Annotated in this window: 107 protein-coding genes, 2 tRNA genes, 1 other RNA gene and 2 riboswitches (1 of these 112 only partly in view); of the genes, 62 read left to right on the top strand and 48 right to left on the bottom strand. The window is 72.4% G+C overall.

Going from position 1 to position 111,993, the window contains the following annotated elements; genetic code table 11:
- The first annotated feature begins 162 nt into the window (after positions 1–162).
- Complete coding sequence (locus tag ACYVK7_RS03590; protein ID WP_460886314.1) at positions 163–1,419, top strand: AGE family epimerase/isomerase; 1,257 nt, start codon at positions 163–165, stop codon at positions 1,417–1,419.
- A 16-nt stretch (positions 1,420–1,435) separates the two neighbouring features.
- Here ACYVK7_RS03590 and ACYVK7_RS03595 read toward each other — a convergent pair whose 3' ends face one another.
- Together ACYVK7_RS03595 and modA are read right to left on the bottom strand one after the other, a co-directional pair.
- Complete coding sequence (locus ACYVK7_RS03595) at positions 1,436–3,502, bottom strand: ABC transporter permease (protein WP_460886315.1); 2,067 nt, start codon at positions 3,500–3,502, stop codon at positions 1,436–1,438.
- The gene (modA, locus tag ACYVK7_RS03600; protein WP_460886316.1) at positions 3,499–4,284 is read right to left on the bottom strand and encodes a molybdate ABC transporter substrate-binding protein; all 786 of its coding nucleotides are present in this window, start codon (positions 4,282–4,284) and stop codon (positions 3,499–3,501) included. Before modA ends, ACYVK7_RS03595 begins: the two co-directional genes overlap by 4 nt.
- Before the next feature lie 57 nt (positions 4,285–4,341).
- On the opposite strand from modA, the gene ACYVK7_RS03605 reads away from it, so the two are divergent.
- The 3 genes from ACYVK7_RS03605 to ACYVK7_RS03615 all read left to right on the top strand — a co-directional run bounded on the left by ACYVK7_RS03605 (position 4,342) and on the right by ACYVK7_RS03615 (position 6,376).
- Positions 4,342–4,800, top strand: coding sequence for an RrF2 family transcriptional regulator (locus ACYVK7_RS03605; RefSeq protein ID WP_460886317.1), 459 nt, complete (start codon positions 4,342–4,344; stop codon positions 4,798–4,800).
- 167 nt (positions 4,801–4,967) lie between these two features.
- On the top strand, positions 4,968–5,882 hold the full coding sequence (locus tag ACYVK7_RS03610) for a sulfite exporter TauE/SafE family protein (protein WP_460886318.1): 915 nt from the start codon (positions 4,968–4,970) through the stop codon (positions 5,880–5,882).
- Entirely contained in the window at positions 5,879–6,376 is a 498-nt protein-coding gene (locus ACYVK7_RS03615) for a MogA/MoaB family molybdenum cofactor biosynthesis protein (protein ID WP_460886319.1), read from the top strand. Before ACYVK7_RS03610 ends, ACYVK7_RS03615 begins: the two co-directional genes overlap by 4 nt.
- 33 nt (positions 6,377–6,409) lie before the next feature.
- On the opposite strand, the gene ACYVK7_RS03620 is transcribed toward ACYVK7_RS03615, so the two are convergent.
- Both ACYVK7_RS03620 and moaC read right to left on the bottom strand, forming a co-directional pair.
- Positions 6,410–6,649 (bottom strand): MoaD/ThiS family protein, encoded by a 240-nt coding sequence (locus ACYVK7_RS03620; RefSeq protein WP_460886320.1) that lies wholly within the window; start codon positions 6,647–6,649, stop codon positions 6,410–6,412.
- A complete protein-coding gene (gene moaC / locus ACYVK7_RS03625; protein ID WP_460886321.1) occupies positions 6,646–7,116 on the bottom strand; it encodes a cyclic pyranopterin monophosphate synthase MoaC in 471 nt (156 codons plus the stop codon). Before moaC ends, ACYVK7_RS03620 begins: the two co-directional genes overlap by 4 nt.
- A gap of 166 nt (positions 7,117–7,282) precedes the next feature.
- Between moaC and ACYVK7_RS03630 the strand changes: the two genes are divergently transcribed.
- A complete protein-coding gene (locus ACYVK7_RS03630) occupies positions 7,283–8,245 on the top strand; it encodes an NAD-dependent epimerase/dehydratase family protein (protein ID WP_460886322.1) in 963 nt (320 codons plus the stop codon).
- Here ACYVK7_RS03630 and ACYVK7_RS03635 read toward each other — a convergent pair.
- The 10 genes from ACYVK7_RS03635 to ACYVK7_RS03680 form a co-directional block, all read right to left on the bottom strand.
- The gene (locus tag ACYVK7_RS03635; protein WP_460886323.1) at positions 8,139–9,209 is read right to left on the bottom strand and encodes a glycosyltransferase family 9 protein; all 1,071 of its coding nucleotides are present in this window, start codon (positions 9,207–9,209) and stop codon (positions 8,139–8,141) included. The genes ACYVK7_RS03630 and ACYVK7_RS03635 overlap by 107 nt on opposite strands.
- Before the next feature lie 25 nt (positions 9,210–9,234).
- The gene (locus ACYVK7_RS03640; protein ID WP_460886324.1) at positions 9,235–9,990 is read right to left on the bottom strand and encodes an SDR family oxidoreductase; all 756 of its coding nucleotides are present in this window, start codon (positions 9,988–9,990) and stop codon (positions 9,235–9,237) included.
- Positions 9,987–11,507: a PfkB family carbohydrate kinase gene (locus tag ACYVK7_RS03645; protein ID WP_460886325.1), complete on the bottom strand. Its 1,521-nt coding sequence runs from the start codon at positions 11,505–11,507 to the stop codon at positions 9,987–9,989. Before ACYVK7_RS03645 ends, ACYVK7_RS03640 begins: the two co-directional genes overlap by 4 nt.
- On the bottom strand, positions 11,504–12,166 hold the full coding sequence (locus ACYVK7_RS03650; RefSeq protein ID WP_460886326.1) for a D-sedoheptulose-7-phosphate isomerase: 663 nt from the start codon (positions 12,164–12,166) through the stop codon (positions 11,504–11,506). Before ACYVK7_RS03650 ends, ACYVK7_RS03645 begins: the two co-directional genes overlap by 4 nt.
- Positions 12,163–13,467: a glycosyltransferase gene (locus ACYVK7_RS03655; protein WP_460886327.1), complete on the bottom strand. Its 1,305-nt coding sequence runs from the start codon at positions 13,465–13,467 to the stop codon at positions 12,163–12,165. The genes ACYVK7_RS03650 and ACYVK7_RS03655 overlap by 4 nt, the downstream gene beginning before the upstream one ends.
- Positions 13,464–14,471, bottom strand: a complete 1,008-nt coding sequence (locus ACYVK7_RS03660; RefSeq protein ID WP_460886328.1) for a glycosyltransferase family 4 protein — start codon at positions 14,469–14,471, stop codon at positions 13,464–13,466. Before ACYVK7_RS03660 ends, ACYVK7_RS03655 begins: the two co-directional genes overlap by 4 nt.
- The gene (locus ACYVK7_RS03665) at positions 14,468–15,574 is read right to left on the bottom strand and encodes a glycosyltransferase family 9 protein (RefSeq protein WP_460886329.1); all 1,107 of its coding nucleotides are present in this window, start codon (positions 15,572–15,574) and stop codon (positions 14,468–14,470) included. Before ACYVK7_RS03665 ends, ACYVK7_RS03660 begins: the two co-directional genes overlap by 4 nt.
- A complete protein-coding gene (locus ACYVK7_RS03670; RefSeq protein ID WP_460886330.1) occupies positions 15,571–17,106 on the bottom strand; it encodes an HAD-IIIA family hydrolase in 1,536 nt (511 codons plus the stop codon). Before ACYVK7_RS03670 ends, ACYVK7_RS03665 begins: the two co-directional genes overlap by 4 nt.
- Positions 17,103–18,776 (bottom strand): carbamoyltransferase family protein, encoded by a 1,674-nt coding sequence (locus ACYVK7_RS03675; protein WP_460886331.1) that lies wholly within the window; start codon positions 18,774–18,776, stop codon positions 17,103–17,105. The genes ACYVK7_RS03670 and ACYVK7_RS03675 overlap by 4 nt, the downstream gene beginning before the upstream one ends.
- A gap of 142 nt (positions 18,777–18,918) precedes the next feature.
- On the bottom strand, positions 18,919–20,346 hold the full coding sequence (locus ACYVK7_RS03680; protein ID WP_460886332.1) for an FAD-dependent oxidoreductase: 1,428 nt from the start codon (positions 20,344–20,346) through the stop codon (positions 18,919–18,921).
- Positions 20,347–20,534: 188 nt separating this feature from the next.
- Between ACYVK7_RS03680 and ACYVK7_RS03685 the strand changes: the two genes are divergently transcribed.
- The gene (locus ACYVK7_RS03685; protein ID WP_460886333.1) at positions 20,535–21,308 is read left to right on the top strand and encodes a PAS and ANTAR domain-containing protein; all 774 of its coding nucleotides are present in this window, start codon (positions 20,535–20,537) and stop codon (positions 21,306–21,308) included.
- A 39-nt stretch (positions 21,309–21,347) separates the two neighbouring features.
- Here the strand turns inward: ACYVK7_RS03685 and ACYVK7_RS03690 are convergent, their stop codons facing one another.
- Positions 21,348–21,629, bottom strand: coding sequence for a DUF4235 domain-containing protein (locus ACYVK7_RS03690; protein ID WP_460886334.1), 282 nt, complete (start codon positions 21,627–21,629; stop codon positions 21,348–21,350).
- A gap of 37 nt (positions 21,630–21,666) precedes the next feature.
- Positions 21,667–21,771: riboswitch (TPP riboswitch) on the top strand.
- On the opposite strand from ACYVK7_RS03690, the gene ACYVK7_RS03695 reads away from it, so the two are divergent.
- The 6 genes from ACYVK7_RS03695 to ACYVK7_RS03720 all read left to right on the top strand — a co-directional run bounded on the left by ACYVK7_RS03695 (position 21,766) and on the right by ACYVK7_RS03720 (position 28,902).
- Complete coding sequence (locus ACYVK7_RS03695; RefSeq protein ID WP_460886562.1) at positions 21,766–22,851, top strand: thiamine ABC transporter substrate-binding protein; 1,086 nt, start codon at positions 21,766–21,768, stop codon at positions 22,849–22,851. Its footprint overlaps the riboswitch before it by 6 nt.
- Positions 22,827–24,524 (top strand): ABC transporter permease, encoded by a 1,698-nt coding sequence (locus ACYVK7_RS03700; RefSeq protein WP_460886335.1) that lies wholly within the window; start codon positions 22,827–22,829, stop codon positions 24,522–24,524. Before ACYVK7_RS03695 ends, ACYVK7_RS03700 begins: the two co-directional genes overlap by 25 nt.
- A complete protein-coding gene (locus ACYVK7_RS03705; RefSeq protein ID WP_460886336.1) occupies positions 24,524–25,267 on the top strand; it encodes an ABC transporter ATP-binding protein in 744 nt (247 codons plus the stop codon). Before ACYVK7_RS03700 ends, ACYVK7_RS03705 begins: the two co-directional genes overlap by 1 nt.
- Before the next feature lie 116 nt (positions 25,268–25,383).
- The gene (locus ACYVK7_RS03710) at positions 25,384–25,806 is read left to right on the top strand and encodes a DUF6069 family protein (RefSeq protein WP_460886337.1); all 423 of its coding nucleotides are present in this window, start codon (positions 25,384–25,386) and stop codon (positions 25,804–25,806) included.
- Between the two features lie 84 nt (positions 25,807–25,890).
- Positions 25,891–27,723 carry a CocE/NonD family hydrolase gene (locus ACYVK7_RS03715; protein ID WP_460886338.1) on the top strand — a complete coding sequence of 611 codons (1,833 nt, stop codon included), beginning with the start codon at positions 25,891–25,893 and terminating at the stop codon, positions 27,721–27,723.
- 78 nt (positions 27,724–27,801) lie between these two features.
- Positions 27,802–28,902 carry a M20 family metallopeptidase gene (locus tag ACYVK7_RS03720; protein ID WP_460886339.1) on the top strand — a complete coding sequence of 367 codons (1,101 nt, stop codon included), beginning with the start codon at positions 27,802–27,804 and terminating at the stop codon, positions 28,900–28,902.
- A gap of 69 nt (positions 28,903–28,971) precedes the next feature.
- Here ACYVK7_RS03720 and ACYVK7_RS03725 read toward each other — a convergent pair whose 3' ends face one another.
- Complete coding sequence (locus ACYVK7_RS03725; protein WP_460886340.1) at positions 28,972–30,144, bottom strand: PrsW family intramembrane metalloprotease; 1,173 nt, start codon at positions 30,142–30,144, stop codon at positions 28,972–28,974.
- A gap of 75 nt (positions 30,145–30,219) precedes the next feature.
- On the opposite strand from ACYVK7_RS03725, the gene ACYVK7_RS03730 reads away from it, so the two are divergent.
- The 7 genes from ACYVK7_RS03730 to ACYVK7_RS03760 all read left to right on the top strand — a co-directional run bounded on the left by ACYVK7_RS03730 (position 30,220) and on the right by ACYVK7_RS03760 (position 38,436).
- Complete coding sequence (locus ACYVK7_RS03730; RefSeq protein ID WP_460886341.1) at positions 30,220–30,984, top strand: copper homeostasis protein CutC; 765 nt, start codon at positions 30,220–30,222, stop codon at positions 30,982–30,984.
- The gene (pgi, locus tag ACYVK7_RS03735; protein WP_460886342.1) at positions 30,981–32,696 is read left to right on the top strand and encodes a glucose-6-phosphate isomerase; all 1,716 of its coding nucleotides are present in this window, start codon (positions 30,981–30,983) and stop codon (positions 32,694–32,696) included. The genes ACYVK7_RS03730 and pgi overlap by 4 nt, the downstream gene beginning before the upstream one ends.
- Before the next feature lie 85 nt (positions 32,697–32,781).
- Entirely contained in the window at positions 32,782–34,035 is a 1,254-nt protein-coding gene (locus ACYVK7_RS03740; protein WP_460886343.1) for a phosphotransferase, read from the top strand.
- Positions 34,032–35,579, top strand: a complete 1,548-nt coding sequence (locus ACYVK7_RS03745) for a sensor histidine kinase (protein ID WP_460886344.1) — start codon at positions 34,032–34,034, stop codon at positions 35,577–35,579. Before ACYVK7_RS03740 ends, ACYVK7_RS03745 begins: the two co-directional genes overlap by 4 nt.
- The gene (locus ACYVK7_RS03750) at positions 35,576–36,241 is read left to right on the top strand and encodes a response regulator transcription factor (RefSeq protein ID WP_460886345.1); all 666 of its coding nucleotides are present in this window, start codon (positions 35,576–35,578) and stop codon (positions 36,239–36,241) included. The genes ACYVK7_RS03745 and ACYVK7_RS03750 overlap by 4 nt, the downstream gene beginning before the upstream one ends.
- A gap of 137 nt (positions 36,242–36,378) precedes the next feature.
- Positions 36,379–36,822: a hypothetical protein gene (locus tag ACYVK7_RS03755; protein WP_460886346.1), complete on the top strand. Its 444-nt coding sequence runs from the start codon at positions 36,379–36,381 to the stop codon at positions 36,820–36,822.
- Positions 36,823–36,942: 120 nt separating this feature from the next.
- The gene (locus ACYVK7_RS03760) at positions 36,943–38,436 is read left to right on the top strand and encodes a M81 family metallopeptidase (RefSeq protein ID WP_460886347.1); all 1,494 of its coding nucleotides are present in this window, start codon (positions 36,943–36,945) and stop codon (positions 38,434–38,436) included.
- A gap of 12 nt (positions 38,437–38,448) precedes the next feature.
- Here ACYVK7_RS03760 and ACYVK7_RS03765 read toward each other — a convergent pair whose 3' ends face one another.
- On the bottom strand, positions 38,449–39,573 hold the full coding sequence (locus tag ACYVK7_RS03765) for a GNAT family N-acetyltransferase (protein ID WP_460886348.1): 1,125 nt from the start codon (positions 39,571–39,573) through the stop codon (positions 38,449–38,451).
- A gap of 70 nt (positions 39,574–39,643) precedes the next feature.
- Between ACYVK7_RS03765 and ACYVK7_RS03770 the strand changes: the two genes are divergently transcribed.
- Positions 39,644–42,127: a glycoside hydrolase family 3 C-terminal domain-containing protein gene (locus ACYVK7_RS03770; protein WP_460886349.1), complete on the top strand. Its 2,484-nt coding sequence runs from the start codon at positions 39,644–39,646 to the stop codon at positions 42,125–42,127.
- Here the strand turns inward: ACYVK7_RS03770 and ACYVK7_RS03775 are convergent.
- Positions 42,066–43,202: a GNAT family N-acetyltransferase gene (locus tag ACYVK7_RS03775; protein ID WP_460886350.1), complete on the bottom strand. Its 1,137-nt coding sequence runs from the start codon at positions 43,200–43,202 to the stop codon at positions 42,066–42,068. The genes ACYVK7_RS03770 and ACYVK7_RS03775 overlap by 62 nt on opposite strands.
- A gap of 65 nt (positions 43,203–43,267) precedes the next feature.
- Positions 43,268–44,326 carry a LacI family DNA-binding transcriptional regulator gene (locus tag ACYVK7_RS03780; RefSeq protein WP_460886351.1) on the bottom strand — a complete coding sequence of 353 codons (1,059 nt, stop codon included), beginning with the start codon at positions 44,324–44,326 and terminating at the stop codon, positions 43,268–43,270.
- A gap of 234 nt (positions 44,327–44,560) precedes the next feature.
- Here ACYVK7_RS03780 and ACYVK7_RS03785 point away from each other — a divergent pair, with 234 nt between their 5' ends.
- The 7 genes from ACYVK7_RS03785 (at position 44,561) to ACYVK7_RS03815 (ending at position 55,103) form a co-directional block, all read left to right on the top strand.
- Positions 44,561–45,877: an ABC transporter substrate-binding protein gene (locus ACYVK7_RS03785; protein ID WP_460886352.1), complete on the top strand. Its 1,317-nt coding sequence runs from the start codon at positions 44,561–44,563 to the stop codon at positions 45,875–45,877.
- A 4-nt stretch (positions 45,878–45,881) separates the two neighbouring features.
- Positions 45,882–46,859 carry a carbohydrate ABC transporter permease gene (locus tag ACYVK7_RS03790; protein WP_460886353.1) on the top strand — a complete coding sequence of 326 codons (978 nt, stop codon included), beginning with the start codon at positions 45,882–45,884 and terminating at the stop codon, positions 46,857–46,859.
- 23 nt (positions 46,860–46,882) lie between these two features.
- Entirely contained in the window at positions 46,883–47,743 is an 861-nt protein-coding gene (locus tag ACYVK7_RS03795; RefSeq protein ID WP_460886563.1) for a carbohydrate ABC transporter permease, read from the top strand.
- Between the two features lie 88 nt (positions 47,744–47,831).
- Complete coding sequence (locus tag ACYVK7_RS03800; protein ID WP_460886354.1) at positions 47,832–50,264, top strand: beta-xylosidase/alpha-l-arabinosidase; 2,433 nt, start codon at positions 47,832–47,834, stop codon at positions 50,262–50,264.
- A gap of 97 nt (positions 50,265–50,361) precedes the next feature.
- On the top strand, positions 50,362–50,727 hold the full coding sequence (locus tag ACYVK7_RS03805) for an RNA-binding S4 domain-containing protein (protein WP_460886355.1): 366 nt from the start codon (positions 50,362–50,364) through the stop codon (positions 50,725–50,727).
- Between the two features lie 130 nt (positions 50,728–50,857).
- Positions 50,858–53,899: a S8 family serine peptidase gene (locus ACYVK7_RS03810; RefSeq protein WP_460886356.1), complete on the top strand. Its 3,042-nt coding sequence runs from the start codon at positions 50,858–50,860 to the stop codon at positions 53,897–53,899.
- 67 nt (positions 53,900–53,966) lie between these two features.
- A complete protein-coding gene (locus ACYVK7_RS03815; RefSeq protein WP_460886357.1) occupies positions 53,967–55,103 on the top strand; it encodes a dipeptidase in 1,137 nt (378 codons plus the stop codon).
- Between the two features lie 19 nt (positions 55,104–55,122).
- Here ACYVK7_RS03815 and ACYVK7_RS03820 read toward each other — a convergent pair whose 3' ends face one another.
- Entirely contained in the window at positions 55,123–55,395 is a 273-nt protein-coding gene (locus tag ACYVK7_RS03820; protein WP_253870913.1) for a hypothetical protein, read from the bottom strand.
- A 164-nt stretch (positions 55,396–55,559) separates the two neighbouring features.
- Entirely contained in the window at positions 55,560–56,102 is a 543-nt protein-coding gene (locus ACYVK7_RS03825; RefSeq protein ID WP_460886358.1) for a GNAT family N-acetyltransferase, read from the bottom strand.
- 194 nt (positions 56,103–56,296) lie between these two features.
- Between ACYVK7_RS03825 and dnaK the strand changes: the two genes are divergently transcribed.
- The 5 genes from dnaK to ACYVK7_RS03850 all read left to right on the top strand — a co-directional run bounded on the left by dnaK (position 56,297) and on the right by ACYVK7_RS03850 (position 61,045).
- The gene (gene dnaK, locus ACYVK7_RS03830; RefSeq protein WP_460886359.1) at positions 56,297–58,162 is read left to right on the top strand and encodes a molecular chaperone DnaK; all 1,866 of its coding nucleotides are present in this window, start codon (positions 56,297–56,299) and stop codon (positions 58,160–58,162) included.
- The gene (gene grpE / locus ACYVK7_RS03835; protein WP_460886360.1) at positions 58,159–58,941 is read left to right on the top strand and encodes a nucleotide exchange factor GrpE; all 783 of its coding nucleotides are present in this window, start codon (positions 58,159–58,161) and stop codon (positions 58,939–58,941) included. The genes dnaK and grpE overlap by 4 nt, the downstream gene beginning before the upstream one ends.
- A 76-nt stretch (positions 58,942–59,017) precedes the next feature.
- Positions 59,018–60,031, top strand: a complete 1,014-nt coding sequence (locus ACYVK7_RS03840) for a DnaJ C-terminal domain-containing protein (protein WP_460886361.1) — start codon at positions 59,018–59,020, stop codon at positions 60,029–60,031.
- 89 nt (positions 60,032–60,120) lie between these two features.
- Positions 60,121–60,573: a heat shock protein transcriptional repressor HspR gene (locus ACYVK7_RS03845; protein ID WP_460886362.1), complete on the top strand. Its 453-nt coding sequence runs from the start codon at positions 60,121–60,123 to the stop codon at positions 60,571–60,573.
- Positions 60,574–60,736: 163 nt separating this feature from the next.
- Complete coding sequence (locus ACYVK7_RS03850) at positions 60,737–61,045, top strand: DUF1540 domain-containing protein (protein WP_460886363.1); 309 nt, start codon at positions 60,737–60,739, stop codon at positions 61,043–61,045.
- Positions 61,046–61,140: 95 nt separating this feature from the next.
- Here the strand turns inward: ACYVK7_RS03850 and ACYVK7_RS03855 are convergent, their stop codons facing one another.
- Positions 61,141–61,908 (bottom strand): hypothetical protein, encoded by a 768-nt coding sequence (locus ACYVK7_RS03855; RefSeq protein WP_460886364.1) that lies wholly within the window; start codon positions 61,906–61,908, stop codon positions 61,141–61,143.
- Positions 61,909–62,155: 247 nt separating this feature from the next.
- On the opposite strand from ACYVK7_RS03855, the gene ACYVK7_RS03860 reads away from it, so the two are divergent.
- Complete coding sequence (locus ACYVK7_RS03860; RefSeq protein ID WP_460886365.1) at positions 62,156–65,632, top strand: RNA polymerase sigma factor; 3,477 nt, start codon at positions 62,156–62,158, stop codon at positions 65,630–65,632.
- Between the two features lie 10 nt (positions 65,633–65,642).
- Here the strand turns inward: ACYVK7_RS03860 and upp are convergent, their stop codons facing one another.
- Positions 65,643–66,278 (bottom strand): uracil phosphoribosyltransferase, encoded by a 636-nt coding sequence (gene upp, locus ACYVK7_RS03865; RefSeq protein ID WP_460886366.1) that lies wholly within the window; start codon positions 66,276–66,278, stop codon positions 65,643–65,645.
- 188 nt (positions 66,279–66,466) lie between these two features.
- On the opposite strand from upp, the gene ACYVK7_RS03870 reads away from it, so the two are divergent.
- Positions 66,467–66,901, top strand: a complete 435-nt coding sequence (locus ACYVK7_RS03870) for a nucleoside deaminase (protein ID WP_460886564.1) — start codon at positions 66,467–66,469, stop codon at positions 66,899–66,901.
- 231 nt (positions 66,902–67,132) lie between these two features.
- Complete coding sequence (locus ACYVK7_RS03875) at positions 67,133–67,942, top strand: Sir2 family NAD-dependent protein deacetylase (RefSeq protein ID WP_460886565.1); 810 nt, start codon at positions 67,133–67,135, stop codon at positions 67,940–67,942.
- 10 nt (positions 67,943–67,952) lie between these two features.
- Here ACYVK7_RS03875 and ACYVK7_RS03880 read toward each other — a convergent pair whose 3' ends face one another.
- Positions 67,953–68,909, bottom strand: coding sequence for a transglutaminase-like domain-containing protein (locus tag ACYVK7_RS03880; protein WP_460886367.1), 957 nt, complete (start codon positions 68,907–68,909; stop codon positions 67,953–67,955).
- Between the two features lie 249 nt (positions 68,910–69,158).
- On the opposite strand from ACYVK7_RS03880, the gene ACYVK7_RS03885 reads away from it, so the two are divergent.
- The 3 genes from ACYVK7_RS03885 (at position 69,159) to ACYVK7_RS03895 (ending at position 71,202) form a co-directional block, all read left to right on the top strand.
- The gene (locus tag ACYVK7_RS03885) at positions 69,159–70,193 is read left to right on the top strand and encodes an arabinan endo-1,5-alpha-L-arabinosidase (protein ID WP_460886368.1); all 1,035 of its coding nucleotides are present in this window, start codon (positions 69,159–69,161) and stop codon (positions 70,191–70,193) included.
- A gap of 170 nt (positions 70,194–70,363) precedes the next feature.
- On the top strand, positions 70,364–70,597 hold the full coding sequence (locus ACYVK7_RS03890) for a hypothetical protein (RefSeq protein ID WP_460886369.1): 234 nt from the start codon (positions 70,364–70,366) through the stop codon (positions 70,595–70,597).
- Positions 70,598–70,599: 2 nt separating this feature from the next.
- Positions 70,600–71,202, top strand: a complete 603-nt coding sequence (locus ACYVK7_RS03895; protein WP_460886370.1) for a hypothetical protein — start codon at positions 70,600–70,602, stop codon at positions 71,200–71,202.
- A 2-nt stretch (positions 71,203–71,204) separates the two neighbouring features.
- On the opposite strand, the gene ACYVK7_RS03900 is transcribed toward ACYVK7_RS03895, so the two are convergent.
- Positions 71,205–71,918 carry a GntR family transcriptional regulator gene (locus ACYVK7_RS03900; protein ID WP_460886371.1) on the bottom strand — a complete coding sequence of 238 codons (714 nt, stop codon included), beginning with the start codon at positions 71,916–71,918 and terminating at the stop codon, positions 71,205–71,207.
- 194 nt (positions 71,919–72,112) lie between these two features.
- Between ACYVK7_RS03900 and ACYVK7_RS03905 the strand changes: the two genes are divergently transcribed.
- A tRNA-Ser gene (locus tag ACYVK7_RS03905) sits at positions 72,113–72,199 on the top strand.
- 75 nt (positions 72,200–72,274) lie between these two features.
- On the opposite strand, the gene ACYVK7_RS03910 is transcribed toward ACYVK7_RS03905, so the two are convergent.
- The 3 genes from ACYVK7_RS03910 to ACYVK7_RS03920 form a co-directional block, all read right to left on the bottom strand.
- Positions 72,275–72,700 carry a tyrosine-type recombinase/integrase gene (locus ACYVK7_RS03910; protein ID WP_460886372.1) on the bottom strand — a complete coding sequence of 142 codons (426 nt, stop codon included), beginning with the start codon at positions 72,698–72,700 and terminating at the stop codon, positions 72,275–72,277.
- Positions 72,701–72,789: 89 nt separating this feature from the next.
- Entirely contained in the window at positions 72,790–73,017 is a 228-nt protein-coding gene (locus ACYVK7_RS03915) for a hypothetical protein (protein WP_460886373.1), read from the bottom strand.
- A 572-nt stretch (positions 73,018–73,589) separates the two neighbouring features.
- Positions 73,590–74,327 (bottom strand): tyrosine-type recombinase/integrase, encoded by a 738-nt coding sequence (locus ACYVK7_RS03920; RefSeq protein WP_460886374.1) that lies wholly within the window; start codon positions 74,325–74,327, stop codon positions 73,590–73,592.
- Positions 74,328–74,582: 255 nt separating this feature from the next.
- Here ACYVK7_RS03920 and ACYVK7_RS03925 point away from each other — a divergent pair, with 255 nt between their 5' ends.
- The 3 genes from ACYVK7_RS03925 to ACYVK7_RS03935 all read left to right on the top strand — a co-directional run bounded on the left by ACYVK7_RS03925 (position 74,583) and on the right by ACYVK7_RS03935 (position 76,414).
- A complete protein-coding gene (locus ACYVK7_RS03925; RefSeq protein WP_460886375.1) occupies positions 74,583–75,215 on the top strand; it encodes a hypothetical protein in 633 nt (210 codons plus the stop codon).
- Positions 75,216–75,839: 624 nt separating this feature from the next.
- Positions 75,840–76,106 carry a hypothetical protein gene (locus tag ACYVK7_RS03930; protein ID WP_460886376.1) on the top strand — a complete coding sequence of 89 codons (267 nt, stop codon included), beginning with the start codon at positions 75,840–75,842 and terminating at the stop codon, positions 76,104–76,106.
- Positions 76,103–76,414: a type II toxin-antitoxin system PemK/MazF family toxin gene (locus tag ACYVK7_RS03935; RefSeq protein WP_460886377.1), complete on the top strand. Its 312-nt coding sequence runs from the start codon at positions 76,103–76,105 to the stop codon at positions 76,412–76,414. Before ACYVK7_RS03930 ends, ACYVK7_RS03935 begins: the two co-directional genes overlap by 4 nt.
- Positions 76,415–76,549: 135 nt before the next feature.
- Here the strand turns inward: ACYVK7_RS03935 and ACYVK7_RS03940 are convergent, their stop codons facing one another.
- Positions 76,550–77,134 (bottom strand): TetR/AcrR family transcriptional regulator, encoded by a 585-nt coding sequence (locus tag ACYVK7_RS03940; protein ID WP_460886378.1) that lies wholly within the window; start codon positions 77,132–77,134, stop codon positions 76,550–76,552.
- 51 nt (positions 77,135–77,185) lie between these two features.
- Between ACYVK7_RS03940 and ACYVK7_RS03945 the strand changes: the two genes are divergently transcribed.
- On the top strand, positions 77,186–77,680 hold the full coding sequence (locus ACYVK7_RS03945) for a nuclear transport factor 2 family protein (protein ID WP_460886379.1): 495 nt from the start codon (positions 77,186–77,188) through the stop codon (positions 77,678–77,680).
- Between the two features lie 155 nt (positions 77,681–77,835).
- On the top strand, positions 77,836–78,243 hold the full coding sequence (locus tag ACYVK7_RS03950; protein WP_460886380.1) for a carboxymuconolactone decarboxylase family protein: 408 nt from the start codon (positions 77,836–77,838) through the stop codon (positions 78,241–78,243).
- Positions 78,244–78,299: 56 nt separating this feature from the next.
- Here ACYVK7_RS03950 and ACYVK7_RS03955 read toward each other — a convergent pair whose 3' ends face one another.
- On the bottom strand, positions 78,300–78,680 hold the full coding sequence (locus ACYVK7_RS03955; protein WP_460886381.1) for a winged helix-turn-helix transcriptional regulator: 381 nt from the start codon (positions 78,678–78,680) through the stop codon (positions 78,300–78,302).
- 112 nt (positions 78,681–78,792) lie between these two features.
- On the opposite strand from ACYVK7_RS03955, the gene ACYVK7_RS03960 reads away from it, so the two are divergent.
- Together ACYVK7_RS03960 and ACYVK7_RS03965 are read left to right on the top strand one after the other, a co-directional pair.
- Positions 78,793–79,683 carry an NAD(P)-dependent oxidoreductase gene (locus ACYVK7_RS03960; protein WP_460886382.1) on the top strand — a complete coding sequence of 297 codons (891 nt, stop codon included), beginning with the start codon at positions 78,793–78,795 and terminating at the stop codon, positions 79,681–79,683.
- Positions 79,680–80,555, top strand: a complete 876-nt coding sequence (locus ACYVK7_RS03965; protein ID WP_460886383.1) for an NAD(P)-dependent oxidoreductase — start codon at positions 79,680–79,682, stop codon at positions 80,553–80,555. Before ACYVK7_RS03960 ends, ACYVK7_RS03965 begins: the two co-directional genes overlap by 4 nt.
- A gap of 7 nt (positions 80,556–80,562) precedes the next feature.
- Here ACYVK7_RS03965 and ACYVK7_RS03970 read toward each other — a convergent pair whose 3' ends face one another.
- The 4 genes from ACYVK7_RS03970 to ACYVK7_RS03985 all read right to left on the bottom strand — a co-directional run bounded on the left by ACYVK7_RS03970 (position 80,563) and on the right by ACYVK7_RS03985 (position 85,434).
- Positions 80,563–81,537 carry a GDSL-type esterase/lipase family protein gene (locus ACYVK7_RS03970; protein ID WP_460886384.1) on the bottom strand — a complete coding sequence of 325 codons (975 nt, stop codon included), beginning with the start codon at positions 81,535–81,537 and terminating at the stop codon, positions 80,563–80,565.
- A complete protein-coding gene (locus ACYVK7_RS03975) occupies positions 81,534–82,820 on the bottom strand; it encodes a glycosyltransferase (RefSeq protein ID WP_460886385.1) in 1,287 nt (428 codons plus the stop codon). The genes ACYVK7_RS03970 and ACYVK7_RS03975 overlap by 4 nt, the downstream gene beginning before the upstream one ends.
- A 1-nt stretch (position 82,821) precedes the next feature.
- The gene (locus tag ACYVK7_RS03980) at positions 82,822–83,967 is read right to left on the bottom strand and encodes a glycosyltransferase family 4 protein (protein WP_460886386.1); all 1,146 of its coding nucleotides are present in this window, start codon (positions 83,965–83,967) and stop codon (positions 82,822–82,824) included.
- Positions 83,968–84,126: 159 nt separating this feature from the next.
- Complete coding sequence (locus ACYVK7_RS03985) at positions 84,127–85,434, bottom strand: glycosyltransferase 87 family protein (protein WP_460886387.1); 1,308 nt, start codon at positions 85,432–85,434, stop codon at positions 84,127–84,129.
- A 109-nt stretch (positions 85,435–85,543) separates the two neighbouring features.
- Here ACYVK7_RS03985 and ACYVK7_RS03990 point away from each other — a divergent pair, with 109 nt between their 5' ends.
- The gene (locus ACYVK7_RS03990) at positions 85,544–86,803 is read left to right on the top strand and encodes an Nramp family divalent metal transporter (protein ID WP_460886388.1); all 1,260 of its coding nucleotides are present in this window, start codon (positions 85,544–85,546) and stop codon (positions 86,801–86,803) included.
- A gap of 14 nt (positions 86,804–86,817) precedes the next feature.
- Here the strand turns inward: ACYVK7_RS03990 and ACYVK7_RS03995 are convergent, their stop codons facing one another.
- From ACYVK7_RS03995 to ACYVK7_RS04030, 8 genes are all read right to left on the bottom strand, one after another.
- On the bottom strand, positions 86,818–87,723 hold the full coding sequence (locus ACYVK7_RS03995; RefSeq protein ID WP_460886389.1) for a DUF4097 family beta strand repeat-containing protein: 906 nt from the start codon (positions 87,721–87,723) through the stop codon (positions 86,818–86,820).
- Positions 87,723–88,382 (bottom strand): response regulator, encoded by a 660-nt coding sequence (locus ACYVK7_RS04000; protein ID WP_460886390.1) that lies wholly within the window; start codon positions 88,380–88,382, stop codon positions 87,723–87,725. Before ACYVK7_RS04000 ends, ACYVK7_RS03995 begins: the two co-directional genes overlap by 1 nt.
- Positions 88,370–89,770 (bottom strand): sensor histidine kinase, encoded by a 1,401-nt coding sequence (locus tag ACYVK7_RS04005; RefSeq protein ID WP_460886391.1) that lies wholly within the window; start codon positions 89,768–89,770, stop codon positions 88,370–88,372. Before ACYVK7_RS04005 ends, ACYVK7_RS04000 begins: the two co-directional genes overlap by 13 nt.
- A 71-nt stretch (positions 89,771–89,841) precedes the next feature.
- A complete protein-coding gene (locus ACYVK7_RS04010; protein ID WP_460886392.1) occupies positions 89,842–91,065 on the bottom strand; it encodes an acyl-CoA dehydrogenase family protein in 1,224 nt (407 codons plus the stop codon).
- Between the two features lie 49 nt (positions 91,066–91,114).
- On the bottom strand, positions 91,115–92,266 hold the full coding sequence (locus ACYVK7_RS04015; RefSeq protein WP_460886393.1) for a Gfo/Idh/MocA family protein: 1,152 nt from the start codon (positions 92,264–92,266) through the stop codon (positions 91,115–91,117).
- 19 nt (positions 92,267–92,285) lie between these two features.
- The gene (gene pnuC, locus ACYVK7_RS04020; protein WP_460886394.1) at positions 92,286–92,978 is read right to left on the bottom strand and encodes a nicotinamide riboside transporter PnuC; all 693 of its coding nucleotides are present in this window, start codon (positions 92,976–92,978) and stop codon (positions 92,286–92,288) included.
- A gap of 73 nt (positions 92,979–93,051) precedes the next feature.
- A riboswitch (FMN riboswitch) is annotated at positions 93,052–93,189 on the bottom strand.
- 59 nt (positions 93,190–93,248) lie between these two features.
- A complete protein-coding gene (locus ACYVK7_RS04025; protein ID WP_460886395.1) occupies positions 93,249–93,998 on the bottom strand; it encodes a TetR/AcrR family transcriptional regulator in 750 nt (249 codons plus the stop codon).
- A gap of 70 nt (positions 93,999–94,068) precedes the next feature.
- Complete coding sequence (locus ACYVK7_RS04030) at positions 94,069–94,263, bottom strand: hypothetical protein (protein ID WP_460886396.1); 195 nt, start codon at positions 94,261–94,263, stop codon at positions 94,069–94,071.
- A 24-nt stretch (positions 94,264–94,287) separates the two neighbouring features.
- On the opposite strand from ACYVK7_RS04030, the gene ACYVK7_RS04035 reads away from it, so the two are divergent.
- The 9 genes from ACYVK7_RS04035 (at position 94,288) to ACYVK7_RS04075 (ending at position 102,759) form a co-directional block, all read left to right on the top strand.
- Entirely contained in the window at positions 94,288–94,905 is a 618-nt protein-coding gene (locus tag ACYVK7_RS04035) for a DsbA family protein (RefSeq protein ID WP_460886397.1), read from the top strand.
- Between the two features lie 22 nt (positions 94,906–94,927).
- The gene (locus ACYVK7_RS04040) at positions 94,928–95,854 is read left to right on the top strand and encodes an LLM class F420-dependent oxidoreductase (RefSeq protein ID WP_460886398.1); all 927 of its coding nucleotides are present in this window, start codon (positions 94,928–94,930) and stop codon (positions 95,852–95,854) included.
- Between the two features lie 119 nt (positions 95,855–95,973).
- Positions 95,974–96,834 (top strand): poly(ethylene terephthalate) hydrolase family protein, encoded by an 861-nt coding sequence (locus ACYVK7_RS04045; protein WP_460886399.1) that lies wholly within the window; start codon positions 95,974–95,976, stop codon positions 96,832–96,834.
- Between the two features lie 40 nt (positions 96,835–96,874).
- Positions 96,875–98,164, top strand: coding sequence for a uracil-xanthine permease family protein (locus ACYVK7_RS04050; protein ID WP_460886400.1), 1,290 nt, complete (start codon positions 96,875–96,877; stop codon positions 98,162–98,164).
- Positions 98,165–98,211: 47 nt separating this feature from the next.
- Positions 98,212–98,928, top strand: a complete 717-nt coding sequence (locus ACYVK7_RS04055; RefSeq protein WP_460886401.1) for a TetR family transcriptional regulator — start codon at positions 98,212–98,214, stop codon at positions 98,926–98,928.
- Between the two features lie 69 nt (positions 98,929–98,997).
- Positions 98,998–99,984 (top strand): ABC transporter ATP-binding protein, encoded by a 987-nt coding sequence (locus tag ACYVK7_RS04060; protein WP_460886402.1) that lies wholly within the window; start codon positions 98,998–99,000, stop codon positions 99,982–99,984.
- Positions 99,981–101,642, top strand: coding sequence for an ABC transporter permease (locus ACYVK7_RS04065; RefSeq protein WP_460886403.1), 1,662 nt, complete (start codon positions 99,981–99,983; stop codon positions 101,640–101,642). The genes ACYVK7_RS04060 and ACYVK7_RS04065 overlap by 4 nt, the downstream gene beginning before the upstream one ends.
- Before the next feature lie 132 nt (positions 101,643–101,774).
- Positions 101,775–102,071 carry a type II toxin-antitoxin system VapB family antitoxin gene (locus ACYVK7_RS04070; RefSeq protein ID WP_460886404.1) on the top strand — a complete coding sequence of 99 codons (297 nt, stop codon included), beginning with the start codon at positions 101,775–101,777 and terminating at the stop codon, positions 102,069–102,071.
- A 19-nt stretch (positions 102,072–102,090) separates the two neighbouring features.
- Positions 102,091–102,759, top strand: coding sequence for a LytR C-terminal domain-containing protein (locus ACYVK7_RS04075; protein WP_460886405.1), 669 nt, complete (start codon positions 102,091–102,093; stop codon positions 102,757–102,759).
- A gap of 95 nt (positions 102,760–102,854) precedes the next feature.
- Here ACYVK7_RS04075 and ACYVK7_RS04080 read toward each other — a convergent pair whose 3' ends face one another.
- Positions 102,855–103,298: a DoxX family protein gene (locus tag ACYVK7_RS04080; protein ID WP_460886406.1), complete on the bottom strand. Its 444-nt coding sequence runs from the start codon at positions 103,296–103,298 to the stop codon at positions 102,855–102,857.
- A gap of 211 nt (positions 103,299–103,509) precedes the next feature.
- On the opposite strand from ACYVK7_RS04080, the gene ACYVK7_RS04085 reads away from it, so the two are divergent.
- Positions 103,510–103,779, top strand: a complete 270-nt coding sequence (locus ACYVK7_RS04085) for a hypothetical protein (protein ID WP_460886407.1) — start codon at positions 103,510–103,512, stop codon at positions 103,777–103,779.
- Positions 103,780–103,843: 64 nt separating this feature from the next.
- On the opposite strand, the gene ACYVK7_RS04090 is transcribed toward ACYVK7_RS04085, so the two are convergent.
- Positions 103,844–103,928 (bottom strand) — tRNA-Ser (locus ACYVK7_RS04090).
- A gap of 174 nt (positions 103,929–104,102) precedes the next feature.
- Here ACYVK7_RS04090 and ffs point away from each other — a divergent pair.
- The 4 genes from ffs to ACYVK7_RS04110 all read left to right on the top strand — a co-directional run bounded on the left by ffs (position 104,103) and on the right by ACYVK7_RS04110 (position 107,182).
- Positions 104,103–104,199: signal recognition particle sRNA small type (gene ffs / locus ACYVK7_RS04095), an RNA gene on the top strand.
- A 375-nt stretch (positions 104,200–104,574) separates the two neighbouring features.
- The gene (locus ACYVK7_RS04100) at positions 104,575–105,459 is read left to right on the top strand and encodes a MetQ/NlpA family ABC transporter substrate-binding protein (protein WP_460886408.1); all 885 of its coding nucleotides are present in this window, start codon (positions 104,575–104,577) and stop codon (positions 105,457–105,459) included.
- Positions 105,459–106,523 (top strand): methionine ABC transporter ATP-binding protein, encoded by a 1,065-nt coding sequence (locus tag ACYVK7_RS04105; protein WP_460886409.1) that lies wholly within the window; start codon positions 105,459–105,461, stop codon positions 106,521–106,523. Before ACYVK7_RS04100 ends, ACYVK7_RS04105 begins: the two co-directional genes overlap by 1 nt.
- Positions 106,520–107,182, top strand: coding sequence for a methionine ABC transporter permease (locus ACYVK7_RS04110; protein WP_460886410.1), 663 nt, complete (start codon positions 106,520–106,522; stop codon positions 107,180–107,182). The genes ACYVK7_RS04105 and ACYVK7_RS04110 overlap by 4 nt, the downstream gene beginning before the upstream one ends.
- Positions 107,183–107,195: 13 nt before the next feature.
- Here ACYVK7_RS04110 and ACYVK7_RS04115 read toward each other — a convergent pair whose 3' ends face one another.
- The 4 genes from ACYVK7_RS04115 to ACYVK7_RS04130 form a co-directional block, all read right to left on the bottom strand.
- Positions 107,196–107,987 carry an ABC transporter permease gene (locus ACYVK7_RS04115; RefSeq protein ID WP_460886411.1) on the bottom strand — a complete coding sequence of 264 codons (792 nt, stop codon included), beginning with the start codon at positions 107,985–107,987 and terminating at the stop codon, positions 107,196–107,198.
- The gene (locus ACYVK7_RS04120) at positions 107,984–108,799 is read right to left on the bottom strand and encodes an ABC transporter ATP-binding protein (protein WP_460886412.1); all 816 of its coding nucleotides are present in this window, start codon (positions 108,797–108,799) and stop codon (positions 107,984–107,986) included. The genes ACYVK7_RS04115 and ACYVK7_RS04120 overlap by 4 nt, the downstream gene beginning before the upstream one ends.
- Entirely contained in the window at positions 108,796–109,356 is a 561-nt protein-coding gene (locus ACYVK7_RS04125) for a TetR/AcrR family transcriptional regulator (RefSeq protein WP_460886413.1), read from the bottom strand. The genes ACYVK7_RS04120 and ACYVK7_RS04125 overlap by 4 nt, the downstream gene beginning before the upstream one ends.
- 77 nt (positions 109,357–109,433) lie before the next feature.
- Positions 109,434–110,960, bottom strand: coding sequence for an HNH endonuclease (locus tag ACYVK7_RS04130; RefSeq protein ID WP_460886414.1), 1,527 nt, complete (start codon positions 110,958–110,960; stop codon positions 109,434–109,436).
- A 129-nt stretch (positions 110,961–111,089) separates the two neighbouring features.
- Between ACYVK7_RS04130 and ACYVK7_RS04135 the strand changes: the two genes are divergently transcribed.
- On the top strand, positions 111,090–111,993 hold the 5' portion of the coding sequence (locus tag ACYVK7_RS04135; RefSeq protein ID WP_460886415.1) for a DNA polymerase III subunit gamma and tau. The gene runs 1,835 nt beyond the window's last position; 904 of the gene's 2,739 nt are visible here — the first part of the coding sequence; it begins with the start codon at positions 111,090–111,092; its stop codon lies off the right edge, out of view.

Here is a 111,993-nt window from a genome sequence, read left to right on the forward strand (position 1 = left end):
TCCCAGCAGGGGATGGAACCCGCGCACCCTTTCGGGTGGGCGGGTTCCATCCCCTGACTGCATTCCCGGAACAATCCCCGGGCCAGCCCGTCGGGACGTTCGTGGGCAAGACGTCCCCGGCCGGCGCGCCGAGCACCCAGCTGCCGCCGCTATCGTGACTGTGTGAACGCAGACACAACCCGCACAGGCGCGGGCACCACCAGCAGCCAGACCGCACGCACCACCGAGTCCGCGTGGCGCAGGGACCACTTCGTCTCCCTGCTGCGTTTTGCTGAGGGATCGATCCGCGAGGACGGCGCTGCCTGTTGGCTTGACGATCGGGGGCGTCCTGACGAGTCCCATCCGGTGGAGACGTGGATCACGTCGCGGATGGCGCACACCTTCGCCGTCGGGCACCTGCTGGGCGTGAGCGGGGCAGAGCAGTACGCGACGCGAGCTGTCAGCGGGCTCCAGGACGTGCTGGCTGATCCTGAGTTCGGCGGCTGGCTGGCGTCCCGCGGAGAGGGCGACGACCTGGTCGGCACCAAGGAGGCCTACGCGCACGCCTTCGTCGTGCTCGCGGCCTCGACCGGCAAGATCGCCGGCATCCCCGGCGCGTCAGACCTCCTCACCAAGGCCCTCGCCGTGCTGGACGCGCGCTTCTGGGAGCCGGAGCAGGAGCTGCACCTGGACGAGCGTTCGCGCGACTGGTCCTCGGCGTCGGACTACCGCGGCGTGAACGCGAACATGCACTCCGTCGAGGCCTTGCTGGCGGCGCACGCCGCGACCGGTGACGGGCTGTGGCTGGACCGTGCGGCGGCGATCGGCGATCGGGTGGTGAGCTGGGCGGCTTCGAACGACTGGCGGATCCCCGAGCACTTCGACTCGGCCTGGAACCCGCTGCTCGAGTACAACGCGGACCGGCCGCACGACGCCTTCAAGCCGTACGGTGCGACGCCTGGCCACGGTCTCGAGTGGTCGCGGCTGCTGCTGCAGATCGACGCCGAGGCCGGCACCGCGGGTGCCCGTACGGAAGCTGCCGTCGCACTGTTCGACCGTGCGGTCGAGGACGGCTGGGACACCGACGGCGGTGGCTTCGTCTACACCACCGACTGGTCGGGCACGCCGGTCGAGGCGCGCCGCTTCCACTGGGTCGCTGCCGAGGCGGTCGCCACCGCCAACGTCCTGGGACGGGTCACCGGGGAGGCGCGCTACACCGAGCTCGAGAGCGAGTGGTGGGCCTGGATCCAGGAGAACCTCATCGATGCGGACCACGGGTCCTGGCACCACGAGCTCGACACGGAGAACCAGCCGTCGGGCCGCACCTGGGTCGGCAAGCCCGACGTCTACCACGCCGCTCAGGCAGCGATCCTGTCCGAGCTGCCGCTGACCGGCTCGTTCGCGGCCTCGGCGCAGCAGGCGGGCCAGATCCTGGCCTGACGGCGCCGGGCGCCCCTCACCGCGGGAGCACCGTCACCTCAGCAGCCTTGACGACGAACCACAGTCGTTCTCCCGGCACCGCGCCGAGCTCGGCGACGGCAGCCGGTGTGAGGTCGGCGGCTATCCGTTCCGGGGCGGACGGGAAGCCGGGGCGAGCCCACATCCGCAGCAGCGGACCGTGCGGCTCGATCCCCGTCAGCAGCACGGGAAAGGCGTTCCGGGGACTGCCGCCCGGCGGCTCCCGGTGGACCGACACCGCTCGTGGCTCGAAGAGGGCGACGGCCTCGGTGGCGGCGGAGAGCGACTCCTCCGTGGTGCCGTGGACGTCGCCGAGCGCGGTGGTCAGCACCGCACCAGAGCCTGGGCCGGTCTCCGCCGCGCCATCCGCCGCGGTGCGTGCACCCGCGACCCTGCCCCCGAGCAGGTTCACGCCGGCGAAGCGTCCACCGAACGTCGACCGTGGCCGGGTGAGGACCTCCGCTGCGGGGCCGTCCTCGACCACGCGCCCCTGCTCGAGCACGATGACGCGGTCGGCCAGCTGGGCGACGTCCAGGAGATCGTGCGTGACGAGCAGCGTCGTGCGTGGGGCTGTCCGGTGCGCCGCCTGGAGCAGATGCCGGGCGTGCTGGGCGGCACCGACGTCGAGGGCGGAGAACGGTTCGTCCACCAGCAGCACGTCAGGATCGGTGGCCAGGGCGCGCGCTATCGCGACACGTTGTGCCTGACCGCCCGAGAGCTCGCCGGGACGTCGGTCGGCCAGGTGGGCGCCACCGACGTCGGTCAGGAGGGAGCGAGCGAGGGTGCGCGCCGCGGCGCGGGGCGTTCCGCGCGAGACGGGGCCGAAGGCCACGTTGTCGGCGACGGACAGGTGGCGCAGCAGCAAGGCGCGTTGCCCGAGCCAGCCGACCCGGCGGTCGCGCGGCGGTGCCGTGGGCACGCCGGGACCCGCCAGCCTGCGGTCACCGAGCGTGACCGCGACGTCTCCGCCGTGGCCGCCCAGGCCGGCTACCGCCTGGAGCAGCGTGGACTTGCCGGCGCCGTTCGGCCCGAGCACCGCGACCACCTGCCCCGGCGGCACCTCGAAGGAGACGTCGACGCCGCGTTCCGGCACCCGGACGCGCACGCTCAGCGCGACGGCCGGCCGGGCGTCGTGGCCCTGCTCGTCCCCGGCGGCGTCGAACAGGCGCCCGCCGTGCCCGGCCCCATGGTCGCCCGAGGTAGCAGGGTCCCCCGCGGCCCGAGCGCCTGACGGAGCCCCACCGCGCGCGGCTCCGTTCGCCCCCGCCGCGTCCGGCCCGACCCGCTCGGGGACCTGGGGGAACCACGGGCCGTACGCGGCGACGATGATCGCCAGCGCGACGACCACCAGCACGAGGGAGAGCGCGACGGCGGCGTCGGAGTCGGAGGAACGCCGGAGGTAGATCTCGAGGGGCAGGGTCTGGGTGACGCCCTGGAGCGCGCCCGCGAACGTGATGGTCGCGCCGAACTCGCCGAGCGCCCGCGCGAACGCCAGGACGGTTCCTGAGACCAGGGCCGGCGCGAGCGCGGGCAGCGTGACCCGCAGCAGCACACGGGTTGGCCGGGCGCCGAGCGTCGCGGCGACGTCCTCGTGCGCGGTGTCGTGGGACCGGAGGGCGCCGTCGAGCGTCAGGACGAGGAACGGCAGGGCCACGAACGCCTGCGCGAGCACCACGGCCGCCGTCGTGAACGGGATGCGGACACCCAGGACCTCGAGCACACCGCCCAGCAGCCCGCTGCGTCCCAGCAGGGTGAGCAGCGCCAGGCCGCCCACCACGGGTGGCAGCACGAGGGGGAGCAGGAGCAGCGCGCGCACCACCCGGCGCCCCGGGAACGACGTGCGGGCCAGCAGCAGCGCGAGCGGCACACCGAGCGCTACGCACAGGACGGTCGCGACGACCGAGGTGCGCAGCGACAGCCAGAGGGCGTCGCGGGCGCCGGGAGCAGTCAGGAGCGGCCAGAGCGAACCGACGTCGACGCGGGTCAGGAGCGACGCGACCGGCAGCACCACCAGCAGCGCACCGAGGGCTGCAGGTAGGGCGACCCAGCGCGGCAGGCCGTTCACGGCGTGCCGAACCCTGCCTCCGCCAGCGCCGACCGGCCCTCCTCGCCCGTGACCAGGGCCACCCACTCGTCGGCCAGGTCGGGGGAGGGCGGGTCGGCCAGCACGGCCAGGGGGTACCGGTTGACGACCTCGGCGGCTTCGGGAGCGGGGACGGTCTCCACGTCGTCCGGCTCCGTGGCGGCGTCGGTGACGTAGACGAGGCCCGCGTCGGCCTCGCCCAGGGCGATCTTGGCCAGCACGTCCGTGACGCTCGGCTCCGCGCTCACCGTGTGCGGGGTGACGCCCGCGGCGTCGACCACGGCGGCGGCCGCACGGCCGCAGGGGACCTCGGGGGCGCAGAGCACCACGTCGACATCGCTCCGTCCGAGGTCGGCAAGGCTCCGGACGTCGGAGGGATTGCCGGTCGGCACGACGATCGTGAGCACGTTCGTCGCGAAGAGCCGTGGCGTGGTGACCAGTCCGGCGTCCGAGAGGCGGGCCATGGCGGTCTCGTCCGCGGTGGCGACGACGTCGGCGGGGGCACCCGCCTCGATCTGGTCGGCGAGGTCGGCCGACCCGCCGAACGAGATGGTGACCTCCACGCCCGGGTGCGCCTGCTCGAACCTGGTCGCGAGCTCGGCGAACGGGGTGCGCAGCGAGGCCGCGGCCAGCACGGTCAGGTGCTCGCCGCCGGACGTCGAGGCGCAGCCCGTCAGCACCAGGCCGACGCCCAGCGCCAGGCTCGTGGCCGGTGCGAGGGCCCGGCGCGGCGAGCCGGGTGGCAGCTTCGCGAGTCTCGACACGGTGCCGAGGCTATCCCGACGCACGCCGTGGGCGGCGTACAGGAGACAATGGGAGGCATGAGGATCTCCGCACGAGCCGACTACGCCGTCCGGGCAGCCGCCGAGCTGGCGGCTGCCGACCACGACGGACCCGTCCGCGCCGAGGCCCTGGCCCGCGCGCAGGACATCCCGCACCGTTTCCTGGAGGGGATCCTGAGCGATCTGCGTCGCGACGGGCTCGTCACGAGCCACCGTGGCGCGGGCGGCGGCTACCGGCTGGCCCGGGCTGCCGACTCGATCACCATCGCGGACGTCGTGCGAGCCGTGGACGGGCCGCTCGTCTTCGTCCGCGGCAACCGGCCGTCCGACCTGGAGTTCCAGGGCCCGGCCGCGCCGCTGCTCCACGTGTGGGTGGCGCTGCGCGCCAACGTCCGAGCCGTGCTGGAGGCGGTCTCGCTCGCCGACCTGGTGGCGGGCACTCTGCCCGACGACGTCCGCGCGCTGACCCAGGGCGACTCCGCCTGGGCCAACTCCTAGGGAACCGGCGGACCCCGTGGTCAAGGGTCGGCCGACGTCCGGCGCTTATGTCGACTTATCCGATGCGTGATATGACTGTTGTTTCCGACCGGGATAGGCGGTTACTCTGACTCCCGGCCGTCCGTTGCGGCCGCTGCCGTATCCCCGGACGTGGAAGGTCGATGACCATGAGAACCCTGATCCTGCTGGCGCTCGTCGGCCTGGGCGCCCAGCTGGTGGACGGCAGCCTCGGCATGGCCTACGGCGTCACCTCCACCACCCTGCTCCTGGCCATCGGGACCAACCCCGCCGCGGCGTCGGCCACCGTGCACCTCGCCGAGATCGGTACCACGCTCGCCTCGGGCGCCGCGCACTGGCGCTTCGGCAACGTGGACTGGAAGGTGGTGGCGCGCATCGGCATCCCCGGCGCGATCGGCGCGTTCGCGGGCGCCACGTTCCTGTCGTCGCTCTCGACGGAGGTCGCCGGCCCGATCATGTCGGTGATCCTGCTGGGGCTGGGCCTCTACGTGCTGCTCCGCTTCACCGTGCAGGGCCTGCCCGCGCGCTCGGACAAGCCGCTGCGCCGTCGCTTCCTCACCCCGCTCGGCCTCGTGGCCGGCTTCATGGACGCCACCGGTGGCGGCGGCTGGGGCCCGGTCGGCACGCCCGCGATCCTGGCGAGCGGTCGCATGGAGCCGCGCAAGGTGATCGGCTCGATCGACACCAGCGAGTTCTTCGTCGCGATCGCGGCGAGCATCGGCTTCTTCGTGGGACTCAGCGGTGAGGGCATCGACGTGACCTGGGTGCTCGCCCTCCTCATCGGCGGCCTGATCGCGGCGCCCATCGCGGCCTGGCTGGTGCGCCTCGTGCCGCCCCGTGTCCTCGGCTCCGCCGTGGGCGGCGTGATCATCCTCACCAACTCGCGCACTCTGCTGAACAGCGACTGGATCGCTGCCTCCGACGGCGTGAAGATCGGCGTCTACATCGTGCTCTGGGTCGGCTGGGCCGCCGCCGTCGCGTGGTCGGTGCGGGCGCACCGCCAGGCCAAGGCCGCCGAGGCGGCGCAGCCCCAGAAGCCGGAGGCCGATAGCGTGTCGGTATGACGTCCGACCGGGTAGCGGTGATCACGGTGTCCGACCGGTGCGCACGCGGGGAGGCGGAGGACCGCTCCGGCCCGACGGCGGCGCTGCTGCTCCGGGAGGCAGGGCTCACCGACGTGCGCAACCACCTGGTGCCCGACGGCGTCGAGTCGGTCCGGGACGCCGTACGGGCCGCGCTCGACGACGGTGCCCGGCTGGTGATCACCACCGGCGGCACGGGCATCACCCCGCGCGACCTCACTCCCGAGGGCACGCGCGTGGTGCTCGACTACGAGGTCCCCGGGATCGCGGAGGCCGTGCGCCAGCAGGGCATCGCGGCGGGAGTGCCGACGGCCGCGCTGTCCAGGGGCCTGGCCGGCCTGGCCACCGGTGCCGACGGGGCACGGGCACTCGTCGTGAACCTGCCAGGTTCGTCCGGCGGCGTCCGGGACGGGCTCGAGGTGGTGCTCACCCTCTGGCCGCACGTCCGCTCCCAGCTCGAGGGCGGCGACCACTGACCTCGTCAGCGGTACGCCCACGAGCAAGAGGGGTCAGCCGCCCGCGAAGGGCGGGAGCACGTCTACCGTGACGCCGTCGGGGATCGCTGCCGCGTCCGACGTCGCCCGGGAGCCCGCGACCAGCAGCGCGCACCTCGGCAGCACGGCGCCCAGCCCCGGGCGCGCCGCGGCGAGGGCGGCGCGGAGGGCGGCGACCGACGTCGGCCCGCCGAGCTGTTCGGTGGTGACCCCGGCGGCCTCCCTGGCACCGGCGAAGTAGCGGACGGTGATCATTCCCCACGCTCCCAGCCGCCCGACTTGCCGCCCGTCTTGCGCTCGAGGCGCACGCCCGCGAGCGAGACCGACTTGTCCAGGCCCTTGACCATGTCGACCACGGCGAGCCCGGCCACCGCGACCGCGGTGAGCGCCTCCATCTCCACACCCGTGCGGTCCGCGGTGCGGACGGTCGCGGAGATCACCACGCCGTCGTCCGTCACCTCGAGGTCCACCGCCGCGCCGTGCACACCGATCACGTGCGCCAGCGGCAACAGCTCCGGCGTCCGCTTGGCCGCCGCGATGCCCGCGATGCGAGCGACCGCCAGCACGTCGCCCTTCGGCACCGCACCGTCGCGCAGGGCCCGCACCACCTCGGGAGCGCACCGGACAGTGCCCGACGCCGTCGCGGAACGGATCGTCGGCTGCTTGGCGGTGACGTCGACCATGCGGGCCTGACCACGGTCATCAAGATGCGTGAAGCTCACGGGACCAGGGTGTCACGGACGCGGACCGCCCGGAACGACGGTGCGAGTGAAGTGACCGAGGTGCACCGTGGAACCGTGCGGTCGAGACCAGGCTGCCTGGACCTCAGGCGAGAGGACGACCCATGAGCAGCGACGGCTGGACCAGCCACCCCGGCGAGGCCGTGCGATGAGGGCGGTCGTCACCGGAGGTGCCGGGTTCGTGGGCAGCAGGGTGTGCGAGGCGCTCGTCGACGCCGGGGCCGAGGTGCTGTGCCTCGACAACCTCTTGACGGGGACACCCGGCAACGTGGCAGCCCTCCGCGGGCACCCCGCGTTCCGGTTCGAGCACTGCGACGTCGCGGACGGTCTCACCTCCCGCACCGTCCGGGCCGCGCTCCGGTCCCGCGTCGACCTGGTGTTCCACCTCGCCTCACCGGCCTCGCCGATCGACTACCTGGAGCACCCGATCGAGACGCTCGACGCGGGGTCGCGCGGCACCCGCGCGGCGCTCGACGTGGCCCGCGAGCACGACGCGCGCCTCGTCCTCGCCTCCACCTCGGAGGTGTACGGGGATCCACAGGTCCATCCCCAGACGGAGGAGTACTGGGGGAACGTGAGCAGCGTGGGCCCACGCAGCGTCTACGACGAGTCCAAGCGGTTCGGTGAGGCGCTCACCGCCGGGTACCGGCGAGCGTTCGGGACGGACACGGGCATCGTGCGGATCTTCAACACCTACGGGCCCCGCATGCGGGCGCACGACGGGCGCGTGGTGCCGACCTTCGTGCGCCAGGCGCTCGCGGACGAGCCCCTCACGGTCGCGGGCGACGGCAGCCAGACGAGGTCGCTCTGCTACGTCGAGGACCTGGTGGCCGGCCTGCTGGCCTTCGCGCACAGCGGTCACCCCGGGCCGATGAACCTCGGCAACCCGCACGAGCTGACCGTCGCCCAGATCGCCGCCGACGTGATCAGGGCGGCAGGGTCGGCGTCGTCCGTCGAGTACGTCGAGCGGCCCGTCGACGACCCCGGCATGCGCTGCCCCGACATCACCCTGGCGCGTGCCGAGCTGGGCTGGGAACCTCAGGTCGCGTGGACGGACGGTCTGGCCAGGACGGTGTCGTGGTTCCGGACCCGGTCGCGGGGAGCTGCGTGAGCGCGGACTCGCACGCCGCGACCACCTCGTCGACGGGCACCTGAGCGAGCGCCGGGTCCAGGCGTCCCGCGTTCGGGTCCCGCGGCGGCGCGTCGCGGTCGCCGTGCCAGACGACGACGTGCCGGGGTAGATCGATGACAGGGCCCCACAGCGCAGGCGGCGTCGGCCCGAACAGCGTGACGGACGGCGTGCCGTACGCGGTGGCGAGGTGGGCTACCCCCGTGTCCCCGCTGACCAGCAGCCGGGCGGTGGACACCAGGTCGGCCAACGCGGGGAGGCCGAGCTGGCCGGAGGCGTCGCGCACCGCCTCGTGCCGCCCCGCCTCCTGCCTGACCCCGGCGCACAGACCCCGTTCCGCCTCCGACCCGGTCAGGACGACGCGGTGGCCCTGGGCGGTGAGGGCCGCGACCACCTGAGCCCACCGCGAGGCGGGCCAGCGGCGTGCCTCGGCGGCCGCACCCGGGTGGACCACCACCTCCGCCTGCTCGCCCACCTGGGTTCTTCCCGCCAGCGGGTCCGAGGGGCCGAGCCGCAGGTCCTCCGGGTCGCACGGGCCGCCCATGCTCCGCACCAGCCGGCACCAGCGCAGCACCTCGTGCTCCGCCTCGTCCCAGTCGGGGCCGACGTGACCTGCCTCGGCGTTGCCGAAGGCGACCAGGGCGTCCGGTCGGGTCGCCTGCAGCACCCGGTGGCTCTCCGGCCCTCGGCCGTGCAGGTTCACCGCCAGGCAGCCCGGTGCGTCCTGGGCACCCCCGGGGCCGGCCCAGGGCCAGGGCAGCTTCGACAGCCCGCGCGTCGGCAGCACGGCGTCCACCACCCCGTGATCGGCCAGCCACCGGCCGATGGGCTGCGGCGCCGCGAGCACGACCCGGTGCCCCGGCCAGGCCCGCCGCACCCCCCGGAGCGCCGCGACCCCGGTCAGCGCGTCGCCGAGCCCCAGCGCGCGGAGCACGAGCACGGTCATGGCACGCTCCCGACGGTCGACGCGCTCATGGCCACGACGCCTCGCCCGACGCCATGACGAGCATCTCCCGGATCTCGCTCCCCTGGGGCTGCGTCAGCGCGGTCACCACGGCGGCGGCTGTCGCGGCGGGGTCGTTGAGGTCGGCATCGGGGCCCGGCTTGTACTGCTCGGTGCGGCCGTCGAAGAACGGCGTCCGCATCCCTCCGGGAATCAGGCACGTGACCCCGACCCGGCCCGCGTACTCCGCCGCGAGGGCCTGGGTGAACCCCCGGATGCCCCACTTCGACGCGCAGTACGCCGTCGCGTCGCCGGCACCGCGCAGCGCCAGCGTCGAGGCGACGGTGACCACGGTCCCGCGGCGTTCCTCCAGGTACGGCAGGGCCGCGCGGACCATCGACACGGTGCCGAACAGGTTGACCCGGACCACGCGCTCCCAGTCCTCCGGCTCGATCTCCAGCAACGGGCCGCACGCGTCGATGCCCGCGGCGGTCACCACCGCGTCGGGCGGACCGACCTGGTCCACGAGCGAGCGCACGGCGGCCTGCGCGGCTCCGGGGTCCCCGAGGTCGGCGCCCGCGAAGGGAACGTCAGCCGTCGGCTCGGCCAGGTCGATCACGGCGGGCGTGCCACCGACGGCGGCCAGCACGTCGACGAGCGCCGCGCCCAGCCCCGAGGCGCCGCCCGTGACGAACACCGTGCCGACCGACCTCGGTGCGAGCGGCGAGCGTGCGGGAGCAGGAGCGGCGGACGGTGTGCCCGCGGTGGTGGTGGCTGCGGTCATGATGACCTCCTCATGGTCGGTGGGAGAGCGGCGGGAACGGGATCGGACGCCCGGACCTGGCTGACGAGCCCGGTGGTCGAGCGGCCGGGGAGATAGGGCAGGGTCACGACGCGCCCGCCGTACGAACGGACGACCGCAGCCTCCGGCAGGTCCGACCAGGTGTAGTCGCCGCCCTTGGCCCAGACGTCGGGCCGCAGCGCGGCCACGGCGTCGGACGGCTCGTCGTCGTCGAGCACGACCACCGCGTCGACACACCCGAGGCCCTCCAGGACCCGAAGCCGGTCGGCCAGGGGCACGAGGGGCCGCTCGGGACCCTTGAGGCGCCGTACGGACCGGTCGGAGTTGACCAGCACCACGAGGTGCTCGCCCAGCTGCCGTGCGGCGTCGAGCATGCTGACGTGGCCCGCGTGCAGGAGGTCGAAGCACCCGCTCGTCGCGACGAGCACCCCACCACGCGCGCGCAGCCGGGCACCGAGCTCTGCCAGGGTCTCCGAGTCGTTCCGCTCGGCCGGCGGAACGGCGGCCTCGCGGGACCGGCGAAAACCGTCGGCCCCACCCGAGGCCACCCAGGCGCTCGCTGCGACCACACCCTCCCGGACGGCGGTCGTGGCACCGTCTCCGCGGGACAGCCGGTCCACCACCGTCGCGGCGAACCGGTCCCCGGCCCCGCAGGCGTCGGCGCCGTGCACGGCCCGGGTGGGCAGGTGCCGCACCACGTTCTGCTCGGTGCCGGCCTGCTCGGTGCCGGCCTGCGCGACGAAGGCGCCCCGGTCTCCCGCGGTGACGCTGACGGCCTGCACGTCCCAGGCCCTGCGCAGCAGGTCGGCCACGGCAGGTACCCCGGTGTCCGCATCGGCGGGCCGTCCGGGGAGCTGTCGCGCCGCGCGTTCGGCCTCGGCCACGTTGGGCGTCACCAGCGCCGCGCCGGGGACCGGCGCACCGCCGCGGGGGTGCGGGTCCCAGACGAGCGGCACACGCTCCGCCGACTCGGTGAGCAGCTCCCGCAGGAGCGGGTCCCGGGTCACCCCGCCGCCGTAGTCGGCGACGAGCACGGCGTCGCAGCCGGCGACGGCCTCGCGCACGCGGCGCACCGTCGCCGGGTCGACGCCGACCGGGGTCCCCGGCCCGCCGTCGTCGACCCGGACGAGGCCCTGTCCGGAGCTCCGGACGCGGGTCTTGCGGCGTGTCGGTCCGTCGTGGCCCAGCGCGACGAGCGTCACGTCGGCGAGCTGGTGGCGCAGCTCCTGGCCGGCCGCGTCGTCGGCGACCGGCGCGACCAGCACCACGTCGGCACGTTGCGCGCACAGGAGAGCGGCGAGCCCCGCGCCGCCGGGGCTCTGCCGCACCTCGGTCACGTCGACGACGGGCACCGGCGCGTCGGGTGCGAGCCGTGTGACCGAACCGTCGACGTCCCGGTCGAGCAGGACGTCCCCGACGACGGCGATGCGCGGCCGGGCAGGGCCGGTACCGGACCGCCTGCGCGAGAGGTCCCCGACGGGCGAGCCGTTGCCGGTCATGCGCGCACCCCCGTCCGTTGCCCGGCCGTGCGTACCCGCGCGCGGGCGGCGACCTGGGCGTCGAGCACCGCGCACAGCGTGTGGGCGACGACGAGGTGGACCTCCTGCACCGCCGACGTGGACACCGACGGGATGGCGAGCGCGTCGTCGCACAGCGCGGCGAGCGGGTTGGGCGCCTGGCCCGTGAGGGCCCACGTGGTGAGTCCGAGCTCGTGGGCCCGGCGCGCCGCGACGAGCACGTTCGCGCTCGACCCCGACGTGGACAGGCACAGCAGGACGTCTCCCGGCCTGCCGTGTGCCGCGACCTGCCGGGCGAACATCTCGTCCTGGCCGTAGTCGTTGACGATCGCGCTGAGGCTGGAGGTCTCGGCGTGCAGGGCGATCGCGGCGAGCGGCACGCGTTCACCCTCGAAGCGGCCGACGAGCTCGGCGGTCAGGTGCTGGGCCTCCGCGGCGCTACCGCCGTTGCCGGCGACCAGCAGGCGGTGACCGGAGAGCAGCCGGTCGGCGAGGTCCTGTCCCCAGGACTCGATCCGGCCGAGGCTGGCGGTCACGTGGTCGAGGCCGGTCGCCAGATCGGCGCGATGGCGGCGCAGCCAGCTCCCACCGCTGGAGGCGTCGGGCGGGAGGGCGGTCGGACGGATGGGCTCTGCACTCATCGGATACCTCCTGCGGAAACCAGCGGAGCGTCCGTCGCGGGCCGCTGCGGGCGGGACGCACGGGCGGACGGGGAACTGATGACCTCCGTGTAGGCCTCGGCCGTCTGCCGGGCCACGGCGGCCCAGCCGTACCGGCGCTCGGCGCGGACGCGGGCGGCGGCGCCCAGCCGGAGCCGGAACCGGTGGTCCGCGAGCCGCCGCAGCGCCTCGGCGACGGCGGCGGGGTCACGCGGCGGCACGAGGAGGCCGGTGCGTTCGTGCACCACGGTGTCGAGCATGCCGCCGACCGCGGACGCGAGGACCGGCAGGCCGCACGCCGCGGCCTCCAGCGGCACGATGCCGAACGGCTCGTACCAGGGCGTGCACGCCACGACATCGGCCTCGCGGAGCAGCCCCGGGACGTCGTCGTGCGAGACGGCGCCGAGGAACCGCACCCGGTCGCGGACGCCCAGGCGCTCGGCCAGGCCGCGCAGGCGGCGCACCTCCGGGTCGTGGTCGAGCTCGCCGAGGGGCGGCCCGCCGGCGACCAGCAGCTCCACCGGCGGGCCTTGACCGTGATCGAGCCGGGCGAGCGCCTCGATGACGGTCGCCACGTCCTTGCGCTCCACGAGCCGGCCCAGGGACAGCAGCCGCAGGGGAGCTCCGTCGTCGTCGGCGCGGGCACGGGTGGTGCTCGGCGTGAACACCCCGAGGTCCACACCGCACGGCACCACGCGGACCCGCTCGTCCGTCGCCCCCATCCGGCGCAGCTCGCCGACCTCGTCGCGACAGGTGGCGACGACCAGGTCCACGTCCTGGCACAGGGTCCGCTCGAGGGCGATCCGCGCGGTGGGGCTGGTGTCGGCGGCGCCCTGGTAGCGGCGCTTGACCGAGCCCAGCGCGTGGAAGGTCTGGACCACCGGGACCGTCGGTCGTCCGGTGCCGTCAACCGGCCGGCGGGTGGCGCGCAGTGCCGCCAGGCCGGACATCCAGAAGTGGGCGTGCACCACGTCCGGCCGGGCCTCGGGGTCCTCGAAGCGGACCGCGAGGTCGTCGCCGAACGGCTGCATCCACCGCAGGAGCTCGTCCTTGGGCAGTCGTTCCGGCGGGCCTGCGTCGACGTGCACGACGTCGACGCCGTCGGCGAGGGGGACCCGTTCCGGGAGCTCCGGGTCGTCCCGCCGCGTGTAGACGTCGACGGTGTGCCCGTCCGCGGCGAGGCGCTGCGCCAGCGCCGCGACGTGGACGTTCTGTCCACCGGCGTCCGCGTCGCCGAGGACGGCGAGCGGGCTGGCGTGCTCCGAGATCATGCCGATCCTCATGGCGACACCTCCTGTGTCAGCAGCGTGGTCCAGCGGTCGAGGAACAGGTCGAGGGGGTAGTGGGTGAGGACGTGCTCACGGGCGGCCTTGCCGTACGCGGCGGCCTCGGAGGGGTCGGCGAGCCACCGTCGGGCGACCGCCACGAGCTCGTCGGGATCGGCGCTGAGCACCCCGGCCTCCGGGGGGACCGCGGCGTACGCGGCAGTGACGGGCAGCGCGAGGACGGGCAGGCCCAGCGCCATGGCCTCCAGCAGGGCGAGCCCGAGGCTCGTCCACCGGTACGGGTGCAGATAGGCGCGGGCACCCGCGAGGCGGGAGTGCAGCTCCAGCTGCGGCAGGTCGTACAGCCGGCCGGCGGTCCCTGCCGCCGTCGGGCCGAGGGGCGTGAGGTGTTCCGCCAGGAGCTCCGTACCCATGCCGTACACCTCGGCGGGGACCTCGCGGGCCACGTGGAGCAGTACGTCCGTCCCGGCGGCTCGCCAGCGACGGACCGGCTCGTTCACGACCGCCGCGACCCGCTCGCGCTCGCCCGTCCAGCGGTTGCCCGGGTCGGGGATACCGTGCTCGATGACGGCGGTGCGCGCGGGGCCGGTGTCCCACATCAGGGCGTTGAACCGGGTGACATGGACGATCGGGACCCGCCCGTCGGCGACGGCGCCGACGTCCGCAAGCGGGTGCCGGGTGGCGGCGGCGGGGCCGCCGGGCGCGTCGTGCTCCAGGTAGACGGCGGGCACCTCCTGCCCGGCGCGGCGGCCGGTCCACTCGTACAGGAGCGCCGCCTCGTGGGGCCGCTGGAGCAGCACGACGTCGACGCCCTCCGTGTCGAGAACGTGCCGGAGGTCCTCCGGGTCCACCTCCCGGACCGAGTCGGGCCAGTCCCACGTCCTGGCCCGCCCACGGCCGTCGGGCGGTCGCCCGGGCAGCACGGGCACGAGGTACTCGTGCTGCCCCTGGACGAAAGCGGTGGTCCACGAGCCGTGGACGTGCCACAGCAGGATTCTCATGATGGCCACCCCTCGGCCCGGGGCCCGCCGGCGGCGGCCGGCGCTCGCGGCGGCAGGTGGGTCAGGCGCGCGACCGCCTCGGACACCTGCTCCGGCGTGACCGACGAGAGGCACGGATGACCCGGCACGGGACAGGTGCGCGCACGCGTGCCGCGGCACACCGAGCCCTGGTCGCCGAGGACGAGCCGGGGCACCCCGTAGGGTGCCCACCGGTCCGCCGGGACGACCGGGGCGAACAGGCTGACCACCGGCGTCCCGACGGCAGCGGCCAGGTGGGCGGGACCGGTGTTGCCGACCACCACGCAGGCCGCCGACTCCAGGACCGCGGCGAGCTCCGCGAGGTCGGTGCGGCCCCCGAGGTCCGTGGCGTGGCCACCGGCCACGTACGTGGTCAGGTCGCGCTCCGCGGCGGAGCCGGTCACGAGCACGTCCCAGCCGTCGCCCGCCAGGCGCGCCGCCATGGCCCGCGCATCCTCGGGCAGCGGTGCCCGGGCGGGCACGGACGCGCCCGGGTGGACGACGACGGAGCGCTGTCGCCAGGCGCCGCCGACGCCCAGCGTGTGCTCGGCGCGCGGCGGCACCGCGGGCAGCGGACGGCGGACGGCGAGCAGGCCGTCGTCACCCACCGCCAGGCGGGCGCCCGCCCGCTCGGCCAGCTCGAGGGCCGCCTCTACCTCGTGCAGACCGGGTGCGCGGCGGTGGCGCACGTCGAGCAGGGAGCCGGGGTAGTCCTCGCTCACCCCGACGATGCGGCGGATGCCCGCCAGGCGGGCCAGCAGCGCCATCGGGAGAGGCGACTGGTGGAACGACGTGAAGACGACCGCGAGCTGGTAGCGCCGGGCGATCAGACCGGCGACGAGGTCCAGTACGGCCTCGGCGGAGACCGGGGGCGGCTGGGCCCCTGTCCACGGCGCGTCGAACCGGAGGACCTCCGTGACACCGGGCAGCAGCTCCGCCGCCTGGACACCGGAGCGGGAGACCAGCAGGTCCACCTGGTCGTACGTCGCGGCCAGCGCGCGCACGGCGGGACCGGTCAGCAGCACGTCCCCGTCGCTGTCGAGCCGGACCGCGAGAACACGGACACGGTGCTTCGCAGGAGTCATAGCAGTGTCACCACCTCGTCGAGAGTGGCGGCCACCACGGGAGCGGCTGTCAGCTCCTCGCGTCTGGTCACCTCGGTCGGTACCAGTACGGCGTGCGCGCCGGACGCCACGGCGGCGCCCACGTCCGAGCCGATGTCGCCGACGACCGCGCACTCGGCCGGCAGCACGCCGAGCTCCGCGGCCGCCCGCAGCACGAGACCCGGCTCGGGCTTGCGGCACGTGCACTCGTCCTCGGGCCGGTGCGGGCAGCGCTGCCAGGTGCCGAACGGGCCGAGCAGCCGGCGGACCCGTTCGTCCACCGCGTCCACCTGCGCGCTCGTCAGCAGGCCCCTGCCGATGGCGGACTGGTTGGAGACCACCCCCACCCGCAGCCCGTCGGCCCGCAGCAGGTCCAGCACCCTGCGGGCGCCCGGCACGGGCACGACGGCGTCCGGGTCCCCGTTGTAGGGCACGTCGTGGACGAGCGTGCCGTCCCGGTCGAACAGGACGGCACGGACCGGCGGGGGCCAGGCCGGTACGCGACCGCCGAGCGTCCGCCAGCGCCAGGTGCCGCGCAGACGGTGGGCCACGGCGGCGAAGGGGATGAGCACACTGGTCAGGACCATGCGCCGCAGCTCGGGGCCGTGACCGTCGTCGCCTCGTCGTGGACCGGGCGCCACTCGCTCGGCGGCGAACGCCCCGGTGAGCCCCGCCCACACCGATCCGGCGAGCACCGTGCCGGCGCGTGCCGCACGGGAGCTCGGCACGGCGAGGCAGCCGAGCGCGGTCAGCCCTGCCGTGACCGTCGCCACGTGCCGGGGCAGGCGGCCCCGGCCGGCTCCGGTGAGCCTGCGCCAGTCCCGGCCGTGGAGCGAGCGCAGCAGGGCGTCGTCCGCGTTGCCTGCCTGGGCGCGCACGCTCGCCAGGTTCCCGGCCGGCCGGACCGGGTGCTCGACGAACCGGACGCCGCGCTCGAGGTCCCAGCCGGCCCGGCGGACGCGGAGCGCCAGGTCCGCGTCCTCGCGGTATGCCCGGCGGAAGCGTTCGTCGAATCCGTGCACCGTCCGCAGGGCGGCCCGGCGGTAGACCATGTCGGCCGTCGCCCACGCCGCGGTCTCCAGTGCCGCGGTGTTGCGTTCGAGATCCGTCGGGCACCGGTCCCGGGGCAGCGGCACCACGATCCTGCCCTGCACGCCCGCGACGTCGGGGCCGGCCGCCGCCAGGTCCCGCTCGAGGGCGGCGGCCCAGCGCTCCGGCACCACCACGTCGTCGTCGAGGAAGGCCACCCACTGTGTCCGCACGCTGCGCCAGCCCACGTTGCGGGCGGCGGCGGGGCCCCGTCCGCCGGTCCGGAGCACGCGGACGCCGGGGACCGGGTCGGGCCCCAGGTCGAGAGCCGGGTTCCGTCGGTGGCCCGTGCACACGCGGTCGTCGACCACGACGACCTCGACCGGCCGCGGGCCGCCTGCGCAGGCGGTGCGCAGGGAGTCGAGCAGCGCCGGCAGCTCCGGGCGGCCCACGGTCGGGACCACTACCGAGAAGGACGCGGTCACGTGGCACCTCCGGACGGCCGCGCGGCCGTGAACACGTCCGCTCTCCGGACCAGGTGCGGTCCGAGCACCAGGAGGTCGACGGGCGCGGAGCCGAAGAGCTCGAGCGCGTCACGAGGGCTGTCCACCATGGGGCGGCCGGCGGTGTTGAGGCTCGTGTTGACCACGACGGGCAGGCCGGTGCGGCTCCGGAACGCCCGGAGCATCGCCTGGAGCCGGGGCTGCGTGCCGTCCACGGTCTGGATCCGGGCCGTGCCGTCGACGTGCACCGTCGCGGGGATCCGGTCCCGCCAGCCCGGGGCCACGTCGTGGACGAACAGCATGTACGGGCTGGGTATCGGGCCGCCGGAGAAGATGTCCGCCGCGTCCTCGAGGAGCACCATGGGGGCGACCGGCCGGAACTGTTCCCGGCCCTTGACCACGTTGAGCCGTTCGGTGTTCGACCGTGGGCCGGGGTTGGCGAGCAGCGAGCGCTGCCCGAGCGCGCGCGGCCCGAACTCGGACCGGCCGTCGAACCAGGCCACCATCCCGTCGTCGGCGAGGACCGCGGCTACGCGGTCGGGGAGGTCGGCGGGGGTCGTGAACGGCACGCCGGCGGTGCGCAGCGCGGCGGCCAGCTCGTCGTCGGACCACGAGCGGCCCAGCGCGGCGGACGCCATGGGCACGGTGCGCACGCCCGCCTCGGCCGTGAGCTGCAGGGCGGCGCCGAGCGCGGTGCCGGAGTCGCCGGCGGCCGGCTGGACCCAGACGTGCTCGAACGGGGTCTCACGCCACAGCCGGGAGTTGGCCACGCAGTTCAGCGCGGTGCCGCCCGCCATGGTCAGCGCGCTGTCGCCGGTCCGCTCGTGCAGCGCCGTGGCCAGCTCCACGAGGAGCTCCTCCAGGCGCACCTGGACGGAGGCCGCGAGGTCGGCCTGGTCGGGCGGCAGGCCGCCCGAACCGGTCGGCTCCCGCAGCGTGCCGGGCGTCGCCGGCTGCGTCCAGCGCGACCAGTCGGGGGCCTCGGCCACGAACCCGCCGTCCGGCGTGGTACGCAGCAGCTCCCGCAGCTCGGGCAGGAACCGTGGGCGGCCGTACGACGCGAGCGCCATCACCTTGTACTCGTCGCTGGACCGCAGAAAGCCGAGGTGCTCGGTGAGGGACTCGTAGACAAGACCGAGGGAGTGCGGCAGCTCCTGGCTCGCCAGCACCTCCAGCCGGCCGTCGGTGTACCGGCCCGCGAGGTAGGAGGAGCGCTCGCCGCGGCCGTCGAGCGACATGACGCTGCACGTGCGGTACGGGGAGGCGAGCGCGGCCGACGCGGCGTGGGCGACCTCGTGGGGCACGAAGCGCACGGTGGCCGGGTCGAGCCCGGGGAGCGCCGTGGCGATGAACTGGGGCGCCCGTTCGGCGTACTGGCGCCGGAGCCAGTCCCACGGGTCGGGCAGCCCCATCTCGTCGGCCGGCTTGGCGAGCGCCGGGTCGAACGAGTACGCGACCGCGTCCAGGTCGTTCGGTGCCAGCCCTGCGGTGTCGAGGCACCAGCGCATCGACTGTTCCGGTAGCTCCCAGGCCGCGAACGGGACGGGCCGCTTGCCGTGCTTGCGCCGGCTGAACCGTTCCTCCTCGGCCGCGGCGAGCACGTGGCCGTCCACGACGAGTGCTGCCGACGGATCGTGAAAGAGGGCGTTCACGCCGAGAACTCGCACAGTGACCTCCACGGATGGTCGTCACCGGGCTTCTTCCGGTTCCTCTACGTTCGCTGCCCCCCGGAGCACTCGCATCTCGAACCGTCGCCCCGCGTGACATTCGCCGTCGGAGGTATGTTCCTGCAGGTCAGCGCCGTGCGAGGTCCTCCGTCGCCGGTCCTTCGAGCAGGGTCCCGTCCGCGGCGAAGCGGGATCCGTGCACGGGGCAGTCCCACGACTGCTCCTGGTCGTTCCACCGCACGACGCCGCCGAGGTGCGGGCAGGTCCTGGACACGTGCACGGTGCCCGGCCGTCCGCCCGAGGGGCGGGTGGTGGCACAGGCCCAGCCGGCGGTCTGCTCGCCGAAGGTGGCAGCGGTGCGGGTCGTCGGCCGGGGCGGCCGGGCCAGCGGTTCGAGCGTCGGGCCCCACTCGACGGGTTCGCCGAGGAGCCGGCCGGCGAGCGCCAGCCCGGCGGCGGCGGCGTTGGTGAGGCCCCACTTGGCGTACCCCGTCGCGACGAGCACGCGGTCGTCGCCGGGCAGCACGGGACCGACGAGCGGCAGGCCGGTGTCGCTGCTGTAGTCCTGGGCCGCCCACGCGTGCCGAGGGGCACCGACCGGGAGGTGGGCGCGGGTCCACTCGTCGAGTGCGGCCAGCCGCCGGTCGGGTCGGGCTTCCCTGCCGACGGTGTAACCCTCGCCGCCGACCATGAGCAGGCCGTCGGCCAGGCGCAGGGAGCGCACGGGCGACCCCGCCGTGATGGACATGGTGTCGGCGAAGCCGGGCGGCAGCGCTCCGGGGTCCGCGACGTCCCAGGTGGTGAGCAGGCTCCGGCCGGCCTCCAGCCGGAGGAACAGGCCGCCCAGGCGGCCGGGCGGGACTCCGGTGGCGAGCACCACGCGGTCGGCCAGCACGGTGCCACGGTTGGTGCGCAGCGCGACGCCCGAACGGAGCCTGCGCACCTGCCGGACCCGGACGCCGTCGTGCACCGGTACCCCACGGGACCGCAGGCGGGCGCTGAGTGCCGAGAGCATGCGCAGCGGGTCGACCTGGCCCTGGCCGGGCAGCCGCACCGCACCGTAGGTCTTCGTGGGGTAGGGCGGGTCTTCCTCCCACTGCGCGCCGGCGACCCCCTGGCGGGCACAGGTCGCGAGCACGGCGTCGACGTCGGCCACCTGCTCCGGCGCGGTGGCCACGGTCAGGTCGTCGCGGTTGTCGACGGGCACGTGGAGGTCCTCGAGGGTGCGGCGCAGCCACCCCAGGCCCGCGAAGCCGGCCGCGAGGTAGTCCCGTACGACCTCGTCGCCGTACCGCGCGACGCGCGCGAGCCGGGTGCCCTGCAGCACCGAGAGCTTGCCGGTCGAGCGGGCGGTGGTGGTGGACCTGGCGGTGCCGGCGTGGAGCACCACGACGTCCGCTCCGCCGTCGGCGAGCAGCTGGGCCGTCACGACGCCCGTGAGGCCGGCACCGACCACCACGACGTCGGCGCGCAGCGGGCCGGGGGCCAGGAGGTTCGGCGCGTCCTCGACCGCGGGGCCCGGTGCCGCCGTCACGTCATGGGGAGTCTCGCTCACGGTGCACCTCCGGTGCCGGTGGTCGGTCGCTGCGGGCGACTTCAGGCTGGCACGAGGCCTGGGCACTCGCAGCGCGCCAGGGACGGCGGGAGGCTCGCCCGGGCTGTCGAAGACGGTGAACCGCTCTACAATCGATGGCGCGGAGTCATGAAGCGGCTCCCGGTCCACACCGGATCTGGGAGGTTGAGATGGCCTCATTCCCACAGCCAGCACTCAGTGTTGTGGACGGCGCCGGAGGAGATGCCGCGACACCGTCCCCGAGCTTCTCGGCGGGCGATCTGGCACACGCCCTGGGCCTCGGTACCAATCTGCTGGTCGGCCGGTTTCGCGTCGACCTCACGTCAGGCGGCTGGTGGTGGTCCGACGAGATCTACACCATGCACGGGTGGAAGCGGCACGAGGTGGAACCATGCCTCGAGGCGCTGCGCTCGAGAAAGCATCCTGACGACCGGAGCCGGATCGTCCGCGCCGCCGCCGAGGCGCTGCGGCTCGGCCGGCCGTTCGCGTGCTCGCACCGGATCGTCGACCGCAAGGGCCGTACGCGTTCGGTGGTCGTCATCGGTCAGGGCGTGCGGGGTGGCCCGGACCGGTCACCGGAGCTGGTCGGATACGTCGTCGACGCCACGCCGGTCCAGAAGGAGGTGCTGACCCGGCGGTCGGAGGGCGTGGTGACACGGGCCTTCGTCAGCCAGGCCGTGATCGAGCAGGCCAAGGGAGTGATCATGGCGGTTCGCGGAGTCGACGAGGAGACGGCCGGTCACCTGCTGCTCGACGTCGCGAGCAGGGTGAGCATCCCGCTGCGGCTGGCGGCGGACCAGGTCATGACCAGGCTGCGCACCGAGGGTCAGACCGGCATCACGCAGGCGGCGCTGACCCGCGCGCTCGACGGCGTGGAGCCGGTGGGCAGGCCGCGCGGGCACGACCCGCTGCTCACCCGGCGGCCACGCACGGCGGCGCGCTGAGCGCTGCCACCGGCAGGACCGGCCTCGGGGCTGGACCGGCTAGTGCGCCGAGCGGCGGGCGGCGATCCGCAGGGCGGCCTTCGACGCCCCCTTCGCCGCCAGGCGCTTGGCGAACACCGCTGTTCCCGCGGCGACCGCCGCGAACACGGTGGCCTGCACCAGGTCCAGCTCCGGGTCGTCCGGCTTGTTGGGCGCGTCGTTGCCCGTCACGCCCTTCCAGATCATGCTGACCGCCTTCTGCGCGGCCCAGCCGGCCGCGAGCGTCAGGGCGAGCGTGCCGACCTTCTCGGCGAGTGTCTGTTCCGTCTCAATCTGGGCCACCTTCACACCGTAGCGCCCGAAGGGCCAGTAGGCTGCCTGGAAACGACAGGGGAGCGCCCGACAGCGCTGAGAGTGCGGACCACCGCAGACCCTTGAACCTGATCCGGGTCACACCGGCGGAGGAAGTCGAGGCATGATGTTGCGTCTTTCCGGTGCCCACGGGGGCACCGTCCACGCTGGACCGATCGCCGGAGCGCTCTCGGTGGCGTTCCTGCTCACCGGTTGCGGCGGCTCCGGGCCCGGCAGCTCCGAGACCGGCGCGGGCGACCCGTCGGCGTCCGGCACCGTGACTCTCGTGACCCACGACTCCTGGGCCCTCGACGAGCAGCTCGTCGAGCGGTTCGAGGAGGAGTCGGGGATGACCCTCGAGGTCAGCGCGGCGGGCGACGCCGGGACGCTGGTGAACCAGCTCGTGCTCACCAAGGACGCCCCGCTGGGCGACGCCGTGTTCGGCATCGACAACTCGTTCGCCTCCCGCGCGCTGGAGCAGGGCGTCGTCGCGGAGTACGCGCCTCCGGGCCTCCCGGACGGCGCCGAGCAGCTCGGTGGAGCACTCACGCCGGTCGACCAGGGCGACGTCTGCGTGAACGTCGACGAGGCCTGGTTCGAGAAGTCCGGCCTCGAGGTGCCGAGGACGCTGGACGATCTGGCCGACCCCGCGTACCGGGACCTGCTCGTGGTGACCAACCCGGCGACGTCGTCCCCGGGGCTCGCGTTCCTGCTGGCGACGATCGGCGCGTTCGGCGAGGACGGGTTCGAGGACTACTGGGCATCGCTCGCGGACAACGGCGTCAAGGTCGCCGACTCGTGGGAGGACGCGTACTACGTGGACTTCTCGGGTGCCGGCGAGGGCGGAGAACGCCCCCTCGCGCTGTCGTACGCGACGTCGCCGGCGTTCACCGTGAGCGAGGACGGGTCTCGGTCGACCACGAGCGCCCTGCTCGAGACCTGCTTCCGCCAGGTCGAGTACGCGGGCGTGCTCGCCGGCTCCGACAACCCCGAGGGTGCGCAGGAGCTGGTCGACTTCCTGCTGACCGAGGACGTCCAGGCCGCGCTGCCCGAGTCGATGTACATGTACCCGGCGGACCCCTCGGTGCAGCTGCCCGCCGACTGGCAGAAGTTCGCACCCCAGGCCGAGAAGCCGTACGAGGTGGAGCCCACCGAGGTGAGCGAGCACCGCGACGAGTGGATCGAGCGGTGGACCGAGACAGTGCTCGGCTGAGCCGGCGGGGAACCGCGCCGCTGCTGTGGGCGGCAGCGGTCGCCGTCCCGCTCGGATTCCTCGCGATCTTCTTCGCCTGGCCCGTGGCCGCGCTCGTGGTCCGCGGCTTCGTGCCCGAAGGCGCGGTCGACCTCAGCGGCTTCACCGAGGTGCTCCAGCGCCCGCGCACCTGGCGGCTCGTCGGGTTCACGCTGACCCAGGCCGTGCTCGGCACCGCCTTCTCCGTGCTGCTCGGCCTGCCGCTCGCCTACCTGCTCTACCGGCGCTCGTTCCCCGGCCGCAGCCTGGTGCGCGGGCTCGTCACCGTGCCGTTCGTGCTGCCGGCCGTCGTGGTCGGCGTCGCGTTCCGCACCCTGTTCGCGCCCGGCGGCGCCCTCGGGTTCCTCGGGCTGGAGGAATCCCTGGCGGGGATCGTCATCGCCCTCGTCTTCTTCAACGTGTCGGTGGTGGTGCGCACCGTCGGCGGGCTGTGGGAGCGACTCGACCCCCGGACCGAGCAGGCCGCCGCGTCGCTCGGGGCCGGACCCGCACGGGTGTTCCGGACGGTGACGCTGCCGTCGCTGGCGCCCGCCGTCGCGTCGGCGGCCTCCGTCGTGTTCCTGTTCTGCGCCACGGCGTTCGGCGTGGTCTTGGTGCTCGGCGGCGCGCGCTACGGGACCATCGAGACCGAGATCTGGACCCGAACCACCCAGTTCCTGGACCTGCGGTCCGCCTCGGTGCTCTCGATCATGCAGCTCGTGGTCATCACCGCGGCCCTCGCCGTCTCCGCCCGGGCGCGCCGCCGACGTGAGGCGGCACTGCGGCTCGTCTCCTCGCGCGGTGCGGCCCGGCCCCTGTCGTGGCGGTCGCCGCAGGACGTCGCGACGGCACTGGTGGGCGCCGCGATCGTCGCAGGGCTCATCGTGCTGCCCCTCGCCGGGCTGGTGACCCGTTCGTTCCGCGAGCCCGACGGGACGTGGGGGCCCGGCAACTACGTCGCCCTCGGCACCACCGGCGAACGGAACGCACTGGTCGTGACCGTCTGGGAGGCCACGGCGACGTCGCTGCGGATCGCGCTCACCGCGACGGTCATCTCCCTCGTCGTCGGGGGGCTCGTGGCGCTCGTGGTGTCCCGCAGGCCACGTTCCGTCGGCGCACGCCGCGCCGTCGGGACGCTCGACGCGCTGTTCATGCTCCCGCTCGGGGTGTCCGCCGTGACCGTCGGCTTCGGGTTCCTCGTCACCATGGACCAGCCGGTGCTCGGCGTCGACCTACGGACCTCCGGGCTGCTCGTCCCTGTGGCGCAGGCCGTCGTCGCCGTACCGCTCGTCGTGCGCACCGTGCTGCCGGTGCTCCGGGCGATCGACCCCCGGCTGCGCGAGGTCGCCGCGGTGCTCGGCTCCGGACCGGGCCGCGTGCTGCGCACCGTGGACCTGCCGATCGCCCTGCGCTCGGTCGGGCTTGCCACCGGGTTCGCGTTCGCCGTGTCGCTCGGCGAGTTCGGCGCCACGTCGTTTCTCGCGCGGCCCGACGGCGCCACCCTGCCGGTCGTGATCTACCGCCTCATCGGGCGGCCCGGCGCCGAGAACTACGGGATGGCGCTCGCGGCGTCGGTGGTGCTCGCCGTGCTGACCGCGACAGTGATGATGGTGGCCGAGCGGCTGCGCGACGAGCGCGCCGGAGGGGAGTTCTGATGGCGGGGCTGGAGGTCCGGGACGTCTCGGTCCGGTACGGGGGCGCCGGCGGCGTCACGGCGGTGGACCGGGTGTCGCTGACCGTCGAGCCCGGCGAGGTCGTGGCGCTGCTCGGCCCCAGCGGGTGCGGCAAGTCGTCGCTGCTGCGCGCGGTGGCCGGGCTGGAGCCGCTGTCGGGGGGCCACGTCGTCTACGACGGCGAGGACCTCACCGGTGTGCCGGTGCACAGGCGCCGGTTCGGGCTGATGTTCCAGGAGGGGCAGCTGTTCCCGCACCGGGACGTGCGGCGGAACGTGGCGTACGGGCTGGAGGTCCAGGACCTGTCCCGGGCGGAGCGCGACGCCCGCGTGACCGCCCTGCTCGACCTGGTCGGGCTCGCCGGCTACGAGGCGCGGGCCGTGCCCACGCTCTCCGGCGGGGAGCAGCAGCGCGTCGCGCTCGCGCGGGCCCTGGCCCCACGGCCCCGCCTGCTCCTGCTGGACGAGCCGCTGTCCGCCCTCGACCGCCAGCTCCGCGAACGGCTGGCGGGCGACGTACGGGCGGCGCTGGTCGAGACCGGGACGACGGCGGTGTTCGTCACCCACGACCACGCCGAGGCGTCCGTCGTGGCCGACCGGGTGGGCGTGATGGACAAGGGCCGCCTGCTGCAGGTCGCCCCGCCGGACGAGCTGCGGGCGGCCCCGGCGACGGACCGGGTGGCGGAGTTCCTCGGCGCGACCGCCGCGCGGGACCGACCGCAGTAGGGGGCGCACCCGCCTGAAGGACCGGTCGGTGCGGTACCGCAGACCGATGTCCTGGGGGCCGGTACCCGGGAGGCTGGCTCCAGGCACGACGGACGTGCCGAGGAGGAGGAACTCCCATGACCGAGATCTCAGCAGCCCGCCGCCGGTGGCCCGCCTGGGCGGTGCCGTTCGGTGCGGCCGTGGCCGCCGTGGCGGTGTGGTTGATCGGAGCGGCGCTCGGCGCGAATCTCGAGGCGCGGCTCGGCGCGGAGGTACAGGCCGTCTCGGTGGTGGCGATGGCGGTCGCCGCGCTCGCGGCGGGCTTCGCCGGCTGGGGCGTGCGAGTGCTGATCGCGCGTCTGGTGCGCGGCGGCGGTGAGCTCGTGTGGTTCGTGCTGTGCGGCGTCGTGCTGCTCGCCTCCATGCTGGGTGCCATCGCGGGCACCACGCCCGGAGCGGTCGTGACCCTGGTTGTCGCGCACGCCGTGGTGGGGGTCGTCATCGCGCTGGGTCTGCGCAGGACCGGGCAGCGTGTTACGGCCGCGTCAATTCCCGTCTAGATTCGACGCATTCCGGGTGAATCTTCTCTAACCTCTCAGTAGCCCAGGCACGCCGGCCCTGGGTGCTCCGAGGGAGGACGCTCGATGAGACTTCGCACGAGACTCACCAGGACGGCGCCCGCGGTCGCCGCGGCGGTCATGCTCGCCATCGCGGCGAGCACTCCCGCTGCGACGGCGGTCGCCGATCCCGTCACGCACGCCGATCCCGTCACGCACGCCGATCCCGTCACGCACGCCGATCCCGTCACGCACGACGAGAACGAGCGTGTGCCGGAGGGCGCGGCGTGGACCGAGGCGTACTTCCCGTCGTCGGGCGGCGTCGAGCTGCACGCCGACATCCTGCGGCCCGCCCACCTCGCCCCGGACGAGCGGACGCCCGTGATCCTGTCGATCGGGCCGTACTTCGCGCATGCGGGGCAGACCGGTCCGGAGGGCTGGGACGTTGTCGGACCCTCCGCGCGGTTCCGGGACTTCGTCGACGGCGCCGCCCTCATGGCGAACGAGTACACGTTCGTCATGGTCGACCTCCGCGGGTTCGGTGGCAGCACCGGCTGCCTGGACTGGGTGGGACCGGGCGAGCAGGCCGACATCGGCGCCGCGATCGAGTGGTCCGCGAGCCAGGAGTGGTCGACGGGCGACGTCGGCATGTACGGCAAGTCGTACGACGCCGTCACCGGGCTGGCCGGCAACAACCTGGACCTGGAGCCGCTCAAGGCGGTGGTGGCCCAGGAGCCGCTGTGGAACATGTACAACTACCTCTGGAGCAACGAGGTCGCCCGGCCCAACGTGACCGGGACGCCCCAGGCGTACAACTCCATCGCCACCATGGCACCCATGGCGGGCGACGACGAGCGCTACGCCGCGAACGCCCGCTACGAGGACCAGCACCCGGAGTGCCTGGCCGACAACCTGACGGACGCCGACGAGCCCGACCTCGAGTCGGAGTACTGGGACGCCCGCAACCTGGCCGACGATGCCGTCGGCACGAACACCCCGCTCTTCGTGACCCAGGGCTTCGTCGAGCCCAACACCAAGCCCGAGGACATGCAGGTCTTCCTCGACAACCACACGGGCGTGGAGCGTGGCTGGCTCGGCCCGTGGGACCACGTCCGCGGCAACGACACCGTCGCCGACGGGCGGCTCGCCATGGGGCGCGAGGGCTTCTTCGACGAGGTGCTGCGGTTCTACGACGAGTTCCTCAAGGCTGAGGCCCCGGCGGTCGAGGACCCGGCGTACGCGATCCAGGACAACACCGGGGCCTGGCGCGCCCAGGACACCTGGCCCGAGGTCGACCGCCGCACCGTCGCACGGCTGGGCACCGGGGCGTACGTGGACGACGGCGGGGCGTCGTCGTCGGCGGACCGGCCCCGTGCCGGGGCGCAGGTCGAGCGCTGGGACATGGAGCACGCGCCGGAGCCGCCCGGGCTCCTCGGGCAGAGCCGGCCGCTCGCGGCGCACGCCGGATCGTTCTACCTGACCTCCTCGAGGCCGGTGACCGCGGACGTGCGGATCACGGGCACGCCCTCGGTGGCGTTCCGCGCGAGTGCGCGGGGAGAGGTGATGGTGCGGCTGTGGGACGTCGCGCCCGACGGCACGGCGACCATGTTCGACGAGAACGTGGCGCTCATCGAGCGGCGCGGGGAGGTGTCGTTCGACCTGAAGTCGACGGACTGGACCCTCGCGGAGGGTCATCAGCTCGCCGTCCAGATCGGGACCATCCTGTCCCGTGGCTGGCTGTCGGAACCGTCCGGCAACAGGGTGTCGGTGACCGGCGCCACGCTCTCGCTGGACCTGCAGGACCCGGGCGAGGACGCTCCCACCCAGGGTGAGCCGGCGCCGTACCTGGAGCGCTACCTCGCCGCGAACACCACCACGCTGCCCGGCGTGGGCGGGGGCAGGTTCGTCCTCCACCCGTGACGGTCCGGGTCCCGGCGGGCTCGACCCCCTCGGTGGTCGAGCCCGCCGCGGCCCGCGGGCGTTGGCTACCGTGCGGGCATGGCTCCCCACAAGACTCCCGACATCGACGCCCTGATCGAGGACCTGCGGACGCTGGTCGAGTGCGAGTCACCGTCGTCGGACCCGGACGCGCTGGCCCGGTCGGCCGACCTCGTCGCCCGGCTGGGCGCCGCGCGCCTCGGCGCGGAGCCCGAGCGGCTCGGCATCCACCTGCGATGGCGGCTCGGCGGTCCCACCCGTGTCCTGGTGCTGGCGCACCAGGACACGGTGTGGCCGCTCGGCACGCTCCGCACCCATCCGTTCGTGATCGAGGACGGCGTGCTGCGCGGGCCCGGCAGCTTCGACATGAAGACCGGGCTCGCCATGGCGTTGCACGTGCTCGGCTCCCTCGACGACCGGACCGGCGTCACCCTCCTGGTGACCGGCGACGAGGAGCTGGGCTCGCCGTCGTCCCAGGCGCTCATCGAGGACGAGGCGCGCGGCGCGGACGCCGCGCTCGTGCTGGAGGCCTCCGCCGACGGCGGAGCGCTCAAGCTGGAGCGCAAGGGCACCTCCATCTACCGCGTGCTGGTCAAGGGCCGGGCGGCGCACGCGGGGCTGGAGCCCGAGAAGGGCGTGAACGCCTCGGTCGAGCTGGCGCACCAGGTGCTCGCGGTGGCCGCGCTGGGCGACCCGGCGATCGGGACCACGGTGACGCCGACGGACGCCACGGCGGGCACCACGCGCAACACCGTCCCGGCCGACGCGTCGTTCGCCGTCGACGTCCGGGCGCGGACGGTCGCCGAGCAGCAGCGGGTCGACGCCGCCCTGCGGTCCCTCGCACCCGTGCTGGCCGGCGCCGTCGTCGAGATCGAGGGCGGGATCAACCGCCCGCCCCTCGAGCGCGCGCTGTCCGCGGACCTGTTCGCGCGCGCGTCGCGGATCGCCGCGGTGGCCGGGCTGCCGGCACTCACCGGGGTGGCGGTGGGTGGGGCCTCCGACGGCAACTTCACCGCGGGGGTCGGCACCCCGACGCTGGACGGGCTCGGCGCCGTGGGTGGTGGCGCGCACGCCGACGACGAGCACGTGCTGGTCGACCGGATCGCCGACCGCACGGCGCTGCTGCGCGCCCTCCTGCTGGACCTGACCAGGACCACCTGACCCGTTGAGTGCTGGATGTTCGCCCCTTTTTCGGCCTCGACAGGGCGAATATCCAGCACTCAACGATCGTCAGGGGCCGAAGCTGGTCGCGCCCCACGGGCTGGCCGGCGGGCGGGGCTGCCTCGCCACGAACGTCGCCCGCGCCTGCTGCATGACCCACACCAGGTACTGCCGCTGCTGCTCGAGGCCGTGCGGGTCGAGGTCGCGCTGCGCGCCGGCCCGCTGATGCAGCAGGGCGAGCTCGGTAGCGGCCTGCTGGTAGTCGGTCATGGCGCGCTCGGACTGCTTGCCGCCCACCGACCGGGCCCACCGCCGGGCCGCCCGGCGGCCGGGCAGCGTCGACAGCATGCGCAGGTCGTCCGGCGTGACGATGCCGACCGGCCCGTACAGCGGCAGGTAGTGCCCGATGAGCTGGACGATCCGGCGACGGTCCCGCGCGAGGACCACGATGACCACCACCAGCACGGCGAACCCCACGAGGTACGCACCAGCGAGGCCGAGCAGGCCGAACTTCGTCGAGCCGTTCCACAGGCTGTGGAGAACTATCGCGCCGAGCAGCCCGTACAGGGGCGCTCGGCGGCGGGTGCGGCCCGGCCCGGACAGGGCGGCCACCGCCACACCGATACCCGTCATCGCCGTGCACAGGGGGTGCAGCAGCGGCGAGACGATGGCCCGCAGCACGAAGACGTACCCGAGCTGGTCCACCTCGACGGCGTCGATGAAGTACTGGATGTTCTCCGTCGCCGCGAAGCCGAGCCCCACCATCGCGGCGTAGATGACACCGTCGGTGGGCCCGTTCAGCTCCTGCCGCCGCCACCACAGCATGCTGAACAGGACGGCGCCCTTGAGCAGCTCCTCGACCACCGGAGCGCCGAACGTCGCGACGACGTACCAGCCCTCCTGCTCGCCGGTCAGCTCGGTCTCGGTGAGCAGCGACAGCCCGAGCGTGTTCAGGATGCTCGCGAACAGCGCCGCGACCCCCGCGCCCCAGAGGAACGCGAAGACCAGGGCGTTCGGCGGCTCCGGCTCCAGCCGGTCCAGCGCGAGCACCAGCGGCAGCCAGACGGCGACCGGGAGGATGGCCAGCAGCAGCCCGACGACGAACGAGGCGCCGCCCGTCACGGCGTCGAACGTGAGGATGACGAGCAGGCAGACGGAGGCGAAGACGATCCCGAGGATCACTCCGACCGAAGCCCGCCCGGGCGCGCGCCCCTGCAGGATCGCACTGGGATCGATTGCCATGCCTGGGACCCTACCGACTCGGTCCCGCGAGGGCCGGGCGACGTGCTGCCCCCCGCGCACGGCTACGCTGGCGTCGTGCCCCAACGTGTCGCGCTCGAGCTCGCTGTCCAGGACCCGGCCGGGGCGGTGATCGCTGCCGACGTCGGTGCCCGGCGCGTCGAGCTCTGCTCCGCGCTCGGCGCCACGGGTGGCCTCACCCCGAGCGCCGCGCTCATCGAGGCGGTGATCGAGGCCGCGGCGGTGGTGCCGTCGTCCGACACCGCGCCGATCCTCGAGGTACACGTGCTGGTGCGGCCCCGGCCGGGCGGGTTCGTGTACTCGCCCGCCGAGATCGATCTGATGCTCCGGGAGGTCACGCTGGCCGTCGACGCGGGGGCCGACGGTGTGGTGCTGGGCGCGCTGACGCCGTCCGGCACGGTCGACGAGGCGCGGACGGGCGACCTGATCGCGGCGGCCGACGACGCCGAGGTGACGTTCCACCGGGCGATCGACATGGTCGCCGACCCGCTCGCGGCCCTCGACACCCTGGCCGAGCTCGGCGTCGCGCGGGTGCTCACCTCCGGCGGCGCGGCCCGCGCGGGCGCGGGGCTCGACCGGCTGGCCGCCCTGGTCGCGCGCAGCGCGGACCTGGGCATCGAGATCATGGCGGGCGGCGGGGTGACCGTCGCCGACATCCCTGCCCTGCTGGGCGCCGGAGTGGACGCGGTGCACCTCTCGGCGAGGCGTTCGGTGGCCGACGCGGGCGGGCCCGGCGGCGGTGGCGACGCCGGGTACGAGGTGACCGATCAGACACTCGCCGAGGCTGCGGCGCAGGCGCTCCGCACTACGGTTGTCCCATGACCTCAGAGCCGGCCCGTCTGCCTGTCGATGCCACCACCACCACTGCCTGGGGCTCTCTCAGCGAGCTCTCCAAGAACCTGCAGCCGAATCTGCGCGGCTGGTTCGCCGCGGACCCCGGTCGCGCCCAGCGGTTCAGCCACCAGGCCGCCGACCTGCACGTGGACCTGTCGAAGAACCTGGTCACCGACGAGGTGCTGGCCGCGCTCCTCGCCCTGGCCGACGAGGTCGGCCTCACCGAGCGCCGGGACGCGATGTTCGCGGGCGAGCACATCAACGTCACCGAGGACCGCGCCGTGCTGCACACCGCGCTGCGCCGTCCGTCGGACGAGCCCCTGACCGTCGACGGCCAGGACGTCACGGCCGACGTGCAGGACGAGCTCGCCAAGGTGTACGCCTTCGCCGAGCAGGTCCGTTCCGGCGAGTGGACCGGCGTGACCGGTGAGCGTGTCCGCACCATCGTGAACATCGGCATCGGCGGCTCCGACCTGGGCCCCGTCATGGCGTACGAGGCCCTGGAGCCGTTCGTGCAGGACGGCCTGGAGGTCCGGTTCGTCTCGAACATCGACCCCACCGACGTCGCCCAGAAGACCGCCGACCTCGACCCCACCACCACGCTGTTCATCGTGGCGTCCAAGACGTTCGGCACGCTCGAGACCCTCACCAACGCACGCCTCGCGCGCGACTGGCTGTGGCGCTCGCTCGTCGCCGTCGGCGCCATCGAGGACTCCGAGGAGGGGCGTGCCGACGCCGTCGCGAAGCACTTCGTGGCCGTGTCCACCGCCCTGGACAAGGTGGAGGCGTTCGGGATCGACCCGGAGAACGCGTTCGGGTTCTGGGACTGGGTGGGCGGCCGCTACTCCGTCGACTCGGCGATCGGTACCTCGCTGGCCGTGGCGATCGGCCCCGACGCCTTCGCCGAGCTCCTGGCCGGGTTCCACGCGATGGACGAGCACTTCCGGACGGAGCCGCTCGAGCGCAACGTGCCGGCCCTGATGGGGCTCCTCAACGTCTGGTACGTGAACTTCCGCGACGCGCACACGCACGCCGTGCTGCCGTACGCCCAGCAGCTGCACCGGTTCCCCGCGTACCTGCAGCAGCTCACCATGGAGTCCAACGGCAAGTCGGTGCGCTGGGACGGCACGCCCGTCACGTCCGACACGGGCGAGATCTTCTGGGGCGAGCCGGGCACGAACGGGCAGCACGCGTTCTACCAGCTCATCCACCAGGGCACGCGCCTCATCCCCGCCGACTTCATCGCGGTGGCGAACCCTGCCTACCCGCTGGCCGACGCCGTCGGTGACGGTGCTGCGGTCGAGGCCGGCGCCGACGTGCACGGTCTGTTCCTCGCGAACTTCTTCGCGCAGACCAAGGCGCTCGCGTTCGGCAAGACGGCGGACGAGGTACGGGCGGAGGGCGTCGCGGAGGAGCTCGTCTCGGCGAAGGTGTTCGGCGGGAACCGGCCGACCACCTCGATCCTCGCTCCCGCGCTGACCCCGTCCGTGCTGGGCCAGCTGATCGCGCTGTACGAGCACATCACGTTCGTCCAGGGCATCGTGTGGGGCATCGACTCGTTCGACCAGTGGGGCGTGGAGCTGGGCAAGAAGCTCGCCCTGGAGATCGCCCCGGCGGTCGCCGGCGACGAGGCGGCCCTGGCGGCACAGGACCCGTCCACGGCAGCCCTGATCGCGAGGTATCGCGAGCTGCGCGCCTGAGTCCTGGTCGCGGTCTGCCGGCGGGTTAGAGGATTCTCATCCGTGTCGGGGGGCTTTGGTGGGTGGCGGCTGCGAGGATTGCCGGGTGAGCACGCATCTCGACCTCCTGACCGGTGACGCCGCCGCGGGTCTTCTCGACGCCGCCGTGGCGACGGCCGGCGGCGAGCTCGTGGACTGGCGGGTGCGTCAGGTGGACCATCGGCCCGGCTCCACCACCACCGTCGCGTACCGCGCGACGGTGCGCTGGGACGGCGTGGAGCGGTCCGAGACGCTCGGCGCCAGCGTGGGCCGCGCGAGGGACGGCCGCAAGCCGGGCGTGGTCACCCTGTCCGACGGCGACGCGACGGTCGCCGTGTGGCGGTTCCCCGGCGACCCGGCGCTGCCCGCCCTGCCCCGCGCGTTCAACCCCACCGCCGTGGAGGAGCTCCTGGCGGGCCTCGGGGTGGGCCCGGCGGAGCGCGCGCACCCGGATCTCAAGGTGCGCGCGTACCGGCCGACCCGGCGCGCGGTCATCGAGGCGCGGGCCAGGGGCGCCCGCGTGTTCCTCAAGGTGCTGCGTCCCCGGAAGGTCGCCGACCTGCACCAGCGGCACACGCTGCTGTCGCGGGCGGGGCTGCCCGTCCCGCGCCCGCTCGGCTGGTCCGACGACGGCCTGCTCGTGCTGTCCCCGCTGCACGGTACGGAGATGCGCTCCGCCGTGCGGGACGGGGGCTCCATCCCGTCGCCGCGCGAGGTGCTCGACCTGCTCGACCGGTTGCCGTCGGAGGTGCGTGACCTGCCCAGGCGGCCCGCGTGGAGCGAATCGGCCGAGCACTACGCCGGCGTCATCGGGGCGGCGCTGCCCGCAGAGGCGGGGCGGGCCGCGGACCTGGCCGGTGCCGTCCGTTCGCGCCTCGCGGAGCGCGGTACGGGGGCGGACCCCACGCACGGCGACCTGTACGAGGCGCAGATCATGCTCACCGACGGCCGCATCACCGGGCTGCTCGACGTCGACTCCGCTGGTCCCGGCCACCGTGCCGACGACCTCGCGTGCCTCGTCGCGCACCTGGACGTGCTGTCGCTCGTGCACTCGCCCGACGCCGCGCAGGCCACGTACGCCGCCAGGATGCGCCGGCTCGCCGTGGGCTACGCGGAGGGGTTCGTCGCCGCGCCCGGCGGTCGCGGTGCGGACCGGAGCGACCTGTCCGCACGTGTCGCCGGGGTGCTGCTCTCGCTGGCCACCGGCCCGCACCGGGTGCAGGAGCGCGGCTGGCAGGCCGCTACCTCGCGTCGGCTGGACGTCGTGGCCCAGTGGCTCGACGGGTCGAGGCTCGCGGCGTCCGGTACGGGGCGAGCATGAGCCTGCGCCGGCCGTCCGTCCGGGCCAAGGTGGTGACGGTGGTCGTGGCGGTGACCGCCATCGGGCTGCTCGCGACCGGCCTGCTCACGCATGCGATCCAGTCGCAGCAGATCATGGACGACATCTCCGAGGACTTCGACCAGGAGATCCGCGAGCTGCAGCAGCTCGCGGAGAACGGCGTGGACCCGGAGACGGGCGGCGAGTTCCACGGCGCCGGACGGCTGATGAGCGTCGCCATGGAGCGGAACGTCCCCGGCACCAACGAGATGTTCGTGAGCTACCTGGACGGCAGGCACCAGCAGTCGAACCCGCCCGCGATGGGCCGGTTCGTCGAGGAGAGCGAGGCGGTCCAGGACGCCGTCGAGAGCCTCACGCCGACGTCGGAACGGACCGTCCAGCGCGAGATCGACACGGAGATCGGGCGGGTGTGGTTCGTCGTCGTACCGGTGACGGTGCCCGACCGGGACGAGGTGGGCGCGTACGTGATGGCGTCCGCCCTGGACCGGGCGCTCCGTGCGGAGGCCGACGTCATGCGCACCTACGCGATCGTCTGCAGCGTCGCGCTGGTGCTGCTCGGGGTGTTCGCGTGGCTCGTCGTGAGCCGTCTGTTGCGGCCGCTGCGGCAGCTGAGCTCGACCGCCACCCGGGTGACCGAGACGGACCTGTCCCAGCGCGTCCCCGTGGCGACCGACGACGACCTCGGCGAGCTCGCCGGCGCGTTCAACACCATGCTCGACCGCTTGTCGACGGCGATCGAGACGCAGCGCCAGTTCCTCGACGACGCGGGGCACGAGCTCCGCACGCCGCTGACCGTCCTGCGGGGCCACCTGGAGGTGCTCGACCCGGACGACCCGGAGGACGTGCGCGAGACCAGGGACCTCCTGCTCGACGAGACGTCCCGCATGGGGCAGATCGTCGAGGAGCTGGTCCTGCTCGCCAAGGCCGAGCGGGCGGACTTCGTCTCACCCGTGCCGATGGACCTGGGCCGGCTCACCGACGACATGCACGACAAGGCCCGCGCGCTCGGCGCGCGGCGCTGGGTCGTGGACGCGCGGGCCGACGCCGAGGTGGTCGCCGACGGCCACCGGCTCACCCAGGCGGTGCTGCAGCTCGGCGACAACGCGGTGAAGTTCACGGGGAGCGACGACGAGGTCGGCATCGGCACGCAGGTGGTCGAGGGGGCGTCCGGACGCCAGGTGCGGCTCTGGGTGCGTGACACCGGTCCCGGCGTGCCGTCGGAGGAGGCGGAGCGCATCTTCGACCGGTTCGCGCGGGGCAGCACCACGGGCGGGGTGTCGGGGTCGGGCCTGGGTCTCGCGATCGTGCGAGCCATCGCGCAGGGCCACGGCGGGGACGTGGTGGTCGAGCGGTCGGACGGCGGCGGGGCCCGTTTCGTGATGACCTGGCCGGCCGACGGCGAAGTCGCACGGGGCCCCCGCGAAGCACCGCATCGCAGCGAGGACACTTCGCGGGGTGAGGGCGGAGCGGTGCCGTCCGGCACGCAGCCCACGGCGCGGAGCGCGGCGACGGAGGAGACACGTTGAACCAGATCCTGATCGCGGAGGACGAGGAGCGCATCGCGCAGTTCGTGCGCAAGGGGCTCAAGGCGCACGGGTTCCAGCCCACCGTGGTGTCGGACGGCGCCACCGCGCTCGCCCACGCGATGTCCGGCGGCTACGACCTGATGGTCCTGGACATCGGGCTGCCCGTCCTCGACGGGTTCACGGTGCTGCAGCGCCTGCGTGACGTGGGCTCCACGCTGCCGGTGGTGATCCTGACCGCGCGTGACTCGCTGTCCGACCGGGTGGCGGGCCTGGAGGGCGGCGCCGACGACTACATGTCCAAGCCGTTCGGCTTCGACGAGCTGCTCGCCCGGATCAAGCTGCGGCTGCGGCGTGCCACGGGGGAGGCTGCGCCGTCGGACCGGCTGGAGCACGGCGACGTCGGGCTGGACCTGCGCACGCGCACCGCGACGGTGGCCGGGCGCGAGGTGGAGCTGTCGGCGCGGGAGTTCGCGCTCGCGGAGGTGTTCCTCCAGCACCCCGGTCAGGTCATGTCGCGGGAACAGCTGCTGTCACGGGTCTGGGGCTACGACTTCGACCCCGGCTCCAACGTGGTGGACGTGTACGTGCGCTACCTGCGCAAGAAGCTCGGTGCGGACAGGATCGAGACGGTGCGCGGGGCGGGCTACCGGTTCAGGGGCTGACGGCGGGGCCGGGCACGGCGTCCTGGAGGCACATGAGAGGCGTCTCATCCGGCTCTCCTCGTCGCCTCATCCTGGCGACGCATGCTGGTCTGCAGGAGGCACCCGGACGGGGTGCCGCGAGACCGGAGGTCACTGAGATGAACCCCTCGACCATGAAGAAGCGCTGGGCCATCGTCGGGGCAGCCGCGGTGATCGGCGTCGCCGGTGCGACCACGGCCGCTGCGCTCAACGACCCGGCCCCACGGGCGGAGTCGTCCGCCGCGGTGGCGCTGGACTCCTCGGCGCCGTCGGACGGGGGCGCGGGCGCCGCGACCGCCGACCCTTCGCCGGAGTCGGCGGACTCCCCGAACGAGTCTGCGCGCGACACCCCCGGCTCGGCCCAGTCGGCCGACTCCCCGGGTGACGCCAACTACGACCCCTCGCCGGAGTCCGCGGACTCGCCGAACGAGTCGGCGCAGGACACCCCGGGCTCGGCCCAGTCCGCTGACTCGCCGGACGACTCGAACTACGTGGACGACCAGGACGACGACACCCCGAACGACCGGGACGACGACCAGGACGACGACGGGGACGACGACTGACCGCTGCGGGGGTTCTCGCCGCGCGAGCACGGGGCCAGGTGGTCGGCGGCGGCCGACCACCTGGCCCTTTTGCCGTGAAATGCGCACAAACTTGTCACTCGTCCCGCTTACACTGCGCGCGTGACCCGTACCCACCATCGGCCGCGGATCGCGATCTGCGGCATGGCCATCGAGTCCAGCACGTTCTCCCCGCACCGCTCGGGCTGGGAGGCGTTCACCCTTCTGCGCGGCAACGAGCTGGTCCGGCGGTACCCGTTCCTCCGGGACGGCGCCCCCCTGCGCAGGGAGGCCGAGTGGGTGGGCGTCCTGCGGGCGGCCGCCCTGCCGGGTGGGGCCGTCCCGACCGACGTGTACGAGGCGATCCGCACCGAGATCGGCCTGGCCCTCGAGGCGCAGGGCCCGTTCGACGGCGTCCTGCTCGACGTCCACGGCGCCATGGCGGTGCTCGGGTACACCGACGCGGAGGCGGACCTCGTGCGCGCTGTGCGCGCCGCCGTCGGGCCGGGCTGCCTGGTCTCCGCCTCCACGGACCTCCACGGCAACGTGTCGCGGGACCTGGCCGCGGCGGTCGACCTCATCACCTGTCACCGGATGACCCCGCACGAGGACGACGACGAGGCACGCGAGCGCGCGGCCACGAACCTGCTCCACCGGATCGACGGGGCGGGCCGGCCCCGCAAGGCGTGGGTACCGGTCCCGGTGCTGCTGCCGGGGGAGAAGACGAGCACCCGGCACGAGCCCGCCCGGGGCATCTACGAGGACGTGGCGCGAGTCGGCGCGCTGGCGGGCGTGCTGGACGCCTCGGTGTGGGTCGGTTACGCCTGGGCGGACGAGCCACGCTGCCGGGCAGCCGTCGTGGTGACGGGCGACGACGACGAGCTCATCTCCCGGGAGGCGGAGCGCCTGGCCCGCCGGTACTGGGAAGCCCGTGCCGAGTTCGACTTCGTGACCCCGGCGGGTACCTACGAGGAGTGCCTGAAGGCCGTGCTGGCGAGCGACGCGCGGCCCTTCGTGCTCTCGGACTCCGGCGACAACCCCATGGCAGGCGGCGCCGGCGACGTCACCTGGACGCTCGCCCGGCTCCTGGCGGAGCCGGTCTTCGCCGTACCGGCAGAGGCCGGCGGCCGGAGCGCCATCTACGCGTCGCTGCCCGACCAGGCAGCCGCCCGCGCGGTGGCGGACGCGGGGGTGGGCGCGGTCGTCGAGGTCGAGGCGGGCGCTCGGGTCGACGACGGCCCGCGTGGTCCCGTGACGCTCCGCGGCGTGGTCGAGCACGTACGCGTCGACGACCCCGTGGCGGGGACTGTGTGCGTCGTGGCGGCCGGCGGGCTGAAGGTCGTCCTGACCGAGCGCCGCCGGCCGTACCACCTGGAGTCCGACTTCACCGCGATCGGCCTGGACCCGCGCGGCACCGACGTCGTGGTCGTGAAGATCGGCACCCTCGAGACCGAGCTGTACGACATGGCGGAGGACTGGATGCTCATGCTCACCCCGGGCGGGGTGGACCAGGACCTGCTCCGGCTGCGGCACACCGCTCTGGGCGGACCGGTCCACCCGTTCGACGGCGACGAGTCGTTCGGCGAGGGCCCGGACCTGACCCCGACCCTTCTCTGACGGGTCAGTCCGTCACAGCGGGCCCTGGAACGTCGCGCAGCCACCGGCGGGGACGAACCCGAGCGCGACGTTGATCGCGAGCATGTGCGGGTTCTCCTCGTTGTTCCAGGTGTAGATGCGCCGGGACCCGGGCCGCAGCCGTGCGTGCTCCCGCAGGTTCACCGCCTTGACCAGCATGCCGAGCCGGTGCCCGCGGTGCGCCTTGAGCACCACGGTCGCCTGCTGGTCCGTGTGGTCCGGCTTCTGGGCGTTCCACAGCAGCATCGTCATCGCGACGAGCCGGCCGGTGGCCACGTGCTCGGCGGCCGTCACCACGTACTGGTCGCCCTTCGCGGCGATCGCGGCTTCCTCGCCACGGATCCGCTCGGCGTCCCAGACCTCGGACTCCATGTCGAGCCCGCCGCGAGGCTCGTCGTCGGAGAGGGCCTGCTCCAGCGCGGCGTACTGCTCGATCCACGCCTCCGGCGTCGGCGCGGACCACGTGTGGATCCGGTACGCGTCGCCGGCGGCGGCACGGGACTCGGCCTCGAACCGCTCCACCGTCTCCGGCACGACCGGCAGGTCGACCCGCGAGCGGCGCTCCACGATCTGCAGGTCCAGTCCCTGCTTCCGCGCCAGGAGGACCCCCGGCAGGCCGGCCGCGACGTGCCCGTTGCCCGACCCCGGGACCAGCACCTCACCGTCGGGCTGCTCGGCGCCGAAGTCGACCGGTGCGACGACCGACGTACGGCCCTCCGCACGGGCCGTGGCGCGGAGCCACTCCGCCAGCGCCGTGCCGATGCCCTGCCTGCGGTGCTCCGGGTGCACGACGATCAGGCCGATCGCCAGCTCCCGGTTCGAGCGCACCTGAAGGTTCAGCACGGCGTTGCCCACCACTTGCGGACCCTCGGGCGTGTCCACGACGGCGAGCCGGCGCAGCCTGCGTACGTAGTCCTGGTTGTTCAGCGCGACCATGATGGCGATCGCGGTCGGGGCGGAGTCCGCGTTGCCGAGGTCGGCGAGCTCAGCGGCCGCGTGCAGCTTCGCCATGCCGTGGTACATCCACGCCTCGGGGTCGTCGAGGGAGGAGATGCGTGGCACGTCCATGAGCCGCCACGCCGACGTCGTCGGGGCGGGCGCTGCGGAGGGTGAGGTCATGGCCCCAGCGTGCTCTCCCGGTCGGCCGGCGCGCACGGCTTTTTCGCGGCGCCGCCGGTAGCGTGACCGCATGACGAGGAAGCCGCGCGGCGGCACCGCACCGGCACCCGCGGCGATCGTCCGGAGGCTCACCCTCGACCAGAAGGCGCGGCTCCTGTCCGGCGCCTCCTTCTGGACCACGGCCGAGGCGCCGGGAGTTCCGTCGGCGTACCTCGCGGACGGCCCGCACGGCGTGCGCAGGCTCGCCCCCGACGTCGGGGACATCGAGGGCGCCGTCCCCGCCACGTGCTTTCCGCCGGCCGTCGCGCTGGGCAGCACGTTCGACGTGGACCTCGTCCGGCGCGTGGGCGAGGCGGTGGCCGCCGAGGCGCAGCGGCGCGACGTCGACGTCGTGCTCGGCCCGGGCATCAACATCAAGCGCAGCCCCCTGTGCGGGCGCAACTTCGAGTACGTGGCCGAGGACCCGCTGCTCGCCGGCGAGATCGGCGCGGCGCTCGTCGACGGCATCCAGGGCAACGGTGTGGCGGCGAGCCTCAAGCACTTCGCGGCCAACAACCAGGAGACGGAGCGCATGCGCGTCTCCGCCGACGTCGACGAGCGCACGCTCCGCGAGATCTACCTGCGCGCCTTCCAGCGCGTGGTCACCAGGGCACGCCCCGCGACGCTCATGTCGTCGTACAACCGCATCAACGGCACCCACACGGGTGAGGACCGCCGCATCACCACCGACATCCTGCGGGGCGAGTGGGGGTTCGAGGGGCTCGTCCTGTCCGACTGGGGCGCCGTCCACGACCGGGTCGCCGGCATCCGCGCTGGCCTGGACCTGGAGATGCCCGCCGCCGGCGAGGGGCGCGTGAAGGAGATCGTCGCGGCCGTGCGATCGGGCGCCCTCGACCTCGCCGACGTCGACCGGTCGGCCACCCGGGTCGTCACCCTGGCGCTCCGGGCGCAGGCTGCGCGGACCGCGCGGGACGGGGTGGCGCCGCTCGCCGAACGCGGCCACGACCCCGAGGCCTGGCATGACGCCGCGCACCACGCGCTGGCGCGGGAGGCGGCGAGCCGTGCGGTGGTGCTGCTCAAGAACGACGACCGGCTGCTGCCGCTGGCGCCGCAGACCCGCCTCGCCGTGATCGGTGAGCTCGCCCGCACGCCGCGCTACCAGGGCTCCGGCTCGTCCCAGATCGTCCCGACCCGGCTGGACGACGCCCTCTCCGCCATCGAGGACTCCGCCACCGACGTCGTCTTCGCGCCGGGCTACGAGCTGGCGCCGACCGGCCGGAAGCGCTCGGCCGGCCCGGTCGGCAGGCTCGGGAGACGCTCTGGCGGTGCCCCGGAGACCCTGGCCGCCGAAGCGGTGGCCGCGGCCCGCGACGCGGACGTGGTGCTCTTCTTCGCGGGGCTCCCGCAGTCGGCGGAGGCGGAGGGTCGCGACCGCACGGACATCGAGCTCCCGGGCGCCCAGCTCGACGTGCTGCGCCGGGTGCTGGCGGTCAACCAGCGCGTGGTCGTCGTGCTGTCCAACGGTTCGGTGGTCCGCCTCTCGGGTTTCGCGGACCAGGTGCCCGCGATCGTGGAGGGCTGGCTGCTGGGCCAGGCCGGTGGCGCAGCGCTGGCCGACGTGCTGTTCGGGCGCGTCAGCCCCTCCGGGCGCCTGGCCGAGACGATCCCGCTGCGCATCGAGGACACCCCGGCCTGGACGAGCTTTCCCGGTACCGGCCTGCACGTCACCTACGGCGAGGGCATCTACGTGGGCTATCGCTGGTACGACGCGCGCGACCTGCCCGTGCAGTACCCGTTCGGCCACGGCCTCTCGTACACGACGTTCGCCTACTCGGGGCTGCGGGTCTCGACGGGCGCTGACGGTGGGAAGGGTTCGGCCGGCGGCAAGGGATCGGCCGGCGGCGGCCTCACCGTCCGCCTGACCGTCACCAACACCGGCGAGGTTGCCGGCCGCGAGGTCGTGCAGTGCTACGTGTCCGTGCCTGGCTCCCCGGTCCCGCGGGCCCCGCGCACGCTCGCGGCGTTCGCCGTGGTCGACCTCGTGCCGGGCGAGTCCCGCGAGGTCGAGCTGGCAGTACCCCGTGACGACCTCGCGTACTGGGACGTCCGCGTCGACCGGTGGCGGGTCGAGGGCGGCACCTACCGGGTCGAGGTCGGCGCTTCCAGCCGGGACCTCCGGGTTTCCGCCGACGTGGAGGTGTCGCCGGACGTGGTCGTCGTGCCGCTCACCGTCGACTCCTCGCTGGGCGAGGCGATGGCGCACCCCGTCATCGGACCGACGGTCACGGGCATGCTGCAGGGAGCAGGCCTGTCGGACGACGTCATGGTCATGACCAGGGCGATGCCCCTGAGTCGCCTTGCCTACCAGCCGGGCTCGGGCGTGACCCACCAGCAGATACGGCAGCTGCTGCACGTCGCGAACGGCACCGGTGGCCCCATCACCCGGGCCGCGGGCAAGGTGCTCGGCCTGGCCGGCCGCCTCCGCAAAGCGGTCAGAGCTTCTTCTGCAGCGCCGCCTCCGCGCCCGAGGGGCGGAAGCCCAGCGCCACGTTGATGCCCAGCATGTGCGCGTTCTCCTCCGCGTTGAAGGTGTGCACCCGCTCCGTCTGGGGGTAGCGGGCGGCGAGCTCGCGCAGGTTGACCGCCTTGACCAGCATGCCGAGCCGGTGCCCGCGGTGGGACTTCACCGCGATCGTCTCCTCCTGGAACACGAACGCCGGCTTGCCGTCCTGCAGCAGGAACGACGTGCCGGCTGCGATCTCGCCCGACGGGATGTGCTCCACGAGGGTGGTCAGCAGGCGCTGGCCGCTGTCGGCCCTGTCCCGGAGGTAGACCCGCACCCGCTCGGCGTCCCACGTCTCCTCGCCGAAGTCGAGCTCGCCCTGCGGCACGTCCGTCGACATCCGCGTCATGAGCTGGGCGTATCCCTCGTGCCACTCCTCGGGAATGCCTTCCCAGGTGTGCGTCCGGTAGTCGGCTCCGGCCTTGGCCCGCGCCGCGGACTCGAGGGCCGTCAGCTTGTCGGGGTCCACCGGCAGGTCGAGCCGCGACATCCGCTCCACCTGCTCGACGGTGTACCCGCGGTCGAGCGCGAACCGGACTCCGGCGGTGTCGGCGGGCAGCCGTCCGGCGCCGGTGGCAGGCACCAGCGCGTCCTCGTCGTCGGCGGCCTCCCGCGGTGCCAGCGACCAGCTGAAGAACGTGGTCCGCCCGAAGTCGGCGGCAGCCTCTTCGGCCCGCGCCGCGAGGGCCGTGCCGATGCCCTGCCGGCGGTGGTCCGGATGGACACCCACGTAGATGTCGGCGGTGTGCGTGTTGTCCTTGAGCGCCATCGCGAGGAACGAGAAGCCGACGACGTCGGCAGCGGTCGGCGCTCCGCCGTCGGGGCGGTCCAGGATCGCGACGAACCGCTGCTTGCGGGAGTACTCCTGGTGCAGCATCCCGCTGACCATCTGCCGCGCCGGGCGGGCGAGGTCGTCGTAGCCGAGATTCGCGGTCTCCACCGCCCGGTCGACGGCAGCCATCCCGTGGTATGCCCATGCGTCAGGGTGGTCGGCGGACGGTGCCGCCGCCACCTCGAGAACGCGCCACGTCGCGGGTACCGGCGTGGGCCCGGTGGGGGAGGTCATGTCACCAGGGTGCCCCGGTCTGCCGTCGCGGGGCGAGCTTAATTCGGCAGGCCGGGACGTTGCGGCTACGCGGCGGGCGGCGGAGCCGTGCTCGCGCGTTCGACGAGCCGGGTGGGTAGCCGGATGTGCTCGCTGGTGGTGGTGCCCGACTCCAGCATCCCGATGACCATGCGCAGGGCCTCGGCGCCCATCTCGTGCAGGGACTGGGCGATGGTGGTCAGAGGCGGGGTCGACGCGGCGGCTTCCGGGATGTTGTCGAACCCGATGACCGAGAGATCCTCCGGCACGCGCAGGCCCAGCTCCTGGGCCACCTGGAGCACGTGGATGGCCGACAGGTCGTTCGCCGCGAAGACGGCGGTCGGTCGGTCAGGCCGTTCGAGCAGGTCGTGCGTGGGGCGGTCGGACCGGTCGGGGCGGTATCCGCCCTCGAGCACCAGGCTCGGGTCCGGCGTGAGGCCCGCGGCGGTCATCGCCTCGACGAAGCCCAGCTCGCGCAGGCGGGCCGACTCCAGGTCGGCGCGCCCGCCCAGGTAGCCGATGCGCGTGTGGCCGAGGCCGATGAGGTGCTCGGTGGCGGTGCGGGCGCCGGCCAGGTTGTCGGAGTCGACGGTCGCCGGTCCGGTGGGGCCGGTGTGCGGGTCGATGGCGACGATGGGGACGCCCTCGTGCACAGGGAGCGCGAGCGTGGGCGTGACGATCACGACGCCGTCGATCAGGGTGCCCGCGAGACGGGAGAGGGAACGGCGTTCCCAGCCCACGTGGTCCGAGCGCCCGGCGTCGCCGCAGTAGGCGAGCAGCTCGTAGCCCGTGCCGTCGATCGCGGCGGAGATGCCCTTGAGCAGCTCCGTGCTGAACGGCTCGAACTCGGCCACGAGCACGCCGATCACGTTGGTCTGCCGCCGCCGCAGGCTGCGTGCGACGAGGGACGACTCGTACCCGAGGTCGGCGACGACCCCGAGCACCCGTTCCGCGGTGGCCGCCGCCACGCCGTACCGGCCGTTGACCACCTTGGACACGGTGGCGACGGAGACGCCGGCGACCCGGGCGACGTCGGTGATGGTGGCGCGGCCGGTCGCACGTTCCTGGGTGACGAGAGGTTCGGGGGTCTCCGGACCGCTCGTCACGCTGTCACCCGGTCCGGCGGTGGACCCGGGTGAGCCTGTCCCACTGTGCACGACAGTGAGAGTACCCCGGGCAACCGGCTGTGTCTGGCGGGCCCGGCCGTTTCGAAATCGATATCGAAACCGATTGACGAAAGGGTGGGCCGACTGCCACGCTCCTGACTGACGGACCTGTCGTCCGTCAACCGGCAGCCTCCTGCCGACCGTCGATGACGACTTACAAGGGGTTCCACAATGATGAGGAAGATGCGCGGAGCGGCGCTGGTCGCGCTCGGCAGCACCGTCGCGCTGCTCGTGTCCGGCTGTATCGGATCCGGTTCGGGGCAGAACGACGGCGGCGCGAGCGAGAACGCCGACGCCCAGGAGTTCACCTGGTGGCACAACTCGAACGGTGGTGACGGCGAGGAGTACTACGCCCAGGTCGCCGCCGACTTCGAGGCCGAGACCGGCGCGACGGTGAACATCCAGGCCATGGAACACCAGGACATGCTGACCAAGCTCCAGGCGGCGTTCCAGTCCGGTGACCACGACCAGATCCCGGACGTCTACATGAGCCGCGGCGGCGGCGAGCTCGCCGCCGAGGTCGAGGCAGGCCTCGTGCGTGACCTCACCGAGGACTCCGCCGACACGATCAGCACGGTCTCGAACTTCACCGACCAGTACACGGTGGACGACAAGGTCTACGCGCTGCCCTACTCCATCGGCCTCGTCGGCTTCTGGTACAACAAGGAGATCTTCGAGGAGGCCGGCATCACCGAGGTGTCGCCGAGCCCCACCATCGAGGAGTTCAACGGCTACGTCGACAAGCTGAAGGACTCCGGGGCCACCCCGCTGGCCGTCGGCGCGGGCGACAAGTGGCCCGCCGCGCACTACTGGTACTACGGCGTGGTCCGGGAGTGCCCGTACGAGACGGTCGAGGCCGCCATCGAGAGCGCCGACTACTCCGACCCGTGCTTCATCAAGGCCGGCGAGCACGTCGAGGACATCATCGGCCAGAAGCCGTTCAACCGCGGCTTCCTCACCACGCCGGCGCAGACCGGCCCGACGTCGGCCTCCGGCCTGCTCGCTACCGGCAAGGTCGGCATGGAGCTCGCCGGCCACTGGGAGCCCACGACCGCCAGCGACCTCACCGCGGACGGCAAGGTGCCCGACTTCCTCGGCTGGTTCGCGTTCCCGACCTTCGAGGGCCAGGGCGGCGACCCTGTCGACCAGATGGGCGGCGGCGACGCGTGGTCGGTCTCGTCCGCGGCGCCCGACGTGGCGGTCGAGTTCGCCAACTACCTCCTCACCGACGAGGTTCAGCAGGGCTTCGCCGAGCGCGACATGGGCCTGCCGACCAACCCCGAGGCGACCGGCTCGCTCACGAACGAGACCCTCGCGCAGCTCATCCCGGTGCGTGACGGCGGTGGCGTGACCCAGCTCTACCTGGACACCCGCCTCGGCCAGTCCGTCGGCGGTGCCATGAACGACGAGATCGCCCTGATGTTCGCCGGCGAGTCCGGCCCGCAGGACGTCGTCGACGCCATCCAGACCGCAGCAGAAGCGGAGCAGTGAGCCGGTGACCGCAACAGCAGCCAGGGTCGGGCGTGACAGGGTCAGCCGTGCAAGGGTGGGCTCGGCGTGGCGCAAGCGACTCGAGATCGCGTTCTTCGTCACGCCCGCCCTGGCGCTGTTCGCACTCTTCGTGATCTGGCCCATCGTCACGGCGGTCCAGCTCTCGGTGTTCCGTTGGAAGGGGTTCGGCCCGCTGACCGACTTCGTCGGGATGCGGAACTACCTGACCGTGCTGAACGACGACGTCTTCGTCGACGCGGTCGTCCACAACCTGATCATCGCCGGCGGGTCGATCCTGCTGCAGCTGCCGCTCGGCCTGGCCATCGCGTTGCTGCTCAACCGCAAGATGTGGGGCCAGGGTCTCCTGCGCACCATCATCTTCGTGCCGTACGTGCTGGCCGAGGTCATCGCTGGTGTGGTCTGGTTCCAGCTGCTGCAGCCGCAGTACGGCGTGATCGACAACCTGCTCGGCTCGATCGGGCTGGAGGCCCCGGAGCAGGGCTGGCTCGGTGACCCCGACCTCGCGCTGTGGACCGTGCTCGTGGTCCTCACCTGGAAATACCTCGGGCTGGCCGTGATCCTGTTCCTCGCGGGCCTGCAGAGCGTGCCGGACGAGCTGTACGAGGCGGCCCAGCTCGACGGCGCCACGTGGTGGCAGGTGCAGCGCAGGATCACGGTCCCGCTGCTCGGCCCGACCATGCGCACCTGGGCGTTCCTGTCGATGATCGGCTCGCTCCAGCTCTTCGACATGGTGTGGATCCTGACCGGTGGCGGCCCCGCCAACTCCACGACCACGATGGCGACCTACCTCATCAACCAGGGCACCCAGAGCCAGAACTTCGGTATCGCGGGGGCCGCCTCCGTGGTCCTGTTCGTCATCGCGCTCATCATGGCCGTCCTCTACCAGCAGTTCGTCCTGAGCCGGGATACGCAGCCCGACGTCGTGACGCGAAAGAAGAAGACGAAAAAGGTGATCCGGTGAGCGCTTCGAACGCGCACGTCCTGATGCGCGCCCCCAGTACCCGCGGCCGGACCCGGAAGGGCCGCTCCTTCGGGGGCGGCAGCCCGCTCGTCTACGCGATCTCCCTCGTGGTGGTGGCGCTCACCCTCGGGCCGGTGCTCTACGGCGTGCTGGGTGGTTTTCGCACCAACGCGCAGATCGCGGAGGACCCGTCGGGCCTGCCGGCCCCATGGGTGCTCGACAACTACGTCGGTGTGCTGACGGGTGCCAGCTTCTGGCAGTACGCCCTCAGCTCGACCGTCGTCGCCGTGCTGACCACGACGATCACCGTCGTGTTCGGGGTGATGGCCGCCTATCCGCTGGCGCGGTACGAGTTCAAGGGCCGCGAGGGGCTGTTCATGGTCTTCGTGGTGGGCCTGCTCTTCCCCGCCACCGTGGCGATCGTCCCGCTGTTCATCCTCATCACGCAGAACCTGCAGCTGGGGAACACGTGGATCGGCGTGGCGCTGCCGCAGGCGGCGTTCGCCCTGCCCGTGACCGTCGTGATCCTGCGCCCGTTCCTCGCCGCGCTCCCGAAGGAGCTCGAGGAGGCGGCGCAGCTCGACGGCACGTCCCGGATCGGCTTCTTCTGGCGCATCCTGCTCCCGCTCTCCGCCCCGGGCCTGGTGACGGTCGGCGTGCTGGCCTTCGTCGGGTCGTGGAACGCCTACCTGCTGCCGCTGCTCCTGCTGCAGTCGGAGATGCGGACGCTGCCGCTCGGCGTCGCCGACTTCTCGTCGGAGCACTCTGCCGACACGGCGGGCGTGTTCGCCTTCACGACCCTCGCCATGATCCCCGCCCTGGTGTTCTTCCTCGCCATGCAGAAGCGCATCGTCGGCGGGCTGACGGGAGCCGTCAAGGGCTGAGCAGCGCGCGGTCCGCCGCGCAGGGGTACCGCCGCGGGGCGGGTCACGTTTCAAGCAGGGCTGACAAGCAGGTCGAGAAAGGATTTCAATGACGGAGCTGCCGGTGGCAACTCGGACGACGCCCGAGGTGTCGGAGCGCGTGCGCGCGCTGCACGCACAGATGACTCTCGAAGAGAAGCTGGCACAGCTGGTCGGGTACTGGCTGGACCAGGGCGGCAACGTCGTGGCGCCCATGCAGGGCGAGATGGCCGGTGGCCAGGCCTCGTCGCTCCCGGAGATCACGAAGAACGGGCTGGGGCACTACACCCGCGTGTACGGGACGCGGCCGGTGGACCCGGTCGAGCGGGCCGCGTGGCTCTGGGGCGAGCAGCGGAGGCTGAAGCGCGAGACGCGCCTCGGCATCCCCGCCCTGGTGCACGAGGAGTGCCTGACGGGTCTGGCGGCCTGGCAGGCGGCGACCTTCCCGACGCCGCTCGCGTGGGGTGCGTCGTTCGACCCGGACCTGGTGGCCGACATGGGCAGGGTCATCGGTGAGTCCATGCGCGAGCTGGGCGTGCACCAGGGGCTCGCACCCGTGCTCGACGTCGTCCGCGACCCCCGCTGGGGACGCGTCGACGAGTGCATCGGAGAGGACCCGTACCTCGTCGGGACGGTCGGCACCGCCTACGTCCGCGGGATCCAGGGCGCCGGTGTGCATGCGACGCTCAAGCACTTCGTCGCCTACTCCGGGTCCAAGGCCGGGCGCAACCACGCCCCGGTGAGCGCGGGCCCGCGCGAGATCGCCGACGTCTACCTCCCGCCGTTCGAGATGGCGGTGCTCGACGGCGGGGTGCGCAGCGTCATGGCGTCGTACAACGACGTCGACGGCGTGCCCATGCACTCGTCGGGCGAGTACCTCACGGACCTGCTCCGCGAGAAGTGGGGATTCGACGGCGTCGTGGTCGCCGACTACTTCGGTGTCGCGTTCCTCAACGTCATGCACGCCATCGCGGCGGACCGGGGCGCCGCCGCCGCCGCGGCGCTCGAGGCCGGCGTGGACATCGAGCTGCCGTCGGGCGACGCGTACCTCGAGCCGCTCGCCGCCCTCGTCATGGACGGGACGGTCCCGATCGAGCTCGTGGACCGGTCGGTGCTGCGCGCGCTCGAGCAGAAGGAGGAGCTCGGTCTCCTGGAGCCGGACGTGTACGAGGACGCGCCGCCCGCCGTGGTCGACCTGGACTCGCCCGAGCACCGTGAGATCGCCAGGCGACTCGCCGAGGAGTCGGTGGTGCTGCTGGCGAACGACGGGGTGCTGCCGCTCGGTGCGTGGCACGACAAGCCGGCCCGCGTGGCGGTGATCGGGCCCAACGCCGCCCGTCCCGAGGCGCTGATGGGCTGCTACTCGTTCCCGAACCACGTACTGGCGCACTTCCCGGGCGTCCCGACCGGCTTCGACATCCCGTCCGTCGCCGACGCGCTGGCCACGGAGTTCGACCGCGCGGGCCTGCCTGCTCCCGAGCTCACGTTCGCGCAGGGATGCGCCGTCGAGGGCGACGACACCTCCGGGTTCCCCGAGGCCGTCGCCGCCGCGGAGGCCGCCGACGTCGCCGTGGTCGTCGTCGGTGACCAGGCCGGGCTGTTCGGCCGGGGCACGGTGGGCGAGGGCAACGACAGCGAGTCGCTGGAGCTGCCCGGGGTCCAGCGCGAGCTCGTCGAGGCGGTGCTCGCGGCGGGCAAGCCCGTCGTCATGGTGCTGATCACCGGCCGCCCCTACGCGGTGGGCTGGGCGCTCGACCCCTCGGGCGACGGGGCGGCCAGGCGGCCCGGCGCCGTGCTCCAGTCGTTCTTCCCCGGCGAGGAGGGCGGCACAGCGCTCGCCGGCGTTATCTCCGGCCGGGTGAACCCCTCCGGGCGGCTGCCCGTGTCGCTCCCGCGTTCCACGGGATCGCAGCCGTACTCGTACCTGCACCCGATCCTCGGCGGTGCCTCCGAGGTGACGGCGACCGACTCGACCCCGCTGCGTGCCTTCGGGTTCGGCCTGTCGTACACGACGTTCGCGCGCGAGCTGGTGTCCGTCGACCCGGCCGTCGAGGCGGGCGGCACGTTCAGCGCCGTCGTGACGGTGACGAACACCGGCGAGGTGGCGGGGTCCGACGTCGTGCAGCTGTACGGGCACGACGTGCACGGGTCGGTCGCGCGGCCCACGGCGCAGCTCCTCGGGTACCACCGGGTCACGCTGGAGCCGGGGGAGTCCGTGACGGTCACGTTCGCCGTGCCGACCACTCGCCTCGCGTTCACCGACCGCAGGATGGTGCGTGTCGTCGAGCCGGGAGACGTCGAGGTGTGGGCCGGCGCGCACGCCGCCGACAGCGTTGTCAGGGTCGTGGCGGAGGGCATCGCTGACCTGAACGAGCCGAACGACGCCCCGGACCAGGTCGACGACGCCGCCCCGGCAGCCCGCAAGGTGGTCACGATCACGGGCGACGTCCACGAGGTGACGACGGCGGACACCCGCTGGGTGGCCGTGACGACGACTGCCTGACCCCCGATCGTCGAGTGCTGGGCATCTGCGGGCCTCGTGGCCGCTACGGCGCGGACACCCAGCACTCGACGGGCCGGTGCGGTGGGAGGATGGGCCGATGCGCATCGACGTCTGGCTGTGGGCGGTGCGACTGACCAAGAGCCGGTCGGTCGCCGCCGACCTGTGCCGCAGCGGCAGGGTCCGGATCAACGGCAAGGTCGCCAAGGCCTCGGCATCCGTCGCCGCGGGCGACCGCGTGACGTGGCGCGACCCGCTCAGGGACCGGGACATCGAGGTCGTGGAGCTGCTGCCCAAGCGGGTGGGCGCCCCGATCGCGGCCAAGGCGTACCTGGACCACAGCCCGGCGCTGCCCGCCCGCGTCGAACGGGAGGCCGTCGGTCTGCGCGACCGGGGCACCGGGCGGCCGACCAAGCGGGAGCGGCGCGAGATCGACAGGCTGCGGGGACGAGGCAGCGGTTCCTGAGATTCACCCGGGTGAGTTATCGGTGTTTTGACGGTCTGACCCGGCGGCAAACGCTACTTTCGCGGCATATCCCTGCCCCGTGCAGGTTCAGCGCGCCTCGATCAGCCGGGCGCCCCAGCCTGGAGTATCGATGCATCGTCGAAACCGTCGTCCCGGGGTCCTGGCCTCGGCCATCGTCCTGACGTTCCTGGCAGTACCCGGCCCCGCGCAAGCAGCTCCTGAGCCCGTCCCCACCCCCGATGCTCATCCGGGCAGCGGCACAGCGCTCGGCGCACCCGGCGCGGTGGACCCGGCGGACAAGATCACCCCGGCCGCCACCAGGGCCTTTCAGGCCCGGGGTGCCACCGACTTCTGGCTGCGGTTCGACGACGACGTCGACCTGGGCGCCGCAGAGGCGATCACCAGCTGGGACGAGCGGGGCGAGCACGTGTACCGGACGCTGACCGCTGCGGCAGAGGCCGCGCAGGAGCAGGTGATCGCGGAGCTGGAGAGATCAGGCACCGAGTACACCTCCTACTGGGCGACCAACGCGATCCTCGTCGAGGACGGCTCCCTCGACCAGGCGGTCGAGCTCGCGGCCGACGCTGACGTCATGGAGGTCCGTCCGACGTCGCGGCACGTGCTCGAGGAGCCCGAGACCACCGACGCCGTGGCACCGCTCGCGGCGGCGAGCTCGACCTACGGCATCGACGCGATCCGTGCCGACGAGATGTGGGACCTCGGCTTCACCGGAGACGGCATCGTGGTCGCAGGCCTCGACAGCGGCGTCGACCGAGGCCACCCGGCGCTGCGCGCGCAGTATCGCGGCGCGACCACCGGAAGCAGCTACAACTGGTTCGACGCCGCGGGTACGGGCTCCGACTCGCCGTACGACGACGACGGGCACGGCACCCACACCATGGGCACGATGGTGGGCACCGACGACGGCTCGACGAACATCGGTGTAGCCCCCGGCGCGCAGTGGATCGCGACGAACGGCTGCGCGTACGACTGCTCGGACGCCGCGCTCGTCGCCTCCGGCCAGTGGCTCCTGGCGCCGACGCAGTGGACCGGCGCCAATCCCGACCCGGCCATGCGCCCGCACGTCGTGAACAACTCCTGGGGCATGTCCCGGACGAGCGACCCGTTCATGGAGGACGTCATCGCCGCGTGGGAGGCGGCCGGCATCTTCGCCTCGTGGTCCAACGGGAACGACGGCTCCTGGGGCTGCGAGTCGTCGGGTAGCCCGGGCTCGAGGCAGGCGTCCTATTCGGTCGGCGCGTTCAACTCCGCGGGCGCCATCGCCGCCTTCTCCTCGCGCGGTCCCGGCCAGAGCGGCACCGTGAAGCCCGACATCGCCGCACCCGGTGTGGCCGTACGCTCCGCGGTACCGGGTGGTGCGTACGAGGTGTGGTCCGGCACGTCCATGGCCGCACCGCACGTCGCGGGCGCCGTCGCGCTCCTGTGGGACGCGGTTCCGGCACTCGTGGGCGACGTCTCCGCTACCCGCGCGATCCTGGACGAGTCGGCGCGGGACGTGGGCAACACCTCCTGTGGCGGCACCGCCGACGACAACAACGTGTGGGGCGAGGGCAAGCTCGACGTGCGCGCCGCCTATGAGCTCACGCAGGAGCAGGCGTTCTCCAGCACGCCGGCGCCCGAGATCCAGGGCACGCCGAAGGTCGGGGCGACACTGACCGTCGAAGCGCCGGCCTGGGAGCCGGCTGCCAGGTTCACCTACCAGTGGCGACGTGACGGCGACATGATCTCCGGCGCTGACGGCGCCACGTACGTCCCGCAGGGCAGGGATGCCGGAACTCGGATCACGGTGACGGTCGTCGGGTCGGCCGCCGGCCGTCTTCCCGCAACGGCGACCAGTGAACCGACGGCGGTGGTGGCACCGGGCGCCATCAAGGCCACCAACCCGGGTATCAACGGGGCCGTGCGGGTGGGCAGCACGCTGCGCGCGCTGTCCGGCTCGTGGACGTCGGGCACGCGGTTCAAGTACCAGTGGAAGGTGAACGGGGCCGCGATCTCCGGCGCCACCGGGTTCACCTTCGTGCCGCGGTGGTCCGACCGGGGCAAGCAGCTCACCGTGACGGTCACCGGTACACGCGCCGGATACGTCGGCGCGAGCAGGACCAGCGCCGCCAAGGCGGTCGGCTTCGGGGTGTTCGCGCAGGGGCGGCCTCGCGTCGTCGGTCAGCCCGCACCAGGTGCCACGCTCAGGGTGTCCGCACCGCCCTCGTCGCCGTCGGCCACGACCACCTCCTACCAGTGGCGGGTGGACGGCTGGCCGCTCCGCAAGGCGACCAAGTCCTCCTTCGTGATCCCCTCGACGTGGAAGGGCCGCAGCATCTCCGTGTCGGTGACCCGGAAGCGGGCCGGATTCACGACGAAGACGGCCACCTCGACGGGCCGGACCATCGGCACCAGGTTCTCCGCCGTGCCGAAACCGCGGATCGTGGGCACCAGTCGCGTCGGGTCCACCGTCCGCGTCAGCACGGGGACATGGCGTCCCGGGGCCTACCTCACCTATCAGTGGTATTCGAACGGCGTGCCGATCTCCGGCGCGACCGGCACGAGCTACCGGATCGCCGGGCAGCATCTGGGCAAGAAGCTCACCGTGGTGGTGACCGGCCGCAAGGCCGGCCGTGCGACCACCGACTCGGGCAGCGCCGCCGTGCCGGTCTACCGGCCGAGCACCACGATCCCCGCCGACGCGTGGTTCTTCGTCGGGTCTGACAGCGTGCCTGCGGCGACGTACACGGCTCAGGGCGGGTCGCGGGACTGCGTCTGGGAGCGGCTGAACGGCGCGGACCGGGTACTGGGCGGGGACTACGGGTCCGGGCAGCGCGTCGTCACGGTGCTGGGCACCGACGGCTCGTTCCGGTCGCAGGACTGCGGTACCTGGGTCAAGCACTATGCGGGCATGACCAAGCGGCGGATGAACACGCCGAAGAACGGTGTGTACGTGCTGGGCGACCAGCTGGAGCGCGGCACCTACATGACGCCCGGTCCGGCCACAGCCGGTGGGACCTGCTACTACGGCTTCATCAAGGCGTTCACCGGTCTGGCGGACCGCTCCCACCTCGCCGGCCACCGCATCGTCGACGAGGCCACGACGATCACCATGCCGTCGACGGCCAAGGGCTTCGAGACCAGCGGTTGCTACTGGTACCGCGTCGGCTGACGCACCGTCCGCCGTCGCTCCGGCTCACCACCAGTGGCCGGCGCGGCGGCGCGATAGCGTCGCCCGCATGACGACCGCAGCCCGCCTCACCGCACTCCTCGAGAAGCACCCCGTCTGGGACGGCCACAACGACCTCCCGTGGGCGCTCCGTGAGCAGTCGTCCTACGACCTCTCCGCGCTCGACATCGCCCAGCGGCTCACCACCACCCACACCGACCTGCCGCGCCTGCGCGACGGGGGAGTCGGCGCCCAGTTCTGGTCCGTCTACGTGCCCGCCCAGCTCCAGGGCGGTGCCGCCGTGACCGCGACGCTCGAGCAGATCGACTGCGTGCACCGCATGGTCCAGAAGTACCCGGACACGCTCCGGCTCGCCCTGACCGCCGACGACGTCGAGCAGGCATGGCGCGACGGGCGGATCGCCTCCCTCATGGGCGCCGAGGGCGGCCACTCCATCGACGAGTCCCTCGCCGTGCTGCGCATGCTGTACGCGCTCGGGGTGCGCTACATGACGCTCACGCACAACGACAACGTGCCGTGGGCCGACTCCGCCACCGACGACGAGGTGCTGGGCGGCCTCTCCCCGTTCGGCGAGGACGTCGTGCGCGAGATGAACCGCCTCGGCATGCTCGTCGACCTCTCGCACACGTCGGCGGGCACCATGCGCCACGCGCTGCGCGTCACCTCGTCCCCGGTCATGTTCAGCCACTCGAGCGCTCGTGCCGTCTGCGACGTCCCGCGCAACGTGCCCGACGACGTCCTGGGCGCCCTCGCGACCAACGGCGGCGTCTGCATGGTGACGTTCGTGCCGCAGTTCGTGTCGCCCGCCGTCGCCGCCTGGCGGGCAGAAGGCGCCGAGGCAGCCGCCGCCGAGGGGATCAAGAACACCGACATCGGCGCGTTCGAGCCCTTCATGCGGCAGTGGCGGGCCGGGCACCCCCAGCCGCGCACCACGCTGTCCGACGTCGTCGCCCACGTCGAGCACGTCCGCGAGGTCGCCGGCGTCGACCACGTCGGCCTGGGCGGCGACTACGACGGCACGCCCAGCCTGCCCGAGGGGCTCGAGGACGTGACGGGATACCCGGCGCTGCTCGCGGCGCTCGCGGACAACGGCTGGTCCGACGCCGACCTCGGCAAGCTGGCCAGCGGAAACATGCTGCGCGTGCTCCGGGAGGCCGAGCGCGCGGCCGCGCCGACCGGACGCTGACTCAGCCCCGGACGCCGGCTCAGCCGGGGAGCTGGACCACCTTGCGCTGGAAGCCCAGTGCCACCTTCTGCAGGGACTCGAGCGGCTCCTGCTCGTTGTGGTAGCTGATCTGCCGCAGCATCGAGCCGGACGAGGCGAGCAGCGCGACGATCACGTCGCGCGCGTCCTCCCGCGTCTCGAGCGCCTCCTGCAGCAGGTCCTGGACGTGAGGTGATCTGAGACCGTCTTCCTCGGGATCGAGCAGAGCTGTCAGGAGCGCAATGGACAACGAGCTTCCGTGGATGCTTGCCATGGTGGTCTCCCCCCGTCGGGGCCCGGGGTTCCCGGGCATCAGGCACCCGCGGGCCGGGCCCGCGGGGTACTCGTCCGACGCCCCACCCCCTGTGGCCTCGGTCGTGCACCCTTGTGTACCGCAGGTCCGGGCGTCGCGCCTGTTGACGTGGGCGAAAAACGTCCTCAGTCGTGCAGGATCAGCTGGAACAGGACGTGGTCCTGCCACTGCCCGCCGATCTTCAGATAGCTGGGCGCGAAGCCGATCCGCTCGAACCCGGCCCTGGCCAGCACGGCCTGCGACGCCTCGTTGTGCGGGAGCGTCGCGGCCTGCAGCCGGTGCAGGCCCAGCTCGTCCCGCGCGTGGGCGACGAGCGCCTCGATGGCGCGGGTCATCAGGCCCTGGCCGGTGAACCGGGCGTCGAGCCAGTAGCCGACGTGCCCGTTGTCGAACGCGCCGCGCACGATGTCGGTGAGGTTCAGCCTGCCCACGATCTCCCCGTCGGCCTCCAGCACCGTGTGCAGCGCGCGACCCGTGGAGTTCTCCAGGACCTGCGCCCAGAGCCGCTCCTTGTGCCACTCCTCGGTGTAGAACTCCTCGGGCCGGGCAGGGTCCCACGGGGCGAGGTGCTCGCGGTTGCGGGCGTAGCCGTGTGCGAGCGCCACGGCGTCGTCCTTGGTCAGCTCGCGCAGCGTGACGTCGTCGGTCAGGGCGATCTCTAAGGGCATGGCGAACACGATAATCCGGTCCCGGCCAGGCGCGGCCGACGACCTGACCGGGTATCCGCCGCGCGCCGGAACTTTCCGGCCACGGTGAATGTTGAGTGAAGTGGGCTCAACTTTGGCGGTGCGGGCTTGCTTCTCCGTGAGCTCCCGCTTAAGTTGAGTGCAGAAGACTCAATCTGTCGTAGGAAGGCAGCAATATGGCACGCGCAGTAGGAATCGACCTCGGCACCACGAACTCGGTGGTGTCGGTCCTCGAAGGTGGCGAGCCCACCGTGATCGCCAACGCGGAGGGCTCGCGGACCACCCCGTCGGTGGTCGCGTTCTCCAAGACGGGCGAGGTCCTCGTGGGTGAGGTCGCCAAGCGCCAGGCGGTCACCAACGTGGACCGCACCATCTCGTCGGTCAAGCGTCACATGGGTACCGACTGGTCCCAGGACATCGACGACAAGAAGTACACCCCGCAGGAGATCTCCGCCCGCATCCTCGGCAAGCTCAAGCGCGACGCGGAGGAGTACCTCGGCGAGCCCGTCACGGAGGCCGTGATCACGGTCCCCGCGTACTTCAACGACGCCGAGCGCCAGGCGACGAAGGACGCCGGCCAGATCGCCGGCCTCGACGTCAAGCGCATCGTCAACGAGCCCACCGCCGCTGCCCTCGCCTACGGTCTGGACAAGGGCAAGGAGGACGAGCTCATCCTGGTCTTCGACCTCGGTGGCGGCACGTTCGACGTCTCCCTGCTCGAGGTGGGCAAGGACGAGGACGACTTCTCGACCATCCAGGTGCGCGCCACGTCCGGTGACAACCGGCTCGGCGGCGACGACTGGGACTTCCGCGTCGTGGAGCACCTCATCAAGCAGGTGAAGAACTCCTCCGGCGTCGACCTGTCCAAGGACAAGATCGCGCTGCAGCGTCTGCGCGAGGCCGCGGAGCAGGCCAAGAAGGAGCTCTCGTCCGCGACGAGCACCAACATCTCGATGCAGTACCTCTCGATGAGCGAGAACGGCCCCATCCACCTGGACGAGAAGCTCACGCGCGCTCAGTTCCAGCAGATGACGCAGGACCTCATCGACCGCACCAAGGCGCCGTTCCACGCGGTCATCCGTGACGCCGGCATCTCGGTCTCCGACATCGACCACGTCGTGCTCGTGGGTGGCTCCACCCGCATGCCCGCCGTGACCGAGGTCATCAAGGAGCTCACGGGTGGCCGCGAGCCGAACAAGGGCGTGAACCCGGACGAGGTCGTCGCCGTCGGCGCCGCCCTGCAGGCCGGCGTCATCTCCGGCGACCGCAAGGACGTCCTGCTGATCGACGTCACCCCGCTGTCCCTCGGTATCGAGACCAAGGGTGGCGTGATGACCAAGCTCATCGAGCGCAACACGGCCATCCCGACCAAGCGCAGCGAGGTCTTCTCCACGGCTGACGACAACCAGCCGTCCGTGGCGATCCAGGTGTTCCAGGGCGAGCGCGAGTTCACCCGCGACAACAAGCCGCTGGGCGTCTTCGAGCTCACCGGTATCGCGCCGGCCCCGCGCGGCGTGCCGCAGATCGAGGTCACGTTCGACATCGACGCGAACGGCATCGTGCACGTGTCCGCCAAGGACCGTGGCACGGGCATGGAGCAGTCGATGAAGATCACCGGCGGCTCGGCCCTCCCCAAGGAGGACATCGACCGCATGGTCAAGGACGCCGAGCTGCACGCCGAGGAGGACAAGAAGCGTCGCGAGGACGCGGACACCCGCAACCAGGCCGAGACCTTCGCGTACTCCATGGAGAAGCAGATCACGGACAACCGCGACAAGCTCCCGGCCGAGGTCGTCACCGAGGTCGAGGCGGACATCGCCGCGGTCAAGTCCGCGCTCGAGGGCGAGGACTCGGAGGCCGTGAAGACCTCGTACGAGAAGCTCGGCGCCTCCTCGCAGAAGATCGGCGAGGCCCTGTACTCCGCCGAGCAGCCCGCCGCGCAGGGCGCGGAGGGTGGCCCGCAGACGGCGAACGCACAGTCCGCCCCGGAGGAGGACGTCGTCGACGCCGAGATCGTGGACGATGAGGACGAGCGCAAGTGACCGAAGAGAACCCGCAGGGACCTCCCGAGCCCGAGGGCTCGGAGGAGCACCCCTTCCAGTTCACGGACAAGCGCAAGGTGAACAACTCCGGCGAGCAGAGCCGGCCGGCGAAGCCGTCCGAGCCCGCGGCGACGGACGAGGCCGCGGCGACGGACGAGGCCGCGGCGACGGACGAGGCCGCGGCGACGGACGAGGCCGCGGCGACGGACGAGGCCGCGGCGACGGACGAGGCCGCGGCGACGGACGAGGCCGCGGCGACGGACGAGGCCGCCGAGGGCGAGCAGCCTTCCTCCGGCGACCCGCTGGAGGGGCTCGACTTCGAGCCGTCCGGCGACGCCGCGGAGGCCTCGGAGGTCCTCAAGGCGAAGGCCGAGGCCGCCGAGCACCTGGACGCGCTGCAGCGTGAGCGAGCCAGCTTCACGAACTACCGCAACCGGGCGCTGCGTGACCAGGACGCGGCGCGGGACCGGGGCGTGCAGGACGTGCTGGTCGCACTGATGCCCGTGCTCGACGACATCGAGCGCGCCAAGCAGCACGGCGAGCTGAGCGGTCCCATGGCGGCGATCGCGGAGAAGCTCGACCAGAGCCTGCAGAAGTTCGGCATCGAGCGCTACGGCACGGTGGGCGAGGAGTTCGACCCCACGGTGCACGAGGCGCTCATGCACTCGACCGACGCTGACGCGACGGCGGCCACCGTGAACCTCGTGGTGGAGCCGGGCTACAAGATCGGCGACAAGGTGGTCCGGGCGGCACGAGTGGGCGTCGTCGGACCGGAGTGATCTCTCGGTGGTCGAGCCTGTCGAGGCGGGAGTCTCGGCGGGCTCGGCCACCGGTATCGACGCGGAAGGAGGTGCCATGACCGGTCAGGACTGGATGGAGAAGGACTTCTACGCCGTGCTGGGCGTGTCCAAGGACGCCGACGACGCGGCCATCAAGAGGGCCTATCGCAAGCTGGCGCGCCAGTACCACCCCGATCAGAACCAGGGCAACGCCTCCGCGGAGTCCAGGTTCAAGGAGATCGGCGAGGCCTACGCCGTGCTGTCCGACCCGGAGCAGCGCCGTCAGTACGACGCCGTGCGTGCCATGGCGGGCGGTGCACGCTTCTCCGCCGGTCCGGGGGGCGCCGGGGCGGGTGGCTTCGAGGACATCATGGGCGCCATGTTCGGTGGCGGCCAGGGCCCCGCAGGGCGGGGCGGTCCCCGCGTGCGGTACTCCCAGGGTGGCAACGCGGGTCCCGGCTTCGAGGACATCCTCGGCTCGATGTTCGGCGCGAACCGCTCGGGCTACGGCTCGGCCGGCCCCACGGGGTTCACCGCGCCGACCCAGGGCGCCGACATCGTCGCGCAGGTCACCCTGCCGTTCCGTGCGGCCGTCGAGGGCACGACCGCTGAGCTGGAGGTCAACGGCCGGACCATCACGGCCCGGATCCCCGCGGGTATCAACGACGGCAAGAAGCTCCGCCTCCGTGGCAAGGGCAAGCCGGGCGTCGGTGGTGGCCCCGCGGGCGACCTGGTGGTCACGGTGCACGTGACGCCGCATCCGGTCTGGACGCTGGACGGTCTTGACCTGCGGATGACGGTGCCCGTCACGTTCGCGGAGGCCGCGCTCGGCACCACGCTGAAGGTGCCGACGCTCGACGGCGCGACCGTGCGGCTGAAGGTGCCGGCGGGGACCCCCTCGGGCCGGGCCCTCCGCGTCAAGGGGCGGGGCGTGCAGACGGCGACGGCGAACGGCGACCTGCTCGTGAGCGTTCAGGTGGTCGTGCCGCAGAAGCTCAGCAAGAAGGCCAGGCAGGCGCTCGAGTCGTTTGCCGCGGAGAGCGACGGCGAGGACGTGCGCGCAGGGCTGGCCGAGCGGGCGGCGGAATGACCATCGGCGCGGTGGGGCATATGTCCCACCGCGCCGAGGTCGGTTAGCCTGCCCGCACGCACAAGCGAACGAGACATGGGGAGGAGCACATGGTTGACGACGACGCACCCGTGCTTACCGTCTCCAAGGCGGCCGCTCTCGCGGGAATGCATCCCCAGACCCTGCGGCAGTACGACCGGCTCGGCCTGGTGGTACCGCGCCGCACCCGTGGCCGCGGCCGCCGGTACTCCCGCCGGGACGTGGCGCGCCTGCTGCAGGTGCAGCGGCTCGCGCAGGTCGAGGGCATCAACCTCGCCGGGATCAAGCGCATCCTCGACCTGGAGGCGCACGTCTCCGTGCTCGAGGAACGCCTCGGTGACCTGCTGATGCGGGTCCAGGAGGAGGGCCGTGTGTTCGCGGCGGGCCCGGACGCCGGCGATGTCGTGGTGGTGCAGCGCGGCCAGCGGGTCCGTAGCGCCGCCATGCGCGTCGACCTCGAGCACCGAGGTGTGGGCGGCGGTGCGGTCGTCCTCTGGCGGCCGGCACCGCGCCGCGAGAGCTGAGCACCCGCCCTCGCGCGACCGGAATTTCGGCAACGCAATTCTTTCTTTAATGGGGAGGATTGGCGCGGGTATAGGTAAGGCATTCCTTGCTCTACGCGTTCTGCATTTCCGGAATAGGATCTTCCTGTTGGAGATGTCCACCGCACCACGCGAGGAGCCAACCATGAGCACGCTGATGGAGATGCCGGAGGTCGCCGAGTGCTCGATCGACGGCTGCGGCTACAACCACGACCACGGCTGCCACGCAGGAGCCGTCACCATCGCGGGGCACAGGGGCGACGCCTCCTGCGCCACGTTCATCCCGCTGAGCACCAAGGGCGGTCTCGAGAAGGTCATCGCGCACGTCGGCGCCTGCCAGCGCGGCGAGTGCACGCACAACGACAACCTGGAGTGCAGCGCCCCCTCGATCCGGGTGGGCGCCGGCCCGGAGGACCCAGGGCACGCGGACTGCCTCACCTTTGAGGAACGCTGACCTGACCCGTACGCAGTCGGAGCGCCCGCTCGGCGATGAGCGGGCGCTCCGCTGTGGGTGCCTGGTCGTGCGGGGGCTCAGGGGGTTCGAGGACCTCAGCGAGCCAGGTGGTCCAGCAGCAGCAAGGCGTCGTCGTGCGTCCCGGGCAGGCGCTCCACCCAGACCCTGGTCGGCCGGCGTACCTCCGTGGTGAGACCGAGCACCTCGGCGTTGCGCTCCACGACGCGGCGCAGCGACTGACCCAGCTCCGCGGTCGTCGGGCCGCGCTCGCACAGCACCACGAAGGTGCCGTCGTCGACGGCGGCCATCGGGTGGCCCTCGCCGAAGACCTGGTGCAGCGTGCGGCCGATGGCGGCGGAGCGCGCGAGCCGCTGCCACGTGTCCAGGCTGTCGAGGCCGACGTCGAGCACGAGCAGGCAGTGGGAGGCGCCCGCTGTGGTGCCCGAGCGTTGCGCCGTGCCGTAGGTCTCGCGCAGCCGCTCGCCCAGGTACTCGCCCGTCGGTAGACCGGTCGACGGGTCGTGCGTGGCCACCTGGTACGGCACGCGCTCGCGCGCGCCGACCCAGCCGATGGCCGCGGCGCGCAGTGCGCCGACGTCGGTGGGCCGACCGAACGCCGCGTAGAGGCAGGCGACATCGTCGAGGGCCTCGGTGATGCCCGCGCCCACGTCCGCCCGCGCCGCGCCAAGACGTTCCGCGGGCGCGATCACGCCGCGGCCCTCGGCCAGTGCCTCGGCCAGCGCTTCCGCGGCAGGATGCTCCCAGTCGTTCGGCCGGATCCAGACCGACGCAAGACTGGTTGCGCGCCACCGCTCACGCAGGTCATGTACACGCACCCGCGCCTCCTGCTGTGACTCGCTCATGATGAAGGGACCCTCACGGTGATACATCATGACGCACCTTCGGCGGTGGTGTACCGCACTTCACCCCAATCCGATGGGGGAAATGTTTTTTCCACCCCTAAAACGCCGGTGTGGCTCTATAGTCTTTGGCAGGACACAGCCGAGAGTCTGGGTAGACGTGAAGCAAGCCGAGAGCAGCACGGGGGGCACTCCGAGCGACGCGGAACTGATCCTGCAGGTCAGGTCAGGTGACCGCGACGCTTTTGGCGTGCTCTACGCGCGGCACGCGGCGGCCGCTCGCGCGCTCGCGCGGCAGTACGTCTCACCCGCCGACGCCGACGACGTGGTCGCGGACGCGTTCAGCAAGCTGTTCGAGATGCTTCGTCGCGGCGCCGGACCAGACACCGGGTTCCGTCCCTACCTGTACACCGTGGTCCGCCACCGGTCGTTCGACGTCTCCAGGGGAGCCGCCCGTACGCGCCCCAGCACGGACGACGAGATCGAGTCGGTGCTCGGCAGGGTCGCCTCCCAGGACGACCCGGCGCTCGCCGGCTTCGAACGCAGCGTGGTCTCCAGGGCCTACTTCGACCTGCCCGAGCGGTGGCGCGAGGTGCTCTGGTACGTGCTGGTCGACGACCTGAAGCCCGCGCAGGTGGCGCCGGTGCTCGGTCTCAGCCCCAACGGTGTCTCCGCCCTGCTCTACCGTGCGAAGGAAGCGCTGCGCGCCGGGTACCTGCAGCAGCACCTGACGCACGCGCCGTCGGACACCTGCCGCTCCGTGAACCCGCTCCTCGGTGGCTACGTACGCGACAGCCTGTCCAAGCGGGAGACCGCGAAGATCGACGACCATCTCGGGACGTGCGGCACGTGCAGCGCCCTCGTGCTCGAGCTGCACGACGTGGCGCACGGCATGAAGACCGTCATCGCCCCGCTGGTGCTCGGCGCCGGCGGTCTCGCCCTCGTCGGGGCCGGTGCCCCGATCGGTGGCCTGGTCGCCGCGGCGAAGGCCGGTGCGGGCGCGGCGGCCGGCAGCGCCCCGACGGCGACCGCGACGGTGGGCGTCGCCTCGACGGGCACGTTCTCCGGGGCCGTGTCGTCAGCGGTCTCGGCAACGGCCAGCGCCGTCTCGGCGACCGCTGGTGCGGTGGCGTCCGCCGCCGCGGCCGCCACGGGTGGCAGCGTGGCGGCCGGCGCGCTCGCCGTCGCCGCCGTCGGCATGGTCGCGGCGCTGCAGATCGCCGCACCTCCCGCCGCCGAGCCCGTGCTCGCGGACCAGGTGATCACCACGACGGACGGCCAGGCGCTGCCGGAGGCCGAGGACGTCCAGGGCAGGCCCGTCCTCCCGACCGACGTCGAGCCGGGCGAGGGCACCAGCACGAGCACGAGCACGTACCTCGTCGTCGACTACGCGGACGCCTCGAAGCCGCTGGCGCCCCGGGAGCCCCAGAAGCTGGGCCTCACGGTCGAGAACACCGGCGACACCGCGACCACCGGTACCCAGCTGCAGATCACGCTCCCCCAGGGGCTGAACGTGGTGCGGCCGGACGGCCCGTTCGGCACCGGTGTCGGCAGCGTGCTGGCGACGTCCGTGGAGCCGAGCGAGGGAACCGGCACGCCGTCGTCCGGGCCGACCGCCGGCACCGGCGACGCCACGCAAGCACCCACGAGCGCCGACAGCGCGAGCGAGCCGGAGTCCGACGCAGACGCCGGGGCAGGCGTACCCGACACGTCCGGCGAGACGCAGGCGATGCCGAGCTCGTCTCCCAGCGCGCCGCCCACCGTGGGGCCGATCCCGGACGACGGCCCGGCCGCCTGCATGCCGACCGAGCAGGCGAACGTGCTGGTCTGCTCGCTCGGCGAGGTCGCACCGGGCCAGCACCACCATGTCGAGGTGCCCGTGCAGGCCAACTCCGGCGGCGACTACCCGGTCGGTGCGGAGGTCTGGGCCGACGGCATGGAGCACGTCGCGATCAACCTTCCCGGCCGCACGGTGGCGGCCTTTGGTCCTGAGCTGTCCGCGGCGAGCGACGACGTCTCGCTCGCGAGCCCTGGCACCGCCGCGCTGCCGGTCCGGGTGGTCAGCACGGGTGACCGCGCGGTCTCCGCCGGCTGGTCGGTCGAGGTGACGCTCCCCGAGGGCGTCCGGCCCACCACGTCGCAGCCCGAGCTGTCCTGCGCGGCCGGCGCGCTGCCCGGTGCGTGGCTCTGCGCGCCGCTCGCCGGGACGGTCCCGGCGGCCCTGGAACCCGGCGACACCCTGGACACCACGCTGAACGTCACGACGGCCGCCGACGCGTCGTCGGCGACGCCCACGGTGCTCGGTGCCGCGAACGTCCGTCCGGTCGTCCCCAAGGGGCACGCCCGCTCCGCCTCGGCCACACTGGCCGTCACGTCGGCGTGGGCGAACGCCGGCGCCGGTGCCGGTGCGGTCGGCGCCTCCTGCCTCGCCGAAGGCGGAGCCGGCACGGCGAACGCCGTCGTGACGGGCGCGTACACCAACACGACGCAGCACACGGTGCGCGTCGCGCTCGAGGCGGCCGGTGGCAGTGCCTCCTCCGGGAAGGACGTTGCCCCCGGCTCGTCCACGCAGCTCACCGTCCCCGACGGCCTGCGGGTCCCGGCGGGCCAGGCGGTCTTCGTGCTGGCCACCGTGGTGGACGGGAAGACCTACACGACACGTGTTCCAGCGGGCGACCACAAGGCGGCGGACTGCTACGCGCCCGCGTGGGGCACACAGACGAGCGCGAAGACCTACAACGCGGGCGGCACCGTCGGCGTGGAAGGCACCGTGACCAACACGTCGGACGAGTCGCTGACCGTCGTCATGGCGGTCCCGGTGGGCGACACCGTCCTGGAGTCCCCGGGCCGCCCCGTGGCGCCGGGTGGCACCGTCAACCTGACCGTGAACACGAACCGCACCCACCTGGAGAAGGGCGACGTCACGTTCCGCCTCTCGCGGAGCGGGGTGGACACCGACGGCGACCGGCCCGCCGGCCCGGTCGTGCCGCAGACGAACCCGAAGGCGCCCCATGGCGGCGCCCTGATCGCGCCGGCGAGCGGCGACGCACCGGTCGCGGGAGGCGCCTGCGTGTTCGACGCCCAGCAGGACCGTTCGGTGCGGACGTTCGTCGTCACGGCCGACAACACGGGTTCGACCCTTCCCGTGCGGTTCCACGTCGGGGACGTGACCAAGACCGTCCCGGCGGGGGAGGTCATGTCGATCGAGTACCCGGTCGTCTGGGGCACCGGGACCGCGACCCTCACGGCGGCGGGCAAGACGCTCAGGACGATGGACGTCGCGTTCGAGTCGTGCGCCCAGCTCACCTGGCCCGAGACGGTCTCGGTCGACACCGCCGCGCAGTGCGCGGACCACAACGTGCGCCTCACGGCGACGGTGAACAACGGGTCGGGACGTGACTGGCTGGGTGTGCTGGTCCGCGACAGCAGCGGCGAGGTCGGTCCCGAGCAGCAGGTCGCCGCGGGCGGGGCCACCACGCTCGAGCTCATCAGGGAGACCGCGATCAGCCGCGAGGGCAACGTCACGGTGCGGCTCACCCGTCAGCTCGAGGGGCGCGGCCACACGGTGGAGCAGTCGTTCTTCGTCGACGGCAAGGTCTGCATCGGCGACGTGTGCGAGCCGACGCCGGCCGCGCCCGCCGCTACCTCCGCGCTCACGCCCGAGACGCAGCGGCCGCGCTGGCCGTGGTTCGCGGAGTGCAGCAGCCGGCCCGCCGACGAGGCCTGACGCCCCGGGCTCAGACGATGCCGTACAGGCGGTCGCCAGCGTCACCCAGACCGGGCACGATGTAGGCCCGCTCGTCGAGACGCTCGTCGACCGCGGCGACGACGACGGTCAGGTTCAGCCGGTCGCCCACGTGCTCCTCGAGCGCCTGGATGCCCTCGGGGGCGGCCAGCAGGCAGACCGCGGTCACCTCGCGGGCGCCGCGCTCCAGCACGTAGTCGATGGCCGCGACCAGCGTGCCGCCGGTGGCGAGCATCGGGTCGATGAGGAAGACGTGCCGACCCGTGAGATCGTCGGGCAGGCGGTTGGCGTAGGTGACGGCCTTGAACGTCTCCTCGTCACGCACGAGGCCGAGGAACCCGACCTCCGCCGTCGGGAGCAGGCGGCTCATGCCGTCGAGCATGCCCAGCCCGGCCCGGAGGATCGGCACCACGAGCGGCGGCGGCGACGCGAGTCGGGTGCCCGTCATGGTGGTGACCGGCGTCCGCACCTCGTGCGGCTCGGTGACGATGTCGCGCGTGGCCTCGTAGGCCAGCAGCGTGACGAGCTCGTCGACCAGCAGGCGGAAGGTGGGTGAGGCGGTGGTCTCGTCCCGCAGGACGGTCAGCTTGTGGGCGACCAGCGGGTGATCGACGACGTGGAGGCGCATGGGCCCAACGCTACCGGGCGGCACCCCGCAGGGACCGCGGGGCGCCTCGAAACGTTGCCAGCGCCACACCGCCCGTCCTCACCCGGTTGGCGGACGCAGGGGTCACTAGGGTGACCTGTGTGTCTGACTGGTCAGCGGGACTGAGCGCCCTGAGCGCGGCCGAACGCCGCGCGCACTGGGAGAGCTGGATGGGCGTGGCCCTCGACGAGGCCCGGCGGGCCCTCGACACCGGCGACGTACCGGTCGGTGCGCTGGTGCTCGACGAGTCGGGACGGGTGATCGGCGTCGGGCACAACGAACGAGAGGCGACGGGGGACCCGACCGCCCACGCCGAGGTGCTAGCGATGCGGGCCGCGGCGGCGGCCCGGGGCGAGTGGCGGCTGGACGGCTGCACGCTCGTGGTCACCCTGGAGCCGTGCCCGATGTGCGCGGGCGCGCTGGTCCAGGCGAGGGTGGGACGGCTCGTCCTCGGCGCCTGGGACCCGAAGGCCGGCGCCACCGGATCCGTGTGGGACCTGGTGCGCGACCAGCGCGCGCTGCACGAGGTCGAGGTGCTCGGCGGCCTGCGCGAGGTGGAGTGCGGGGCGCTGCTCCGCGAGTTCTTCGAGGTGCGGCGGGGCTAGCCGCTGCGCCGCCGTCAGACCTGTGGCAAACGCGGAGTGCAGCTGGTCGAGCAGCGTGCGCACCCGGTGCGTCGATGCAAGAGGATCTCGGGTCAGCGGGGTGCCGCCTTGTGCGAAATGGAACACAGAGCGGCGCCGTGGGGCCTCCCTCGGCATACCCTCGTAGGCGTGTTCCCTCAAGCTCGACCCACCACGTGGAACCCTGAACCCGTCGAGGTCGCCCGCACCACCGTGGACGACGCCGTCGAGGTGCTGACCGGCCTGCGGTTCACCGCGCTCACGGGTGCCGGCATCTCGACGGACTCCGGCATCCCCGACTACCGGGGGCCCGACTCCCCGCCCCGCAGCCCGATGACCTACCAGCAGTTCGTGGGCGACGCGGAGTTCCGCCGCCACTACTGGGCCCGTAACCACGTGGGCTGGCAGCACGTGAACCGGTCGGTGCCGAACGCGGGGCACCGGGCGCTCGTCCGGCTCGAGGAGCGTGACCTGCTCGCGGGGATCATCACGCAGAACGTGGACCTGCTGCACGAGGACGCGGGCTCCCGCAACGTCATCGACCTGCACGGACGCTACGACCGCGTGATCTGCCTGACCTGCGGCCGCGTCATCTCGCGCACGCACCTCGCCGAGCGGCTCGACGCCCTCAACCCCGGCTTCCTGGAGTCCGTGGGAGACGTCGCGGACATCGAGATCGCGCCCGACGCCGACGCCGTCATCGAGTCGACCGCGCACTTCAAGCCGGCGCCGTGCGAGTTCTGCGGGGGAGTGCTCAAGCCCGAGATCGTGTACTTCGGCGAGAACGTGCCGCGCGAGCGGGTGGAGCGGGCCTTCGCGCTGGTGGACTCCGCGGACGCGCTGCTCGTCGCCGGCTCGTCCCTGACCGTGATGAGCGGGCTGCGGTTCGTGCGGCACGCCGCGACCGAGGGCAAGCCCGTGGTGATCGTGAACCGCGGGATCACGCGGGGCGACAAGTACGCGACGGTGAAGATCGAGTCGGGCACGAGCGACGTCCTGGCCCAGCTGGCCGAGCGTCTCTGAGCGACGCGGGTCAGTGGGCGGACAGGTCCGTGATGGCGGCGTGGCCCGTGGGGGAGAGCGTCAGCACCCGTTCGCCCGGGTGCAGCCGCACGTCCTCGCGGTACAGCTCGGCGAGCTGGTCGGCCGCCTCGGAGTCCCCGGCGTCGGCGGCGACGAGCAGGTAGGCGAGCTCGTCGGCGACGGCATCGAACTCGGCGTCGGACATGTCGGTGCCCGGGAGGCCGGACTCCTCGACCCAGGTCGCCACCTGCCCGCCGCCGGCCTCGCGGACGTACCGCGTGCCCAGCTCCGGGCCCCACAGGTCCCAGAGCAGCAGCTCGTCACGGTGCCGGTGTGCCACCTCGAACAGCACGTAGTACCGCACGAAGTCCTTGCCGTGCAGGTGCGGCAGGTCCGGCCCCACACCGAACGTCTCCGGGTCGGCGGTGCCGCCGCGGATCGCGAGCCACGACTCGGCGGCCGTCAGGAACGGTGACCCGGGCCCGGTGGGGATGTCGTTGACGTCGAAGTCGAAGTCGTCCTGGTCGAGCTCCGGGTCGAACCGTACCCAGCGGTCGCCGTCCCAGCGCTCGCCCACGACGTGGTCACTGTTCCAGCCCGGCGTGAAGTACGTCGCGAACCCGATCCGGGACCGTGCCGGGATTCCCTGCGTGCGCAGCACGCCGAGCGCCAGGAGCGTGTGGTCGCGACAGCAGCCGGCCACCTGCTGCGCCCGTGTGCGCGGCCCGTCGAGCGGCGCACGGGTCTCGGCGGCGTCCAGGATCGAGGTCAGCCAGCGGCGGTCTGGATCGGCCTTCTGCGTCTCGGTCAGCGCCGGGCCCTCGGACCGGTAGTGCATGACGGCGGAGCAGACGAACCGGTGCAGCTCCTCCGGGTCGGTGCTCAGCTCGGAGAAGTATCCTGCGTGATTTCCGGGGTTCGAGTACGGACTGTGGTCCGAGTAGTCGAAGAGCGTGGGCGCGGGCATCGGTGTCCTCCCTCGGCGGTGTCGGAACAGTACCTCGCGACGCGCAAGATGTGACAGCCCCGCCGCCGGAGCACGGTGCGGGCCCGACACATGATGCCTTGGTCGCCTCCACCCCTTGACGTGCCAATTCACCCGCCCCACACTGTTCTACAACCTTGTAGAAGCCGGAGCGACGACGGTCCGGCCCTGGAATGTGAGCGCTCACAACCGGGCTCCGTCGCTGTTGGCACGTACCGGACGGAGGCAACGATGCACCAGTTCCGAGCACGATCCACCAGCGGCACCCGACGTCGACAGGCGGCCGTGGCGCTGCTCGTCGCGGCGGGACTCGCGATCAGCCCGGCGGCGTCGGGCACGACGGCGGCGGGTGTGGCGGCGCCCGCCGCGCCGACCGCCGTGGCCGACTACCCGAACCCGGGTGTCGTCACCGGGAGCACCGGCGTGCACGACCCCGAGGTCGTCAAGACGCCCGCCGGCGGCTACCTGCTCGCCCACACGGGTGACGGGGTCACGCTGAAGACGTCCACCGACCGCACCCGGTGGGACGACGCCGGGGCGGCGTTCCCGAACGGCGTCCCGTGGGCGCACGCCTACACGAACGGCAGCAACCACGTGTGGGCCCCGGACATCACGTACGTCAACGGCCGCTACTACCTGTACTACTCGGCCTCGACGTTCGGCTCGAACCGCTCCGGCATCTTTCTCGCCACGAGCACCACGGGCGCGCAGGGTTCGTGGACCAACCACGGGCTCGTCATCGAGTCGAGGACGTCGGACAGCTGGAACGCGATCGACCCCAACCTCGTCATCGACCAGTCGGGTCGCTGGTACCTGAGCTTCGGCTCCTTCTGGTCGGGCCTCAAGATGATCGGTCTCGACCCCTCGACGGGCAAGCGGTCCGGCACCGAGCTCCACAGCATCGCCGGCCGCGGCGGCGGCGCCATCGAGGCGCCGACCATCCACCACAGGGGCGGTTACTACTACCTGTTCGTCTCGTTCGACGCGTGCTGCCAGGGCGCGAACAGCACGTACCGCGTGATGGTGGGCCGTTCGACGTCGGTCACCGGGCCGTACGTCGACCGGGCAGGCACTCCGATGACTTTGGGCGGCGGTACGGAGATCCTCGCCGGCCACGGGAACATCCACGGCCCGGGGCACCAGGCGGTGCTGGCTGACAACGACGCGGACGCGCTCTTCTACCACTACTACACCGACAGCGGTGCGTCCCGCCTCGGCATCAACCTGCTGTCCTACGACTCGGCGGGCTGGCCGTCGGTCTACTGACCATCGCTCCTGTGTCGAGTGCTGGGGATTCGCGGGTTCTGGCCGTCAGGTCCCGCGACTCCCAGCACTCGGCCGGTGGCCAATTGTCCAACGATCTAGATAGTTCTGTCCGACGGGGCTAGCCTGGTTGTGCAGCGAGATCTGCCCGCCCACGCCGGAGGATGACCGACATGGCCGAACCGACAGTGCAGCAGCAGCCCGTGGGGCGTCGTCTCGGTCTGCTGGTCCGAGCGGGAGTCCTCTCCCTGCACGTGGACCTCGCGGTCATGGACGACGACGGCGCCGCGGCTGCCCTCGAGCGCATCCTCGACGTCCTCCGCCCCTGCGACCGCGTCTACGTCGTGGGCGCTCCGGCGCCCGCGGAGCAGCGGTTGGACGACCGGCCGTTCACCATCTGGGCCTGACCGTGCCCGGCCCGGGCCGGATGCTGGACCGGCACGTGAACGGCGCCCGCGCGACTGTCGCCGCCGTGACCTACGGGCTGCTCGCCGCCGCGTTCGTGCTCGGCGTCCTGTGGTTCGTGCTGCCGGGAGAACCGCGCTGGGAGCCGGCGGTCAACTCGCTGACGCTCGTGGCCGGCCTGACCGGGCTCATCGTGGAGCGGCTGAGCAGCGAGGCGGAGCGGCACGCTCAGGTGCTCGCCGCGATCCGCCGCGAGCTGGAGCGGAACCGGTCGGTCCTTGCCGACAACGAGTTCGCCCGGGCCGAGGGTCACCGTCCGCGGGCCGTCTTCGCCAGGCTGGCGGTCTCCGCCGTCGACGCGGCGCTCGTCTCGGGCGCCCTCGACCGGCGCAAGGACACGACGCTCGTGACCGGGCTGCACCGTTGGCGCGACGCCGTCCAGGGTTTCAACCGGCGGCTCGACCTCACCGAGAACATGACCGTGCTGGAACGGCAGTCACCGGGGGAGCGAGAGGTCTGGGACGCGGCGATGCGCCTGCGCGACGGGTACGTCGCGAACACGAGACAGCAGTTGGAGGAGCTGCTGGCGGTGCTGCCCGTGCGGTGAGGTCAGGCGGGCTCGGCCGGTGTGCGCCGGGAGTACGCGGCCGCCACCGTGCGCTCCGACTGGACGAGGTACTCGTCGAGCTCCGCGGCGGCCGCGGCGCTGTCCCCGGCAAGGGTCAGCTGCAGGATCCGCGCGTTGCGGGCCACGTAGGGCGCGTGCAGGTACTCCGGGTTCGCCAGCAGGCCGAACGCAAGGCGCAGCTCCGCCGAGACGGTGGCGTAGAGCCGGTCCAGGTGCGCGCTGTCGCAGAGCCCGACGATGCCGCGGTGGAACTCCATGTTGGCGGTGCCGGCGCTGCGCCAGTCCTTCTCGTCGCGTGCCCGTTCGGCGCTCTCGACGGCGTCGCGCATGATGCCGGTCGCCGGGTGGCCCGGTATCGCGCCCCGCAAGGCCTGCCCCTCGATCATGCGGCGCACACGGTAGATGTCGAGGATCGACGCGAGCGTCGGGACGGCCACCATGACACCCGCGTGCGGACGCCGGACGAGCAGGTTCTCGTGGGTCAGCACCCGGAACGACTCGCGGAGCGTGTTGCGGGAGACCGCGAGGGTCTCGGCGACCGCCTTCTCGGAGAGGCGCTCGCCCGGCCTCGCCTTCCCCGTGATGATCCACGACCGGATCGAGGCCGCTGTGCGCTCGACGAGGTCGCCCGCCTTGGCCTCGGCACTGTCTGCCGCAGTGTCGGGAACGGGCTCTGCGTCAGCGGTCGTCGCCATGCACCCACTCTACGGTCGTACGCGGGTCGCCGGATGAAGCGGCGCGGCGGGAGGAACTGGCGGGTCGGGTCGTCGGACAGTCCTAGGACGAGGGGGCTGCTCGGCGCCGTGTGACGGGGGTGCCGCGGCCGATTCGTGGAACGGGGCTTCGACCAGGTATCCTGCTACGGCCCGCTGCTGTTGTGGTGGGCAAAGGTAGCGTGTCCGAGCGGCCTAAGGAGCACGCCTCGAAAGCGTGTGTGGGTGAAAGTCCACCGTGGGTTCAAATCCCACCGCTACCGCGTTCCGGACCGAACGAAACGGCCCCTGACCAGCATCTTTGCCGGTCGGGGGCCGTCGTCGTTCCCCCAAATCCATCACTTTCCCATGACATTCGCTTCGGGGGAGTCGCTGTCTGGCTGGTTGACCAGCAGGTCCAGGACCACCCGCACGTCGGGCGCAATGTGCGTCCGCTTGACGTAGTGCCGCAGCGTCGTCGCCTCCGTCGAGTGCCCGAGCTGTGCCGCTGCCGTCTTCGTGTCGAGCTGAGCATCCAGGAGAGACGCCACGGTGCGGCGGAAGTCGTGCGGCCTCACCGTCACGCCGGTGCCCTCCAGAGCCTCCTTCAACTGTTCGCGCACGCGGCCGGTCGAGCGCGGCGTTCCCTCCGTCGAGGGGAAGACCAAACGATCCGGACCACCGTCAAGGCGCGCCTCCGGCGCGTTGGGCCGTCCGGCCGGCGGGGGCCCGCGATGGGGCCCCGCGCTCCGGGCGCTTCGCGCCCTGCGCGCACCCCACCGCACCCCGACGGCCTACCGGCCCCGAACATGACGAAGACGGTCCCGACTCCAGTGGTCGAGACCGTCTCTTGTTGTGCAGCTAGGGCGTGCTCCTAGTCATTCGGAGCGTGGAACTCGCCGGTAGCGACCAGCTTGTCGCCCTCGTAGAGCTCGACCGCCTTGGCCCGGGCGAACGCCGGACCGGCCCAGTCTTCAAAGAGGATCCGGATCTGAACCTCGATGCTCTGGCCGAGCGGGAGATCCGTGCGCCCCGTGAGGTCCTCGACAACGCATGACGACTGGAAGCCACCGAGCTCGATCTGCGACCGAACGCCTGACACAGGCGCTGTCCGTCGTCCACCTTCTTCGGTCGTCAGGAATCGGACTCGAGCAGCACGAGCGTCAGAAGGCATCGTCGTAACCTCTCTGCGTGTCGTGCGCCGACCGGCGCGTCTTAGTGCCTCCGGCGGACACCTGCCGGAATCAAGAGGATCGAGGGACCGCGGCGCCCCTGCCCCTCCGCCACCCATTGGCTTCACCGGGACCCTGACACCGAACCCGCCGGCAGCGCAACAGGTCCCGCCGACACCCGGCACCACCGCACCACGAGCTGCACGAGCGGGACCTGTTGCACTGCCAGCAGAACCGATGTCCGAGACGTGCCCCGCGCCAACGGATGACGGAGGAACAGGGACCCCGAAGCAGGAGCATGTTGGGTCACAGGCCCGCGCGACCAGCCATGATTTACACATCACTTTCAGGTCTGGCCCGGGCAGATCCCAGCCGACGGGATACAACCCGTGACAGGTAAACGTGCAGGTCAACCGGGTTGTGGTCCAAGTGCGCATCACGTGGAACAAGCCGCCGTGCTGAGCTCACCGCTACCGCACACTGAAGGCCCCCAACCGCTAAATCATGCGGATCTGGGGGCCTTCGTCGTGCCGGGCACTCCGTTTTCACTCCGAGTTGGCTTCTGGGGTGCTCTCGGCTTCCGCCTGTCGGACGAGTTGATCGATGACGATCCGCAGGTCCGGGGTGATGTGCGTCCGATCCACATAACCGCACGGTCGTTCCCTCGACCGAGCAGCGCTGTTGCGTTCCCGATCGTGGTCTCGTTCGCCACCCGAGTCGCGATCGTTCGACGGAAGTCGTGTGGCCTCACCTTGAGACCCGTTCCCTCGCGAGCCTGGCGCAACTGCTCACGAACTCGACCGGGGGAGCGGGGCGTTCTTTCCGCCGACGGAAAGACGAGCTTGTCCGGCCCGCTGTCGAGCCCGAGTCCGATCGCCTCACGGAGTGCCGTGACCACGAAGTCCGGCAGAGTGATCGTGCGGCGCGAGGTGTCCGACTTCGGCTTGGCATGACGTGCCAGCCGGCCCTTGACGATTCCCGCCGGTGTCGTCTCTTCGACGCGAACGACAGTGCCCATCACGGTGAGCGTCGGCACGTCGGTGTCCAGGTTCAGGTCTGTCTGCCGCAGTGCCAGGCACTCACCGATGCGCAGCCCGTCCACGATCTGGGGGAGGAGCGTGATGCTCCGCTTTCCTCGAGTAGCCGGCGGTCGGTCCTCCCAACGACGAACAGCGGCCCGCAGCTGCACGATCTCGTCGAGCTTGAGCGTGTGGACTGCACCTCGCTTTGGCTTGCGCACTGTCACTGCGTCACGAACTGGATCAAGGGCGCGGCTACGCCGCGCCGGCCGCGCCTACGGCGGGGCACCGCGGTGGGGACCCCGCGGTGGGGACCCCGCGACCTCCGGCGCCCGGGGGCACCTCCGGCCGCACCCCCACCGCACCCCCGCCTGCGGCGCCGGCCACCACTCGATGTTGAGTGCTTCTTCGAGCCTTGTTCTCCGCCGGCGCTAGGTGGCGATCTGACGTTGAGGGGGACGTGCAAGGATGCGCAGGTGACACGAAAGCTCGAACGGGCCGTGGAAACGGCACGAGATCGGCTGGTGGCCTCGGGCTACACCGACCGTGAGGCCCATAGAGAGCTAACCAAAGCTGAGAGGCAGCTTGCGGCAGCACGAGGTGAGCCGTGGGCCGAACCGATTGACCTGGCTGCGCAGTGGGACCCAGGAGCACCGCTGCCGCACCTCGTCTCGAACAGGTCCGCCGCCGTGCTGATCTGCTACGCATCTGCGGTCGACCCGAACTGGGACGGGACTTACGCCACGGTCGTGTCGCCGACCGATGCAATGCCAGCGCAGCTACTTGAGTTCACTTTCGGGCGCTGCCACGCGACCAAGTTCGGCGGCCCGAACGACGAAGTGATCAGCGGACACCCTCTGTTCGGCCGAGGACTCGAACCATACGAACCTCACATCGTCCACAACTCGCCCTGGATCGCCGAAGAGGAACGCATCAACTCCGTCCACCGCCTCCACCAAGGTGGGTGGTCGCAGAGGCTCAAGCACTACTTCTTCATGTTCCACGACGAAACGTTCGAGGCCCTGGCGGTTGATCTCAGGGTCGACCAGGTGCACGGAGTTCTGAAGGACCGCCTGTTGCACGCGGTTTACTCGGTGCTCCGGGGCTAGGTGTTGTCCAGGAGCGGGTGAACACCAGGCGAATCAGACCTTGGTGGCGGACTGCAGATCGCGGACGGTCACGGTGGCCGGCACCCGTAGCCGGCCACGTCGAGCACCCGCCTAACAACCGCCCGCACGACGCTGGCGAGCCAGACCATCCGCCGTCGGACACGAGGCGGGGGAGCGGTGAGCGGGTCATCTCACCAGTGGAACGACGTCCGGCTCTCGGAGGATCTTCATCGACGAGGCACCACGTCAAGGCCGCTCCGCGTCACTGCGCGGTGGCGCAAGCGCCAGTCTTGACCCGGCACCACGACGACGAAGAACGTGGCAGGGGGCCGAACGACGCCCACCCCGAACGCACCGTTATCGCACCTGAAGGGCCCTCACCGCAGTGATCTGCGGTCGGGGGCCTTTCTCGTGCCTCGAATCCATGACTTCCCATGACATTCGCCTCGGGGAGTCGCTGTCGGGCTCGCTGAACCAGTAGGTCCATGACCACCTGGACATCGGGCGCGACCCGCAGGGTTGAGAGCGTGACGTCACTCGTATGGGTGTCTCTGTCACTCGATCGGGTGTCTGTGTCACCCATACGGGTTCCCCGGGGCCATGGAATCTGTCATTGTAGATGTCATGAGCGAGACAACGACCATCACCATTGCACGCGCCACGAGGCAGCGGCTCGCCCAGGTCAAGTTCAACGGCAAGCCGCTCAAGACGGCAGACGAGACAGTGGCGGCCCTCATCGCGGAGCACGAGCGCCGCCAGTTCTGGGAGGCGATGGACGCCATCGACCCGGACGAGTACGAGGCCCAGGCCCGGGAAGAGGGCGCGTGGCCGGCCGAGGGCGAGTACGCCGTCGAGGAGCGGATGATCCGTGCCCAGGAGACCACCGCGTGATCGTTCAGCGCGGTGATGTCATCTGGCTGTCCATGGACCCCACAGTCGGTCGCGAGCAGGCGAAGCATCGGCCGCACCTGGTCCTGTCGAATGCCCGGCAGCATCGATCCATGCGGCTGGCGATCGTGGTCCCCCTGTCCAGCACCGACAAGCCGTGGCCGACCCGCGTCGAGGTCGCGCCGAAGTCCTACGCGATCTGCGAGCAGCCTCGCACTGTGTCCCTGGAACGCGTCACCCGCCATGACCCGACAGGGCACGACACGACCGCCGTCGCCGCCATCATCCATACCCTGATCGACCCCTCCTAGCCTGGCAGGTAAACGCGCAGCTCAGCGGAGTTGTGGTCCAACCACACATCACATGGAGCAAACCGCTGTACCGAGTCCACCGCTACCGCACCCCGAGACTCCTCACCGCAGTGATCTGCGGTCAGGGGCCCTTCGTCACGTCGGCCCGCCGCTGCCGGGCCGGATCGCATCGACCAGCATGCGCACGAGCTGATCTCCGTCGACCTGCCACTTCTCTTTCGGTAGGTGGCCGCTGACCTCGAGTCCCGCGATCCCGTGTGCACTCGACATCAGCAGAGCTCCGTAGCGGGGGGCGTCGGACTCGCCGACCAGATCCGCGACGATGGTGAGGAACTCGTTCTCCAGGCGGCTCGCGGCCGCGGCGGATTCCGGGTCGTCCGCCGGGGTGCTGAACATCAGCGCGTACCGGTGCGGTCGTGCACGGCCGACCTCGATGAGTGCCAGCAGAGCACTCTCCAGCCGACTCCCCGGGGAGGCTTCCGGGTCGGCGCGCAACCGTTCCACCTGCTCTGTCAGCGAGCTCCAGGTGTTGACGGCGAGATGGGTCAGCAAGCGTTCCTTGCTCTCGAAATGCCCGTACGGCGCCCCCCGCGAGACCCCGGCGCGAGCGCCTACCGCGCGGAGCGTCACCGCGTCGGGCCCTCCCTCGTCCAGCAGCTCGGACGCGGCGCGCACGAGGGCGCTCCGGGTCGCCGCGGCAGATTCAGCTCGTGTCACCACGGCGATGATCCTACTTGACAATGTCATATGAGTGCCGCACAGTCATGTCATATGACACAGTCACACGAAACTTTGGGCCACGAGAACCGCCTGCGCCGGCTGCTGGACCGAGCCGACATCAGCGACGTCCAGCTGCGCTACGCCACGGGAACCGACTCCCGCGACTGGAAGCTCTTCCGGAGCTGCTTCACGGACGAGGTCGAGGTCGACTTCAGCGAGGGGTTCGGCCAGCCTGTCGTCCGCCTCGCAGCCGACGACTGGGTCAGCATGACCGCCCCGCGGATGGAGTCCTTCACGGCGACACAGCACATGATCACGAACCACGTCATCACCTTCGCCGACGACGATCACGCGACCTGCGTCGCCTACGTCCGCGCCAGCCACCACCTCCCGAACAGCACCGGCGACAGCGACCAGACCGTCTACGGGTACTACACGAACACGTTCGAGCGAACGCCCGACGGATGGAAGATCGCCGGAGTCAAGCTGACGGCCCTCTGGATGACCGGAAACTTCGGCATCTTCCAGACGGCTCTCGCCGGGTAGGCCCGTAACGCGCAGCAAAAGCGATAGTGACCTGCGCAGACGCCTTGCGTCCGCACCCCGTCATGGGCTGGACTTGGAGCGCGCCCACCGGCGCTGCTCCTGTGTCACTGATCGAGCACCACCCCCCATGCCGGCAGCCCAGAAGGAGATCCACGATGACGGAGAACGAGACCCTGCGCGCGGAACGATTCGCATCGGGCCAGGCGGTCCTGAACACGGTGCACGGGGACGCGGGCCACGGGGTCATCGAATCCCTCGCCGACATCGCCCCCGAGCTCGGCCACCAGATCGTCGCGTGGGGCTACGGGGACATCTACTCCCGGCCCGAGCTGGAGCCGCAGCAGCGTCAGCTCGTGACCCTCGGGATGCTCACCGCGCTCGGCGGCGCCGAGGCACAGCTCGAGGTGCACGTCGACGCCTCGCTCAACGTGGGGCTGACCCCGCAGCAGATCATCGAGGCGTTCCTGCAGAGCGCCGTCTACTGCGGCATCCCGCGAGCCCTGAACGCCGTGGCGATCGCCAAGAAGGTGTTCGCGGAGCGCGACCTGCTGCCGCTGGCCTGACCAGCGCCCGCCCCGGGCCTGACCAGCGCCCCGGCCCTCACGTCCGCGGGCCTGGTTCAGGGCCGGGGGAGCGCCGCCGCGTCGCGGTGCTCGACCAGGTCGGACCGCTCCCGCCGGATCCGCTCGACACCCCAAGCGCCCAGCGGCGCGAGGGCCGCGTTGAGCGCCCGGCCGTGCTCCGTGAGCGAGTACTCGACGCGCGGCGGCACCTCGGCGTGCACCTGGCGGTGCACCAGGCCGTCCGCCTCCATCTCACGGAGGTGCTGGGTGAGCATCTTCTCGCTGACCCCCGGTAGTCCGCGCCGCAGCTCCGCGAACCGGCGCACCCCGTGCTCGTCGAGCTCCCAGAGGATGAGGCCCTTCCACTTGCCGCTCACGACGTCGAGCGCGGCATCGATGCCGCAGATGTAGGGGCCGGTGCGGGGCGCCTTCGTCATCATGCTCCTCCCACGTACCAATTGGTAAGTACCGCAGTAATTAGTGGGTACTTCCCTGATCGTACGTCGCCCGCCGAGCATGGGCAGGTACCCACCTACCGAGGAGATCCTGATGACCCACCCAGAAGGCACCGGCGTCGCGGTGCTGGGCCTGGGCGCGATGGGCAGCGCCCTCGCCACCACCCTGCTCGACGCCGGTCACGCCGTGACCGTCTGGAACCGCACTCCCGGCCGGGCCGACGAGCTCGGCGCCCGAGGCGCCACGGCCACGACGACGGCCGACGAGGCTGTCAGCTCCCACCCCCTCGTGATCGCCTGCCTCTTCGACCACGCCTCCGTGCACCAGACCCTCGACCCCGTGATCGGACGGATGCGGGGCAGCGTCCTGGTGAACCTGACGACCACCACGCCGAACGAGGCCCGCGAGCTCGCCGCCTGGACGGCCGGCCACGGCGTCGGCTACCTCGACGGCGCGATCATGGCCACCCCGCCCATGATCGGCGCCCCGGAGGCGTCGATCCTGTACAGCGGGTCCCGTGAGGTCTTCGACGCCGTCCGCCCCGTGCTCGACCTCTGGGCCACCAGCACCTACGACGGCGAGGACGCCGGCCTCGCCTCCCTGTTCGACCTGGCCATGCTCTCGGGCATGTACACGATGTTCGCCGGGTTCCTGCACGGCGCGGCGATGGCCGGATCCGTCGGCGTGACCGCCACGGAGTTCGCGGCGCGCGCCACGCCGTTCCTCAGCGCCATGACGGCGGGCTTCGCAGGGTATGCCGCGGTGGTCGACGGCGGGGACTACACCGTCCCCGGCCAGCAGAGCCTGGACTTCTCCGACCTCGGCCACATCGTGCGCGCGAGCGAGGAACAGGGCGTCGACCCGGCACCCGTCGCCGCCGTCCAGGAGCTGATCAGCGGGCAGATCGCCGACGGCCACGGGGCCGAGGGCTTCGCACGGCTCTACGAGAGCCTGCGCGCCGGCCGAGTGGAGGCCCTTCGATGACCACCCCCGTCACCCTCATCGGCCTCGGCCCCATGGGGCAGGCCATGGTCCACGCCCTGCTGAAGGAGGGCCACCAGGTCACCGTCTGGAACCGGACGCCGGGCCGCGCGGCCGACGTCGTGGCGGCCGGCGCGACACTCGCCGACTCGCCCGCCGACGCCCTGGCGGCGAGCGAGCTCGTGATCCTGAGCCTCACCGACTACCAGGCGATGTACGACATCCTCGGCCCCGCGACGGAGGCGCTCGCCGGCCGCACGCTCGTGAACCTCAGCTCCGACTCCCCGGACCGCACCCGCGAGGGCGCGGCGTGGGCGGCGGAGCATGGCGCACGGTTCCTGACCGGCGGGGTCATGACGCCCGCGCCGATGGTGGGCACCGAGGCCGCGTACGTCTACTACAGCGGTCCGGCGGATGTGCTGGCGGACGCCCGGCACGCGCTGGGCACGATCGGCGAGCCGCACTACCTCGGCGAGGACCCCGGCCTGGCACAGCTCATGTATCAGGCGAACCTCGACGTGTTCCTCACCTCGCTCGCCTCGCTCCTGCACGCCACCGCCCTGCTCGAGTCCGGCGGCGTCCGGGCGACGGCGGCGGTGCCGGAGCTGATGCGGACCCTCGCCGGCATCTCGGACATGCTGGATGTGGGTGAGAACCCCGGCGTGCAGATCGAGGCCGGAGAGCATCCGGGCCATCTGAGTACGGTCACGATGATGGGTGCCACGGCCGACCACGTCGTCGCCGCCAGCGAGGCGTCCGGCGTGGACCGTGGGCTGCCCGCCGCCGTCCAGGCCTACTACACCTGGGCCCGGGACCACGGGCACGGTGGCGACAACTGGACCCGGATCATCGACGCGATGCGGCCCACCGGGTAGGGCCTGGTCAGCCCCTGCGGATGCGCCGGCGAGGATCCAGCCCCGAGTCGGCGAGGCTCGTCACCATGCCGCCGGGCGCGAACGCGCGCTCGGCGCGCAGGTCGTGCACGACGGCCCGGAGCAGGCCGGGCAGGAAGTCCCGTCCCCTGCGCACGCACCAGGGCAGCCCCGCGGTCAGCAGCCAGGTCAGCCGTTCCCCTACCGACGGCGGGTCGGGGGCCGCCGGGAGCCGGGCGGCGAGCACGTCGGTCCGCGCCGCGCCGTCCGCCCCGGACGATTCCGGGGACAGCCGAGGGTCCAGGTCCGTGAGGGCGCGCGCCGCGGCCAGGGCCAGTCCTCGGTGCCCGGCCGGTGACGGGTGCACGCGGTCGACGTGCCACGCCTTGGCGCCGGCCGGGGCGATCGCCTGGGCGGCGTCCACCACGACCACCCGCCCGGGCACCGGGCCCGGCCCCGCGTCGCGCGGAGCCGAAACCGGAACCGGGGCCGAGGCGGAGGGCTGCGCCCCCGGCTGGACGGCCGCCGCGACCTCGTCGACCGCCGCGTTGATCAGCGCGATCCGGCGCCGCATGACGCGCCGGACGAGGCGCGGAGCGAGCTCGAAGAGGCCGATCACGGGTAGCCGCACCAGCACCACGTCGGCGCCGGCGCGGCACAGCTCGGTGACGCACCGCTGCAGGTCCCTGAGGGCGAGCCGGGCGTCGAAGTCGCTGCGGAGCACGTCGTTGCCGCCGACCACGACGGTGGCGAGCCGTGGCCGCGCCGTGAGCGCGGCGGTGAGCTGCGCGCCGACGACGTCGCGGGAGCGGGCGCCGCTGGTGGCGAGGTTGGTGAACGAGTCGACGCCCAGCACGGTGGCGAGGTGCGCTGCCCAGCCGGGTCCGTGCACGGCGTCGGGGCCGACGGTGTCGCCAACGCCCACGGTGATCGAGTCGCCCAGGGCGACCAGCTCGCAGCGCTCACGTCCCGCCGACGCGGTCATCTCACCGTCGCCCCTGGGCGCACGTGGATCGGGTCCGTCGGGCCTCCGGCTACCGGGAGGGGCGCACGTTCGAGGCGCGCGAGCTCCGGGACCTTCGGGTCCGGGGCCAGGTCGAAGGCCTTGCGGGAGTGCAGCTCGATCATCGCGTCACCGGTGGCGGTCCACGGGAAGAGCTCGGCCCGGGCGCGCGCGGCCTTGCGGCGTTCGTCCACGTCGCGGTCCAGCACCTCGTGCAGGGCGAGGGCCAGCGCCGCCGCGTCCGGCGCGGCGGCGGCACCGGCGGTGCCGACCACCTCCGGCAGGGCGCTCGACGAGCTGCAGACCACCGGTGTCCCGGACGCCAGCGCCTCGAGCGCCGCGAGCCCGAACGTCTCGATCGGCCCCGGGGCGACGACCACGTCGGCGCACGTCAGCAGGGTTGCAAGCCGGTCGCGGTCCGGGATGAAGGAGAGGAACCGGTGGGGTAGGCCCGCCTCCTCGGCGCGGCGCCGCATGGCGGGCAGGAGCGGCCCGGCTCCCGCGACGACGAGCCGCACGGCGCGCCCGTCCCGCAGGAGCTGAGCGGCGGCGTCCACGGCCAGATCAGGGCGCTTCTCGGCGGACTGCCGGCTCGCGAGCACGATGAGGGCCGTGCCCGGCGGCGCGTAGAGCGCGCGGGCCTCGTCGGAGTACCGGTCGGGCCGGAACCGCTCCAGGTCCACGCCCAGCGGCACCCGGTACAACGGCGGGAGCGCCGCACCCCGGCTCCTGGCGGACAGGCGCTCGACCTCGCCGGCGGCGAACTGGGTGGTGGCCACCAGGCGGTCGAACCGGGGGAGCGTGGCGAGGTTGTACCGGTCGGCGAGAGCGGGAGCCACGGCGGCGCCGAGCGTCGCCGCCCGGCCGCCTGCCGCCGCGCCGGGGATCCAGGACCGCAGCACGCCGTCGACCCGTTCGTGCAGCATCATGAGCGACGGGACGCCGGTCTCGCGGGCCCAGTCGCCCAGGCCGGCGAGCGTGGTGCGGTCGCTCACCTCGAGCCGGTCGGGTGCGAGCGTCTCGAGCAGGCCGCGCATCTTGCCGGGCTGCACCACCGCGCGGTAGCCGCCGGAGAACGGCACGCGTGGTGCAGCGAGGCTGACGACGCGGACGCCGTCCACGAGCGATACCCCGTCCCGCTTTCCCGGCACGACGAGCACAGGTTCGTGCCCCCGGGACAGATACTGCCCGGCCATGGCGTGCATCGCGGTTCGGATGCCCCCCGAACGGGGGCTGTAGAAGTTCGCGACGTGGACGATTCGCAAGTTATACCTCCGCTGAGCCGGCTCTCGCGTGCACCCGGATCGCGTCGTCGTAGTGCCCCATGAGCTCGGAGCAGATGTCGTGCCACGTGCGCCCCTCGGCGCGTTCGCGCGCCGCGGTGCCGAACGCACGCCGCTTGCGCTCGTCTCCCACCAGGTCGACGACGCGGGCGCGGAGCGCTTCGTGGTCACCTGGAGAGTACAGCCAGCCGTCGTGGGAGTGCCGGACGATGTCCAGGGGGCCACCCGCGGCGGGCGCCACCACCGGGACCCCGCTGGCGTGCGCCTCCTGCAGCGTCTGGCCGAAGGTCTCGAGCTCGCCCGGGTGGACGAACACGTCGAGGCTGGCCATCGCGCGCGACAGCTCGGCCCCGCGCAGCAGCCCGGTGAAGTGGGCGGCCGGGAGGATCTGACGCAGGTCCTCGCGCTCGGGCCCGTCACCGACGATCACGAGGCGCACGCCCGGCAGGTTCTGCACCACGCGCAGCGCCTCGACCTGCTTCTCCGCGGCGAGGCGGCCCACGTAGCCCACGAGGATCTCCCGGCCGGCACCGACCTTGCGGCGCCATGCCTCGTCCCGGAACCGCGGGTGGAACGCCTGCGTGTCGACGCCTCTGCCCCACAGCCGCAGGTTGGGCACGCCGTGGTCCTCGAGCTGTCGCATGGTCGCCGTGGACGGCGCGAGCGTCATGGTCGCGCGCTCGTGGATGTCCTTGACCCGCTTCCAGAGCAGTGGCTCGAAGCCGCCCAGCCCGTAGCGGGCCGCATAGCCGGGCACCTCGGTCTGGTAGACGGCGACGCTCGGCAGCCCCAGCCGCTCGGCGGCCAGGATGCCCCGCCAGCCGAGGATGAACGGGGATGCCAGGTGGACGACGTCGGGCGCGAACGTCGCGAGGGTCCGCTCGGTGCGCCACTTCTTGCCGACGACGAGCCTGACGTCCGGGTACCCGGGAAATCCGATCGAACCCAGCTCGACGACAGGCGCGCCGCTGACGAACGGCGGGACGTGTCCGACGGACGCGTCGGCGTCGGGCGCGAGGACCATGGCCTGGTCCCCTCGCTCATGCAGGTGCTCGAGAACCCGCAGGACGGAATTCGTGACCCCGTTGACCTGCGGGAGGAAACTCTCCGCAACGATGGCTACTCGCACGTTACGAACCTGCCGGTCGTCGATGTCCGGACGAAGTCTTCCGTGCGGCGAGTCGGGGAACGGGTGGCGTCGAGCCGGTTACCGCTGCACACGATGTCACGTACTGACCGTAGCGGAGCCACTCGCCACCTGGCATGGGGAACACCCCTGAACGGACCCTTAGTCTGGCCTGGGTGCCCGGTGACGGCTCCGTACGACCTGGACGAGCCGGACGACCGCGCCGACCAGCAGAGCCACCAGCAGGATGTTGCGCACCGCGCCGACGGTGGTGGCCAGCGGCCAGCCGCCGAGGAACTCGCCGTACCGGAGCGGGTAGATCTCCATCGTGAGCCGCGCGGCGACGAGGGTACCGAGGGCGGGCAGGAACCAGGTGCGCCGGGTGCCCTGGCTGCGGCTGCCGAGGGCGATCGCCGCAGCCATCGGAGGACCGATCCAGGCGATGAACTGCGGGGATCCCACCTTGTTGAAGACGATGAGGGCCAGCAGCTCCGCCGCCGCCCCGAGCAGGAGGACGTCGCCGACGCGATCGGGCCGGCGCCGGGCGGCCCACCAGGTGAGCGCCGCGAGCAGCACCGCGGCGGCGGGGAGGGCGACGTCGAGCGCCTGCGCGACGGCGTCGGCACCCGCGCCGAGCACCTCGTAGGTGTAGATGACGGTGTCGTACTCGACCCGGATCGAGGAGTCCCAGAGCCGCGCCACGGTGAACGGCGTGGCGGCGACGGCCTCGACCTGCAGCTGGCGGTCGCCCTGCTCGCCGAACACCTCGAGCACGTTGTCCTGGCCGCCACCCGCGAAGGCCGTGCCGACGACCACGGCGCACACCGCCGCGCCGGGCAGCACGACGTTGCACAGGAACGTCCTGGTACCCGATGCCGTCGCGGCCAGTGCGAGAGCCACCGCACCCGGGGCGATCTTGATCCACGCGCCCACCGTGGCGAGCGTCATCGCGAGCGCGGGGCGGCGGGCCGCGACCAGGAGAGCGATCAGGATGATCGGTGCGAGCACGCCGTCGAGGCGCCCGATCCAGATGGGGCCGAGCAGCACGAGAAAGGCGAGCCAGAACCAGACGGCGGCCCGGCCGTGCGGGCGGGCGCGGCCGAGCAGCAGCACCGCGACGGCATTGGCGGCCGTGACGAGGCCCATCCACACCCAGTAGTAGCCGTGCGTGGAGTCCGCGAGCAGGGCGGGGACCGCCATCGGCGCGAGGGCGCCGATCGGGTACACCCAGTCGTAGTTGAAGACGGGCCACCACCCGACGTCCATGCCGTTGCGGACCCACCACTCGTAGAGGTTCACGTCACCGAAGATCTGCTGCTCGAAGACCCAGGCCTGCAGCATGATCCAGGCGTGGGCCAGGGCGAACCCGATCCACAGGGCCGGCCAGGAGGAGAGCACACGGGTGACGGACCGCAGGATGTCCTTGCCCACGGCCTTGGGCGTTGTCGAAATGTCTGACGCGCTCGGCACGGCCACATCCTTGCACTGATCGGTGATCGCGTCGGCGGCCGGGTGCGACACGTGCGAATTCGGGCATCCGCGAGCTAGAGTTCGGGTACCCGAACTTCTTGGAGAACAGATGACCCGCACCGTCGCAGGGCCTCGTGCCGGCCGCGCTCGCCTCTTCGTCCTGCTCGGCCCCGCCTTCGTGGCGGCGATCGCCTACGTGGACCCCGGAAACGTGGCGGCCAACCTCACGGCGGGGGCGCGCTTCGGATACCTGCTCGTGTGGGTGCTCGTCGCGGCCAACGCGATGGCCGTGCTCGTGCAGTACCTGTCGGCCAAGCTCGGGGTGGTGACCGGCCGGTCGCTGCCGGAGGTGCTGGGGGAGCGGCTGCCCCGGCCGGCCCGCCTCGCCTACTGGGTGCAGGCCGAGGTCGTGGCGGCGGCGACCGACCTCGCCGAGGTGATCGGCGGGGCCATCGCTCTCCACCTGCTGTTCGGCGTGCCGCTCGTGCTGGGCGGCATCATCACCGGGGTGGTGTCGCTCCTGGTGCTCGCGGTGCAGCAGAGACGGGGCCAGCGGGCCTTCGAGGGCGTGGTCACGTCGATGCTCGCGGTGCTCACGGTGGGCTTCTGCGCGGGGCTGTTCTTCTCCCCGCCCGACCCGGCGGCCATGCTGGCCGGCCTGGTGCCCCGCCTGGCCGGCGCCGACTCCGTGCTCCTGGCCGCCTCCATGCTCGGCGCCACGGTGATGCCGCACGCCATCTACCTGCACTCCTCGCTCGCCCGGGACCACCTGCACACGCCGGCGACCCAGCCGCCGACACCGGGCCAGACCCAGACACCGACCCGGCGGATCCTGCGGGCCACGCGCATCGACGTGGTGCTGGCACTGATCCTGGCCGGCGGCGTGAACATCGCGATGCTCCTGCTCGCGGCCGCGAACCTGCCCGGCAGGGAGGGGACGGACACCATCGAGGGCGCGCACGCCGCGATCACGGGGGCGCTCGGGCCCGTCGTGGGCGTGCTGTTCGCGATCGGGCTGCTGGCCTCGGGGCTGGCGTCCACGTCAGTGGGTGCCTACGCGGGAGCCGAGATCATGTCCGGCCTGCTCCGGGTCCGGGTGTCGCTGCTGACCCGCCGTGTGGTCACGCTGCTGCCCGCGATCATCCTGCTGATGACCGGGATCTCGCCCACATGGCTCCTCGTGGTCAGCCAGGTGGTACTGAGCTTCGGCATCCCGTTCGCGATGATCCCGCTCGTGCGCCTCACGCGGGAGCGTGCGCTGCTGGGCGAGCACCGGAACGCCCTGACCACCCAGGTGCTGGCCTGGGTGGTCGCCGGGGTGATCGTCGCGCTGAACGTCACGCTGCTCTACCTCACGCTCGCGGGGTAGCGCAGCGGGACGTGCTACCTGCTGAGATAGGCGACGTCGCCGTTCGAGCTGCGGATGTCGACGGTACGCTCGGCGTCGGGGTCGGTCGGGCCCTCGATGACCTGGTCGCCGTTCGACGTCTCGATCGTCAGGGCGACGGGCTCGCCGTCGCCGGTCACGGTGACCTCGCCGTTGTCGGACCGGCCGTCGACGCTCCCGTCCACCGCCGAGACCTCCACGTCCCCGTTGCTCGTCTCCGCCGAGGCGTCGCCGGTCACCGAGTCGATGGAGATCTCGCCGCTGCTCGTGACCGTCGTGACGGAGCCGTCCACGTCGGTCACGGAGATGTCGCCGTTCGAGGACGACGCGTCGACGTCGGCGGCGGAGGCCCGGATGTCGATGTCGCCGTTGCTGGTACGCGCGGACAGCACGCCACCGATGTCGGTGGTCTCGACCGAGCCGTTGCTCGAGTCCAGGGACACCTCGCCGGCCAGGCCGCTCGCGACGACGTCGCCGTTCTCGGTGCGCACCACCACCTCCGTGCCCGCCGGCAGGGTCACGTCGAGCTCTCCCGAGCAGCGCGGCAGCGCGACGGCCCACCCGCAGCGGTGCGTGAGCTCGAGGGTGCCCGCCGGCCCGTCCGCCGAGTAGGTGGGTTCACGCAACCCGCTGTGCGCGATGACGTCCACCTCGATGTCACCCTCACCGGCGCGCACCGTGACGTCGCCGTCGGTCACGATCTGGACCGAGTCCACGGCGTCGTACGACTCGTGCGCCGTGGCGGTCGAGGACATGCTCAGGTCGACGAGGAAGAGCGCGCCGAACGCGACCACGACGGCGGCGATACCGACGCCGAGCCCGGTCAGGACGCGGCCGGTCACGCCGTTCCGGCGCGGTTCCGCGGGAGGAGCCGGGGGGCTCGACAGCTGGGGCTGGGTCATCATCGGGGTCCGTTCTGGTCGAGCCAGCGCAGCACGGCGAGCACCCTGCGGTGATCGTCGGCGGCCGGCGGGAGGCCGAGCTTGTTGAGGATGTTGGTGACGTGCTTCTCCACCGCGGGCAGTCCCACGACGAGGCGGTCCGCGATGGCGGCGTTGGAGCGGCCCTCGGCCATGAGCGCGAGCACCTCGTGCTCGCGCCGGGTCAGGGCGTCGAGGTCGGAGCCAGGGTGCCTGGCGATGATCTGCGTGACCACCTCGGGGTCGACGACGGTCCCGCCCCCGGACACCCGGGCGACGGCGTCGAGGAACTCGTCGACGTCGGCCACGCGGTCCTTGAGCACGTAGCCGAGGCCGCGCGCGCCGCGTGCGAACAGCTCCGTCGCGTAGCTCTGCTCCACGTACTGCGACAGTACGAGGACCGGGAGCTCCGGGTACAGGCTGCGCAGGTGCACCGCGGCGCGCAGCCCCTCGTCGGTGTGCGACGGCGGCATCCGCACGTCGGTGACCAGCAGGTCGGGCAGCTCGGCGCCGGGCGTCGAGAGCGCCCGGACGAGAGCGTCTGCCGTGCCGTGGCCCGTCACGGTGTGGCCCTCGGCGACCAGCAGCCGGGTGAGGCCGTCCAGGAGGAGGACGGAGTCCTCAGCGATCACGATGCGCACGGGACCTCCACGGTCAGACGGGTGCCCTTTCCGGGCGGGCTGTCGAGCTCGAACGTGCCGTCCAGGGCGGCGACACGGCCGCGCAGGCCGTCGAGCCCGCTGCCGGGAGCGGGCTCGGCGCCACCCCGGCCGTCGTCGGACACCGTGACGCGCAGGAGCCGTGGGTGCTCGTCGGGCTCCAGGCGTGCCTGGACCCGGATCGAGGTGGCCCCCGCGTGCTTGGCGACGTTGGTCAGCGCCTCGGCCACCACGAAGTACGCGGCGGCCTGAGCGGCCGAGCCGGCGGGTGTGAGGTCGCCCGTGACCTCCACGCTCACGGGTACCGGGCTGCGGCCCGCCAGCGCGGAGAGCGCGGCGTCGAGCCCGCGGTCGGCCAGGACGGCGGGGTGGATGCCCCGGACCAGGTCGCGCAGCTCGGCGAGCGTCTCCTTGATCTCGCGGTGCGCGACCTCCAGGGCGGCGACCGCGTGCTCGGGGTCCTTGTCGGCCAGCCTGCGGGCGACGCCCAGCTCCACCCCGAGGGCCACGAGGCGCTGCTGCGCCCCGTCGTGCAGGTCGCGTTCGATGCGGCGCCGCTCGGTGTCGGCGGCGGAGACCGCGGCGGTGCGCGTCTCGGTGAGGACCTCTGCCCGTTCGCGGGCGGTGTGCGCCGCGGCCTCGGCGAGACGCGTCTCCTGCTCGGCCACCGCGGCCCGGGCCCGAGCGATGTCGGCGGCGGACGGCCCCAGGAGGACCGTCGCGAGCCGGACCAGCAGGTACGAGCCGTACTGCGCGAGGGCGGCGCCCGACCAGACGAGCACGACGGCGCCGGAGAGCGCACCGGCGACCGCGGCAGGCCACGGCAGGCCGGACCACTCCGCGACGGTGCTGCCCTGGCCCAGCAGCACGAACACCACCGCGGCGACCGCTGCCGCGAGCAGGCCCGCCGCGACCGGGAAGAACACGCTGCTGACGAGCAACGCGAGAAAGGCGTAGAACGTCGCGGCCCAGGCGCGGCCGTCGCGGACGGGCGCCCACAGCCTCGACCAGAAGCCTCGCCCCGCGCGGTCCCGGGGCAGCGGGGCGGGCACGGTGACCCCGGTCTGGTCGGCGAGGCGGGCGCGCTCGGCAGTGCCGAACCAGCGTGCGGCGACCAGGAAGAAGGCGAGGAGCGGCACACCGACGCCGAGGGCCGGGACCAGGCCCGCCGACACCACGACCATGACCCACAGGACCAGGCCGCCCGTGAGGTGCCAGATCCAGCCGAGGGCCAGGGCTGCGAGAGCGCGCCAGGTCGCGGGGTCGTACGGGGCACGGAAGAAGGCGGTACCGGAGACGAGCGCCGGCGCGACGCCCTCCTCGATGGTGCGGGGCTCGTTCGCCGGTGGCGGGCCGTCATCGCTGGTCATGGACATGACACTAGGCCGACCAGCACTCCGGGGACATGCTGTGGCCCCACGACCCGCACGTGGGGGTACCCCTACCCCGCGAAGGCGCTCGTGCCCGTGATCTCGCGGCCGATGATCAGCGCCTGCATGCTCTCGGTGCCCTCGTAGGTGTGCAGAGCCTCGATGTCGGCGAAGTGCCGCGCCACGCGGTTCTCCAGCAGGATGCCGTTGCCGCCGAGCAGGTCGCGGGCGATTGCCGCGACCTCACGTGCGCCGCGCGTGCACGTGTACTTGGCCAGCGAGGCCTGCGGTCCGGTGAGCCGGTCCGCCTCGTCGAGGCGAGTCATCTGCTTCACGAGGAGCTGCATCTGGGTCAGGATCGACAGCATCTTCGTCAGCCGCTCCTGCACCATCTGGCTCGCCGCGAGCGGCCGCCCGAACTGCGTGCGCTGCTTCGAGTAGGCCACGGCGGCCTCGTAGCAGGCGATGGCCTGGCCGACGGCGCCCCACGCGACCCCCAGGCGCGTCGCGAACAGCACGCGGCCGGTGTCCTTGAAGGAGCGGGCCTTCGGCAGGAGGTTCTCGGCGGGGACGAACACGTCGTTCAGCACGATGTGCGCCTGGTGGATGGCACGCAGCGAGATCTTGCCCTCGATGGTCGTCCCCTCGTACCCGGGGGTGTCCTGCGGCACGATGTAGCCGTGGACCTGGCCGTCCTCGCCGCGGGCCCACACCACCGAGATGTCGCCGATCGAGCCGAAGCCGATCCACTTCTTCTCACCGTTGATGACGTAGCCCTCGACGCCGTCGCGGGTCTCCTTGACGGCGGACGTCTCCAGGCCCACGGAGTCCGAGCCGTGCGTGGGCTCGGTCAGGGCGAACGCGCCGAGGATCTCGCCGCGGGCCATGGGGCCTGCGTACTTCTCGATCTGCTCGTCGGAGCCGAGCATCACGATCGAGCGCAGCGCGAGGCCGCCCTGCACGCCGCAGATGGTCGTGACCGAGCCGTCGCCGCGCGACATCTCCATCGCGGCCAGGCCCTCGGCCATCTTGGAGATCTTCGGGTAGCCGGGCACGTCCACGCCGTCGCGCAGGAGGTCGAGCTCCGCCATGCGCTTGACCAGGTCCATCGGGACCTCGTAGCGCTCCCAGTAGCCGTCGATGACCGGCAGCACCTCGTCCTGCACGAACTGGCGGACGCCGAGCTGCCAGGCCCGCTCCTCCTCCGTGACGTCGGCGAAGGCGCCGGCGAAGTCGATGTCGAGCGGTTGCGAGACGTCGTAGTCGGGCGCCGTCACTCCTGGGGTCTGAGTCATGCCTCCATGGTGCGCCGGTACCGGATCTCAGGTCAAGCGATACTACGTCTCACGCAGTCTCGGCCTCGGCGTGGCGGCAGACACGCCCGCCGGCCCAGGGCTGCGGCCGGGTCCGCACCCGTTCACCCGACGCCGCGGCCCGGCGCACCTCGAGCTGGAGGTACTGGTCCTGGGCGGCCTCGGCCACGGAGTACGGCGCCGGCGCCCCGCGCAGCACGTGGTCGGCCATGTCGGCCATGATGCGGGCGATCGACAGCTCGTCGTCGGGCAGGCGGGCCGGGCGGAACGCGTTGCGGTACCGCCACTCGCCATCGAGCGTGTAGCCGCGCAGGAACATGCCCTCGTGGCTGCCGGCCCCACCGGCGGCCACCCGCTCCAGCGTCGAGTGCCGGGGGAGGCCGTCGGCGCCGACGTGGCGCACGGCGTCGTCCCGCAGCTCCCCTCGCTCGCCGCGCACGAGCAACATGGGGGAGCGTACCCAGGAGCGGTACTGGACGTCGTCGAACTCGTAGGTGCCGAGCCGGCCGCCGAAGTCCAGCCACGCGGTCGCGTGCACCGTGTCGACGAGAGCGAGGTCGTCGGGGTCGCCGGCGCGGCTCGGGCTCGGCAGCACCCGCCGTGTGTCGCGCCGGGCGGTGACCTCGGCGTCCTCGAACGTGACGCCCAGCGCCCGCCGCAGCACGCTGATGCCGTGGTAGTCGTGCGCGACGGCGACGTGCGCGTCGGTCACCGCGCCCAGCAGCCCGGAGGCCGCGACGGCGAGCTGCGCGCCGATCAGCGGCTCCAGGTGGTACTGCTCGGCGACGTGCACGCAGGCGCCGTCGTCCACGAGCCGTTGGAGTGCCATGAGCTCCTCGACGGTGCCGGCGGCGGGCGTCTCCGTCAGGACGGGGACGCCTGCCGCGGCGAGGTCGCGGATCACCGGCTGGGCCGCGCCGGCGGGGAGCGTCAGCAGGACGAGGTCGGGGCGGCCGCCGGCGAGCAGCTCGGCCACCGTGGCGTAGGCGGGGGCGGGGAGCCCGGGCAGGCCCGCCGCCGGCAGGCCTCGCCCCGCCAGCTCCGCGCGGTCCGCCGCGTTGCGGGTGGCCACGCCCGCCACCTCGAACCGGTCCGGCAGCGCGTGCAGCACCCGCAGCATGGTGCGGGCGCGGAAGCCCGAGCCGACGATCCCGATCCTGGCCGTGCGGTCCTGTGACGTCACGAGGGCCGACGGTACGCGATCAGACCGCCGCGGCCACCGGTCCGTGCTGGTCGCGGTCCGCATCCTCGCGGCGACTGATCCGCCACCACGCGAAGAAGCCGAACAGGGTGAACAGGCCGTAGACCACGTACATCAGGGCGGTGGCCCAGTACCCGGCGGAGAACAGCAGGGGCACCCCCACGAGGTCGACCGCTACCCAGATCAGCCAGAACTCGACCCAGCCCTTGGCCATGCCGTACGTGGCGAGCACGGAGCCCATGAAGATCCAGGCGTCCGCCCAGACGGGCTCGTACGAGCCGAGGGTCCGGAAGAGCGGGGTGAGCAGCAGCGTGCCTGCCAGCATCCCGGTCACCAGGCCGACACGGGCCCGCCAGGACGCCCAGCGCGGGTGCACCGCCACCGTGCCGACGCCGCCCATCCGGCGCGTCTGGCGCCAGCGGTACCACCCGTAGACCGACACCGCGATGAACATGATCTGGCGGCCGGCCTGGCCCAGCATGTCGGCGCGCGACGTCTCGCCGAACCAGGAGCCCATGAAGACGGTGAAGAGCAGGATGTTCCCGACGATGCCCACGGGCCAGGCCCACACCTTGCGGCGCAGCCCGCCCAGTGCGGACGCCAGCCCGAACAGGTTGCCGATGACCTCGCGCCAGTAGATCTGCTGGTCGCCGACCAGGAAAGTCGCATCGTAGGCGGCGCGGAACCAGTCCATGTCTCTCTTCCCTCTTCCGAAAGTTCGCACAGGAACTCCGGGGTGAGGGCCGGCGCGCCACAAGGCACGCGCCGCACGTGCTTCCTCCCATCCGGACTTTAACCGTCGGTCCTGGAATCCCACCAGGTCAGCCGAGCCTCCCCCGAAGGAGCGACCCGGGTCGCGGACTGTCACCGCCGGCTCGGAATTTCACCGACCCCGGAGCACGTGTGCATCTGCTGCACGTCGACTAACGGAACACAGGATGCCACGGGGGCATTCCCGCGCGGATCAGACGAGCGCGTCCCGCACGGCACGGGCCACCTCGTCGGGTCCGGCCCCGCCCTCGACGACCGTGACGACCACGCGGCGGCCGGCCGGGGTGTCGCCGGCGGACAGCGGGTGGGCGGCGGTGCCGAGGACGGCGGCCCGCCGCAGGTCGGCGAACGCCTCCTCGAGCTCCGGCCGCAGCTCCAGGGACGGCGTGCGCAGCCAGCGCCGCAGGATCGCGTTGTGCACGGCGACGACGGACGCGGCGAACGCTATCGACGCCGTCGACGCCGAACGCTCCGGCGGCAGCGTGTCCTTGAGGTAGTGCGTGAACGCCCGCTCGTAGCGGTGCGTGGTGATGAGTTCCCGGTCGCGCAGGGCGGGAACCTGCTGCAGCAGGGCGTACCGGGCGAGCGAGGTCTCGCGCTGGCCCACATGGTGGTCGAACACCATGCGCGCGGCGCGGCACACCTCGAGGTACGGGTCCACGTCGGGGTCCCAGGCCCGGCCGAGGTCGTGCCCGGACTCCTCGCTGGCGCGGGCGTCGGGGCGGGTGGCGGCCAACATCACCACCACCTCCTCGAGGAGCAGCTCGTGGTCGGCGAAGACCACGTCCTCCTTCGAGCGGAAGCGGCGGAAGAACGTGGCACGGCTGACCTTGGCGGCGTCGGCTATCTCCTCGACGGTGGTTCCCTCGTACCCCTGCCGAGTGAACAGGTCCACCGCAGCGTCGACAGCCTGCGCATGCGTGTGGGTACGGACGGCGGTCATGCCAGGCAGGCTACCCCGTGCATGCCGAACCGCGTGAAGAGATCTTGAGCGATACCTGGTGTTCATGGTGCTAACTTTCTCGTCCTGACATCTTCCCCGCCCGGAGCCTGCGCAGGTAGCGCACCTCGCGCACGGCCGTCAGCAGGGCGAGACCACCAGGTACCGCTGCCCACGGGTGGCCGAGCACGACGCCGGCCAGGCACACCACAAAGATCACCCCACCGCCGACGACGGTGGCGAGACTTGCCCAACGGATCCCGGTCACGCATGTGAGCGTAGTCTGCTGTGCGTGACTGAGACCGCCGCCAAGCCCGTCGTCGACGTCTACGTCGACCCCATGTGCCCGTTCGCCTGGATCACCTCCCGCTGGGCGCTCGAGGTGGCCCAGCACCGGGACGTCCAGCTCACGTTCCGGCTCATGAGCCTGTACCTGCTGAACAAGGACAGGGACATCGAGGACGACTACCGGGCCCGCATCGAGCGCTCACGGGGGATCGGCCGCGTCGCGGCGGCCGTCCAGGCGCAGCACGGTCCCGACGCGTTCTCCGCCTTCTACACCGCGGCCGGAACCCGGATCCACGGCCAGCAGAACAAGGACTTCGACGCCGTCGCGGTCGAGGCGCTCGCCGAGGCCGGACTGCCCGCCGAGCTCGCCGCCGCGACGACGTCCGAGGAGCACGACGCGGCGCTCGCGGCCTCCCACGAGGCGGGCATGAAGCCGGTCGGCGACGACGTGGGCACGCCAACCCTCCATGTCGACGGGGTCGCGTTCTTCGGCCCGGTGCTGACGCGCATCCCGCGCGGCGAGGAGGCGGCGGCCCTGTTCGACGCCTCGGTGGCGCTGGCGAGGTACCCCTACTTCTACGAGCTGAAGCGCTCCCGCACCACGGACCCGGTCTTCGACTGACCCACGTGGCATCGTGTGGGTCATGACTCTTGACCTGCGTATCTTCACCGAGCCCCAGCAGGGTGCGACGTACGACGACCAGCTCGCGGTGGCACGGGCCACCGAGCAGCTCGGGTTCAGCGCGTTCTTCCGCTCCGACCACTACCTCGCCATGGGCGGTGACGGCCTGCCCGGCCCGACGGACGCATGGACCACGCTGGCCGGCCTCGCCCGCGACACCTCGACGGTGCGGCTCGGCACGCTCGTCTCCTCGGCGACGTTCCGCCACCCCGGCGTGCTCGCCATCCAGGTGGCGCAGGTGGACCAGATGTCCGGCGGCCGCGTCGAGCTGGGCCTCGGCACCGGCTGGTTCGCCGCCGAGCACAGCGCGTACGGCATCCCGTTCCCGGACAAGCGGTTCGGCATGCTGGAGGAGCAGCTCGCGGTCATCACGGGCCTGTGGAACACAGCGGTCGGGGAGACCTTCTCCTTCTCCGGCGAGCACTACCAGCTCACGGACTCGCCGGCCCTGCCGAAGCCGACGCAGCAGGCGATCCCCGTGCTCGTCGGGGGCGGCGGCCCGCGCCGTACGCCCGTCCTGGCCGCGCGGTACGGCACCGAGTACAACCAGGCCTTCCCGGAGCTCGACACGGTCGGCGCGCGCGTGAAGGTGATCGAGAAGGCGATGTCCGACGCCGGCCGGGCGCCCGGGTCGATGGTGCAGTCGGTCGCCCTCGTGGCCGCCGTCGGGCAGGACGAGGCCGAGTTCACCAGGCGAGCCGCCGCGATCGGTCGCGAGCCCGGCGAGCTGCGCGAGCACGGCATCGCGGGGACCGTCAGCGAGGTGGTGGACCGGCTCAAGGTCCTGGAGGCGGACGGTATCCAGCGGGTCTACCTGCAGATCCTCGACCTGGCGGACCTCGACCACCTCGACTTGATCGCCCGCGAGGTGGTGCCGCAGCTCGGCTGACGACGCGGCGGGGGCGCGACGGCGAGCGGGGTGCGGAATTGCACCCAGCGCAGGCAGCGTGGAGGGATCTTTCCTAGGGTCGTGTCGGCCGCTCCCGCGACACACCCCAGGAGAACTCCGTGCAGAGCTTTTCTCGTGCCCTCCGCGCCGCCCTCGCGGCGACCGCGCTCACCGCGGGGACCTTCGTGGCCGTCCCGTCAGCCACCGCCGACGGCTTCGAGCGCGGGCCCGATCCGACCGAGGAGAGCATCGAGGCTCCTCGTGGCACGTTCGAGATCGGGGTCGACGTGATCTCTCGTGCGGACGCGGAAGGGTTCGGCGGAGGCACCGTCTACTACCCGACCGACACCTCCGAGGGCACCTTCGGCGCCGTCGCCATCTCCCCGGGCTACCGGTCCTCGCAGGCGTCCATCGCCTGGCTCGGTCCGCGGCTGGCCTCGCAGGGGTTCGTCATCATCACCATCGACACGATCCGGCCCGCCGACTCTCCCCAGCGCCGCGGTGAGCAGCTGCTCGCGGCGCTGGACCACCTGCGCGGCTCGGAGGTGGCGGACCGGATCGACCCCGAGCGGCTCGCCGTGATGGGGCACTCGATGGGCGGCGGCGGCAGCCTGGAGGCCGCCAAGGACGACCCGGCGCTGCGTGCGGTCATCCCGATGACCCCGTGGAGCTCGGACAGGACCTTCCCGGAGGTCTCCGCACCGACCCTGATCGTCGGGGCGGAGGACGACCGGGTGGCGCGGGTGGTGTCGTACGCCGAGCCGATCTACGAGTCGCTGCCCACGGACGGCGACAAGGCTTACCTGGAGCTGCGCGACGCGTCACACTCCGCCCCGAGCTCGCCCGACACCACGATCGCCCGGTACGGCCTGTCCTGGCTGAAGCGGTACGTGGACGACGACGAGCGGTACGCGCGGTTCCTCTGCCCGGCGCCGGCCGTGGACAGCGAGCTGAGCGAGGTCCGCACCACCTGCGAATAGGATCGCGCGACACTCCCGTTGCGAGATCAAGGACAGACACATGCGAATCGGCTGGCAGCTGCACGGTGATGGATCCCGCATCACCCCCGGCGAGGTGGTCGCCCCCGACGAGCGGCTGAGCTGGCCGCGCACCGTCGGGATCGGCCTGCAGCACATCGTCGCGATGTTCGGCGCCACCTTCCTGGTGCCGATCCTCACGGGGTTCGACCCCGCGACCACGCTGTTCTTCTCCGCGCTGGGCACGATCGTGTTCCTGCTGATCACGGGCAACAAGCTGCCGAGCTACCTGGGGTCGAGCTTTGCGTTCATCGCACCGATCCTTGCCGCCACGGCGTCGGGCGGGCAGTCGGTGGCGATGGGTGGCATCCTCGTCACCGGCGTGCTCCTGGCGCTGGTCGGCGTGGCGGTGCACTTCGCGGGGCCACGCTGGATCCAGGTCGCGATGCCGCCGGTGGTCACGGGTGTGATCGTGGCGCTCATCGGGCTCAACCTGGCGCCGGTGGCGTGGGGCACGTGTGACGAGGGCGGAGCTTGCTCCGGCTTCCAGGCCTCTCCGGTGACGGCGGTGATCACCCTGGCCTCGATCATCCTGATCCAGGTGCTGTTCCGGGGGCTCGTCGGACGGCTGGCGATCCTGCTCGGCGTCGTCATCGGGTACGTCGTTGCCACGGTGCGCGGCGAGGTCGACCTCTCGCAGGTCGGGCAGGCCGACTGGTTCGGCCTGCCGCACTTCGTCGCACCGTCGTTCGACCCCGGTGTGCTCGGTCTGTTCCTCCCGGTGGTCCTGGTGCTCATCGCGGAGAACGTAGGGCACGTGAAGTCGGTGGCCGCGATGACCGGCCGCAACTACGACCGGCTGACCGGCCGGGCGCTCCTGGCCGACGGCGTCGCGACCACCCTCGCCGGCCTCGGCGGCGGATCGGGCACCACCACGTACGCCGAGAACATCGGCGTCATGGCCGCGTCCAGGGTGTACTCGACGGCGGCCTACTGGGTGGCCGCGGCCGGCGCCCTGGTGCTCAGCCTCTCGCCGAAGTTCGGCGCGCTGATCGCCTCGGTTCCGCAGGGGGTGCTGGGCGGTGTCACGACCATGCTCTACGGGATGATCGGAATCCTGGGCGCGCGCATCTGGGTGCAGGGCAAGGTCAACTTCTCGGACCCGGTGAACCTGACGACCGCCGCCGTGCCGCTCATCATCGGCATCGCCGACTACACCTGGACGGCCGGCGCCCTGCAGTTCGGCGGCATCGCGCTCGGCACCGCCGCCGCCCTGGTGATCTACCACGTCATGGGTGCGATCGGCCGCTGGCGCGGCACCGCGGAGGCCTGATCCGCCGGTCTGGACACCGGGCTGAACGCGTGGTTAGCATGTTGAACATGCGTTCAGCCAAGGCTCCGGACGGCCAGGCTCCGGACGAGCGGTCGGCCGACGCGGACCGTACCGCCCGCGCCCGGATCCGGGACGCCGCGGTCCTCCGGTTCGCGATGGAGGGGTTCGGCGCCTCGGTGCGCGCCATCGCGTCCGACGCCGGCGTGAGCGCCGGGCTCGTGATGCACCACTTCGGGTCCAAGGAGAAGCTGCGCGCCGAGTGCGACGCGCACCTGCTGGCCACGATCCGCCGGCTCAAGCGCGAGAACGTGGCCGACGCGGCCGCGGGCCAGAGCTTCTTCCACAAGTTCGCCTCCGCCGAGGAGAACGCGCCCGTCGTCGGCTACGTCCTGCGGTCGATGCAGGACGGCAGCGCGCTGGCCCGCGAGTTCATCGACCACATGGTGGCCGACGCCGTGGACTACACCCGCGAGGGCGTCGCGGCGGGCGTCATCGTGCCCAGCCGGGACGAGGCGGCGCGGGCCCGCTACCTCACGCTCTCCGCCCTCGGTGCGCTGCTGCTCGAGGTGACGCTCAGCCCGCCGGCTGACCCGGCCGACCTCGGGACCCTCGTCCGCGACTACCTCGCGAACAGCTACCTGCCGATGATGGAGCTGTTCTCGGAGGGCTTTCTCACGTCCCGGCGGATGCTGGACGACTACCTCCTGTACGTGTCGGATCCGCCGTCGCCCGACGAGGCGGTGCCCGCGCCTGCTCCAGGCTGACCGGTACGCGCCGGTCGAACGAGCGCTGCCCTGCCACGTCCCCTTCCGACGTCAGAGAGCGAGCGAGCCATGACCGTGTCACCAGCGATCGAGATCCACGACCTGCACAAGTCCTTCGGCAGGGTCCAGGCCCTTGCCGGGCTGCGCCTGACCGTCCAGCCCGGCGAGGTCGCCGGGTTCCTCGGCCCCAACGGGGCCGGCAAGTCCACCGCCATCCGCGTGCTGCTGGGGCTGCTGCGCGCGGACTCCGGTACGGCCCGCCTGTTCGGCGGCGAGGCCTGGCGCGACGCCGTCGCCCTGCACCGGCGCCTCGCCTACGTGCCGGGCGACGTCAGCCTGTGGCCCAACCTGACCGGCGGAGAGGCCATCGACTTCCTCGGCCGGCTGCGCGGCAAGGTCGACCGGCGGCGCAAGGCCGAGCTCCTCGAACGGTTCGACCTCGACCCCACCAAGAAGGCCCGCACCTACTCCAAGGGCAACCGGCAGAAGGTCGCCCTCGTGGCGGCCTTCGCCATGGACGTGGACCTGCTGATCCTCGACGAGCCCACGTCGGGCCTCGACCCGCTCATGGAGGCCGTCTTCACCGAGCACGTGCGCGAAGCCGCGGGACAGGGCACGTCCGTGCTGCTCAGCAGCCACATCCTGCACGAGGTCGAGAAGGTCTGCGACACCGTGACGATCATCCGCAACGGGGTGTCGGTGGAGTCGGGCACCCTCGACGAGCTGCGTCACCTGACCCGCTCGAACGTGACAGCGGTGGTCGCGGGCGACCCGTCCGGCGTCGGGCGGCTCGCCGGGATCCACAACCTCACCGCCACCCCCGCCGACGGCGGCACACGCCTCACCTTCGACGTCGACGACGCACAGGTCGGCGCCACCATGTCCGAGCTGGCCGCGCTCGGGCTGCGCAGCCTCACCGCGGCGCCGCCGTCGCTCGAGGAGCTCTTCATGCGCCACTACGGGGACGCGCTCCCCAGCGTCGCGGACGCACTGCCCGGCGACGCGCCCACGAACGGCGCGGCCCAGGCGGCCAGCGGAACAGCGGGTGCGCGGTGACCGCCGTCACGGCGGCACCCGCCGCCGTGCCGCTGTCGTCCGGGACGACGCTGACCGGGACGGGCCGGCTCGTCCGGTTCATGCTGCGCCGCGACCGGGTGCGCCTCAGCGTGTGGACCCTGTCCGTCGTGGCCTTCTACGCCTACTTCGCCGTCGCTCTCGACGCGATGGGCACCCAGGCCCGCACCGCGCGAGCGCTCGTGATGGAGAGCCCTGCGGGCATCGTCATGGCGGGCCCCGGCTACGGCATCGAGGACTACACCGTCGGCGTCGCGATCGCCAACGAGGGAATCACCTGGGTGGTCCTGGCACTGGGCATCATGAGCGTGCTGCACGTGGTGCGCCACACCCGCGCCGAGGAGGAGAGCAGCCGGTCCGAGCTCGTGCGAGCCGCCCCCGTCGGCCGGCACGCGCCGGCGGTCGCCGCCCTCGTCACGCTGCTCGTGGTGAACGCCGTCATCGCCGTGGTCTCGGCGCTCGCGCTCTACGGCGCGAGCGGGGGAGAGCTGCCGCTCACGGACTCGTTCGGCCTCACCGTCGGGTCGGGCCTCGCGGCCATGGTGTTCGGGGCCGTCGCCGTGGTGGCATGCCAGATCACCGAGCACGGTCGCGGCGCGACGGGTATCGGCCTCGCCGCCTACGGCCTGGCGCTCGTGCTCCGCTCCGCCGGGGACATCCAGGAACGACACGGCAGCCTCCTGTCCTGGCTCTCCCCGATCGGCTGGGCGCAGCAGATGCGGCCCTTCGTGGACCTGCGCTGGTGGCCCACCGCTCTCTCGGTCGCGGCGATCCTCCTGCTGCTGGTGCTGGCGGCGGTCCTCGCGTCCCGGCGCGACTTCGGGGGCGGGCTCGTCGCCACCCGTGGCGGCCGGGCCGACGCCCCGGCGAGCCTGCGGAGCCCGCTCGCCCTGGCCTGGCGCCAGCAGCGGTCGGCGTTCGGCTGGACCGCCCTCGGGATGGCCCTGCTGTGGTACGCCACGGGCACCCTCCTGCCCGAGATCATGGAGATGGGGGCCTCCGGTGCCGCGGACAACGAGATCTTCGCGGCGGTGTTCGGCGGTAGCGACCCGGCGGTGTTCCGCGACGGGTTCCTGACCGTCATGCTGCTCTTCGCCGCCCTGACCTGCACCGCCTACGCGATCGTCATGTCGGCCCGCGCCAAGGGGGAGGAAGAGGCGGGCCGCGCCGAGGTGCTGCTCGCGCTGTCGGTGTCGCGCTCGCGCTGGCTCGGCGCCCACCTCGTCGTCGTGGGGCTCAGCACGGTGGCCCTCATCGCGGTGAGCGTCTATGCGGTGTGGGCCGGAGCCGTCCAGGTCGGTATGTCGGAACCCGGACTCGGCGCGTACACCGACGTGTTCTGGACCTATTCCGTGGCGGTCCTGGTGTACCTGGGCCTCGCCGCGGCGCTGTACGCATGGGCGCCGCGCTTCACCTCCGCCGCGTGGCTGCTGCTCGTGTACTCGTTCGTGGTCGGCATGTTCGGTGAGGTCTTCGACCTGCCCTCCGGTGCCGAGGCACTCTCCCCGCTGGACTGGCTCCCCGCGGGATTCGGCGAGTCGCCCGAGGCCGCCCACATGGTCGGTCTCGCCGGGGTGGCCGGCGTGCTGCTCGTGCTCGCGTTCGTGGGATTCCGGCGGCGGGACCTGCAGAGCAGCTGACCACGCCGGGCGGAGGGCGGCTGTCTTCCGCACCCTCCGTCCGGTAGGGTTCGGGGCGCCGTTCGGTGTCAGCAGGCTGGTTCTCACCGCCGCCCCCGACCGTGCCCCGCCGAGTCCAGTGAGGATGGACCGATGATCTTCAAGGCCGTAGGAGACGGCCGCCCGTACCCCGAGCACGGGCGTTCGCGCACCCGCGACTGGGTCGACGTGCCCCCGCGCCAGGTTCGCCTGGACGAGCTCGTGACCACCAAGCGCACCCTCGACCTCGATAACCTCCTCGCGGAGGACTCCACGTTCTACGGCGACCTGTTCGCGCACGTCGTCGAGTACGAGGGCACCCTGTACCTCGAGGACGGCCTGCACCGTGCCGTGCGGGCCGCCCTGCAACAACGTCCGGTGCTGCACGCTCGCGTGCTCACGATCCGCTGACCTCAGGTAGGTTCGACGAGTGACAACCCCCGGGTACGACCAGGCGCGTGTGGAGCGTCGTCGCCGAGAGCACGAGCGCCAGGCCGTGGTCTTCGGCGTGCTCATCGCGTTCCTGGCGGTCTGTGGCATCTTCGCGCTCGCCGTGTACTCGGGCGCCATCAGCTCACCGTTCAACCGGCCGTTCACCACGGTGGGCGCGTCGGCGCAGAAGACGTATCCGGTGCCCTGCCTGCCCGCGGTGGACGGCCAGCCGGACGGCGCCCTCCCGATCGCGTTCACGGAGATCGAGGTTCGGCTGCTCAACGCATCGGAGGAGTCCGGGCTGGCCGGTGCGCACGAGTCGGTCCTGGCGGAGCGCGGTTTCTCCATCCTGGAGAAGGGCAACGTACCGCTGATGCTCCAGGAGTCGGAGATCCGGTTCGGCGTCAACGGTGTGGTGCAGGCGTACACGCTCGCCGCGCACTTCCCGGCGATGCGGCTGGTTCTCGACGACAGGGGTGGCGAAGCGATCGATCTGCTCATCGGCCAGGACTTCGACCCGCCCCTCGACGTAGGGGCCGTCGACGTGGCGGCGGACCAGCCGCTGCGGAACGCCGAGGGCTGTGTGCCGATCGACTCGATCGAGCCGGAGCAGCGGCTCATGCCGACCTCCGATGACGACGAGGCCGCGGTACGACCCGCGAAGTGACGTGGCGCCGGTCACCCGCCGTCGTGCGTGACCGCTCGCTGACGTAGGGGTCCCGGCAGGCTCGGAGGTCGAGCCTGCCGAGACTTCTCACGGCGTCAGGCCGCCGACGACGCCTGCGCGCGACGTGCGGTCAGCGCGCGCCCCACCAGGTGGTCCACGCTCCAGGCGCCGGGGCCGGTGGCCGCGAGCACGAGCGCGCCGGCGCCGAGCGCCGCGACGAGCTCGAAGCCGCCCTGGTCCACGAACACGCCGTTGCCGAGGTGCACCAGGACGAGCGCGCCGAGCATGTTCAGCATGACGAGGAGTCCGACCACGGGCGTGGCGGCGCCGAGGATCAGTGCGGCACCCCCGACCAGCTCGACGACGGCGGCGAAGAGCGCGGCGGCCTCGGGGACGGGGATGCCCATCCCCGCGAAGGAGTCGACGGTCCCGGGCAGGCCGAAGGTGAAGAACTTCTGGGCGCCGTGCGCGACGAGCACCGCGCCGATCGCGACGCGGGCGACGAGTACGGCGAGGTCCTTGGTCCACGGAAACTTCATGGGTAACTCCCGGTGTTGTGCTGGCTGGTAGGGCGGGGCTGGGGGTGAATCAAGTTGTCGCTTCAACTATCGCGGGGCACGCTAGCACGGCAAGGTTGCGGTCCAAGCCGGACATCAGGGAGCATTCCGGACGGTCGACCGTGTGAAGGTCGCCGAGCTCGTGATGGCATTCCCGCTGCGCACCAGGCGTGCGGGTGACGAAAGGAACGCGATGAGCACGACGTGCTACGTCCTCGACGGGAAGCACCTGAAGGTCGTCGACAGTGACAAGTTCGTGAACGAGGAGGTGCCCGTGCACCGGATCGTCCTGACGAACGGTGACGTGCACCTGGTCGAGCGCCGCGAGATCGACATCGAGGTCTCCGGGCAGAAGGACGGCGTCCTCGTGCTGACGGGCGGTGGCCAGTCGCTGCGCTCCTACGGGTCCTGGGTCTACGTGGACAGCGTGCCGTACTCGCGTACCGGGTCGTTCAGCGTCTGACCCGGCGAACGGCAAGAGGCCCGGAACCGTTGACACTCCAACGGTTCCGGGCCTCTTCTGACTGCGGAGGATGGGGGATTCGAACCCCCGAGGGCGTTAACCCAACACGCTTTCCAAGCGTGCGCCATAGGCCACTAGGCGAATCCTCCTCGCGCACACACCAGGGCGGGCGCACGGCCACCAGACCGGAGTCTGGCGCGGCCTGACGAGGATACCGGACGGCGTGCTCGGACAACGAATCGGAGCGCGGTGTGGCGTTGTGAGGTGGCGTACAGGGGGTTTCGCGTGGTTGGGACGGGGTGTCCTGATCGGTTAGGCTGGGGGCAGACCCCTCGTGCGGCACCACCTCGCCGAACTCCCCCAGGGCCGGAAGGCAGCAAGGGTAAGTGAGCTCTGGTGGGTGTGCGGGGGGTCCTTCATTTCCCGGATTCTGGCCACTCTCCACCATGTGGACGCGCTTTCGTCCGGATCGTGGGATTCTCCCCGAGGGAATTCGCTTCGACGTCGTGCAGTGCCGCACGATGTCCGTATGACCCGCACCTGGACCGCAGCCACGACGTCGCGCACCCGCCGCGCCGTCATGTGTGGCGGCCCCGTGCGCGGCGGGCGAATGTGCGAGCGCTGACCGCGCCGCACGCTCCCGCGGTCCGCTGAGGACCGCCCCGCACCGTCCCGCGAGCTCGCCACGTTGCTGATGGCCGTGGCCCGCCGCCGTCATACCTCCGTCTGCCGCCAGACGTAGCCCCAGCCCTGAGCACCGGCATCCTCCTGCCCGTGCGTCCCGAGAGGACCCCCATGTCTCGCATCACCGCTTTCCTGTCCACCGGCCTCGCCGCCGTCGCCGCCCTCTCGCTGAGCGCCTGCGGCGTCGGCGATGTCACCGCCGCCGCCGGTACCACCGAGGACCCGGTCCGCATCGGCGTCGTCAACACGGGCGACGCCTACTGGGACACGTTCACCGACCTGGCCGAGGAGGAGGGCATCACCGTCGAGCTCGTGAACTTCAGCGACTACCAGCTGCCCAACCAAGGTCTGACCGACGGCGACCTCGACCTGAACCAGTTCCAGCACCTGCAGTTCCTCGCGGGCTACAACACCGCCTCGGGTCAGGACCTCACGCCGATCGGCGCGACCGCCGTCTACCCGCTGGGCCTCTACTCGCAGTCGCACGGCAGTGTCGAGGAGATCCCGGAGGGCGGGGAGATCGCCATCCCCAACGACGACACGAACCAGGCCCGTGCGCTGCTCGTGCTGCAGGAGGCCGGCCTGATCGCCCTGCGTGACGGCGGGAGCGCGTTCTCCACGCCCGCCGACGTGCTCGAGGACGAGTCGCGCGTCTCCGTGACCCCGGTCGACGCCGCCCAGACGGCGCTCGCCCTGCAGGACGTCGACGCCTCGATCATCAACAACGACTTCGTGGGCGATGCAGGTCTGACCTCCGACGACGCGATCTTCTCCGACGACCCGGACTCCTCGGCGGCCGCGCCATACATCAACGTGTGGACCGCCCGCGCGGAGGACGCCGACAACGAGGTGTTCCAGCAGCTCATCGAGATCTACCACTCCCCGGAGGTCGAGAAGGGCGTGCTGGAGGCATCGGGTGACACCGGCGTCATCAAGGACAACTCGGCCGCCGAGCTGCAGGAGATCCTGGCCGGTATCGAGGCGGACGCTTCCTGATGCCTGCCGTGACCGGAGCTGCCACGAGCAGCATCGTGCGGTTCGAGGGCGCCTCCAAGGTGTTCCCGGGCCGACGGCGGGGCGCGGAGGTCCGTGCCGTCTCCGACGTCACCCTCGACATCCACGAGGGCGAGATCTTCGGTGTCATCGGGCAGTCAGGTGCCGGCAAGTCCACCCTGGTGCGCCTGATCAACGCGCTGGAGCGCACCACGGGCGGAGACGTGATCGTCGACGGCGTGGCGCTCGGTGCCCTGAACGAGTCCCGTCTGCGCCCGGTGCGCGCGGGGATCGGCATGGTGTTCCAGCAGTTCAACCTGCTCGCCTCCCGGACGGTCGCCGGGAACGTCGCCTACCCGCTCGAGGTGGCCGGCTGGTCGCGGTCGCGGCGCGAGGCGCGGGTGGCCGAGCTGCTCGACTTCGTCGGCCTGTCGGAGAAGGCGGGTGTGCACCCGTCCGCGCTGTCGGGCGGACAGAAGCAGCGGGTCGGTATCGCCCGGGCGCTCGCCACCAACCCGCGCATCCTGCTGGCCGACGAGGCGACGTCCGCCCTCGACCCCGAGACCACGCGCGACGTGCTGGACCTCCTCCAGCGCGTCAACCGTGAGCTCGGAGTCACCGTCGTCGTGATCACGCACGAGATGGACGTCGTGCGCTCGATCTGTCACCGCGTCGCCGTGATGGACAGTGGGCGCGTCGTCGAGGTGGGCCAGGCCTACCAGGTGTTCAGCGCGCCGGCCCACGACGTCACCCGGCGGTTCGTCGCGACCGCGCTGCGCGACCGGCCGTCGCCGGAGGTGCTGGAGCGCCTGCGTGCCCGGCACACCGGGCACATCGTGACGGTGGGCGTGGACGAGGTCGCCGGGTCGTCGGCGGTGCTCACCCGCACGCTCCGGGAGCACGGCGTCGACGGGACGGTCGTCTTCGGTGGCATCACCGAGGTCGCCGAGCGGCCGTACGGGTCGCTGACCGTCGAGCTCGTGGGTGACACCGTCGCCGTCGAGTCCGCCGTGGCTGCGCTGCGCGACGTCACCTGGGTGGACGACCACGGGAGGGCCGCGGCATGAGCGCTGACTGGGAGCGGCTGACACCGCTGTTGTGGGCAGCCGCGGGCGAGACCGCGTTCATGGTGCTGATCACCCTGCTCGTGGGCGGCTTTCTCGGGCTGGCGCTCGGCCTCGGGCTCTACCTGACCCGGCCCGGGAACCTGCTGGGCAACCGCGTCGTGTTCGCGGTGCTGAACATCGCCGTGAACGTGGTGCGGCCGGTGCCGTTCATCATCTTCCTGGTGGCGCTCGGCCCGCTGACCCGCGCGGTGATCGGCAAGACCATCGGTATCGAGGCGTTCACCTTCGCGATGTGCTTCATGGCGACGTTCGTCTTCGCACGGCTCGTGGAGCAGAACCTCGTCTCCATCGATCCCGGCGTGGTCGAGGCCGCCCGGGCCATGGGCGCGTCGCCCCTCCGGATCGTGCGGACGGTGCTGGTCCCCGAGGCGCTCGCCCCCCTGATCCTCGGGTACACGTTCCTGTTCGTCGGCGTGCTCGACATGTCGGCGATCGGTGGCTACCTGGGCGCCGGCGGCCTGGGCGACTTCGCGATCGTGCAGGGCTACCGCCAGTACGACTGGGCGGTGACCGCCGTCGTCGTGGTGATCATCGTGCTCATCGTCCAGGCGGTGCAGTGGCTCGGGAACTCGCTCGCGAGGCGCGCGCTGCGGCGGTGAGGTGCGGCGCGCCTCACACGTTCGTGAGGCGCCGCCAGCTCCGTATGACGGCGGCGGTCGCGAGCGGGCCGACCGCCGCCGCGAGCAGCAGGTGGGGGAGCCGGACCGCGACGGCGGCGTCGGCTCCGCCCAGGCCTGCCCACAGGGACGGCGCGGCGTAGGGGAACCACGGCCCGCCGCCGAGCAGCACCACGACCTGCGTGAGCGCGACCAGGCCGACCAGCGCGCCGATGGTGCCGAGCTGGCTGCGCGTCACGGTCGCCACCCAGGCGAACGGCAGCGCCAGGCCGCCGCCGAGGAGCCCCGCGACGACGGCGTCCCGAGCCCCGTCCCAGGCCGCGAAGACTTCGCCCGACGCCGTGGTGACGACTGCCGAGGCGGCCGTCGTCACGGCGACGGCCAGCACCACGCACGCCACGATCCAGGCCAGCGCGACCAGGCACTTCGCCAGGGCGATCGTGCCGCGCGGCACGGCGAGGCCGAACAGGGCACCGGCGGTCCCGTCCTCCAGCTCCCGGCCGAACGACCACGCCACGAAGAATCCGCCCGCCATCAGCGCGGCGACCGAGATGACCTGGGCGCACACCAGCAGGTGGGTCGTCGCGAGGTCGCCGAAGGCGTAGTCGGCGAGCTTGGCCGCCGTCGGGCCGACCGCCTGCGGTGACCTGGCGAGCGCCACCAGCCCGACGCTGCCGAGCGGCACCAGCACCACGAGCAGCGCGGTCGCGATGCGGGCGACGGCCGAACGGCGAAGCTTGAGCGCCTCGACGGCCAGCGCCGTGCCGAGCTGTGCGGCGGGCGTCATGTGTGGTGTCCGGGAGTCTTGGGGTGGGTCTCGGGGAGGGAGTCGGTGTGGGACTTGGGGTGGGGCTCGGTGTGGGGCCCTGCGTGGGCGCCGGCCGCCGCCCGCGTGTCGGCGTCGAGCACCATGGCGAAGAACCTCTGTTCCAGGTCGGTGCCGCCAGGCTCCAGCCGGCCGACGTCGCGCCCGCCGTGCAGCACGACTATCTCGTCGGCCACCCGCGCCACCTCGTCGAGGTGGTGGCTCGAGACGAGAACCGCGGCGCCGTCGTCGGCCAGCTCGCGCACGATCCCGCGTACCAGGACGACGCCCTGCGGGTCCAGGGCGCTGGTGGGCTCGTCAAGGATGAGCGCCGCGGGTCGATGGATGGTCGCGCAGGCGATCCCGAGGCGCTGCCGGTTGCCCGTCGAGAGCGCGCCGGCCCGGGCATGGCGCCACGCGTCCAGTCCCATCCGCCCGACGGCGGCGCTCGCCGCGGGCGCCGCCGTGTGCCGCGACCGACCGTGCAGCCTGGCGGCGCAGCGAAGGTTCTCCGTCACGGTCAGCTCCGGGTAGACCAGGGGCGTGCCGACCACGTGGCCGAACCGCCCGGCGACGTCGAGGGGCAGGTCGGCGGGGTCGTGGCCGAGGATCCGGGCCGTGCCGCGGGTGGGGCGCAGGCGTCCGGCCAGCGCGCGGAGCGCCGTCGTCTTGCCGGCGCCGTTGAGCCCGACCAGGGCGGTGACGCGGCCGGGCCGGACGCTGAGGGTGAGGTGCTCGAGGGCGACCCGACCGCCGAAGTGGTGCGAGAGGTCGTCGAGCAGGAGCGCGTTCACGAGACCACCGGCGCGAGCTGCGCGAGGGCGCGGCGGACCAGGGCGGCGAGCGTGACGTCGTTCGGGGCAGCGCCCCAGGCCAGCAACGCCGCGGTGGTCGCGGCAAGGCACGCGGAGGCGGCGATGGCGGCGTCCAGCGGATCGACACCGTCGGCGACGAGCCGCTCGGCGATGGCGTCACGGGTGACCTCGGTGCCGATCGTCACGGCGGCGCGGAGCGAGGGGGACCGCGCGACCAGGGCCACCCGACGTCTGGCCGTCGCGTCCTCGGTGGGCGTGATGTCGCCGAGCGCGGCGAGCAGGCCGAGGCGCGTGCGCTCCAGGGGCGGGAGGTCGGCGGGCTGGGCGCCGACGGCCTCGGCGATGAGGGGGTCGTACGGGTCGGTGACGAGGACGGCGTCCTTCGTGGGGAAGTGCCGGAAGAACGTCATCGGGGTGATGCCCGCCGCGGCGGCGATCTGGTTCACGGTCGTGGCGTCGTAGCCCTGACGCTCGAAGAGGTCGAGCGCGGCATCGAGGATGCGGGCCCGGGTACGGAGGGTGCGGGATGTGACCACTCCAAAATGTTAGTGACTAACATTATGGGATGGCAAGAGTCGCGCGGGATGAGGCGTCACCAGGCCGATGAGGTTTGTCAGGCGGCGTGCCGCACGGGCTCGACGTACCGCCCGGGTCGGAGGATCGCTGTGCTGCGGGGTGCGCTTCGGCCTGCGGTGCGAGTGCGGGTGCGGGTCGTGGACGGGCGGGCCGGTCGCGGCGGAGGCGGTGCGACCGACCGGTAGCTGTGCCCGGTCGGCGTGGTGGTGACGACGACGTGGCGACCGCTGGCCTGGTCGGTGCCCGCGGTCGAACGCCAGCCGGGGGTGTCCTTGGCCAGGTTGCAGGCAGCGCAGAGCCCTTGCCCGTTGGACAGGCTCGTGTCGCCGCCCTCGGCAGCCGGCCGGACGTGGTCGAGGTGGCGGATCGGTGCGTCGCACCACGAGGTGCGGCAGGTGCCCTGGTCCCTGATCCGCAGCAGGTCGGCCAGCCCGTCGGCGAAGAACCGGCGCTTGCTGGTCGTGCCGATCAGATCACCGTTCGTGGCGGCGTAGATGGTCCGCAGCCAGGCCGCGCCGCGGTCGAGTGCGCCGGCCACGAGGGTGCGTGCCACGGTTGCCGGGACGGTGCCGTGGCCGACGCCGGTGCCGTCCAGGACGACCGCGGGCTCGTGGCCCCCGCCCAGCAGGGAGGTGTCCGACACGATCAGGTTCACCGTGACCGGTATGTCGGCCGCGTGCTCCTGGCCGGTGGCCCGTTCGACGAGCGTGTCGGCCATGATCTGGCCGGTGGACCGCTCGTCGCCGCCCGTGTGCCGGGCCGACTCCGCCGCGATCCTCAGGGCGGCGTAGACCTGGACGCCCTGTGCCACGGGCAGCAGTGCGGTCACGTAGGCCATGGCATCCGGCGCAGGCCGGATGGACACGCACCGTTCGGTCACCGCCTTCGCGGCGCGCTCGACCAGGGCGGCAGGGTCGATCTCGTTGGCGTGCGTCCTGATCAGCCCGACGAGCCGGCGCGTGCCGACCCCGTCCAGGGTGGCCGGGTCGGCGCACAGGTCGGCGTCGAGGCGCTCGCGGTCCTCCACGCTGAGGCAGGCGGTCTCCTTGACCAGGAGCAGCGCGCGTTCCTCCGACAGGCGACCCTCCCGCAGGGCGGCCAGCGTGTGCGGCATCTCGTCGTGCCAGACCCGGGCCGCGCCCAGCAGTGTCCGGGTCCGGTGCGGTGAGAGGCGTAGCGCGCGGGCGGCCTGCTGGACCGTGCTCGCGGTCGCGTCGCGTTCGGCGGACTTCACGGTGACCGGGATCTGCCTGCCGGCCGAGTCGTGGTGCCCGGCCGGGTCGGCGGCATGTTCGCGGGCGGCCCGTAGTGCGTCGCCGTGCAGCTCGACCAGCACCTGGGCCTGCACCGCAGCACAGGCCGCCTTGACCTCCTCCAGGGCGCGCAGGGTGTCGATCCGGGCCGGGTTGTCGGCGGGCTTGGCCGCCGTCAGGAGCCAGGCATGCAGGGTCGCGATCCACTCCGCGCCGACATCCCCGAGGATCGGTGCCGGATCGGCCTGGGTGGTGTCGGTGGCGAATGGCACGCTCGGTGCCGAGCGCAGGGCAGGGCTGATGTCGCGCATGTCCGGCCACCTCCCTCATCGTCTGGTTCTAACGCCATCTTATGGCACAACCGTTCGATCCGCCCGCCGAATCCAGACCTGTGGACGGCCGTCCTCCGAGTGTCGGTGAGGCCGTCTATCGTTGCGGGGGTGAGCACCGCCCTATACCGCCGCTACAGGCCCGAGACGTTCGCCGAGGTGATCGGCCAGGACCACGTCACGGGCCCCCTCATGCAGGCTCTGCGCAGCGGGAGGGTGAACCACGCCTATCTCTTCAGCGGCCCGCGTGGCTGTGGAAAGACGACGTCGGCCCGGATCCTCGCGCGCACGCTGAACTGCGCGAGGAACACGCCCGAGTCGCCGATCGACACCCCGTGCGGTGAGTGCCCCTCGTGCGTCGAGCTGGCGCGCGGCGGCTCCGGCTCGCTCGATGTGGTGGAGATCGACGCGGCGTCGCACAACGGCGTGGACGACGCGCGTGACCTGCGCGAGCGCGCCACCTTTGCGCCCGCGCGGGACCGGTACAAGATCTTCATCCTCGACGAGGCGCACATGGTGACGCCGCAGGGCTTCAACGCGCTGCTCAAGATCGTCGAGGAGCCTCCGCCGCACATCAAGTTCATCTTCGCGACCACGGAGCCGGACAAGGTGATCGGGACCATCCGGTCGCGGACGCACCACTACCCGTTCCGGCTGGTGCCGCCGGACGTGCTGTCCCCGTACCTCGAGCTGCTCTGCGGTTCCGAGGGGATCGAGGTGGGCGGCGGAGTGCTCCCGCTGGTCACCCGGGCGGGTGGCGGCTCGGTGCGCGACTCCCTGTCCGTGATGGACCAGCTCATCGCCGGAGCCACGGGAGGCGTCGTCGACTACGACCTCGCCGTGGGCCTGCTCGGCTTCACGCACGCGACGCTGCTGGACGACGTCGTGGACGCACTCGCCGCGCGTGACGGTGGATCGATCTTCCGGGTCGTGGACCAGATCATCGCGACGGGGCACGAGCCCCGCCGGTTCGTCGAGGACGTTCTGGAACGCCTGCGCGACCTCATCGTCATCG

The organism is Promicromonospora xylanilytica, from assembly GCF_054782895.1.

Bases quoted from the DNA above. Each gene is read 5' to 3' on its own strand.
- ACYVK7_RS03655 (WP_460886327.1), bottom strand. From the start codon at position 13,467: ATGAGGATCGGCATGATCTCGGAGCACGCCAGCCCGCTCGCCGTCCTC.
- ACYVK7_RS03705 (WP_460886336.1), top strand. From the start codon at position 24,524: ATGGCGGGGCTGGAGGTCCGGGACGTCTCGGTCCGGTACGGGGGCGCC.
- ACYVK7_RS03605 (WP_460886317.1), top strand. From the start codon at position 4,342: ATGAGGATCTCCGCACGAGCCGACTACGCCGTCCGGGCAGCCGCCGAG.
- ACYVK7_RS04080 (WP_460886406.1), bottom strand. From the start codon at position 103,298: ATGAAGTTTCCGTGGACCAAGGACCTCGCCGTACTCGTCGCCCGCGTC.
- ACYVK7_RS04050 (WP_460886400.1), top strand. From the start codon at position 96,875: ATGCGAATCGGCTGGCAGCTGCACGGTGATGGATCCCGCATCACCCCC.
- ACYVK7_RS03900 (WP_460886371.1), bottom strand. From the start codon at position 71,918: ATGGCGACGACCGCTGACGCAGAGCCCGTTCCCGACACTGCGGCAGAC.
- ACYVK7_RS03755 (WP_460886346.1), top strand. From the start codon at position 36,379: ATGAACCCCTCGACCATGAAGAAGCGCTGGGCCATCGTCGGGGCAGCC.
- ACYVK7_RS03855 (WP_460886364.1), bottom strand. From the start codon at position 61,908: ATGAGCGAGTCACAGCAGGAGGCGCGGGTGCGTGTACATGACCTGCGT.
- ACYVK7_RS03955 (WP_460886381.1), bottom strand. From the start codon at position 78,680: ATGACGAAGGCGCCCCGCACCGGCCCCTACATCTGCGGCATCGATGCC.
- ACYVK7_RS03850 (WP_460886363.1), top strand. From the start codon at position 60,737: ATGAGCACGCTGATGGAGATGCCGGAGGTCGCCGAGTGCTCGATCGAC.
- ACYVK7_RS03725 (WP_460886340.1), bottom strand. From the start codon at position 30,144: ATGGCAATCGATCCCAGTGCGATCCTGCAGGGGCGCGCGCCCGGGCGG.
- ACYVK7_RS03950 (WP_460886380.1), top strand. From the start codon at position 77,836: ATGACGGAGAACGAGACCCTGCGCGCGGAACGATTCGCATCGGGCCAG.
- ACYVK7_RS03710 (WP_460886337.1), top strand. From the start codon at position 25,384: ATGACCGAGATCTCAGCAGCCCGCCGCCGGTGGCCCGCCTGGGCGGTG.
- ACYVK7_RS03885 (WP_460886368.1), top strand. From the start codon at position 69,159: ATGCACCAGTTCCGAGCACGATCCACCAGCGGCACCCGACGTCGACAG.
- pnuC (WP_460886394.1), bottom strand. From the start codon at position 92,978: ATGGACTGGTTCCGCGCCGCCTACGATGCGACTTTCCTGGTCGGCGAC.
- ACYVK7_RS04040 (WP_460886398.1), top strand. From the start codon at position 94,928: ATGACTCTTGACCTGCGTATCTTCACCGAGCCCCAGCAGGGTGCGACG.
- ACYVK7_RS03685 (WP_460886333.1), top strand. From the start codon at position 20,535: ATGGCCTCATTCCCACAGCCAGCACTCAGTGTTGTGGACGGCGCCGGA.
- ACYVK7_RS03770 (WP_460886349.1), top strand. From the start codon at position 39,644: ATGACGAGGAAGCCGCGCGGCGGCACCGCACCGGCACCCGCGGCGATC.
- ACYVK7_RS03610 (WP_460886318.1), top strand. From the start codon at position 4,968: ATGAGAACCCTGATCCTGCTGGCGCTCGTCGGCCTGGGCGCCCAGCTG.
- ACYVK7_RS03995 (WP_460886389.1), bottom strand. From the start codon at position 87,723: ATGACCCAGCCCCAGCTGTCGAGCCCCCCGGCTCCTCCCGCGGAACCG.
- ACYVK7_RS04105 (WP_460886409.1), top strand. From the start codon at position 105,459: ATGCCTGCCGTGACCGGAGCTGCCACGAGCAGCATCGTGCGGTTCGAG.
- ACYVK7_RS03775 (WP_460886350.1), bottom strand. From the start codon at position 43,202: ATGACCTCCCCCACCGGGCCCACGCCGGTACCCGCGACGTGGCGCGTT.
- ACYVK7_RS03960 (WP_460886382.1), top strand. From the start codon at position 78,793: ATGACCCACCCAGAAGGCACCGGCGTCGCGGTGCTGGGCCTGGGCGCG.
- upp (WP_460886366.1), bottom strand. From the start codon at position 66,278: ATGCGCCTCCACGTCGTCGATCACCCGCTGGTCGCCCACAAGCTGACC.
- ACYVK7_RS03635 (WP_460886323.1), bottom strand. From the start codon at position 9,209: ATGACCGTGCTCGTGCTCCGCGCGCTGGGGCTCGGCGACGCGCTGACC.
- pgi (WP_460886342.1), top strand. From the start codon at position 30,981: ATGACCTCAGAGCCGGCCCGTCTGCCTGTCGATGCCACCACCACCACT.
- ACYVK7_RS03825 (WP_460886358.1), bottom strand. From the start codon at position 56,102: ATGCCCTTAGAGATCGCCCTGACCGACGACGTCACGCTGCGCGAGCTG.
- ACYVK7_RS03765 (WP_460886348.1), bottom strand. From the start codon at position 39,573: ATGACCTCACCCTCCGCAGCGCCCGCCCCGACGACGTCGGCGTGGCGG.
- ACYVK7_RS04130 (WP_460886414.1), bottom strand. From the start codon at position 110,960: ATGCGCGACATCAGCCCTGCCCTGCGCTCGGCACCGAGCGTGCCATTC.
- ACYVK7_RS03720 (WP_460886339.1), top strand. From the start codon at position 27,802: ATGGCTCCCCACAAGACTCCCGACATCGACGCCCTGATCGAGGACCTG.
- ACYVK7_RS03840 (WP_460886361.1), top strand. From the start codon at position 59,018: ATGACCGGTCAGGACTGGATGGAGAAGGACTTCTACGCCGTGCTGGGC.
- ACYVK7_RS04115 (WP_460886411.1), bottom strand. From the start codon at position 107,987: ATGACGCCCGCCGCACAGCTCGGCACGGCGCTGGCCGTCGAGGCGCTC.
- ACYVK7_RS03945 (WP_460886379.1), top strand. From the start codon at position 77,186: ATGACACAGTCACACGAAACTTTGGGCCACGAGAACCGCCTGCGCCGG.
- ACYVK7_RS03715 (WP_460886338.1), top strand. From the start codon at position 25,891: ATGAGACTTCGCACGAGACTCACCAGGACGGCGCCCGCGGTCGCCGCG.
- ACYVK7_RS03650 (WP_460886326.1), bottom strand. From the start codon at position 12,166: ATGAGTGCAGAGCCCATCCGTCCGACCGCCCTCCCGCCCGACGCCTCC.
- ACYVK7_RS03615 (WP_460886319.1), top strand. From the start codon at position 5,879: ATGACGTCCGACCGGGTAGCGGTGATCACGGTGTCCGACCGGTGCGCA.
- ACYVK7_RS04025 (WP_460886395.1), bottom strand. From the start codon at position 93,998: ATGACCGCCGTCCGTACCCACACGCATGCGCAGGCTGTCGACGCTGCG.
- ACYVK7_RS03930 (WP_460886376.1), top strand. From the start codon at position 75,840: ATGAGCGAGACAACGACCATCACCATTGCACGCGCCACGAGGCAGCGG.
- ACYVK7_RS03890 (WP_460886369.1), top strand. From the start codon at position 70,364: ATGGCCGAACCGACAGTGCAGCAGCAGCCCGTGGGGCGTCGTCTCGGT.
- ACYVK7_RS03695 (WP_460886562.1), top strand. From the start codon at position 21,766: ATGTTGCGTCTTTCCGGTGCCCACGGGGGCACCGTCCACGCTGGACCG.
- ACYVK7_RS04070 (WP_460886404.1), top strand. From the start codon at position 101,775: ATGATCTTCAAGGCCGTAGGAGACGGCCGCCCGTACCCCGAGCACGGG.
- dnaK (WP_460886359.1), top strand. From the start codon at position 56,297: ATGGCACGCGCAGTAGGAATCGACCTCGGCACCACGAACTCGGTGGTG.
- ACYVK7_RS03810 (WP_460886356.1), top strand. From the start codon at position 50,858: ATGCATCGTCGAAACCGTCGTCCCGGGGTCCTGGCCTCGGCCATCGTC.
- ACYVK7_RS03870 (WP_460886564.1), top strand. From the start codon at position 66,467: ATGGGCGTGGCCCTCGACGAGGCCCGGCGGGCCCTCGACACCGGCGAC.
- ACYVK7_RS03815 (WP_460886357.1), top strand. From the start codon at position 53,967: ATGACGACCGCAGCCCGCCTCACCGCACTCCTCGAGAAGCACCCCGTC.
- ACYVK7_RS03620 (WP_460886320.1), bottom strand. From the start codon at position 6,649: ATGATCACCGTCCGCTACTTCGCCGGTGCCAGGGAGGCCGCCGGGGTC.
- ACYVK7_RS04100 (WP_460886408.1), top strand. From the start codon at position 104,575: ATGTCTCGCATCACCGCTTTCCTGTCCACCGGCCTCGCCGCCGTCGCC.
- ACYVK7_RS03965 (WP_460886383.1), top strand. From the start codon at position 79,680: ATGACCACCCCCGTCACCCTCATCGGCCTCGGCCCCATGGGGCAGGCC.
- ACYVK7_RS03805 (WP_460886355.1), top strand. From the start codon at position 50,362: ATGCGCATCGACGTCTGGCTGTGGGCGGTGCGACTGACCAAGAGCCGG.
- ACYVK7_RS03795 (WP_460886563.1), top strand. From the start codon at position 46,883: ATGCGCGCCCCCAGTACCCGCGGCCGGACCCGGAAGGGCCGCTCCTTC.
- ACYVK7_RS03660 (WP_460886328.1), bottom strand. From the start codon at position 14,471: ATGAGAATCCTGCTGTGGCACGTCCACGGCTCGTGGACCACCGCTTTC.
- ACYVK7_RS03785 (WP_460886352.1), top strand. From the start codon at position 44,561: ATGAGGAAGATGCGCGGAGCGGCGCTGGTCGCGCTCGGCAGCACCGTC.
- ACYVK7_RS04060 (WP_460886402.1), top strand. From the start codon at position 98,998: ATGACCGTGTCACCAGCGATCGAGATCCACGACCTGCACAAGTCCTTC.
- ACYVK7_RS03665 (WP_460886329.1), bottom strand. From the start codon at position 15,574: ATGACTCCTGCGAAGCACCGTGTCCGTGTTCTCGCGGTCCGGCTCGAC.
- ACYVK7_RS03800 (WP_460886354.1), top strand. From the start codon at position 47,832: ATGACGGAGCTGCCGGTGGCAACTCGGACGACGCCCGAGGTGTCGGAG.
- ACYVK7_RS03820 (WP_253870913.1), bottom strand. From the start codon at position 55,395: ATGGCAAGCATCCACGGAAGCTCGTTGTCCATTGCGCTCCTGACAGCT.
- ACYVK7_RS04110 (WP_460886410.1), top strand. From the start codon at position 106,520: ATGAGCGCTGACTGGGAGCGGCTGACACCGCTGTTGTGGGCAGCCGCG.
- ACYVK7_RS03645 (WP_460886325.1), bottom strand. From the start codon at position 11,507: ATGACCGGCAACGGCTCGCCCGTCGGGGACCTCTCGCGCAGGCGGTCC.
- ACYVK7_RS03845 (WP_460886362.1), top strand. From the start codon at position 60,121: ATGGTTGACGACGACGCACCCGTGCTTACCGTCTCCAAGGCGGCCGCT.
- ACYVK7_RS04010 (WP_460886392.1), bottom strand. From the start codon at position 91,065: ATGACTCAGACCCCAGGAGTGACGGCGCCCGACTACGACGTCTCGCAA.
- ACYVK7_RS04055 (WP_460886401.1), top strand. From the start codon at position 98,212: ATGCGTTCAGCCAAGGCTCCGGACGGCCAGGCTCCGGACGAGCGGTCG.
- ACYVK7_RS03880 (WP_460886367.1), bottom strand. From the start codon at position 68,909: ATGCCCGCGCCCACGCTCTTCGACTACTCGGACCACAGTCCGTACTCG.
- ACYVK7_RS03745 (WP_460886344.1), top strand. From the start codon at position 34,032: ATGAGCCTGCGCCGGCCGTCCGTCCGGGCCAAGGTGGTGACGGTGGTC.
- ACYVK7_RS03970 (WP_460886384.1), bottom strand. From the start codon at position 81,537: ATGACCGCGTCGGCGGGACGTGAGCGCTGCGAGCTGGTCGCCCTGGGC.
- ACYVK7_RS03990 (WP_460886388.1), top strand. From the start codon at position 85,544: ATGACCCGCACCGTCGCAGGGCCTCGTGCCGGCCGCGCTCGCCTCTTC.
- ACYVK7_RS04085 (WP_460886407.1), top strand. From the start codon at position 103,510: ATGAGCACGACGTGCTACGTCCTCGACGGGAAGCACCTGAAGGTCGTC.
- ACYVK7_RS03630 (WP_460886322.1), top strand. From the start codon at position 7,283: ATGAGGGCGGTCGTCACCGGAGGTGCCGGGTTCGTGGGCAGCAGGGTG.
- ACYVK7_RS03640 (WP_460886324.1), bottom strand. From the start codon at position 9,990: ATGACCGCAGCCACCACCACCGCGGGCACACCGTCCGCCGCTCCTGCT.
- ACYVK7_RS04005 (WP_460886391.1), bottom strand. From the start codon at position 89,770: ATGACCAGCGATGACGGCCCGCCACCGGCGAACGAGCCCCGCACCATC.